The following is a 104,177-nucleotide window of genomic DNA, read 5'->3' on the forward strand; positions in this document are numbered from 1 at the left end:
AGTCCGTCCATCGCTTTGAAGATGCCGACGAAGTCTTCGCGCTGGTAGGGCGCGACCTTCGCGAGCGCGCGGGCGCGATCCTCGACCGTGTCGGCGAGGATCATCTCGCGCACCGCGTCGATGCGCGTGCCCTCGAAGAACATGTGCTCGGTGCGGCACAGGCCGATGCCTTCGGCGCCGAACTCGCGCGCGACCTCCGCATCGTGCGGCGTGTCGGCGTTGGTGCGCACCTTCAGGCGGCGCGCCTTGTCCGCCCAGCCCATCAGCTTGTTGAAATCGCCCGACACCTTGGCCTGCGTCGTCGGAACGTTTCCGGCGTAGACGGATCCGGTCGCGCCGTCGAGCGTGATCCAGTCGCCTTCCTTGACGGTCTTGTCGCCGGCGGTCATGCGCCCGGTCTTGTAGTCGATGCGCAGCGCTTCGCAGCCGACCACGCAGCACTTGCCCATGCCGCGCGCGACCACCGCCGCGTGCGACGTGCGGCCGCCGCGCGCCGTCAGGATTCCTTCGGCCGCGTCCATGCCGGCAATGTCTTCGGGCGACGTTTCGGTGCGCACGAGAATCGTCTTCGTTCCCTTCGCCTTCGCGGCCACCGCGTCTTCGGCCGAGAACACGACCTGTCCGGCTGCTGCTCCAGGAGAAGCGCCGAGGCCCTTCGCGAGCAGCGTCTTGGCGGCCTTGGCATCGATGGTCGGATGCAGCAGCTGGTCGATCTGTTCGGGCGCGACGCGAAGCACCGCGGTGTTCCTGTCGATCAGGCCTTCCTTCTCCATCTCGACGGCGATGCGCACGGCGGAGCCGGCGGTGCGCTTTCCATTGCGCGTCTGCAGCATCCACAGCCGGCCGTCCTCGATCGTGAACTCGAGGTCCTGCATGTCGCGGTAGTGCTTCTCGAGCCTCGCCGCAGCGGCGAGCAGCTGCTTGAAACACTCCGGCATCACTTCCTCGAGTGACGGGAATTTCGACGCGCGGTCCTTCTCGGAGACGCTGTTGTCCTTCGACCAGTCGCGCGACGAGATCTTCGTGATCTGCTGCGGCGTGCGCGTGCCGGCCACCACGTCTTCGCCCTGCGCGTTGACGAGGAACTCGCCGAAGAAGCGCTTCTCGCCGGTGCCGGGATCGCGCGTGAATGCGACGCCGGTTGCGCTCGAGTTGCCCATGTTGCCGAACACCATCGACTGCACGTTGACGGCAGTGCCCCACGCTTCCGGAATGTTGTTGAGCCGCCGGTACACCGTCGCGCGCTCGTTCGTCCACGAGCGGAACACCGCGCCGATCGCGCCCCAGAGCTGCTCCTTCGGATCGGTCGGGAACGGCCGGCCCGCGAACTTCTTCACGGCGGCCTTGAACTCGGCGACGAGCTCCTTCAGGTGCCCGGCGGTCAGCTCGGTGTCGAGCTTGACGCCGAGCTTGTGCTTCTTCTTCTCGATGATGGCCTCGAACGGATCGGCTTCCTTCGCGGACTCGGGCTTGAGACCCATCACGACGTCGCCGTACATCTGCACGAATCGGCGGTAGCTGTCCCACGCGAAGCGCTCGTTGCCGGACTTTTTCACGAGGCCTTCGACCGTCTGGTCGTTGAGGCCGAGGTTGAGCACCGTGTCCATCATGCCGGGCATCGACGCGCGCGCGCCGGAGCGCACCGAGACGAGCAGCGGGTTCGCCGCGTCGCCGAACTTCTTGCCCATCGCCTTCTCGAGGCGCGCGAGCGCGGCGTCGACCTGAGCCGAGAGCTCCTTCGGATACTTGCCGGTCTTCGCATCGTAGGCTGCGCAGACTTCGGTCGTGATCGTGAAGCCCGGCGGCACCGGAAGACCGATGCCGGCCATCTCGGCGAGGTTCGCACCCTTGCCGCCGAGAAGGTTCTTCATCGACGCGTCGCCTTCGGAGCCCTTGTCGCCGAAGAAATAGACGAGCTTTCCAGGCGTGGCCGACTTTGCCACGGCCTTCGGCTTTGCGGCCGCCGGCCTGGAAGGCGTCGCGCTCTTCGTTGCAGGCTTTGCTGCCTTGGTGGAAATCTTTGTTGCGGTGCTGTTCTTGGTGCTCATGGCGAAACGCTTCCTTGCTGCTGAATCGGTCTCGGGCTTTAGAAATGCGGCGACTGCCGCGGCGATCACGCGCCGGGCGTCAGTGATCCGCGAAATACGGGCGGTGCGACTTTCCTGCGTACGATGTCGAAGAGGTCGTCGATCCTGACGCGCTCCTGCTCCATCGTGTCGCGATCGCGAAGAGTGACCGTGCCGTCCTTCATCGTGTCGTAGTCGACGGTCACGCCGAGCGGCGTGCCGACCTCGTCCTGACGCCGGTAGCGGCGGCCGATCGATCCGGCCTGGTCGTACGCGACGGCAAAATACGGGCGCAGCATCTCGACGATCTCGTGCGCCTTCGCATCCATGCCGTCCTTTTTCATGAGCGGCATCACCGCAACCTTGACGGGCGCGAGCGACGGGTGAAGGCGCAGCACCGTGCGGCGATCGTTTTCGGGCCCGTCCTCGTCGTACGAGTCGACGAGGAACGCGAGCGTGCCGCGATCGGCGCCGGCCGACGGCTCGATCACGTACGGCACGTACCTCTCCTTCGTCTGGTCGTCGAAGAACGAAAGGTCCTTGCCGGAGAATTCGATGTGCTGCTTCAGGTCGAAGTCGGTGCGGTTGGCGATGCCTTCGAGCTCCTGCCAGCCGATCGGGAATTCGTACTCGACGTCGGCGCAGCCTTTCGCATAGTGCGCGAGCTCGTCGCTCGCGTGATCGCGAAGGCGAAGCCGATCGGGACGGATGCCGTAGTCGATGTACCACTGCAGGCGGCGCTTCTTCCAGAAGTCGTACCAGCCGTCGTCGCTGCCGGGCGGCACGAAGAACTCGAGCTCCATCTGCTCGAACTCGCGCGTGCGGAACAGGAAGTTGCCGGGCGTGATCTCGTTGCGGAAGCTCTTGCCCATCTGCCCGATGCCGAACGGCGGGCGCTGGCGAGTCGAGTTCACGACGTTGACGAAGTTGACGAAGATCCCCTGCGCGGTCTCCGGCCGCAGGTAGACGACGGCACCGGAGTCTTCGACCGGGCCCATGTGCGTCTTGAACATCAGGTTGAAGCTGCGCGGCTCGGTGAGCTCGCCGTCGCATTGGCCGGGCTTCTTGCTCGGCTGCTTCGGGCAGCGGATCTGGTCGATGTGGTCGGCGCGGAAGCGGCCCTTGCAGAGCTTGCAGTCGACCATCGGGTCCGAAAAATTCGCGATGTGACCTGACGCTTCCCAGGTCCGCGGATGCATCAGGATCGAGCAGTCGAGGCCGACCACGTCGGGACGGGTGGTCACGGTATCGCGCCACCAGGCTTCCTTGACGTTGCGCTTGAGCTCGACGCCGAGCGGCCCGTAGTCGTAGCAGCTGCCGAGCCCGCCGTAGATTTCGGAAGACTGGAAGACGAACCCCCGCCGCTTGCAGAGGTTCACGATCTTTTCCATGGTCACGACGGATTCGGGCACGGGCCTTTCCCCTTCACAGCGAGCACTCGCAGCCCGCAGGCTGCCGGCTTTCCCCGCCGTCTGGCGGCAGCGGAATTGGCCTGTTTAGCGCTGTGCGGAAGGGCGGGCAAACCACCCGCCGGGTATTTGCGGGAGGCCGACGGGCGGGCTGGGATCAGAAAGCCGCGAGCGCGTAGGTAATGAACGCGCAGATTCCCGCCATCAGGCACAGGGCGACGAGGAAAATGCCGTCGGCCCAGCGCTCCACGCGATGCATGCGCCGGGCACTGCGAGTCCGCAGTGCGAAGTACGACAGGAAGCACGACACGAGAAACAGCGCGGCATCGCCGGCCAGAAGATCGTCCGTGACCGTGTCGACCTTCCGGGCCGTGATCACGACGCGTATGATTCCGATAACGGTCAGGCAGACGCCGACCATTCCCGCCGACACCGTGAAGATGTGGATGCAGATGTCGGATTCCAGCCGCGCAGGCCGGTCCTCTTCGTTCGTCTCCGGAGACGTCAGAGCTTCGCTACCTTGCAGACGAGTTAGCGCTGGGCGGCAGAGCGGGCAACCCGCCATCGTCGCCTCCCCTTGTCGTCCTTCCGATTGACGTACGTCCGCCTGCTGAGCAACGTTGGCCCGTGCGCGAGCCGAACTTCAGTCGAGAGCGGAGAATCGGCTCGGAGTCTGCAGAATGAACAGCCAGCTACGGTTCGGACTGATCGCAATCGGCAGCTTTTTCGTCATGCAGCTGCTGCAGCTGATCCTCGTTCTGGTGCAGCTCATGCGGATGCGGCTCTGGCCGGCGACCAGCCGCCCGATGGTTGCGCTTCCGTCGGTCCGTCCGGACGAGCAGGCCGCCATCGACGAGGTCGAGGCGCTCGGTTTCCAGCAGATGTCGCGCAGCATGATCGAGACCGGCCCGTACCGGTACGTCTCCATTCTGCTGCGCCATGGAACTCTTCCGATCTTTGCGAGCCTGACGCTCCAGCCGATGGCCCGGGCCGCGTATCCCGTCTCGTTCTTCACGTTCCTGGCAAACGGGCAGCTGCGAGAGACGGTCAATCGCCTGGCGTGGGCCCTGATGGGCGAAAGGCCGGGCGTGCTGGTGGAGGATCCCTGCTCGGATTCGCTGCACGGGCACTGGCAGGCGCATCGCGCGCGAATCGAGGACGCGGACACCGTCGTCCCCGGTGACGAGGAGGTCGTGCGACGCGTCGCTGAAGGAGTGGAAGGCTACCTTCCGATGCTTCGCGAGCAGAAGCTCTGCATCCAGAGTCGAGGCGCCTGGCACCCGACGCTGAGAGCTGCGGCGGTCGCGGCGATGCGCTGGATGCGCGCACGCCACAAGCTCGCACGTCCCTATCACTCGACGGTCACGGAAGGACCGGTGCGAACCGCATACCACGTGCACTGCTATGAGCATCAGGAGGTCATTCGCAAGACTTTGCCGCCTCGCCACAACGTCAAGGCGTTCGTGCTCGTCGCCTCGTTGCTGGCATCGATCGTGCTCTGGGGCTGGGCACTTTCGTGGAGCTATGGGCTGGCGATCGTCGCGATCATCGTGTTGCACGAAGGCGGGCATGCGGTCGCGATGCGTGCGTTCGGTTATCGCGACATGAGCATGTTCTTCATTCCGTTCATCGGCGCGGTCGTAAGCGGAACGCCGGCGAACATCGCAGCATGGAAGCAGGCGGTCATTCTTTTCGCCGGACCGTTGCCGGGAATCGTGGCCGGGTTCGGTCTCATCGCGTTCCTGGCTTCGCATCCGGCCGCACCGCCGATCTGGCACAACATCGCGTGGGTCGCGGTCGTCGTGAATCTTTTCAATCTTCTTCCACTGGCTCCGCTCGACGGCGGCAGGCTCGTCGAGCTGGCGGTCTTCGGCCGCTGGCCGCGGTCGCGTGCGTTGTTCGGAACGCTCAGTGCACTCACGATCGGTGCGCTGGCGTACTGGCTGCAGACTCCTGCGCTGACGCTCGTCGCGATCGTGATGGCTTTCAGCATCCGTTCCCAGTGGCGGATGGCGCAGCTCCAGCGCGAATGGCGTGAAGGCGCCGCAGAGCGCGATCAGCTCGAGCATCTGTTCGCCGTGATCGGGCGGCGCTTCGCGAAGTTGTCGTCGGCGCGACAGTACCTGCTGGTCCGATCCGTATTCTCGCAGCGGGCGATCGGCGCGGCACGTCCGTGGGAAAGCGCGATGACGCTCGGACTTCTCGTCGCGTTGTGGAGCAGCGCCGGAGTTACGGCCTACCGGCACTGGCCGTCCTCCTCGGAGTGGAATGACGATCGGACGGCCGCGCAGCGGGAATTCGATCGTGTTTTCGACGAAGACCCCGACTCCGACGGGATCGACGAGCTGAAGAAGGAAGCGAACAATCTGGCAGAGGACGATCCCCGGCTCGTGGATCTGCGCGTACGCGAGATATGGGCCTCTCCTTCTTCCGAGCATCGCGAGAAGCTCGCGGACGTTCTCGCCGAGGGCCATGCCGGCTACCGGTTCGATCTCGAGTACATCGAACGGGAGTTCCTGCGATCCGTCGTCGTCGAGACTGCCGGCGCTGCCCCGGATGTTCGCATCACGGCGCTGACGGAGGCGGTCGGTCGTGCGGAAGCGCTCTTCCCCGCAGGCTATGCCGCGACTGTCGATACACGCCTTCGCGTGCTCGAAGCCATCGATCAGCAGGGAAAGAGCGCCGAGGCGGAGACGCGTCTCCGCGAGTTGCATGCGCAGGTCCTCGCGCTCGAGGGTCATGCCGTCAAAGCCCTTGCCGACGTGGTCAGCGCGCGGGCGTGGTTCTTTCTCAGCAAGGGTCGTGTTCCGGAAGCGCTCGAGCTGCTGCAGGCCTCACCGCTGGCCAGGAGCACCAGGCGCACCCGGCAGCCGTCATTAGTCTACGCGTGGGCGCTGCTGGCGGCGGGCCGCGTGGACGAAGGCGTCGATCGGATGCGCAGAGCGGCCTACGGCGGCGGCTTCAACCCGACGACTGCGCAGCAGGCAAATGGCTGTCAGGTCCGCGAGCCTTACCTGATCAAACCGCTCGACATGGCGTATGCGCTTCGCAGGGCCGGCCGCGACAGCGAAGCACGCGCGCTGATCACGCGCCAGACTTCCTGGGCGTGCTACCACGCCCGCCTCGGCACGCTGGACTCCGCTTTCGTCGAACCGTGGCAGCAGTCGCGCGAGGCGGCGCTGCGGGAAACGTCACTGGCGATCTGTCCGCACAGAAAACGCAGACACTCGACACCGGCCTGACGATACGAGTGTGCGTCAGACCTTCGATACCTTGTAGACGAGCGTTCCCGTCGCGACGAGCCCGGCTTTCGCCGTCAGGATTTCCGCCCGGCAGAACACGGTCGAACGTCCGCGCTTGGTGATCCACCCCTCGGCCACGGCGTCCTCGCCTATGACGGCCGACATGTACTGGATCTGCATGTCGATCGTCAGGTAGCGGTGCGGGACGTCGTAGCCGCTCGCGATTGCAGGAACGACGACTGTATCGATGAGCGTTGCGAGCGCGCCGCCGTGCACGACGCCGGCCGGCTGGTTGAGGACCGGACGGAACGGCAGCCGCATGCGCGCGTAGTCCTTGCGAACTTCCTCGAGCGTGATGCCGACGAGTCCCGGAAAATACTCGGGTCGTCCCGGAGCAAAGCCTGCAAAGCGTTCGGCGGTTTCAGGCGGGAGGGCTTCGAAGCGGCCGGCGCGCGGCGCGAGGTTGCTAATCTGTTCGGTCATGCGCGCGACCATAGCGGGATAGGTTTCGAGAGACGAGCGAGACGCTCGACTCCGCTCGGCATTGAACGCTCGACTCCGCTCGCGATCTCAACGCTCGACTCCGCTGGCTATTGCACGCTCGACTCCGCTGGCTATCTGCACGCTCGACTCCGCTCGCTAGCGATGCTTGAACGCGGGCATGGGAAATTCGCTGGAAGGCAAGGTTGCGGTCGTCACCGGCGGCTCGCGTGGAATCGGCAAGGGAATCGCCATGGCGCTCGCACGCGAAGGCGCCCAGGTGATGATCACGTCGCGCAATCGCGAGAGCTGCGAGGAAACGGCGCGCGAAATCGGACCGAATGCGCATGTCGAGCAGGGGCACGTCGGCCGCCCGGAAGATGCGGAGCGCGTCGTCTCCGCAACCTTGTCGCGTCTCGGCCGGCTCGACATTCTCGTCAACAACGCGGCGACCAATCCGTATGCCGGTCCGACGATCAAGGTCGATGTTGCGCGCTGGAACAAGACGATCGACACCAATCTGACCGCACCGCTCGTCTGGACCCAGCTCGCGTGGAACGGATGGATGAAGGAGCACGGCGGATCGATCATCAACATTTCGAGCGTCGGCGGTCTTGCGACCAATGCGATCCTCGGCGTCTACGACGTAACGAAGGCGGCGCTCATCCACCTGAGCAAGCAGCTCGCCGCCGAGCTCGCGCCGAAGGTGCGCGTCAACGTGATTGCGCCCGGGCTGATCAAGACCGATTTCGCGCATGTATTGTGGGCGGAGGGACGCGGCGACGAAGTTGCAAAGTCGTATCCGCTCCGCCGCCTCGGCGAGCCCGAGGACATCGCAGAGGCGGCGCTGTTTCTCGCCGACGATGTGCGAAGCGGCTGGATCACCGGCAACACGATCGTGATCGATGGCGGCGGGCTCGTCGCATTTACCAAGGTGGGCTGACAGAGAGCGCGTCCACACTCCATTCGGGGCCGCTGTGCGAGCCGGCCGGCGATTTCCCGACTCGTTTGGTCAGAAGACTTCGCCGATACCCTCGTGCATGCACGATCGCCGGGTTACGCTCGGGAAAATCGTTTTTTTCCGCACCCCTCGAAAGGAGGACGTCCCATGCGATCCCATGTCCGAAGATTTTTCATCCTGTTGCCGTGTCTTTTCGTGATCGCGTCCGCGCTCGAGGCCTCTGCCAGCACGATTACCCAGAACGTGTCGTGGACGATCGATCGGCCCGGGACCGACGTAAAATATCGGATCGTCGCGTACGGCGACTCGATCTTTGCCGGCTACAAGGGCTCTGTGCTCGAAGTCGCGATCTACGCCGCGCCGACGGTCGACGGCGATTACGCGCAGGCCGACTGGAACGCGGACGTCGAGACATTCCGCAGGGCCAAGTCGGGCGCCACCGCCAAGCAGATCTACGAGGACAAGATCGTCGACGACGTGAAATTCATGCAGGCCGCGAACACGCGGGTCGTCGCGTTCGAAATGTGCGGCAACGACGCGCTGCAGGCGAGGAACGATTTCAAAACCCAGGACGGCACCTGCGATTACGGCAAACTCGACGACGCGCTTGCCGATTGCACGACGTACCAGGAGCTCGCGATGCAGTTCATCAACGCGAACGCTGCGGCGGGAACCAAACGCAAGATCATCATGAATCTCTATTACGCGGGGTACGACGACGACGACCAGCCGGCCGACTGCACGAATTCGCCGGGCGGCGAGCATCCGAACCGGCAGGACGTCTTTCTCCAGTATCTGGCGCACATCAACTGGCGCGCGTGCCATTTTGCCCAGATGAACGGCTTCGAGTGCGAGGATGCGTTTGCGCAGTTCATGGGATCCGACTTCGACTCGAACGCCGATGGAAGAAGGGATTCCCGCGCGCTGCGCTATCGTCGCGGCGAATCCGAGAGCGGCTACGTCACACGCATCACGACGACCCTGCGGCCGACGATCCGCGACCCCAACGCGCATTTCGTGACCGCCACCAGAAGCTTCGATTACATCCAGTCGGACGATACGCATCCGACGTTCAGCGGCGGCGACACCAGCCTCGGCATTTTCAGCAACACCGCCAAGGGCTCTTCGGCGCCGCGCTATCCCGATGAGCAGTATGCGGACGGCAAGGTTCCGATCTGGAGAAAGTTCGGGCACGAGCGGATCGGAACCGGGTTGTCGGTGTTCAATCCCGATACGCCCTGAGGGCTGGCCCGATACGCCCTGAGGGCTGGCCCGATACGCCGTGACGGCTGGCCGGGTACGCCGTGACGGCTGGCCGGGTACGCCCGGGCTGGCCGGATTCGCGATCTGCTGGCCGGATACGCGCCGATTGCTGACTAAGCAGGTGCCTTCGCGCCGAGCCCGAGCTCGGCGCGGAGGCGCGCGTCCTTCGACAGCTTCCACATCTTGCCGTCGAAAAAGTAGTGCATGTAGCTGTAGCTCGTGACGAGCGCGAAAAGCGCGGCTCTCACGCCAGACTCGGGCAGCAGCTTGCCCGCGAGCTGGAATTCGTTGCGGAATAGCGACTGCACGAGTGCTCCCACGAGGATCGCCGCAACGAACGCCGTCATCGAGCCGAACATGCGGCGCACCGCGGGCCGGACCGCCGCTGTCTCCGGCGCGACCCGCTTCTTTCCGACGAACCACACCACAGCGTGATACTGCAGGTCGTGATAGCTCGTGATGAACAGTATCGCGAGAATCAGGTTGTCGGCACCGAACCAGAGCAGCCCGAGCCAGAAATTGCTGACGACGAGTGCGACATGGAGCAGCCGCCGCGTGACCATCGGCTTCTTCGCGGTCACGCGCCGAAACGCATCCGCGAGCACGTATCCGAATGTCACCGTGAAGATCGCGAACACGATCCACGGCGACCACGACGGAACGGGAATCCGGTAAAGCATCTTCTCGAGGTCTTCGCCGGCCCAGCCATTGGCGAGATTATAGAAGTATGGAAAGGCCGCACCGCTGTAGAGCGCCCACACTTCGGCCTGCGCGAGCCGTGCATCGGCGGGTTTGTCGCGCGCCTGGTAGAGGCGAAGGAAGCCGTAGTGCTGGCGGATGATGTGCCACGCGCCCCAGTACACGACGAGGCTCGCCCACATCCTCGCGACGAGTGTGCCCGGGTACATGGAGATCACGATCGCCGTGGCACCGATGGCGGCGGCGCCGCCGAGATAGACCGGCGCCGCGCGTTTCATCGTGTCGGGATCGAAGATCGTCAGTGGCAACGACGCAACCTGGTGAGAGTTGTCGAGCAGCACGAAGATCACGACCGCGATCAGCAGGCCGTACGGCAGCCCGTACGCAATCGCGCACAGCACGAGCGGCACGCACCACGCCGCCCACAGGAAGAGCTGGTCGTAGCGGGCATCCACGATCCACGGACCGGGACTGGTGACTCGAACGGCGCGCGCCATCGCTCGCTGATAGGCGGGCGCCGACGCTGAATCAAAGGCGAACGCGGCGCGCGCGTTTGCGACACGATGATGCTTTGCGTCGGCAGCAAGCGGTGCTCCTGCGTCTTAGCGCAGCAGCCTTGCGGCCGGCCGCGCGCCGCATGGCCGAGGCCGGCTATCGACCCTGATAACGCACCGTCTGAGTGGTCGAGCCGGCCGAGCGAAGTCCCGAAGTCGGAGTTTCGAACGTAGCCTGCCAGCAGGCCTCGTTGCCGCGCTGAAGTTGCAGCACGATCGGCAGCGCTCCGTCGTCGAGACTCGGCGGGGAAAGCTGCGCACCCTTTGCGCGAAGCTGGATGCCCGCCTGCCCGTTGGGACCGGTCCGCAGCTGCAGTTTGCGGATCCCCTGGGACGAGCCAGCGGAATCCCGGTACTGAAAGCCCTTTCTGTTGCCCGTCGTCCATCGGCTGCCGGCAGGAAGCGACGCGTTCCATGCGAGGTCGTTCTCGTTGCGGAACATGCAGACTTCGTAGGTGTCGGTGGTCTGGGGGCTCCCGAGATCTTCGAGGCTCGTTTCTCCGCCTTCGGACCAGGTCCACTTGAGCTGGCGTCTGCTGTCGAGCGCGCTGGTCGTGATGGCGAGCTCGGAAGGAAGACCGTAGCCGACCGTCGGGGTGCAGTCCGGACGCGGCGCAAGGATGCATGTGCCGACGTCGGGCTGGCAGTATTCGCACGTGGCGCAGAAGACGCTTGTCGTGCCGGCACAGACTCCGTCGCTGCAGACATCATTGGAGGTGCAGGCGTTCGCATCGTCGCAGGGACTGGAGTTGGCGACATGCGCGCAGAGGCCGGAGGAATCGCACTGATCGTCCGTGCAAACGTCGGAGTCGCTGGTGCATGCGGTTCCCGACGCGCGGAACATGCAGGTCGATGTGCAGCACTCGCCGCCATCACATTGCTCTGCCGTCGTCTGGATGCCATTGCCGCAGCCGGTAAACGTGCAGTTGGCGTCACAGCCGTCGCCGCTCGTCGCATTGCCGTCGTCGCACTGCTCGAGATCCTCGACGTCGCCATCGCCGCAAGTGCCTGCGAAATGACGAGTCAGGACTGCATCGAAGACGAGCTGGCCATCGTTGTTGCTCCCGGAAAGGCCGGCGGCGAGGATACGGCCGTCCGGCTGAAGCGTGAGCGCATTGATCTGGTTCTGATTGGCTCTCGGTTCTCCCGCGAGATGGAAGGTGGGATCCAGCACGCCGTCCGCCGAGAACCGTAGAAGCTCGAACGTGGTCGTCTCGGGAATTTCGCGATTTGGAACGGGGTGCCAGACCAGGCCTCCAACGACGATCGAGCCGTTGTCCAGCACGACCAGGCCGTATCCTGCGGAGTCGTCCTCGACGGGGCCCCTGACGATTCCAGTGCCGCCAAAGGTCGGATCAAGGGCACCGTCGCCATTGTAGCGGGCGACGGCGAGATCGTATCCGACTTCTCCTACAACGAATCCGGTGACGACGATCTTGCCGTCGTCCTGAATGGCGACGTCACTGAGAGGATCGAGCTGGCTCACGTGCGTGTTGACGACCCCGCCACTGCCGAATGTCGGATCGAGCTGTCCGTTGGCGGTATAGCGCATGAGCAGGAATCCATTGAGATTGTAACCGACCACGACCAGCGACTGGTCTGCAAAACGGGCCATTGCAGTGACGATGCGAAACACTCCCGGAGTCGAGGATCCAAACGTCGGGTCGAGTTGCCCGTTGCTGTCGTAGCCGACGAGAATGACTTCGTCGGCACCGTACTGGCCCGCGACGACGATTCGCCCGCTGGTCTGGATCTGCACCGCGCTCAGATAATGTTCGCCTTCTGCGTAGTTGCTGGTCACGATCCCGCCGACGCCGAATGTCGCGTCCAGTGTTCCGTCGCTTTCGTATCGCACCAGCGCGAACTGCGGCCGGTTGAGCCAGAAAAACGCTTCGTCGCCGATATAGGCCGTTCCCACTGCGACGATTTTCCCGTCGGCCTGCAGGGCGATCTCCTGCGTATAGGCGTATTTGCCGATTTCGGTGACCACCGTCCCGCCGGTTCCGAAGCCGGAATCCAGAGTCCCGTCGGCGTTATAACGTACGAGAAGCAGCCTGCTGAACTGTTGGTCGGTGTTGGGGTTCTCGACTATCGCGCCGGCTGCCAGAATCTTTCCATCCGGCTGCACGACGACGTCCGAGTAAGAGGCATTCCGCCCTTCGACCGCAAGCGTTGCGATTCCAGCCGCGCCGAAGCTTGGATCGACTCCTCCCGCAGCAAAAGCCACGACCGGAAGAACGATCAACGAGACAAGTGCCGACGCAAGGACGGGCCTGAATGTTTTCATGACACCCCGTCTAGCGTGTCGCTGCGAGCCTGGTCAACTTTCATCTTTCGACACCACATCGCATTGCCGGGCGGCTATGTGGCGAGCATCACGTTTCTTGCCAAGTCCGCCCTATCCGTCGGGACTTATGCGTGACTGCCGACAAACCTGAAAGTTGAGGGTGCCTGGACCGGTTTGGTCAACCACTCAGCGCGCCGGCTGCAAAACCCCCGGCCTGCGCAGCATCTTCTCGATCTCCGAGATGTGATCCTCCTCGGTACGGATCATCTCGCGCGCGTACTCCTCGAGCCGTACATCCTTGTCGATGGTCAGGTCGAGCAGCTGGCGGTAGAGTGCGACTCCGTTGGTTTCATGCTCGATTGCTTCGCGCAGGATGTCGTCGATGTCGTGCTTGTGGGTTTCGAGGAGCTTGCCGATTTTCAGAGACGGGTGCCCGCCGAACGTCGTGATCAGCTCACCGGCCATGTGCGCGTGCGTCATGGCTTCGGTGGCCTCGGTACGCATCCACGCGATGATGGGAATGCGCGCGTGTCCGAAAATCATGAACGAGTAGTGCGTGTAGCGAACGATTCCGGCCAGCTCGAGCTCGAGAATGCCGTTGAGGGTTTCGAGTACCTTGTCTTTGTCCATCGGAGTCTCCTGTTTGATCCTCGCCCTGCGGGCTGCGGACTGGGGGAGCCGGACGTTACCACGCACGCAGTGCGCAGCCACATCGTTCCAACGGATGCGCGCGATTCCGGTCTGACGCCGGAGCTCACTGTCCCGAGATGCGCGACACCTGCACGTCGACGCTCAGAAATTCGGCGCCGCAGATTCCTCCGCGGTCGCGGCGCACTCCTCGCACCGGCGCTGCCGAGGAATAGTCGAGCCCGACGCTGGTGCGCACGTGCCACGCTCCGGCAATCGTGTTGTTGGCCGGATCGAACGCAGTCCACCCGCGCTCGCCGTCGTAAGCCTCGGCCCACGCGTGGCCGGCCTGCTGCCTGACAGGATCCGCGGCGTTCATTCCGGCCGCGTCCTGTCCGTCCATGCAAAGATACCCGCCGACATAGCGCGCCGGGATGCCGAGTGCGCGTGCAGCGGAAATGAACACGTGCGCATGGTCCTGGCAGACTCCCTTTTCGCCGGCGAGCGCGTCGGCAGCGGTGGTCAGCACTCCGGTACTGCCCTTGGTGTACTCGATGCGACCGGCGACGAGCTGCATCAGGCGGCGCAGTGCGTCCGCCCTGCTCTCCAGCGCGCCGGCTTCGGTGGCAAGCTTTTCGATTGCGGCCGACGGAAACGTAAGCGGAGTCGTCCGCAGATACGCGCCGAGCGGCAATGTCTCGTTGCCGCCACGGACGATCCCGCCGGTGTCGGAAGTTTCGACCAGGCCTTCGACGTTGACTTCGACGGCGTCGTGCACGTGAGCGACCGTGTGCATGTGCGAAGTGTTGCCGAAACCATCCTCGAACGTGGAAAGGCGGCCGGGCCCCTTGGTCATGATGCGCCACGACAGGATCGAGAACCCGTCGTACGGGCGCGGCGTGAGGCGAAGAATCTGCGCGGCGTATTCGGCGGGCGTCTCGTACTTGTACGTCGTGTGATGGCGGATCGACAGTCGCATACGGCACCTCAGGAGATCAGGTAGAACTCGGCAATGTGGCGTCCGAGCGCGCCAGTGTGGTCGATGATCTCGGTCAGGAACTCGTGCAGCCCGTCCTGGAAGATCGTCTGGATCCGGCCGAAGCGAAGGCGCGCGTCGAGCTCACCGGCGAGCCGGTGACACTCGCCGCGCTTTCCCCCGTGGCCGTCCGAGATCAGGTCGAGATAGCGCGTGATCTGCGCGTAACACGAGCACAGCGACCGCGGCATCTCGGGTCGCAGGATCAAAAGCTCGGCCACCTGCCACGGGTGCAGGCGATCGTGGAAGATCCAGTGGTAGCTTCGCACCGCCGAGACCGCGCGCAGGATCGACTGCCACTGGTAGTAGTCGAGCACGCCGCCGACGTCGTCCGGGCTCGGCAGCAGCACGTGGTACTTCACGTCGAGGATGCGGGCGGTGTTGTCGGCGCGCTCGACGTAGGTGCCGAGCTGCGTGAAGTAGTACGCGTCGTTTCGCAGCATCGTGTTGGCATACGCGCCGTGAAACAGCAGCGAACGGTGGCGGACCCAGTCGAGGAACCCTGCCACGCGGTCGGGCTCGAGGTCGGCGTCGGAAAACGAGCGCGCGCCGAGCCAGGTTTCGTTGAGCGCTTCCCACATGTCGACCGTGAGCGCCGTGCGGACGGCGCGCGCGTTGCGCCGCGCGGTTTCGAAGCACGAATAGATGCTCGACGGATTGGTCGTGTCGCGCACGAGGTACTGGACGACCGCGCGGCTCGGAGCCTCGTCGCCGTACTTGTCGGCGAAGCCCTGCGCGCAGCCGGTTGCAGCCAGCGTCGAGCGCCATTCGTTGCCGCTGCCGGCGAGCGAGCGCGACATCGTCGCCATGCGATGGCCGACCTGGAGGATTCGCGCGACGTTCTCCGCGCGCTCCATATGGCGCGCAAGCCAGAACAGGCTGTCGGCCGTGCGCGCGAGCATCGGCTCAGCGTCCTCCCGCCAGTGGCGACAGCGGGCTGCCGGCCTCGAGCACCCACGTGTCCTTGGTGCCGCCGCCCTGGCTCGAATTGACGACCAGCGATCCGTCGCGCAGCGCCACGCGCGTAAGGCCGCCGGCGACGATCCGTACGCTGCGGCCGTACAGCACGAACGGACGCAGGTCGACGTGGCGCGGCGCGATGCCGCTGTCGACGAACGTCGGGCACGTCGACAGCGCAAGCGTCGGCTGCGCAATGTAGTCGTCGGGAGTCGCGCGAATCTTGGCCGCAAAGCGCGCGCATTCTTCCCTGGTCGAGCACGGACCGACGAGCATGCCGTAGCCGCCCGAGCCGCGCGTCTCCTTGATGACGAGCTCGGGAAGATGCTCGAGCACGTACGCGAGATCGTCCTTTTCGGCGCAGCGCCACGTGTGCACGTTTCCGAGCAGCGGCTCTTCGCCGAGATAGAAGCGGATCATCTCTGGCACGAACGGATAGACGCCCTTGTCGTCGGCGATGCCGGTGCCGACGGCGTTGGCGATCGTGACCGTGCCCGAGCGATACGCGCCGAACAGGCCGGGTACGCCGAGCGACGAGTCCGAGCGAAACGTGAGCGGATCGAGGTAGTCGTCGTCGAGCCGCCGGTAGATCACGTCGACGCGTTTCGGCCCCTCGGTGGTGCGCATGAACACGACGCCGCCGTCGACGAACAGGTCGACGCCTTCGACGAGCTCGATTCCCATCTCGTCGGCGAGGAACGAATGCTCGTAGTATGCGCTGTTGTACTGGCCCGGCGTGAGCAGAACGATCGTCGGCTCGCCCGTGCACGCCGGCGGTGCGGCGTCGCGCAGCGTCTCGAGCAGCTCTTCGGGATAGCGCGAGATCGGTGCGATGCCGTGCGAGGACATCAGCTCGGGAAAAAGCCGCAGCATCGCCTCGCGATTCTCGAGCATGTACGAAACGCCCGACGGCGTGCGGCAGTTGTCTTCGAGCACGTAGAACTCGGACTGGCCGGTGCGCACGATGTCGATTCCCGCCACGTGCGTGAACGCGCCGGCGGGAGGAGAAAAGCCCTGCATCTCCGGCCGGAAGCTTTCGTTCTCGAGGATGAGCGACCACGGGATCCGTCCGGCGCGTGCGATTTCGCAATTGCCGTAGGTGTCGAGCAGGAACGCGTTCAGCGCCTTGATGCGCTGCGTGAGTCCGCGCTCGAGAAGCGTCCACGTCTGGTGGTCGAGAATGCGTGGAATGATGTCGAACGGAATCAGCCGCTCGGGGTCGCCGCCTTCGGTGTAGACCGCGAACGTGATGCCGATGCGGCGGAACAGCACTTCGGCTTCGCGGGCTTTGAGACGCCGCTCCTCCGGGCTCGTGCCCGTGAGCCAGGCCGCGATGCCGTCGTAGGCCGGGCGCACGCTCCGACCGTCGAACATTTCGTCGAAGGCCGCTCGAGATCTTTCCACGGCGGAAGCCCCGAGCGCCGTATTGGCCTCGTTCTCGTACATTGGTCCTCGCGCCGAAAGAGCACGAGGCGTGCCACGGATGCCGGCGTGGTCCGGTTGGCCGGCGGCAGCGTCCGCGGCCGAAATGCGAGGCCGGCTGCGACGTGCGACGTGCTTTTCGGCAGGCCTCGCCGATTCGCGAGGCCTGCTGGCCGCTCACAGGACAGGCACTGCTCGATAAGCGAGCAGTGACAGGCACCGCTCGATGAAACGATCAGCGCAGGGAAGGTGCTACTTGGCGCCGGAAGTAGTCAGCGCCGCTTTCATCGACGTGAGCACGCCCGCCGGATCGTGCTCGTCGTAGAAGTACTTGTAGGTCGGACGCGGGGCGGTGATCTGGTCGAGCAGCGTTCCATCGGACTTGAGGAAGAACGTCCTCGGGATGTATTCGCCGTCGGGTGCGTACTTCGCACTCGTCGCCGTTTCCTTGTCCTTGTTCAGATGGATCATCACGAAGCTCTTCGACAGCTCGACCACCGCCGGGTCATGGAAGACTTTGCTGTAGTTGCTGCAGTGCGGGCACCAGTCGGTGTAGAAGATCAGCAGGATCGGCTTGTTCGACGTCTTCGCTTCGGCAAGCCCTTCGTCGTAGCCCTTCCACGCAATCCCGGAATCGTTCCAGTCTCCGCCGGCAACGGCTGGAGTGGCGACCGCCGCGAGCATCGAGAAGGCCGCAAGCACGGAAACCGCCAGCAGCCGTGTGATGGATTTTCTGATCGGCATGTTCGTCTGTCTCCCTGGGTCCAAAGTCCTGCGACAGTGACCGACACCGCCGATTGAGTAAACAGATCGGCTCTGCGAAGGATTCGGGCCGGTACAAAGCAATGTCATCGAACAAGCCTTCCGCAAAAGCATCAAGACGACCTGCTCCCGCGTCCGCATCGCCTCAAGCGGGCGACGGCGAAGATTTTGCCGCGCTTTTCGAAGCCAGTCAGGGGCCGAAGTCGGCGGCGGCGCCGGCGCGCGCACGTGCAGGTGACCTGATTTCCTGCAAGGTCATCGCGCTCGGCCAGTCGAGCGTTTTCGTCGCCGTCGGCGACAAGGCCGAGGGTACGATCGACCTCGCCGAGTTCCGCGATCCGGCGACCGGAGAGATCCGCGTCTCGGTCGGCGACGTCGTTCAGGCAACCGTGCTCGACGACGGTTCGAGCTCGGGAAGCGCGGTGCTCACGCGCATGCTCGGGCGCGGCGGTCACGCCGCTGCCGAGCTCGAGCAGGCGTTCGAGCTCGGCGTACCCGTCGAAGGGCTCGTCACCGGCGAGACCAAGGGCGGATACGAAGTGCAAGTCGCCGGCCTGCGCGCGTTCTGCCCCGGTTCGCAGATCGATCTGCGTCGCGGCGGCGAGGATCGCGTAGCGTCGGCGGAATACGTCGGCAAGCGCTTTCCGTTTCGCGTCACCAAGGTCGAAAACGAAGGACGCAACATCGTCGTCTCGCGTCGCGACCTGCTCGAGCAGGAAGCCGCGGAGAAAGCCGCGCAGACGTGGGCCAGCATTCGCGTCGGCGCAGTGCTCGAAGGAACCGTCCGCTCGCTGCGCGATTTCGGTGCGTTCGTCGATCTTGGCGGCGTCGACGGAATGATTCACGTGAGCGAGCTTGCGTTCACGCGCGTCAAGCATCCGGGCGAGCTTCTCGCGGTCGGCCAGCGCGTTCGCGTGGAGGTCATCAAGGTCGGCGAGCCCGACAAGGAAGGCCGCCGCCAGATCGGCCTTTCGATGCGCGCGCTTGCCGAAGATCCGTGGAGCGCGGTGGCGACCCGGTTTGCGCCGGGCACCAGCGTCGAAGGCACGGTCACGCGCGTCGAAGCGTACGGCGCATTCGTCGAAGTGGCGCCGGGCGTCGAAGGGCTCGTGCACATTTCGAAGATCACGCCCGATCGCCGGCTAAACCACGCGCGCCAGGCGGTTACGGTCGGTCAGACGGTCGAGGTCACGGTTCTTTCGGTCGACCTTGCGCAGCGCCGGCTCAGCCTGTCGATGGTCGAGACGATCAATCGCGCGCGCGACGCCGAAGCGGCGGAGGAACGCAAGGACAACGAACGCGTGATGGCCGAGCACAGCGGCAGCGGCTCACTCGGAACATTCGCCGACCTCCTCAACGAGGCCCGCAAGAAATAATCGGGGACAGACACCGATTTCCCGAAATCGGTGTCTGTCCCCGATTTCCCATTTCGATCAGGTGTACTGCTGCTCGAGCGAGCGGCAGATCGGATTGTCCGAGTCGGCGGCCTCGGCGCGCAGACGGTGCTTGTCGACCGACACGCGGCGAAGCGTCACGCTGACGTTGTCGTCGTCGGCTTCGATGACGGCGTATTCGGCATGCGGAAGGATCTGCGGGGCGTTGCCGCTCGCGTACTGCCGGAACGGCATGCCGACACTGCCGGGATTGACCAGCAGCATTCCGCGATGCTGCCTGAGCATCTGGATGTGCGTGTGGCCGCCGGCGAGAACGGTTGCCTGCGAACCGGCAAGCGCTTCGTCCAGCTCATCGGGCGGCGTGGTCGCAAGCAGGTCTTCCATGTGCGAGCGCGGCGATCCGTGAAACAACAGCGCGCTCGTATTCTTTCCGAGCTGCATCGGGATCTTCAGTTCGAATCGCGACAGAAACGCGATCTCGTCGGCGGAGAGCTGGTCACGACACCAGTCGACGGCATCGACGACGATCGGAACCTCGGTGTACGAGCGGATCAGCTGATCGTCGAGCATGAACGCATCGTGGTTGCCGAGGATGCAGCGGCAGCCGCGCTCGCCGAGCTCGGAGATGACCTCGCTGGGCCGGGGCCCGAGCGTGGCGACGTCGCCGAGGCAGATGACCTCGTCGATGCCGGTCCGGTCGATGTCGTCGAGAACCGCCTTCAGGGAGACGTGGTTTCCGTGCAGGTCCGAGATGAGTGCCGTACGCATGGGGAGCGGTTCCCCCGGAACCGGCCATGACTATAGCGGGCAAGCGTGCGGGAAGTCGACTCAGATGAGAAGACGCAGCGAGGATGGAGCGTTTCGGTCCATCCTTCGCTGCGTGTGGTGTCCCTGTAGTAGCAGGATGCCGGGGTCTCAGCCGGCGACGCGTGCGATCCTGTCGCGCTCGACGCGCGGCGTGTGGATTGGGATCGGTTGCGTCTTCTCCTGCGTGGTTGAGGACACCGTTTGGTCGGCCAGTCGGGCCATCTTGATCACCGCGGTGGCGAGAGAGCTTCGCAGTTTGCGCGCTGCGTCGATGCAGCTCGCGTCTACGTGGAAACCCCAGGTCAGCAGTCCTGCATAACTGAAGATGGCGATGCCGAGCCCCTGCCCGCGGAACAGCGGCACGAGAGGACAGACCCCGGTCATCTTCTGTTCGAACAGGTAGAGCGGAACTTGCGGCCCGGGAACGTTGGTCAGGATCAGGTTGAACGTCTTCGTGCTGCCGGTCAGCTGTTCGAGGCGAGCAAGCAGCGAAGGCGACAGCGAGTTGGCAACGTTCTCGAGCAGGATCGCTCCCTGCACCGAACCGTTCTCTTTTGCTTCACGCGCGGCAGCCCGCACACGCTGCCACCTGGTCTTCAGGTCCGGCGAGTCCAGCGGCAGGTCGAGAAGCATGCCCGAGACCTTGTTGCCGAGGCGCAGCGTCGACACGTCGGTGGCATCGCCGACCGGGCAGTAGACGCGCAGGTCGCGGCCGTCCGAGTTCGTGCAGGTTTGCGAGAACGCTTCGCTGACCAGCGTGAGCGCGACGTCGTTGACGGTGCCGCCGAGACGGCGACCGATTCGTTTCACGTCGTCGAGCGCTACCGACCACCACAGGAAACGGCGATCGGATCCGGTCGGCCGATCGAACGCGGTTGCGACTGGAGGGTTCAGCGACGCATCGGCTAGCGAGCGCATCGCGCTGAGAAGACCACCCGCTCCGGCAAGCATGTTGCGCGGAGAGAACATCGCGTTGCTCGCGGCATCGCTGGCGAGGCTGGCCGCGCCCCGCAGGCGGGTGTCGATGGCGTCGCGAAGAAGCTCGAGCTGGCTCGGCAGCGGACGCGGTCGCCACGCGCGAGGGGTTTCCGGAATCGAAAACGGCTCGGAGCCGAGCACGGCACAAAGCAGCGCCGCCCCGCTCAGACCGTCGGCGAGGCAATGGTGGGTCTTGCAGGCGAGCGCGAATCCACCGCTCGGCAGGCCCTCGATCAGCCAGATCTCCCACAGCGGACGGCTGCGCGCGAGCGGCTGTGACATGATCCATGACACGGTTTCTTCGAGATGGCCCGGGGACGACGGGGCCGGCAATGCGACGCCGCGCACATGGTCGGAAATGCGAAAATCCGCACAATCGACCCAGACGGGGTGGCCCTCCAGCGGAACTCGCATGAGGCGCTGCCGGTAACGCGGAATCATCGATAAACGGGCTTCCACATGCGCGCGCAGCCGCCGCAGCGTGACGCGGCGATCGCCCGGCTGAGGATCTTCGAACAGACACACAGCGCCGATGTGCATCGGCATGTCCTCGCGTTCGGTGTCGACGAAAAAACTATCGAGAGCACTCAGGCGGTCAAACGTTTGTTCCACGGGCATCCTCCTTCCGAGTGGGTCCGGGATCATTAGAACGCGATGTGTGGTTTGCAGTCTCGAGGTCTACGGCGTGCGGGCTTTCGACGATCGAGCTGGAAGTAAAAAATGGTCCCGTGGTTGCGAGCAGATTCTGTGCCATGAACGCGATTCCAACTTCGAATGATGTCGGCAAGTTGGAAGCTCGCACATGAGCAGCCTTGCGTGCACCTGTGCAAGAGTCATCGAAACAATGCGCCGCTGTCACATTTCGTGCTCGATGATTCGCGTGAGATGAACATCGTTCGACATCACGACATCGATCACGACGCATGATGCAAGCGCGCTGCGTCGCATCGCGAGCGGAGTTGCTCGTCAATCTTCTGAAGAATCGAAAAGCGTAGGCGCAGCGCGTCGAATCAACAGGATGTCGACAGCTGCGGACGGCCGACGGGGGTTCGCCTTTGTGCGGGCGTTCGCTTCAGCCGTTCCAGCCCGCGCGGCGCCAGCCCGCGATGCAGAGCTCGGCGAGCGCGGCTGTATTGGTCTGCCGGAACGTGTCGAGCGAGAAGCTCGGTGAGATGCGCCGCATCGTCGCGAGCGCTTCGAGCGCTTCGGCCGACCGCCCGAGATGCCCGAGCGCCGCGGCAAGCACCCGATAGCCGTGCGGCTGGTCGCCGCGAAGCCTCAGGCTTTCTTTCTCCCGTTCGACCGCAGCCTCGAGCCGCCCCGCGACCAGGTTGGCCACGGCAAGCTGGTGCAGGAAGAAATGCATCTGCTGGTCACGAGGCGACAGGCGGATGGCTTTCTCCATTACCCGGATCGCTTCGTCGGGGCTCTCTGTCGTGAGCGCGACGGCAAGTCCCTGATACGCCATCGTAAGGCTCGGATTGAGGTCGATCGCCCGTTCGAACGCGGCGACCGCAGCAGCGGTATCGCCGCCGTACGACGTCGCGTAACCCATCGCGGCGTACGCCCAGGGATCATCGTCGGAGAGCGACAGTGCCATCTCGGCTGCAGCCCGGGCATCGGCCACCGTCCGGGCGGGATCGTCCGACCAGTGGTAGGTCAGCATCGCAGCATGGCAGACCGTCTCGAGCGCGGCGGCCGTCGAGAACGACGGGTCGAGCTCGCGCGAGCGGCGAAGAAGCCGCATCGCTTCGTCAAGCTCCCCCTTTGCACGCAGGCCGAACAGAAGGTGGGCGCCCTTCTGGAAGCATTCCCACGAGTCGAGATGGGGCGCCGGCTTCTGGCGGATGCGCAGCTGTTCGGCCCGCCCGATGGCGGGTTCGATCGAGCTGAGGATTGCCAGCACGATGCCGTCCTGCAGCTCGAAGACATCTCCGAGCTCGCGGTCGTAGCGCTCGCGATGGATCTGCAGTCCCGTCGAGCCGTCGACGAGCTCGACCGCGACGCGGATCCGCTGCGCGGAGGTCGCGCCGCCGGCCACCAGTCCGGCGGCGCCCGAACCCTGGATGCTTCCTGCCACAAGGTAACGAGCCCCGAGCTCGCGGCTGACCTGGCGGATGTCTGCCCGGCGGCCCTTGTACGAAGCTGTCGAGCTGCTCGAGATCACGGGGAAGAGCCGGAACGCGGAGAACCTTGCGATCAGGTCCTCGGCGATCCCGTCGGCGAGGTAGCTCAGCGATGCATCGGTGCCGCGGTCTTCAAATGGCAGCACCGCGAGGACGGGGCGCCCGCTGAAGCCCGGGATCGTCGCGCCTGCCGGTGGTGTGTCGTCCTGGCCGTGCGGAAGCCGGATGCGGAACGCGCGCACCGGCACCGGGATGTTTTTGAGACTCTGTTCACCGAGGTCCTCGAACGACCCGGCAACCTTGCCGCGGACCTCGTCGATGACGACCGCCGATGCACAGATGCCGCCCGGCAGCGCGAGCCCTTCGAGACGGGCGGCCACATTGATGCCGTCGCCGAAAATTTCGCCCTCTTCGACGAGGATCGAGCCCAGATGGATGCCGATACGAAAGCGAAGACGCTCGCCTTCGGGAACGCCGGCCTCGGTCTCGGCGAGCTCGGTCTGCACGGCGACGGCGCACGCGACGGCATCGATCGAGCTCGTGAATTCGGCGAGCACGTTGTCGCCCGCGGTGCCGACGATGCGTCCGTGATGCTCGCGCACGTAGCCGCTGAAGGTCTGGCGGCGCGAACGGATCGCGGCGACCGTTGCCGCATCGTTCTCGGCCATGCGGCGGCTGTAGCCGACCGCGTCGGCGCTCAGGATTGCCCGGAGGTGCCGCTCGACGCCCGCTTGGCTGTCCGCCTGCATCCGAAGCCGCTTAGCGCAGCGCGAGATCGAATGGGAGCCTTGCGTAGATGCCGCGCGGATCGTTGAAGTGCCCGATCGCGACGGCCCCGTCGATCGCCTCGCGAATCCAGCTTGCGATCATCTCCGACCCGGCCGCCTTTTGCGGCCGCTTGCGCTGGAGCGCCTCGGCGAGCGCTTCGACGAGCGCCTTGCGTACCGGATACTCGACGACCGTGAATTCCTCTCCGACGGACGCTTTGCCGGCCGCGAAGGCGACGGCTTTGTCGAGCCCGCCGATCTCGTCGACGAGCCCGAGCTTTGCCGCTTCCGTTCCCGACCACACGCGCCCCTGCGCGATCTCGTTCACCGCAGCGCGGTCCATCTTGCGCGAATCGGCAACCTTGGTGAGGAACTGGTCGTAGACCCAGTCGACGCTCTTCTGAAGCACCTCGAGCTCTTCGGGAGTTTTCGGGCGAGTGACGGTCGCGGCATCCGCAAACTTGCCGGTCTTGACGGTCTGGAACGTGAGCCCGAGCTTGTCGTTGGCAAGACCCTGCACGTTGAACAGCAGGCCGAACACGCCGATCGATCCGGTGATGGTCGTCGGCTCGGCGAAGATGCGGTCGGAGTAAGTCGAAATCCAGTAGCCTCCGGACGCGGCGAGGCTTCCCATCGAAACGATGACCGGTCTGGTTTTCTGGATGAGGCGGACTTCGCGCTGGATCGTCTCGGATGCGGTCACGCTTCCGCCGGGACTGTTGACGCGAAGCACGAGAGCCTTGACGGCATCGTCGCGGCGAATTTCGCGAAGGTCGCGCGCGACCTTGTCGCCCCACACGACGCCCTGATCGGTGCCGGTGCCGTCGACGATCGTTCCTTCGGCGTAGACGATCGCGATTTTCTGCGCGCTCGAAGTTGCCGAGCCGTGGTCGCTCCTTTTCGAAGCGAGATTGTTCGGCGGAACGAGTTTCGCGTAATCGCCCATCGAGATCTGCTTGAACGGCTCCTTGGCGTTCTTGGTACCGGTAGCCGTGTGAAGCTCGTCGAGCATCTCGTCGAGATAGCCGACGCGATCGATCAGGTGCGACTCGACGGCTTTGTCGGCGCGAATGATTCCCTCGGCGTCCGCGATTTTCAGCAGACCGCCGGGCTCGAGGTTGCGCGCCTTTTCGATCGATCCCGAAAGATCTCCCCAGATGTCGTCGATCAGCTTCTGGGTCTGCGCGCGGCTCTCGGGGCTCATGTCCTTGCGCGTGTACGGCTCGACCGCGCTTTTGTATTTGCCGACGCGCGTCACCTGCACGCCGATCCCGAACTTCTCGAACGCTCCCGCGTAGAACATCGGCTGCGACGCGAGGCCAGGCACCAGCAGCGCACCGAACGGATCGAGCACGACTTCGTCGGCCGCCGACGCGAGATAGTATTCGCGCGTCCCGCCGAAGTTGAGCCATGTCTTGACCGGTTTGCCCGCAGCGCGGAATGCGCCGATCGCATCGCGGATTTCCTTGAGCGCGGCGAAGCCCGTCGAGTGGCCTGGAGACAGATCCTGTCCGGAAAGATAGAGCCCTGCGATGTCCGAATCTCTCGCTGCCGCTTCGAGCGCGCGCGTGACCTGTCGCGACTGAAGCACGTGCGGGCGAGTGTCCTCGTTGAAGAGACCCGCCAGATCCTCGATGCCGCCGGTCGAAACCGGCGCGTCCTGGAAGTCGTCCGACAGGTCGAGCACCAGGTACGATCCGGGCTGGATCGTCGTCTGCGGCTCGGGCTTGGTGCCGATGCCGCTCAGCAGAACGGCCGCGACGATCGAAAGCGACAGCAGCAGCATCGCCACCGCAGCCAGGGTTCCGAAAAAGGACGCAAAGAAGCTTTTCATTACGGTTTGCCGTCACGCCCGACCGGGAATTTCCGCCGCTGGTTTGCAGGGCGGGCGCGTTGTCTCGACGGTGACTGCCGCGTGACGGAATGTAAACCGGGATTGGCCGAATCCGTGATCCGGATGGCCTGTTCAGGCGCTCGTGCCGCCGGTTTCAGGCGTTCGGATGCGTCAGGAAGTCGCGGATCAGCCGGATGACTTCCCGGCCGGCCTCGTCCTTTTCTTCTTCGGCGAAGCCGCCGGCCGCGAGAAGCCACGGTTCGAACACGAGCCATCCGAATGCGACGGCCCCTGCGAGCATCGCAACCGAACGAGGATCGGCGTCCGTCGGTCCCTTGCCCTGAGCCTGGAGATCACGGATCAGATCGATCGCGCGTCCCATCGTCGGAAACGTTTTCTGCACGCAGTTGATCGGCTGTCCGTCGAGCATCGTGCGCGCGAGAAGCTTCCAGTACGTCTCCTGCTCGCGCACCGCATGAAAGAAGCGCAGCAGGATCGCGCTGGCTTCGCCTTCCTGGTCGACGGATGCGATCTCGGCGCTCAGACCTTCGAGCACTTCGCGCAGTAGTGCTTCCTTGGTGCGGAAGTGACGATGGATCAGACCGTTGTTGACGTGTGCCTTGGATGCGATCTCGCGCGTCGAAACCGCCTCGGCGCCTTTTTCCGCAAACAGCTCTGCTGCTGCACGCAGAAGCGCATCCCGCGTCGCTCCTCGTACGGCGTTCGTGTCCTGGTCCGAGACACTCATGCGTTGATCCCCTTTTGCGACGCACGTTCCGTTTGCGAGAATCGAACGCCGCTCCTGCGCGACTCCAGGTACGAAGCCGCTCGCGGCTGAGGTCGCGACGCGCCCCGCTGCGCGACTCGAATCCCAACCTTCGAGTTAGAAAATGTCACGTTTGTCAGTACTGGGGCAACTGAGACGTGGATTACTTTTTGCGGCGCAGTGCGTCGCGACGGGTCGCGCAAACGCCTCCAGTTCCCAACCCGCATCGTCTTTGCCAAGCTCGGCCGGACTCACATTGATCCAGCGGGCATCCCGCTCGCCGGTTTCCGACGGAGGTGGCAAGCATGGCAGTCCGACCGATCCCGCAAGGCTACGAAGGTGCGATCCCGTACCTGTCGTGTCGAAACGCAGCAGCGGCCCTCGACTTCTATCGCAGCGCGTTCGGTGCCACCGAGCACATGCGCATGATGCAACCCGACGGCCGCGTCGGCCACGCCGAGATCCAGATCGGAAGCGCTCGCATCATGCTGGCCGACGAGTTTCCGGAGATGGGTTTCCAGAGCCCGATCGCTCTCGGCGGCACGCCTGCCGGGATTCATCTTTACGTCGAAGACGTCGATGCGGTGGTCGCGCGCGCGAAGGCCGCCGGCGCAAAAGTGGTGCGCGAACCGGCCGACCAGTTCTACGGCGACCGTTCGGCAACGCTCGAAGATCCGAGCGGCCACCGCTGGTTCTTCGCGACCCACAAGGAAGACCTGACGCCGGACGAGATCGACCGCCGCCGCGCGGCGATGGAACAGACCGAAGGGCGGTAGCGCAGCGGCCGCACACGTAGCGGGGGGCGCATGTTCTTCCGCTGAGCGCCCTCGGCGCTTGCCTCTTGTCGTAGCCGCGCATTGCCATTATCCGGAAGGCCGTCCGCCGGCGGAGGAGCCGGCGAGGGGGAGGAGATCATGCGCCTTTTTGTGTTTCCTTTGCCGGTCGTCCGGCTGTTCGTGTTCGTCGGCATTCTCGCTGCTTGCGTCCCGGCGACCGCCGGCACGCAGATGAAAGCGTCGCTCGTCTCGGCGCCGCTCACTTGCAGCGCCGGTGCGTGCCAGGTCACCGGTAGCGCCTGCACGACGAACGCGGACTGCGGCGACGTCATTTCCTCGAAGTCGAAGGGCCAGATCGCCGGAACCGGCATCGGCAAATTCACCGTCAAGGGAGTTGTCGGGGCCGGCGGTACGCCGGTGACGACCGACGGCATCGCCGGCACGGACGACGACTATGTGATCGGAATCCTCGCACTGCCGGCCGACGGCGACGTGCGTTTCAGCTCTCTGAAACTCGATCTGAGCAACGGCGCCGGATCGGTGACGGGCGACCTGAGCTCGCTGTTTACAGCAGCTGGTGGACCGTTTGCACCGATCGTCGTTCTTACCACGCCGCTCCCGGCTCCGGCCACGTGCCCCGGTGCGAATTCGCCGGCCGAGATTGCCGCGCGACTGGACAACAACAACTGTGCCAACGGAGAACAGATCGGATACGGCGGCATCAGCACCGACGAGACGGATTCGGCCAAGTACAAGATCTCGCTGACGGCGCCGGACCAGACCTGCGAGGCCGGCGAGTGCAATGCCGGCAGTTGCGTCGCGAACTCCGATTCCTGCACGACCAACAGCGACTGCAACCGTTGCAGTTTTTCCGCAACGATCTGCGCGACCAATGCCGACTGCGGGTTCGCGATCTCCCCGACCTCGAAGATCCAGGTCGCCAGCAGCGGCAAGACGAAGGTTTCGATCAAGGGAATGCTCGCGAGCGACGGCACTCCGATCACGACCGACGGAACGGTCGGCACCAGCGACGACTACCTCGTCTTCATCGTCGCCGACCTCTTCGGCGCCGGGCAATCCGCGACGAGCCTCAAGCTGGAGCTGAAAGACGGCAAGGGAAAGATCAGCGCGGATCTGAGCGAGTGGTTCAGTCCGGCGTTCGAGTCGGGCCTTCTCTTCGTATTCGTCGTGACGCCGCCGCCGGCGCCGTCAACCTGCCCGGGAACCAACTCGGCCGCCGACATCGCGGCACGTGCGGAAGATGCCGGCTGCGACGACGGATACGCGGTCGGAATCGGAGGGATCCAGCTGGACGAATGACGCGCGACGCGTAACTCCTCGCTGGACCGGATCGCTGACCGTCCGGAGCGAGGCCAATCACGACTGCCACGTCGACTGCGCGGATCTCGGCTCGTGCAATCCGCGGCAGCAACAACCGCCACGACGGAGCTCTACTTCGTGATCGTGATCGACTGCGACCGTATCGTGGTCGTTGTGGTCCCCGGATAACTGATCGTCGCCTTGATCACCGCCGCGCCGGTCCCCGACTTCCCGAGTTGCCAGTTGTAGATGAACTGATCGGTCGCGGGATCGTACTTCGCACACGCAGGTACGAGCGTCTGCGCGCCGGTCGCAGAGACCTTGACCTTGCATGGAGACGACACGAGCGCGGCCGCGGCAGCGTCGGAGATGCGAGCACCGGTGGCGTCGATCAAAGCGAACTTGACCGGCACGGTCTGTCCGACCTTCCACTTCGAGCCGGGCGCGGGCGAGAAGAAGCCGAGGAACCCATAGCTGACGACGTAGTGGAAGCGCTGGTTGGTCGAGTTGCCGGCGTTGTCGGTTGCATGGCATGCGACCGTGTGGTCGCCGAGCGTGGCCGTGGTAACGGCATCGCAACTGGATGTCGCGACACCGGACGTCGCGTCCGTCGCGTGCGGGAGGGCCGTGCCGACCGCGCCGAGGAGCAGCGGATTCGGAGTGACCGTCGGCGCGAGCTCGGGCGCGGTCTGGTCGATCTTTATGGCGACGACAACCGGCGTCTCCTTGTTGCCCGCCCTGTCCACGCTTGCTGCGTACACGGTGTGCGCGCCGTCGTTTGCGACGTTCGTCAGGTCGCAGTCCGCGTCCGGCAGATCGTCGAACGACGATGGCGCGGGATTCGGATCGAGCGCGCAGCGGGTTTGCGCGAGGCCGTTGCCAGCCACACCGTCGTCGGCGACGGGGTCGTCGGCCGAGATGTCGACGGTGACGTCGCTCGTGTACCAGCCGTTCGACCCGTGCGTGCCGCTTGGCGTGATTGTCGTCGTGGGCGCCTCCGCGTCGACAGTTGCGATCGAGATGCCGGTCGCGTGTGCTTCAGTCTGGTTCGGGGCGGCATCGAACAGTGGCCCGATAGTGGATCCGACGACATCCGTGACGGCGTCGATCGCGGTGATGGTTCCGTCGCTGTAGTTCGACGAGTAAACGGTCGCTTCGTCGGGCGTCAGCCTCGGGAACAATGGGCTCAGGTGACCGATGTCAATCGAGACAGGCGGCGCGGAGAAATTGGCCGTGTCGATTTTGCTGACCACCGTGGTTTGCTCGCTCGCCGCGTAGAGGGTGCTTCCGTCCTGCGTAAGCGCCAGGCCTCTCGGACCGCCAGGTACCGAGACGGTTTCGGTAATCGTGCCGGTCCCGAGGTCGACCGCGCTGACCTTGCCGAGGTTGAAGCGACTTACGTACGCCGTCGTGTCGTCCGGTGACAACACAACGGCATAGGCGGAGCCGCCGATGGCGATCGTTCCGGTCACGACGTTCGTCGCCGTATCGATGACCGACAAGTTCTCACCGTAGAAATCGGCGACGTAGAGCGTCGAGTCGTCCGACGTGACGGCGAGGCCTGTTGGTGCAGCGCCTTGCGCGACAGGGATCGTTGCAGTCACGGTCTTTGTGGCCGTGTCGATGACGCTGATCGTCGAGCTACCGGCGTTGGCGACGTACGCGGTGCTTCCGTCGTGCTTGAACGCGATCGTGATCGGGTGAACGTCGACGGCGATGGGAGTCCCGGCGGTGTTCGAAGCTACGTCGATCGGCGTGACTTTGCCGTCCACGTAACTCGTGACCCAGACCGTCTGGCCGTCTGGCGCAAGTGTCGAGCCGTATGGATTCGGGACGCTGATCGTTGACTCCAGCGTTGCGCTCGAGAGGTCGACCGGCCTTACCTGGCCGATGTCGAAGCCGGACACGTACGCGACGAACTTCGTCGCCGACGACGCGTAGGCGGTCGAGACCACCGCGCATGCCAATGTGACAATTGTCGAGACGACGATGCAGCGTACCTTCATGCAGAATCCCCTTTCGCGTCCGCTAACATAGTTGCCACAGCCACACTAGCGGATCGTTCGCCGCTGGCTGGTCGTCTGGCGGGACATGCTGTGAGATTGCTCGAATGGCAGCTCGCAAACACAAGCCGCGTAGCCACCTGGTCCGCGCCTGCACGAATTTCGTCTCCGACCGGCACTCGTGCACCTGTGGCCGTCGCGCTCGCGAGTCCGCGAGCGTCGGCTGGATCGCTGCTGCGGCCGCCGTCTTCCTTCCAGCTCAGCCTGTTCGTACCGTGGCGACCGAACACTCCGGTCGACGAGCTCGACGCGTCGTGGACCCGGCGCAGTCGAACATTCCCCGGGGAATGTTGACGATGGCGACGTCAGGTTTCGTCGGAGGCACGCGCGCGGTGTGCATCAGTGCTTGGACATCGCATCAAGCCGAGATGCCACGCGCGCTGTTGTGGCATAACGAATGCCACAATGCATGACCCATTCTGACTGGACGAGATTCGAAAAAAAATGCGCAGTGATTTTTTTCACATTCCATGACGGAATCTTGTGACTATGGACCGTGTCGTCAATTGCGTGAGCAGGTGTCGTTGCAACTGACACCTCTTATGAATCCTCTTTAGCCGAGGCAACTTGCGATCTGCGCTGACAGGCGTGTCGGTTCGTCTCTGTATTCGCGAAGTGGCTGCGAACAAATTCGTCAGCGTGAATGTGCATTGTAAATGTCGAGTCGCTTTGGCTTTTTTCACTCCGTCACGGCGCCACGTTCGTTGACTCTAGGGTGTCGACAGCGCACAAGCTGCCTGCCTGCACGTCGCAGGCTCACACACACAGTCTGGAGGAACTCATGATTCTGAATCGTTTCTGGAAGCTCGCGCTGCCATCGTTGACCGCGATGATTGCGCTCGAAGCATCGGCCTATGCAGCCGCATGCCCTGGCGTCGTCACCGGGTCATACACGCTGACCGCGGATCTTACGGCCACGACCACAGGTGCGTATTGCATCATCGCGCAGGGCCCGAATACCACCATCGATCTCAATGGTTTCACGATCAGCTCGACAACCGCCGGCCAGGCGGCAATCACCTGCAGCGCTCCCGGAATCACGGTGAAGGACAGCGGCAGCCCGAAAGGCTCGATCACGGGACTGTGGTGGTACGGCATCAAGGACTGCGAAAGGATCCAGGGGGTCGAGATGCTGGGCAGCGGCGCAACATACGCGGTGTATAACGCCCAGTCGCGCCCACTCGAAGAGCTGACCGACAGCATCATCGATGCCGACACCTACGGTGTCACCGCGTACCTGATGGGCGGCGGCTCGCAGATTGTCGGCAACAGCATCACGGCTGACAACAAGGGCATCGAGATCCTCGGCAACAACAACGAGGTTACCGATACTCCGGGAGTTGCGGCGATCGAGTACAACGTCATCCGTCTCGTCGCCTATTACGGAATCAAATCCGTCGCTCGCGACGTACGAATCCGCAGCAACATGATGTACGACCTCAACCTGTCCTATCCGAGTGGAACCTGCGTGGACGTCCCGGCGGGCACGCCATATGGCCAGCTCCAGTGCCCATGCGGAGCGCCGTATTGCGAGGCCGCAGCGGCTCCGCCATACGACACGTTCATCGAACCAACGAACAACTGTCCGGGGACTCTCGCTCCGGGCGGTACAACGATTTCACTGTCACAAGACTACGATCTCGCGGGTGGAGTCGGCCCGTGTATCACGTTGGACGGGCCCGGGACTCTCAATCTCAACGGTCATTACATTACGAACTCCGGTAGTGTGAACGGGACTGCGATCGAGTGTACGTCAACGGGAAATTACAGCGCGACCATCCAGGATACGGCTACGTCGAAGGGCGCAGTCGACGGAAACTTCGTGACCGGCATCAAGAGCTGCGCGAGGATTGACAGCGTCCGGGTCATGGGCGCCATGACGATCGGCGTCGAGAATTCGAGCAGCGCTGATGAAGCGCATTCCCTCGACTACCTGAGACACAGCGTGATCCACGCTGCGACGGCGGCGGTTTCGACGCGGCTGAACAATCGTCACTCCGACATTTCAGACAATTCCCTGCGTGCGAGCGACACCGGCCTCTACGTCGCCAGTATCCGGGACAATACGACTTACACGGGAAAAGCGACCGTGCACAACAACCAGCTGCGCGATGCTCACGGCGTGTCGATTGATACCAGCGGTGCGTACTACGTCGATCTGCAGGACAACCTCATGTATCGCACGGATCCGCTGGACACTCTCGGCACGTGCCTCGATCTCAACACTGGAAACGTGGAGGACAGGTCGCTTTGCAACTGTCCGGGGCAATGCGAAGGCGACGTGGCGCCGTTTGCGTTCCCGCTTTTATACTGAGCCGTGATTCGAGGCTTCAACGATATTGCCCGCGTGCCAGATGGTTGCATTGCGGTCACTTCACAAACGAAAGGAGTCCGGAAGATGATACTGCGAAATCCAAAGAAAAATACGAGTGCTTTTGCCTTCATGATGGCAATTGCATTTCTTTTCGTGCCTGCCGCCCACGCGCTCAATACCTGTGGGAATTACTTCAATGACCTGACGCTCTCCAGCGACGTCACGATGCCGGCCAACAACACGGCTCCGTGCATCCTCATGCAGGCCGGAAAAAAACTGAACTTGAACGGTTGGGCGATCAGATGCGCGTCGGGTAGTCCTTGTGCTAACCAGCCCGCGGTGGCGTGCGCCGACTACAATGGCGGATTGGCAGTCAACTCCGTCATTTACGGCGGTACGATCGATGGCAACTTCTCGATCGGTGTAGACAACTGCGGGACCGTCCGCGACATGAAGATGACGGGCCCTACAACCGGAATCAGATATTCGTCGAACGGCAAGGACTACTATCGCAACGTCATCCAGCTTACCGGCACAACGGGTACCGGCATCGATGTGAAGCTCGAAGACTCAACCGATACGATCCACGACAACCGGATCGATGGCGGCGGAACCGGAATCAAGGTCATTGGCAAATCCGGTTCTGCAACAGGCCCTCGGGTGTACCAGAACGTGATCCGCGGATTTGCGACGTACGGTCTGCGCAACGCGGACTCGACCTATGTCCGCTTTGAAGAGTCCGTCATGATCGAGGGACTGCCCGGCTCGACCGGAGTCAGCATCCAGTCGGGGAACGCGACGCTGAGCGGGCTGGTCTGCGAGAAAGGCAGCCAGTGCAGCTGCGAGCTCGATAAGGTGCAGGCGCCGGGCAACTGTTTCACACCGTAAATGTTCGTGCGCGCGGAGCGAGGCGCGATGCGCCTCGCTCCGCGGCGGATGTATGCCATGCCCGGACGGCGGTCCGCGACAGCAGCATTCTGGATCGGAAGAATCAGAGTGGTTGCGCTCGGCTCACAACCGAAGGAACTACCGCCGACCCGCGAAGAGCCGAAATATCAATGCCCGATCTGCGACAACAACTGGCGGGCCGCAGCGAAGTCCGGCTGTAGCGCCAGCGCGGCCTGGATTTCGCGCCGCGCGTCGGCGCTGCGCTCCGGATGAAAACGGATCAGCATGACGGCGGTCCGGTAGTGCTTCTGCGCAGGGTTGGTTTCTGAATCGACGGCAGCCACGAACTCGGCCTCGGCTTCGGCGGCTTTGCCGAGCCGCGCGTAGACGCGGCCGAGATTGGCGTGTCCGACTGACGTGAGGCCGAGATCGATGGCACGTTGGTAGGCCTTCATCGCGAGCTCGTCGCGACCGAGCTTGTCGTAGACGACGCCGCAGTTGTTGAACAGCTGCGCGCTGCGTGAAGGTTGGTCGAGCTGCCCGTTGCACGCTTCGGCCGCTTCTTCGAAACGCCCGTCATTCGACAGCGCCGAGACATACAGGCGCCAGCCGTCGCCGTTTTCCGGGGCTGCACGAACCTCCGCACCGAACAGCGCGGTCGCGCTATGCCACTGGGCGTTGCGCGCGGTGGTCGCATAAAGGCCGAGCGCGAGCACCGGGGCGGCGCAGAGTGCGGCTGAGCCGACGCCGCGCATTCGTGCGAGCGCGGCGATCGCTGCGGCCGACGCAATGGCCACCGACACCGACGGCAAGTATGCCACGCGCTCGGCGATCAGCAGCGAGTTCTGCAGCTTCATTACGCCGAGCGCCGAACCGATCGCGGTGAACACGCGACTCGACGGCAGCAGCGATACATAAAAGAAAGCGATCGCGATCGCGACGAGCGGCGCGCGGCGCCGCACGAGGATCGCGCTCGCCACCAGCGCGCCATGAACGATCACGGAGGCGACGAGGCCGGTGCCGCTGAAATTTTCGTACGAAGCGCGCAGCGGATGCGGCCAAAGGAGCATGCGCAGGTACTCGCGCAACGTCGCCGCCGAGTACGCCAGGCGCGACAGAAAGTCCTCTCCGGTCACGACGCCGAGAATCGGTCCGCCGGTGGCTTCGCCGGCTGCGGCCATCGAATGGCCGCGCAGCACGAAGTACTCGCCGAGCGGTAGCAGCAGCACGGCCACGGGCGCCAGCCTGCGAAGGCGGTCGCTCGCGGACTCGTGCGGATGCGCGATCCACAGCGTGGCGGCGGCGAGCACCGGCAGCGACACGGCACTCTCGCGGCAAAGCAGGGCAGCAAGATAGAAGACGCACGCGCCGATCCACGCCGCGACCGGACGCGTCTCGTGCCAGCGAACGATGATCCACAGAGCCGTCACGACGCCGATCGTCGAGAGCACTTCCGAGCGGTTGAACACCGAATCGACGGCTTCGGTGTGGATCGGATGCACGGCGAAGACCGCGGCGGCAAGCGCCGCAATCCACGGCGCGGAAGCGGCCGACAGCGCGGCCCGGGAAGCGATCGACGACGCGATCGACGAACCAGGCGACAAAGAATCCGCGTCCGAACCGACGGCATCGCGCACCGCGCCTGTCGTCTGCCATGCGCCGACAGCGACGATCAGCTCGGCGAGCAGCAGAAACACGGCGAGGCTTGCAAGCATGTGAAGCACCACGTTGGTCGCGTGGTAGCCCGCCGGATCTTCGCCGAACATGGCGCCGTTGACGGCGATGCTCAGGATCGCCAGCGGCCGGTACGTGCCGGCGCCGGAGCCGGTCGCCGACCACGTGTCTTCGCGAAACATCTGGCCAACCGATTTCCACGTAAGTGCATGCCGGGCAGGAACGAAGAACACGTCGTCGTGGATGGCGATCGATGGCATCGCATTGGCAAACGCGCCGAATGCCATCGCGACGACGAAGAGCGCGGGCACCACGAGCGAGACGAGCGAAAAACGCCGCGCGGCAGCGCTCCGTGCAGCGGCTTTTGCGTCCGCCGGCGCAGGCATAGCTGCAGGCGCGGCGGCAGCCGGCGCAGCAACGGTCAGCGTCCGCTCGGTCGGGAGACGGTGGAGTGGCTTCTTGCGTCTCGTCATCGGGTCGGTGGCGGCACGGACGGTGCCGCGAATCGGCCGAGCATATGAACTTCTCCGTTCGCGGGCGAGTCTGCGCGCGGCTTATCACATCCCTGCCTCGCGTCTCCCGGGCCGTGGTGGTTAACAGGGGCCGTGGCAAATCGCGCGAAAGCGGAAACCGAGTACGTCTGCCAGGAGTGCGGTCACCGCCAGACCAAGTGGGACGGCAAGTGTCCGGCATGCGGCAAGTGGAACTCGCTCGCCGAAGAAGCCAGGCGCCGCGACGTCTCGCCGACGTCACGCAAGGCCGCCGCGATCCTGGGATCGGCGAGCTCCGCGGCGCTCGAACCGCTTGCCGGCGTCGAAGGAGATGCCGGCGGCGAGAGAACGCCAACTGGCATCGGCGAGCTCGACCGCGTTCTCGGCGGGGGTCTGGTCGCCGGCTCGGCCGTGCTCGTCGGCGGCGAGCCGGGTGTCGGCAAATCCACGCTCGCGATCCAGTTCGCATCGGGCCTTGCGGCGCGCGGCCGGCCGGTGCTGTACGTCAGCGGCGAGGAAGCGGCGCTGCAGGTTCGCCGGCGCGGAGAACGGCTCGGCCTTCCGCTCGCAAACATCCTCGTGCTCGCCGACATCGACGTCGACGCGATCCTCCGCGCAATGAAAGACGTGCGGCCGTCGGCGGTCATCGTCGACTCCGTGCAGACGATCCGCACGTCGCGCGTCGAGTCGGCTCCCGGATCGGTCTCGCAGCTTCGTGAAGCAACGGCCGAGCTGATCACCGGAGCGCGCACGCTGTCGTCGGCGCTGTGGCTGATCGGGCACGTGACCAAGGACGGCGCTGTCGCCGGGCCTCGGATCCTCGAGCACATGGTCGACTCGGTGCTCTACTTCGAAGGCGACCGCCACGGCGCGTTCCGCATCCTTCGTGCGGTCAAGAACAGGTTCGGACCGACCGGCGAGCTCGGCGTGTTCGAGATGCACGGCAACGGGCTGGTGGAAGTCGAAAATCCCTCGAGCGTATTCGTCGGCGCCACCGGAAGGGAGGCACCGGGCTCGGTCATCTCCGCGTGCATCGAAGGAAGCCGCCCTCTGCTGGTCGAGATCCAGTCGTTGGTGTCGCCGAGCCATCCAGGCTCCGCGCGGCGCACGACGGTCGGCGTCGATCACGCGCGCGTCGCGATGCTGGCGGCAGTCGTCGAGAAACATCTCGGCCTGTCGATGGCGAGCCAGGACGTGTTCGTCAACACCGCCGGCGGCGTGCGCATCGACGATCCGGGCGTCGATCTTGCGATTATCGCTGCGCTCGCGTCGAGTTATCTCGACAAGGCGCTTCCTGCTCGCACGCTGGTGCTCGGCGAGGTCGGGCTCACGGGGGAAGTACGCCCGGTCACGCAGGTTCGCGCCAGGCTGCGCGAGGCCGCACGGCTCGGGTTCGAGCGCGCGATCGTCGGCGGTGAGGAAAAAGCTCGGACCGCAGACCTCGGCCTGAAGATCCAGATGGTCGCCACGGTGGGCGAGGCGTGGGAAGCGCTTCGAGATCGCTGACCCTTCGGTTCGTCGTCCGACGCGCTACGTTTCTACGCTCCACTCATTCGCTCACGCTCAAGCGTTGGGCAGCAGCCTGCCGCAGCTTGAGGCACGTGACGGTGCTGCGCCTGCGCGGCGCGCGGCGACGTTAAACCCAAACACAGCAATTCCCTGGGATTCCGCACCTGATTGCCCTCGACGCGCACTCGGCATCGTTCCTGCTATCGCATGGTCGCGAAGACGTACGGTTGCCGGGAAATCGATTGCGCCCAGCGCGTCGCTACGCCGGTCGGGCAATTCCTGCCGCGTCAAAGGCAACCGTCTTCGTCGACGTTTTGTCCGAAGTTTTGGCGGAATCCACCGATGACGGTGATGGGTTGCGGTGGCATGACAGCTAGGAAGGCAGCGGTCATGTTGCGTCAGCGGCTTCATCGTTAGCCGGAACTGGTGGAGTGCGGCGCGCCGGCGGAATGGTCCCCTGCCGGCGCGCCGTCGCCGTTTCTACTCGCCCGCTTTCACTCGCCGGCGACACTCCCGCAACTGGTTCGTTCCACAGAGCTCCGTTCGACGGAGTCGAGCGCTCGCTCGCGCGACTGCCGAACTCCCGACGACCCTACTTACGTCGCATGAGCCCGGAGACGCGGCACGGCGAGGGTCGCGGTCGCGCGATCAAGCCGCTGCTCGGGATAACCCGCGCGTTCGATCAATGCGCCATTGACGCGACGGGAGGTTCGGCCGGTCGCTGCGGACCTTGGCCGGAGCCTACAAGTTAGGCGCTGCCTATCCAGTTGGCATTCTTCGAAGCGGCCGCCAGCGCCGCGCCGGTCGCGTGGTGGCCCGATGCGCATCGATGCCCGGACAGCCGGGGCCCGAATCGCGTGAAAACCCGCGTAGGTTCACGCCCGAAGCTGGCCCGTCCTGCGCAGACGCACGAGCCGGGCGCACGGATGGCAACGTCCTTGCATTAACGCCCCCGTCGAGATGCCGGACACGAGCTTCCGGCGGCACCATTCCTTGTGTCGGTCCGCCATCGGCGAACGGGCACTGGAGAGAACGGAGATAAACCGCGCACCAAACGGCGCGGGCGTCAGTATCAAACAAGGGGACTTTTCAATGAGGCAGCACATGCGAGTTTCGTTCTTCCGCGCGGCCAGGCGCGCCTTCGTAGCGGGCGTAGCCATGCCCGTTCTCATCACCGCAATTGCGGCCGCGGTCATGCCTGCGGTGGCGATCGCCGAAGACGCCAAGAGCGACCCGAGCATCGAGCAGCGCGTGGCCGACCTCGAGGCCTACATCAACAACACTGCCCGCGGGGCGGATGCGGCCGGCGCGACGGTCTCTTCGAAAGTTGCGTCCGCGGGCCCCGGTCACAACGGCTGGATGATGACCTCGGCGGCCCTCGTGCTGTTCATGACGCTGCCCGGCCTGGCCCTGTTCTACGGAGGACTGGTCCGCACCAAGAACGTGCTGTCGGTGCTCGCGCAGTGTTTCGGCATCGCCGGCCTCGTGACGATCATGTGGTGGGCATTCGGATACAGCATGGTCTTCGATACAGGCGGTCCGCTGCTCGGCGGCCTCAGTAAAATGTTCCTCGCAGGCGTCACCAGCGCCGTGAACACGAACTACGCATACTGGGTGTCCGAGAACGTGTTCGCGATGTATCAGATGATGTTCGCGATCATCACGCCGGCACTGATCATCGGCGCCATCGCCGAACGCATGAAGTTCTCGGCGATCATGCTGTTCGTCGCGCTGTGGATGGTCCTGATCTACTTCCCGCTTGCCCACATGGTCTGGGGCGTCAACGGGATGATGAACGGCGTCTGGAATGCGGACGCGACCATCAAGGCGATCGACTTCGCCGGCGGAACCGTCGTGCACATGTCGTCGGGCTGGTCGGCTCTGATCCTCTGCCTGATCCTCGGTCCCCGCATCGGCTTCGGCAAAGAGCCGATGACGCCGCACAGCATGGTATTCTGCATGGTCGGCACGGGCATGCTGTGGGTCGGCTGGTACGGCTTCAACGCGGGCAGCGCAGTCGCGGCCGACGGCGTCGCGGCCAATGCGTTCACGACGACGACGCTCGCAACTGCAGTCGCCTCCTTCGTCTGGGCGCTCGCCGAATACATCGAGAGAGGAAAGCCGAGCGTGCTCGGGTTCTGCTCGGGCGCGGTGGCGGGCCTCGTCGTCATCACGCCGGCATGCGGCTTCGTGACGCCCGGCTCGTCGGTGATCATCGGCATCCTGGCCGGCATCATCCCGTTCCTGGCCTGCACGAAGGTCAAGCACATGTTCGGCTACGACGACGCGCTCGATACCTTCGGCGTGCACGCGGTCGGCGGAACGCTCGGCGCGTTCGTGACCGGCATCTTTGCGACGCCGGACGTCAACTCGAACCTGTCGACGAACCTGTCGGCCATCGTCGGCCACACCCTGTGGCTCGAGCAGCTCAAGGCGATGGGCATCACGATCGTGATGGCGGTGGTCGGCACGGTGATCATTGCGAACATCGTCAAGGCGGTCGTCGGTCTCCGGCCGGCAGAAGAAGTCGAGCGCGAAGGCCTCGACATCACCGAGCACGGTGAAGTCGGCTACAACTACTGAGCAAGGGAGCGGATGCCGGGGGGCATCCGCAAAAAGGCCCGCCGGGAAACCGGCGGGCCTTTCTTTTGTGACCTCACCCGCGGGCGCGGAGAAGGGTCGAGATACGAGGCAGAACGCGGGGAAAGGGAGCGAGGCGTGGCGGAGCCACGTTGAGCGACCGGCCCGCGTTCGAACGAAGTAGATCGGCCCTTATCCGCGTCCGCGCTATTCGAGTGACGTGCCGGACTCGCCTAGCAGCGGCCGGACCTGCGCAAGATCATAGGTCGGCTGCTCGCGCTCCTTGAGCGAACGGATGAATTCCTTGAGCGCTTCCTGCTGGCGCGCCGTCTCCAGGGCCTTGACGCGTTCGTTCTTGACCGCATCGAACTCCTCACGGGCAGGCTCGGTGACGTTTTCGCGAACGAAAATGACGGCCTTGTTGCCGGCGACGAACGAACGCGGAAGCGGCTCGCCGTCCTTGGTCGCTCCGAACGCGACTTCCGACAGGCCCTGCACCGGGCCCAGGTCCTTGACGAAGTTTCCGGTCGCGCTCACGTCTTCGGCCGTCTTGACCTCGAGCTGGTTCTGCTCGGCGACCTGCGCGAGCGTCGAGCCGGATTTCACGGCGGCCAGCATCTCGTCGGCGTGCTTTCGTGCGATGTCGATCGCCTGCTGCGCGCGGTATTCGGCGGCAACCTGGTCGTGGATCTCGGCGAGCGACGGGATCTGGCTTTCCTTGCGCTCTTCGAGCGACAGCAGGTAGTAGTCGTTGCCCAGCTTGACCGGCTGCGAGACGTCGCCCGGATTGACGAGCTGGAATGCGGCCTGCACGAACGCGGGCGCCGGACCGATTCCCGGCACCACGTCGCCCTGCGAGAACATCCCGGTTTCCTCGAGCTTGACGCCGCGCTGGGTCGCGATCGCGTCGATCTTGGCGCCGTCCGAGATCTTCGCGGAGTCTTCGGCGGAATCATCGAACACGCGGTCGAGCGCTTTCTGCGTCGCGAGCGTCTTTCGGATCTTGTCCTTCACTTCCTCGAACGGCGCGACGCCGGCCGGCTTCTTCTCGTAGACCTGGATGATGTGGTAGCCGAAGTCGGTTTCGATGATGTCGCTGGTCTTGCCGACGTCGAGCGCGAACGCGGCCGCGTCGAACGCGGGGACCATGCGGCCGTGCGGGAACAGCCCGAGATCGCCGCCCTTGGCGGCGCTGCCGGGATCGTCGGACTCGGCCTTGGCAATTTCCTCGAAGCTTTCACCGTTGGCGAGCCGCTTCTGGATCGCTTCGATGGCGTCGCGCGCGGCCTTCTTGGAATTCTCGTCGCCTTCGGCCGCCACTTTCTTCAGGATGTGGCGTGCGCCGACCTGCTCGGGCTGCTCGAATTCCGAGTTCTTGTTGAGCTCGTAGTATTCGTTGAGGTCGACGTCGGAGATCTCGATCTTGTCAGTTACGTCGGCGACCTTGTAGGCGATGTAGCGAACCTTGACGCTCGGCGGCCGGCGGTAGCTTTCCTGCTTGCTGTCGTAGAACTTCTTGAGCGCTTCTTCGTCGACGGTCACGTCTTTTTCATACGGCGCCGAATCGACGGCGAGGTACGAGAGCGTCATCTTGCGCTTCTCGCGCTGGAAATCGCGCCACGCGTCCTCGTCGCTGACGTGCGCGCCGCGGCGCACGATGTCGGCGATCTGGGCTTCGAGCAGGTCCTGGCGCACCGTCTCCTCGAATGCGCCCGGCGTCATGCCCTGCGCGCGCAGCGTCTCGCGATAAAGGCCCGGCGAGAATGCGCCGTTGCTCTGGAACGACGGCACTTTCCTCAGCTGCTCGCGGATCGCATCCTCGGTCACCTTGAGGCCGAGGCGATCGGCTTCGACGCGCAGCACGGCGCCGTCGGTCAGCTGGTCGAGCGTCATCTTCGGGATGTTCATGGCCTTCAGCATCTGCTCGCCGCCGGCGCCTTTGAACTGTTCGCGGAAGTAGTTCTCGTTGCGGCGGTGCGCCATCTCGTACTCCGCGCGCGAGACCTCGACGCCGCCGACCTTGATCAGCGGCTGCGGCCCCTGGCCAAGCCGTCCCCCGCCTCCCATGAAGAAGATGAAGGTGAGGATGATCGCGCCAAGAGCGGCTTTGATGCCCCACGAGCGGGCGTTGCGACGCATGAAATCGAGCATGACGGGGGTGGACTCCGGAGATGAATTCTAAAGGCAGTTCGGACCGTCCGTTCGGCGCCGCAGAAGTGCGAGCCGTACGAAGAAGGAGCGGCCGCGGTCCGTGGACCGCGGCCGCCGGGTTCAGGCGGAAACGTTGTCGAGTGCTTGCGAGAGCTTGCTCTTCGGAACCGCGCCGATGATCTGGTCGGCGACTTTGCCGTCCTTGAAGACCAGCAGGTTCGGAATGCTGCGCACGCCGAACTGGCTCGCGTACGTCTGGTGGTCGTCGACGTTGATCTTCATGATCTTGACGCGGCCGTGATATTCGCCGGCGAGCTCCTCGAGCAGCGGCGCGATCGCGCGGCAGGGCCCGCACCACGGCGCCCAGAAATCCACGAGCACGGGCACGTTCGACTTGAGCACTTCCTGGTCGAACGTGGAGTCGGTCAGTTCCTTGATCTTGCCCATATGTTTACTCCCTTCTGCCGGCCGGTGGCGCCGATCGACTGGTGATGCTGCGGCCCGACGCGGACGAAACTGGTGCCGGAGGTCGGACTCGAACCGACACGGAGTTGCCTCCACCGGATTTTGAGTCCGGCGCGTCTGCCAATTTCACCACTCCGGCGGCGTTCAACCCGACTTCCTAATCACGGGGTGCCGCCGAGTCTATCGGACCGGCCCGGTCGGGTCACCCTGCCGACGGCCATCGTTTCAGCGCTCGCCCCCTTGAAAAGCGGCGCAAAAGCGCCGTCAGACCGAGTAGTGGACGGTCCGCGTGTGGAGATTGCTGTCCTTGAGCGGGCAGGTCCCGCACGGGTCGCCCATGAATCCGAACGCGAACTGGACGCCTTTCTGCGTGCTCGTGTGGCGGATCGGCTGCTCGTAGAAGATGTGGGTCTCGCCGAGTCGCTGGTCCAGCCCGGTGCGATCGAGCGCCTCCGCGAGGTCCTTGCGGACGCCGACCAGGATCACCTGCACGCCGCGTTTCTGGATGCGGGCCACGTGCTCGTCGAGCAGCCGCATGCAGACGGCGTCGGGGCTACGCACCCGCTTCATCCGCAGCACGATCGCGCGCGTGGTCGGCTGGATGCGGGCTTCGATCGTGTCCAGGTGATCCTCGAACGGCGTCGCCGAGCCGAAGAACATCTCGCCTTCGAGGCCGTAGATCTGGATGCGGCCGCACAGCACGTCATCCTCGAAGCGTTCGTGAATGACGCCCTCGGGCGTGACGACGAACTCGGTAAGCTGCATGTGGCCGGTGCGCGGCACCGTCAGCAGGAACGACAGGAACACGCCGATCAGCACGCAGAACTCGACGCTGACCGCGATCGCCGAGATCGCCGTGACCGCGACGATCACGGCGTCGAACCGGGACGCACGGATGTGATAGCGCAGCGACGTCCAGTCGATCATCTTCCAGGCCGTCAGCATCAGGATGCCGGCCATCGCGGCTTTCGGGATGAAGCGCGCGTACGGCGCGAACATCATCATGATCGCGGCGACCGCGATCGCCGAGATCACGCCTGACCACTGCGAGACCGCGCCGGCCTGGGTGTTGATTGCCGATCGCGTGAGCGAGCCGGAGCCGGGGAAGCACTGGAAGAAACTGCCGGTCAGGTTCGCGACGCCTTCGGACAGGCACTGCTGGTTGATGTCGAGCTTCTGCCTCGAGACGCTCGCGATCAGCTTGGCCATCGAGATCGCCTCGAGAAGACCGAGCGTGGCGAGCGCGAGCGCGCTCGATGCCAGCGGACGCAGATACGTCGTATCGAAGACCGGCAGGGCGAAGTGCGGCAGGTCGCCGGGGATTTCGCCGACGAGCTTTACGCCCTGCTTGTCGAGCTCGAGCCATGCGGCCGCCGCCGCCATCACGCAGACGGTCGTCAGCAGCTCCGGAAACAGCTTGAAGCCGAGCACAGTCTTCAGCGCGCGAAGCAGCAGCACGATCGCGATGGCGGCAAGCCCGCATTCCAGGGTCGCCATGTGGACCGGGCCGCCCTGCGTCATCGTCTCCCAGAATCGCGACAGAAACGCGGTGTGCGGATCGCCCATCGCCTTCATGCCAAGAAGATTCTTGAGCTGGTCGAGCACCAGCAGCACGCTCGCGCCGACCGTGAAGCCGACGATGACCGAGTGCGAAATGTAGCGCGTCAGGTCCCCGAGTTGCAGCAGCGTGATGCCGATCTGGATGGTGCCGACGAGCACCGACAGCATGACCGCGGCCTGCAGCCGCGCTTCGGGCGGCACCAGCGCGAGCGCGCTCAGCAGCGCGATCGAGATCGCGTTGGTCGGGCCGTTGATGAGCTGCCTCGACGAGTCGAACAGCGCGCCCGCAGCGGTCATCACGATCGCGGTGTAAAGGCCGTACTGCGGCGGAAGGCCGGCGACGATCGCGTACGCCATCGCCTGCGGCACGGCGACCGTGGCGACGGTCAGGCCGGCGAGAAGGTCGGCGCGAAAATCGTAAAGGCTGTAGTTGCGAAGCGAATCGAGCGCCGGGATGCGCTGATACAGAAGACCAAGGGCTCCTGAAGGTCTGGTAGTCGCCTGCATCGGGGTAGCCGGAGGTCGTTACTGCTTCTTCTTCGCGGCTTCCTGCTGGCGTGCAAGCTTCTTTTCGAGCTCGATCAGCGTCGGCTGCTCGATCGGCTTGTTCTTCGCCCGCAAGTCGATCTTGACGAGCGCGTCGGTGACGAGGCGATCGAGATCGCTTCCGGGGCGCGTGCCGCGAAGCGCAGCCAGCTTGTCCTTGACCTCGGGAGTCCCGGTCTCGCCGACGGCGTACACTGCGCGGCAGGCAAGGTCGTTGTCGTTGATGGTAGCGGCGTAGCTGACCAGCCGGTCACTGGTGGTCGGATCGTCGATGCGGCTGAGCGCCGTCAGCGTCCGGAGTTTTTCGTCGCGCCCGATATCGGTCAGGAACAGAAGCTGCATCAGCACCGGCGTCGCTTCGACGGCACGCAGCGCGCCGAGAAAATCGATTGCGCGAGTGCGAACGCGGTAATCTTCGTCGGACGTGGCTTCGATCAGAGGCTTGATCGCGTCATCCCCGCCTTTGGTTCCGAGCGAATCGACGGCGTCGAGCCGTGTGCGCGCGTCCGGATCGCTCAGGCGCTTCTTCCATTCCTCGACGTTCGCGCCTTTGGCGGTGCGATTGTAGCGCTCGACCGCCGGGTGCGAGCGTTCCTGCTCGCTTGCCTGCGCGCGGGCATACGAAGGCAGCAGCAGGATCGACGTCGACGCCGTCGCTGCGAGAACGAAGACAGCTCGAAGGCTTGGATGGTGCGGCCGGCTGAGGCTGATTTTGCGCAGCGCGGTGACGGTGCGGGAGAACGGAGCGGGCAAAGTCCACGGCATAGACCGGCGAGACTACGGCGGGGGTTCCCAAGCATCAACTGTCGTCGCCCGCGCAGTGGCTGTGCCGGTCCCACTGGTGAGCGCGGATTTTCCAGGATCCGCCATGGCCGCAGCCTTTCGGCCGTCTCATTTCTGGCCAGGCGCTCGATGGGGCGCAAAGGAGAAGCACGATGAGGACCAGAACGGCATCCGGCCCGACCAGCAGCAGAATTTCGAAAACGACAGCCCGCGACCGCCGCGGGACGCGCTCGAGCAAGACGCCCGCAGTTGCGAACAAACTGCCCGCCTTTGCGGATCCGAGCGTCTGCGAATCATGCGCGGCGGTCTACACGCGACGCACGTGGCGCCGCAATCGCCCGATCACGCGCGAGCTGCTCGAAGCCGCCGACTGGGTTCAGTGCCCCGCCTGCGAGCAGAAGAAGAACGGCATCGCGTACGGCCGGGTCGTGGCGAAGGGCAGCCTCGACGCGCGCCGGCTCGCGGCGATCGAGCGGCGCGTACACAACGTGGCGGAGCGCGCCGGGTTTACGCAGCCCGAGCGGACGATCGTGTCGATGGAGCGTACCGGGGACGGTCTCGAAGTGCTGACGACATCGCAGAAGCTCGCACACCGCATCGCAAGCGAGCTCGAGAAGGCCTTCGGCGGCCGCACGAAGTACGCATGGGCCGGCGACGACGGCTCGCTGTCCGCAACCTGGACTGCATAGAAATCGGGACAGACACCGATTTCGAGGAATCGGTGTCTGTCCCCGATTTTTCAGCCTCGCGAAGTCGCAGATGTTCCGGGCCTATGCGCGGGCGTCGAGAGTGGGTCAGATGCGAGGCGGATTCCGGCGTAGAGAGGGAGTCGTACTTCCCGTACGTCGACCGAACGAAGCCGGAATCCAACGAAGCAGATGGCCCGCTATCGGCGCCCGCCCGTCTTGAATCGCTATCGCCACAGGCGGCGCCATTGCCAGCTGCGCGCGCGGTAGAACAGGATTGGGTAGACGACCAGCTCCATCGCGAAGCTGACCAGCAGGCCGCCGATCATGGGAGCCGCCAGCCGGCGCATCACGTCGGCGCCGGTTCCGTGCGCCCACAGCAGCGGCACGAGCCCGATGAACGCGGTTCCGACGGTCATCGCTTTCGGACGGATGCGGCGCACGGCGCCGTCGTGGATCGCGGCCCAGAGGTCGTCCCGCGAGTGCATGCGGCCTTCGGCGGCGAAGCGGTCGAAGCTGTTCTCGAGATACAGCAGCATCACGAGACCGGTTTCGGCGTCGAGGCCCGCAAGCGCGATCATCCCGATCACGACCGCGAGCGAAAGGTTGTAGCCAAGCAGCCACAGCAGCCAGAACGCGCCGATCAGGCTGAACGGCACGGCCAGCATGACGATCGCAACGCGGGGCCAGCTCTGGGTCGAAGCGTATAGCAGCAGCACGATCGCGAACATGGTCAGCACGCCGGCGGCGACCAGACGCGGAATCGTCTTCTCCCAGAACTCAAACTGGCCGGACCATAGCAGCGTGTATCCGGGCGGCAGCACCACCTGCTGCGCGACGACGCGGCGCGCTTCGGCGATGTATCCTCCGAGATCGCGGCCGGCGATGTCCACGTAAACCCACGCGGTCGGCTGAGCGTTCTCGGACTTGATCATCGGTGGTCCGGCATGGATCTCGAGGCGCGCAAGCTGGCCGAGCGGCACCTGCGCGCCGCCCGGGGTCTGGACGAGCACCGCGCGCAGCGCAGGAAGATCGTCGCGCAGCTCGCGTGCGTAACGCACGTTGAGCGGATAGCGCTCGAGCCCCTCGACGGTCCACGTCACGTTCATTCCGCCGATTGCCGTCTCGACGACGTCCTGCACGTCGCCGGTCGTCAGCCCGTAGCGGCCCGCGGCGACGCGATCGATCTCGAAGTCGAGATAGTAGCCGCCGAACGTGCGCTCGGGATACGCGCTGATCGTGCCGTCGATGGTTCGCACCGCGTTCGCGATGCGTTCGGACAACTCGCCGAGAACGGCAAGATCGGGTCCGAGCACCTTGATGCCGACCGGAGTCTTGATGCCGGTTGCGAGCATGTTGAGCCGGTTCTCGATCGGAAACGGCCACGCGTTGGCGACGCCGGGAAGAGAGACAGTCGAGTTGAGGCCCGGATGCATCGTGCCGTCGGCGTCCTGCCAGCCGAACTTGAGCTCGTCGGTGCGGATCGGCCTTTCGATCGGCCAGAAGTATGCGAGCGGGCTTCGCAGCAGCGACGGCCAGTCGGAGAAGAACCGCGACAGCGTGCGCGTTCGCCATTTCGACGGATCGGTCTCGAGCTGCACGACCGTCTCGATCATCGACAGCGGAGCCGGATCGGTTGCCGTATCGGCACGGCCGATCTTGCCGTGCACCGAGCGCACCTCGGGGAACGTGCGGATCAACTTGTTGGTCTGCTGCAGGAGCTCCTTGCTCTTGGTGATGCTGATGCTCGGATCGGTCGTCGGCATGTACAGGAGGTCGCCTTCGTCGAGCGGCGGCATGAACTCGCTGCCGAGATGCATCGCCGGATACGCGGTCGACAGCATCGCGAGCACCGCGAGCACCAGCACGAGGCGGTGATGGCGCATCGCGCCGCGGAAGACCGGATCGTACAGGCCCTGCAGCACGCGGCTGATCGGGCTGTGCTGCTCGTGGATGATCCGCTGCGGGATCAGCAGCATCCCGGCCAGCACGGCCCACGCGATCGCCAGCCAGTGGCGGATTCCTGCGACGGCATCGATGTGCGCAGCGATTCCGTAGATGGCGGCGGCCGGCACCAGCATCGCAGCGGCAGTGATCAGCGTGTTGCGCCGGCGTCCCCACTCGATCGGCAGCACGCGCGCGGTGATCAGGTAGATCATCAGCACCGGCACGATCGTCACCGCAAGGAACGATGCGGACGCCATCGCGAGCGTCTTGGTCAGCGCCAGCGGCCGGAACAGGCGGCCGGCCTCTCCGCCGAGCACGAACACCGGAAGGAAGCTGACGGTGATGATCGCGAGCGAGAAGAACAGCGTCGGGCCGACTTCCTGCGCGGCTTCGAGGATCATCTCGGCGCGCGGGCGCGGCACGGCGGCAATTCCCGCTGCGGCCGCTGCGTGCAGGCGCTCCTCCTCGCGATCGAGATGCTTGTGGGCGTTCTCGACCATGACGATCGATGCATCGACCATCACGCCGATCGCGATCGCGATGCCGCCGAGCGACATGATGTTCGCGTTGATGCCGGCCAGATGCATCACCAGCAGCGCGACCAGCACGCCCGACGGAACCACGAAGACCGCGACCAGCTCACTGCGCGCATGCAGCAGGAACGCAATGCAGACCAGCCCGACGACGAGGATTTCTTCGATCAGCGTGTCGCGCAGCGTCTCGATCGAACGCTCGATCAGCGACGAGCGGTCGTACGTCGTGCGCAGGAAGACCCCGGGCGGCAGCCCGCCTTCGAGCTCAAACAGCTTCGCTTTCGCGTCGCGGATCACCTTGTAGGCATTCTCGCCGAAGCGGGCGATGACGACGCCGCCGACGGCTTCGCCGGTTCCGTTGTATTCGCCGACGCCGCGCCGCGATTCGCCGCCGATTTCGACCGTTGCGACGTCGCCGAGAAGAATCGGCGTGCCGCGCTCGCCGACGCCGACCGGAACTTTGGCGATGTCTTCGGTGCCGCGAAGGTATCCGCGCGAACGCACCATGTACTCGTGCTCGGCCATCTCGACGACCGATCCGCCGACGTCGTTGTTCGAACGGCGCAGCGCTTCGGAGATCTGGCCGACGGCGAGGCCGAACGCCTGCAGGCGAAGCGGATCGAGCACGACCTGGTACTGGCGCACGAAGCCGCCGATCGGCGCGACCTCCGAGACGCCTTCGACCGCGGTCAGCGGAAAACGCAGGTACCAGTCCTGAAGACTGCGAAGCCCGGCAAGATCGAGGTTCGACGAAACCAGCAGCTTGCCGCCGAGCGGGCAGCTGCCCGGCTTTTCGAAGCCGCGCACGCGCTCGAGAAGCTTGCGCCGATCCGGCGGCGCATCGTCGACGCTCGCGTACCAGTTCGCGTCCGCCCTTTTCGATGAATCGGCCGCGTCACCTCCACCGTGCGCAGCACCTGCATCGCGCCAGATCCCGGCCGGATGGTCGGCGCAGTACCAGCCCGGATAGATCACGTACTGGTAGACCCAGCCGACGCCGGTCGCGTCCGGCCCGAGCTTTGGCTCGACGCCTTTCGGCAACCGGTCGCGAACGAAGTTCAGGTACTCGAGGACGCGGCTTCGCGCCCAGTAGATGTCGGTGCCGTCTTCGAACAGCACGTAGACGAACGACTGCTCGAACATGCTGTAGCCGCGCACGACGGTCGAGCCCGGCACCGACAGCATCGCCGTCGTCAGCGGATACGTGACCTGGTTGTTGACGACTTCCGGATTCTGTCCCGGATACTCGGTGACGACGATGACCTGCACGTCGGACAGGTCGGGAATCGCGTCGAGACCGATCCGGAACATGCTCCAGACGCCGAGGCTGACGACCATGGCCGTCAGCAGCAGCACGAGCAGCCGGTTGCGCACGCAAAGGGCGATGAGGCGAGAGATCATCGAATCACCTCAGTGCTGGTGCGGCGGCGCAGCAGGTGGCGCATCGGCTGCAGCCGGCGCATTGGCCGCCGGGGATGCCGTTGTTCCGGCGGTCGCCGTGCTCGAACGCTGCGCGATGAATTTTCGAAGCGCGTCCTGCAGCCGGCTTTCGGCGTCGAGCAGGAACTGCCCGCTGACGACGACTTCCTCGCCGGCAGTAAGCCCTTCGAGGATCTGGACGTTTCCTCCTTCGGCGATCCACCCGGTGCGCACGCGGCGCGGCTCGAAGTGGCCGGGCTTGTCGCCGACGACGAATGCGACCTGGCGGTCTCCGGTGTCGATCACCGCTTCGCGCGGCACCAGCAGCGCGCTCGGCGCGAGGTCGCCGCGCAGCACGACCGTGGCGAACATGCCCGGCCGCAGGTCGAAGTCCGGATTGGCAACCGCCATGCGCACGCTTGCCGTACGCGTGGTTTCGTCGAGATGCGGATGCAGGAAGACGACTTCGCCCGCGTAAACCTTGTCGGCCTGCGACGCTACGCGTGCCTCGATTTTCTGTCCGACCGAGACGAGCGCGAGGTCCTGTTCGTAAACGCGTGCGTCGATCCACACGGTCGAATGATCGACGATGCGCAGGACTTTCTGTCCGGCCGTGACGGCCGACCCTTCGACGACCGGCTTCTCGGTGACGTTGCCGGTCACCGGACTTCGGAACGCGATGACTTCCGGCGCGCGGTCGAGACGCGACAGGCGTGCGATCTCGGCGTCGTCGAGGCCCTGAAGCGAGAGTTTTCGAAGAGTCGCGTCGCGGATCGAGTCGAGCGTCGGGTCGGCGTGCGCGCCGCCGCTGCGTCTGCGCAGCGCGATCATCTCCTCGACGGCCACCTGGATTTCCGGGCTGTACAAATCGTAGAGCGGATCGCCTTTCCGGACGTGGATTCCCTCGGTGTTCGCGTAAAGACGCCGGATGTAGCCGGAAACCCGTGACGTCACGTCGTGGACGAGCGGCTGCGCTTCCTCGACGAATCCCGCAACGCGCACTTCGCGCACGAGCGGACCTTCGATCGCACGCGCCGTGCGGACTCCCATGTTCTGCACGACCACCGGATCGATCGTGATCGCGCTGCCGGCAGCCGACGCATCGGTGGCTTCGCTCTCGAGCGGGGTCAGCTTCATGTGGCAGATCGGGCACTCGCCCGGATGGTCCTGGATGACCTGCGGGTGCATTCCGCACGTCCAGAGCTGCACATGCGCGCTGCCGCTCGAGTCCCCGGTCTGCGCGGCTGCGACGGCGACCAGACCGTGTGCGAAGTCGTGAGAATGAAACGTCGCGGGCTCGAGAGACAGGCCGAGCGCGACGGCTGCGACGGACAAACGAAAAGCTTTCATCGTGAAATTCCCCGGCCGGCCTGCGCAACGCGAATCGCTTCGCTGTCGGTGAACGTTTCGAGATCGGCGCCGATCAGCTCCTCAATCGCCGCGAGCTGTTTCTCGCGATCGATCGCGGCCGCCGCGATCTCCTTGCGCGTCTCGAGAAGCACAGTGCGGGCTTCGACCAGCATCGAAAGGCCCGAGGTGCCGGCGACGTAGACGCTTTCAGCAACCGAAGCGGCCGATGTCGCGGCAGGAAGCACGCGCTGCTCGAGCAGTCGCCGGGCGCGCTCGCTGTCGAGCGCCGCGACCAGCGCGGCCCGCACCTCGGCTCCCTTGTCGCGCCGCGCCTGGACGAGGCGCGCGTCGGCGCCGCGGCGCATCGCCTTGGCCACCGCGATGCCCGACTGGATCTCGGCGATCTTCGTCGGCAGCACCAGGATCGCGCCGACGCTCTGTTCGATGCTCCCGGTGACCGCCGCCGTCGGATTGATGTCGGGGATCCATTGCAGCTCGGCGAGATCCTGTTCGTTCCTGCGGGCATTGCGGTCGTGCTCGAGCCCGCGAACGTCCGGCCCGGTTTCCGCGGCACGGATGATCGTCAGCGGACTGGATGGCAGCGTTCGCGGAGACGGCAGGCGGCTCGGCGTCGCGATCGAATCCGACGATTCGATCGCCGCGAGCGCGGCAAGCGCGAGCTTTGCCCGCACGACTTCGGCGCGGGCCTTCGCCGCGGCATCGCGCGCACGTGCACCGGCAATGCCGGCGCTGAGCACCGCGCTCTGGTCGCTGCCGGTGCGCAGGGACGCTGCCGCGGCATCGGATCCGACGTCGGCGAGCGTCGCCGCCGCCAGCGCGATGCGTTCGTTCTCGGCGGCCATTGCCAGGTCGAGCCACGCATCGAGCACCTTGCGCTGGAGCTGGAACTTTTCGCGGCGGAAGCGTTCACCGGCTGCGCGCGCATCGTCGAGAGCGACGCGGCCGGAAGCCATCGTCTTGCCCGGGAACGACAGGTTTTCCATCGAGTCGAAACCGGCCGTGAACGTCGAGCGGTCGAAGCTCTTCACGCTCTCGTTCGAGAACAGGTACGAGTAGCCGAGCGAGATGTTGCTGTTCGGCCACGCGGACGCGCCGCGCACACGCTCGACCGCAGCCTTCCAGTCGTACCATGCTGCGCGGACGTCGCCGTTCGCGATCAGCGCTCGCCGGAGCAGGGTGCGCCAGTCGTCGCCGCCGGCCGTTACCGGCAGCGTCTCAGCATCGACGTGCTCGAATTTTGCTCCGGCCGCTTCGAGACGCGCTCGCTCGTCGTCGAGGCCGCGCGGCGTCAGCGCGCAGCCTTGCAGAAGGGTGAGAATCGCCGCTGCGGCGGTTGCAGTGAACATGGCGGCGAAACTCGCCGGTTGTGAGGTCGACATCGGACCGCTCCGCTATCCGTGCGCCGTGCGCACGGTTTCGGGTCCGCGGAGAACCACGGACCGGATGAACGTACAGGGAGACGGCGCGCTGGAAGCTGGCGCGCCGGCGACTCGCGGAGTGGCGGGATCTCAGATGATCCAGGTACAGAGACGCGGTCGGTAGACGGCGCTCATCCCGGGTGGAGCTGCGGCGCGATGCAGAAGCGTTCGCGCGCTTTGTGGCGTCAGGACCGACGCCGGAAGGATCGCTGCGACAACGCCCGTATACGCAGGAGCTGCTTCCTGCGTCGCGGGAGGAACGCTGCGGTCTCCCGTGTCTGCACGGACTGCGCAGCTGCAACCTGAGCGGATCGCCGAAGAGCATGCCGGCTGCGCCGCAGCCTGGGCCTCGTCGCAGCATGCGCAGCGCATCGCGACGGTTGCCGACTTTGCGGCCATCACCATCGGACACCGTCCTGCCGCGAATGCGGGCAGGGGCATCGCAATGGCGAGAGCGAGCATCGCTGTAAGAGCTCTACGAAACATCCAGGCGTCCCGGGTTGATCATGCGCACGGTCGGGGTCCGGCACAACCGCAAAGCGCATCCGCGGGAAAGCTTTCGGGTATCGGCGGGAAGGGGCTGGACGTGCGGCCTCGATCCGTCCAAGAAGTCTGGAATGACGCCGGGGTCCTCTTCATCGCCTCCACGAGACGCCCTGGAAGTTTCTGCGAAAGACACCGAGGGCCTTCGCCTTCGGCTGGTGACGTACAACATTCACAGCGGCGTAGGTGTGGACGGTCGCCTGGATCTCGGCCGGACCGGGGCTGTCATCGGCGAGGCACGGCCCGACATCGTCGCGCTGCAGGAAGTCGATCGCGGGCTGGTGCGCACCGGGCTCGCCGATCAGGCCGCCGTGCTCGCCAAGGCGCTCGATCTCGGCAGCCGGTTCTGCACGACGCGCACGTTCGACCGCGGCGATTTCGGCCTCGCGGTGCTCAGCCGCTACCCGGTCGTGGCGGCGCACGAATACGACCTGTCGTACGGCAAGAGGCGCGAGCCGCGCTCGTGTCTGCGCGTCGACCTCGAGCTGTCGCCGGGAATGCTGCTGCATGTGTTCAACTGCCACCTCGGCCTTGCGACGACCGAGCGCCGTTACCAGCGCCGGCGCATGCTGAGCGACGCGATCCTGCTCAGCGAGGAGCTGCACCATCCGGTAGTGCTGATGGGCGACTTCAACGACCGTCCGCTGCCGGTCGTGCACACGGAGCTGCGCCAGCATTTCGTTGATGCGTTCCGCACCACCGGCAAGCGCCGCGGCGCGACGTTCCGGTACGGACCGCTGCGGCTGCGGCTCGATCACATCTATGTGAGCCGCGAGATCCGCGTCGTCGAATGCGGCGTGAGCCGCCGCGGCGCGGCCGGCGTGGCGTCCGACCACCGGCCGCTATTTGCGGAAATCGAGATGCGGGCTTCCGCCGCCGAATGCGTGAAATCGGTCTGACTGCCGCGCCTGCCGGCCGACTCGCAGGCGCTGGCGAAGCCACGCCAGCACACCGACGAACAGCGCGCTGACGAGCGCGAGCAGCGCGAGACTCTTCATTCCCGGCTCGCGCATCGACAGCTCGAGCTGGGTCTGGAACAGTGAAAGGCCGACGATGCCCGGAAGCATTCCGATCACCGTCCCGAGCGCGAAGTCGCCGAAGCGCATCGGCGACGTGCCGACGACCATGTTGACGATCGTGAACGGGGCGACCGGCAGCACGCGGATCGCAATCATCGTCAGCAGCCCGCGACCGCGCAGGCCGCGCGCGATTTTCTGGAAGTGGCGTCCGGTGAGGCTTTCGACCGTGTTTCGTCCGGCCACGCGACCGACGGCAAACATCAGCGTCGCGCTCGCGAGGCTTCCGGCGAGCGAATAGAGCATGCCGAGCCATGGGCCGAACACAGCCGCGGTTGCGAGAATCAGCACAGTGACCGGCAGCGCGACGAGGCCGCTCAGCACATAGGCACCGATCACTGCAAACGGAGCGATGGCACTGCCTTGCAGCTCGGCTCCGAGAGAAGCGAGACGCGCCGGATCGATCAGCTCCTTCAGCGGCGTCCAGCGCCAGCATGCGGCCAGCGCCGCCAGCACGACGAGCATCACGGCGATGCGTGCGAGGTGGGTTTTTGCCCGGCGGCGGTAGGGCGGCGGCGCGAACGTCTCGATCACCGTCTCGGTCGTGATCGGGGCCTTCGGATCGATCAGCGTTCCGTCGCCGATGTCGATGTCGACCTGGGTCTCGTCGGGGACGACCGGACGCAGGCATCGGTCCTTCTCCGTATGCTCGTCGACCAGCGCGACGAGAGAAGTCGTCTCCAGGGCGGCGGCTACCTCGTAGGGCGGCAGGCACAGGTGCTCGCCGAGCAGCCGGTTGCGCAGCGCGGAGATGACGCGGCGAACCCGGGGATCGTCGTCGGTCGCTTCGATCGAAAAATCGCATTCGGTGTCGAGACGCATCGACCGATTGGTGAGGTTCGACGAGCCGATGCGCAGGAACCGGTCGTCGACGACCAGCACTTTCGAATGAAGGTTGATCTGGGTCTCGCCGAGCTCGGGCACGATCGGATAGCAGATGCGCAGGCGCCCGTGCACGTCGGACTCCTGCAGTAGCTTGATGCGGCGGAAATGCAGCACCTGGATCGTGCGTGCCTCGAACCAGCCGAAATTGTTCTGAGGCAGCACGATCACGATCTGGGGACCGTTCTCGCGCTGCAGGCATTCGACGAGCGCGCGCACGATCACGTCCGAGGTGAGGTACTGGTTCTCGATGTAGATCTGCCGCTGCGCCGCCGCGATCGCGGTCAGATACAGGCGCTCGATCTCGACGACCTGCATCTGCTGCTCGTACTCGGGCTGCGTCCGCGAGATCCCGACCGAAATGTCGGTCGCATCGGGAAGGAACCCTTCCGGCCAGCAGTCGCCGGTATCGTGCCGCAGCGGCTCGGCGTCTTCTCCGGTGGCGCGTTTCCAGCGTTCGCGCACCAGCTCGGCGACGGCGCGCGCGACCGCGCCGTCGGCCATCATCATCACGTCGTGGGCGGGAACGTAGTCGGGAAACTCGGGATCGCTCCGGCGCGGATCCTTCGCGAGGTGCTCGGACGTGTCCCAGCGGCCGACGCCGATGTCCATTCCACCGCCGAGCACGACCGAGTCGTCGACGACCACGAGCTTCTGGTGATGACTCGCTCCGCCCGGATGGTACGAGTCGTAGACGAAATGGAACCGCTTCGATCGCGGCCAGTCGGTCAGGCGCCGCGTGCGCGTTTCGCGATCCTTCGACAGGATGACCGGGAAGTCCCAGTCGAGAACGTAGACCTGGAGCTCGGGATTGCGCGCGAGGATCGCCGAGAGCCGCGCACCGAGCGTGCTCGGCAGCCCGTCGTCTTCCTTGCCGAGCAGCACATTCAGGCCGCGACGAAGCTCGAGCTGCGGACCGGCGATGGCTGCATCCTGCTCGGATCCGCGCAGCAGGCGGACGCGGCTGTGAATGTCCCAGCCGAGGATGAAAACCGAGTGACGCGCTTTGGCGAGCGCGAGGGCGACCGCGCCGTAGTAAGCCTCGCCGTCGACCAGGAACGACACGCGATCGGCGTGCTCGATGCGCCATGCCGTTCGTCCGGTCTTGAGAATCGGTTCCATCTCGAACACCGCCGCAAGGCCCGTACGGCTCGTGATCGATTTTTTGTCCGCATCGCGACGGTTAGGAAGCGCCGCGCGTGTTCTCGCACCACGACGGGTGTGAGAACAGGCAATCTCCACCTCCGTGGAGTCGGATGTCACGCGTTCGGTGCCGCATCGCGGAGCGAATGCGTGCCGAGAACGTACCGGTAGCTTACGGCAGTCGCGTCGCGCGAGCGCTCAGCCGACGCGTACCATCAGATGCTCGATGCCGCTGATGAAGTTCGAAGGCCGTCGCGGGGGCGCATCCTCGGCGAGCGGCCGGATGCCGCGCAGCCGTCTGGTTGCCTCCTCGAAGAAGATGACGAGCTCGAGACGCGCGAGGCTGGCGCCGAGGCAGAAGTGCGCGCCGATTCCGAATGCAAGATGGTCGTTCGGGGTGCGCCGCACGTCGAACGTTTCCGGATCGCGAAATACCGCCGGATCGCGATTGGCCGCCGGATAGAGCAGCAGCAGCTTGTCGCCTTCGCGAAGCTTTTTACCGTGCATCTCGACGTCGCGCGTGAGCGTGCGGTTCATGTTCTTGACCGGCGTAACCCAGCGCAGCATCTCTTCGACAGCCGTTGGAATGCGCGCGTGGTTTTCGCCGAGCCACGCCCAGTCCTCAGGATGGGCGAGAAGCTCGGCCATCCCTCCGCTCAGCACGTGGCGGGTCGTCTCGTCGCCACCGATCAGGATCAGCAGCGCCTCGGCGACGATCTCGGCGTCGTCGAGCCGCTCGCCGTCGATCTCGGCGTGCGCGAGAATGCTGAACAGGTCGTGCTGCAGCGGTTTCGCGCGCCGGTCGTGCAGCACGCCGTACGAGTGTTCCAGGAACTCGCGAAACGCCTGGTCCGCGCGCGCGAACACTTCCGGATCCGCCGTCCCGCTGCCGCGCACCATGTCGTCCGACCAGCGCAGCACGTCGGCGTAGTGCTCGGGCTCGACGCCGAGCATGTCGCCGATCACGATCAGCGGCAGCCACGCGGCCACGTCACCGACGAAATCGAATTCTCCCAGGGCGACGGCCTTGTCGAGCAGGTCGGCGCTGATCGCGCGGATGCGCGGGCCGCGTTCGAGCACACGCCGTACGGTGAATCCCTTGTTGACGAGGTTACGGCGCTTGCGGTGCAGCGGGTCGTCGGTGTTGATCATGAACGGGAAGGCCGGGGCGTCGGGCCGGTTGCCGCCCGCGTTGCAGAACGTGGCCGTGTCGCGAGAAACCGCCAGCACGTCCGCGTAGCGGCTGACTCCCCAGACTTCTCCCGCTTCGTCCCAGTACACGGGCTCGAACTCGCGAAGCCAGGCAAGCTCGGCGTACGGCTCGCGCGCCCAGAACTCGCCGTCGAGTAGCCGGATGTCCGGCGGCGCCGTGTCGCGAGTGGTCATGGCGGCAATGTGATGGTCGTGCCGACTCGGCGCAAATGGAATGACATGCAGCCTCGGATCATCGGCTAGCGCACTCCGCGTCCGCGGCTTCGGCTGCATGAGCGAGGCGCTGGGGTTCGGAGTCGTTCCGCCGTTTACCGCTCCTGCATTTCCTCCGTCCCGGAACGATCCAACTCGCGCCATCTCCCCAGCTGCCGATCCGATGCGGTGGACTCAGGCTACGGCGCACCGCTAGGATCGCTCGAGCGGAGGGACAGCCAGATGCAGAAAGTCTCGAGAATCAGCGTAGCGTGTGTGACCGCGTTCGCCGTATTCCTGGCCAATGCCCCCTTCGCCAACGCCGACACGGAAGTAAACACGTGCGGCCAGATCGTGGCGGGGCCCGGCTACCTGAATGCCGACCTCACCTGCACCGGGATGTCCGGAGCGGCTATCATCCTCGAGCCCGGCGCGACGCTGGACTTTCGTGGCCACGTCCTGACGAGCGACTTCGGCGGCGTCATCTGCAACGCCTCCTGCACGATCGAGTCTTCCGCTCCGGGCGGCACGATCCGCAACTGTACGGGCGCGGCAGTCACAACGGAGTACCAGGAATTCCTGACCCAGGTGAAAATCAGCGATCTGACGCTCGACGGAAACCGTTACGGCGTGGGCGTCCAGCACACCCTCGTTGCGACCAACCTGACGATTACCAACACCGAAGAAAATGCGCTCAGTGGACGGGACGTCCGAGCGAGCAACATCACGATCGACGGTGCCGGAGCCGGCATTTCGGGCAGCTCGTTCGGCGTCCTCAGAGTCCGTGATTCTACGGTAAGGAACGCCGCCAGGGGCATCGGGGGCTACTCGCTGCGAGTGGATCGAACGACGGTGACCGGAGCGACCGACGTCGGAATATCGACGTCTCACGGAACCATCCGGGACTGCCACATGGACGAGAACCCGGGAACCGGGATTTATGTCGGCAGCTACGCCTACGGAAAGGTCAGCGTTTCCGACAGCACCGTGAATGGGAACGGAGGGCGAGGAATCGATGGCACAGCGAAAGTCATCCTGAAAAATACGAGCGTCGCCGACAACGGGCTCGAAGGCGTCTACACCCTGCACAACGTCCAGGTGAAGAACGGGTCGGTCATCTCCGGAAACGGCCTCGACGGAGTGCGGGTTGCCATTCACAGTATTTGTCCTCGCCTGTCCGTGCGGGACTCAATCGTCGAAGGCAACGGTCTCGACGCGACATGCGGTATCAGTGTCACCTGCGCGGACCTGTCGTCGTGCGAGAAGCCTCTCGTCGGCAAAACGACTTGCGAGCATTCCTACGACACCGACTCCGGATTTCCAGGCACGAGCTGGGATATCTGCTCGTTGGACTGACGCCGGATCGCGTAGCAAACCCGCAATCGCCGCTGGATAGTCCGTCACGTTCTTCCGGCATGGCCGGCTTGTCGCCGGCCGACTCTTTCGTCATAACGTCGCGCTTTCACGGCGCTGCCCGGTGCGGCCCGCCAAAGACCCTACGAGCTTACCGAGGAGGACGAAGATGGAGCTGGTACTTCGCAAGGACGCTTTCGCCGGGGAAACCCACATCGTGACCGGCGCTGCCCAGGGAATCGGCAACCGTGTGGCCGCCGTTCTCGCAGCGCACGGCGCCCGCGTTGCGCTCGTGGATCTCGACCCCGCCAAGCTCGAGGAAGCGCGGGCGGAGATGAAGGCCTACGCCGCCGTCGATCCGCTCGTCGTGGCAGCCAACGTGGCGAAGGAAGACGACGTGCGAAAAGCCGTCGCCGCGGTCATGGAGGCGAGTGGCCAGATCAACGGCCTCGTCAACGTCGCCGGCATCACGCGCGACGCGCGCATCATCAAGAAGGATTTCGCCGACTTCCAGGCGGTGCTCGGCGTGCATCTCCACGGCACGTTCCTGTTCACCCGCGAGGTTGCGTTCCAGGACTGGCATCCGCGCTTCAAGGCCAACGACAACAAGCCGCTGCGCGACGGGCAGAACCGCTTCATCGTGAACTTCTCGTCGGTCAGCGCGCGCAACGGCAACATCGGCCAGATCGACTACACCGCAGCCAAGGGCGCGATCGAGTCGATGACCAAGACGACGGCGCGCGAGTTCGCGCCGTACGGCGCGCGCGTCAATGCGATCGCGCCCGGCCCGGTCAACACGCCGATGCTCGCGGGCGTGCCGGCCGAAGGCATCGAGGCCATGTCGCGCGCAACGCTGATCGGACGCGTCTGCGAGCCGGTCGAGATGGCGCGCACGGTTGCTGCCATGGCCGATCCGAAACTTTTCGCGTACGTGACCGGCATCGTGCTGCAGGCCAACGGCGGGCTTCGCCTGGAATAGGCGCAGCGACGCCAGAGGAACGTCGGCAAAAGCCAGGCAGCTCATCGGCAAACAGTCACGAGGGAGACAGAAGACGTGCCGGTCCATGCGCAGCAGATCGTTCTCGCAGCCTGGGCGCTGCTCGCCGGCGTGCTCCTCGGCCTCGGACTCCTCGAGCGAAGGCTTTTCGGACCTCGCCTGACGACCGGCAGCGAGCTGTGGACGTCGTTCTGGATCGGCTGGGCGGTGCTGCTGGTCGGTCTCGAGCTCTGGCACTCGTTTCTTCCGATCGATGATCGCGCCCGCGTGTTTTTCACGCTCGTCGGCGCTGCCGGCTGGATCGTCGCCGGAACCGGGCCGTGGCGTGTCATCGGGCGTCTGCTGACGCGCTATTTCATCGCGATCGCCGCTGCGCTCGGCGCGGCGTACTGGCTGTCCAACCAGGCCCTTGCCGGCCCACGCTTCGGCGATACCGGCATGTACCTGGTGCCGACCATGCACTGGTACGAATCGTTCGCGATCGTTCCCGGGCTCGCCAACCTGTTCGTCCCGCTCGGAAACAACATCACGTATTTCCTCTACGGCGCGCTGCTCGACGGCGGACCGTTCGCGAAGCACGTCTATCCGCTGATCAACACGCTGCTTGCGCTTGCGCTGCTGGCGCGCGGACTGTTTGCCGGCTTACGCCTCGTCGCGAGCCGGCATTCGACGGTCGGCGATCTCTTCTACGCGCTCGCGCTCGTGCCGCTGCTCGACATCATCTTCTCGCTGTACCTGACGAGCCCCATGCCGGACACGGCCGTGTTCCTGTACGGGCTGGTGCTTGCCGGCGAGCTCGTCGAGCTGCTGGCCAGCAGGACCCCGTCGCGGGCGCGGCTGCTGCGGCTGGTGTTCCTCAGCGCCGCTGCGCTTACGGTCAAGCTTTCGATCGCGGGTCTTGCGGTTGCGACGCCAGCGGTGGCGCTTCTGTGGTGGATATGGCGGACGCGGCCGCCGGTCATGGAAGCCGCCGCGACCACCGCGTTTTGCGCGCTCGTTGCGCTGATTCCGATCGGTCCGTGGATCGCGCGCAACATCGTGCTGAGCGGCTATCCGCTGTATCCGGCGATGATCTTTCCACTGCCGGTCGACTGGATCGCACGCGTCGACGCGACCGCATGGATCCAGCGGCCGATGGAGCTTGCGCCTCTGTGGACGATCTTCCGTGACACGGCGTGGTGGAAGCTTCGCCTGACGTCGCTCGGCTGGGACGGCACCGACGTGATGCGCCCGCTCGTGATGCTCGGCGTGGGTTTGGCGCTGGTCGCGGTTGCGAGACCTGTCGAGTGGTGGCGCCGCCGCCAGCGCGGCGCGCCGGCGATCGGCGAGCCGGGCGTCGAGCGGAACAGCTTCGAGCCGGCAAACGTGCCGCCGATCATCCTGCTCGCTCCGCTTGCAGCGTTCGTCTTCACGTTCCTCAACACGCCGATGCCGCGATACCAGGGCGCCACGCTGTGGATGTTCGGGATCGATCTTGTGATCCTCGCCATCGCGGCGATTGGCGGAACGGCCGGCCGGCTGGTGCGCGTGCTGTGCGTGCTCGCGGTCGTCGCCGTGAGCGCGCAGCCGGCAGAACGCCGCGAGCAGGCATGGCTTGCGCTGAAGGACTTCGAAGGCACCAGCCCGCCGCGTCTTCACGAAGAGACGCTCCCGAGCGGCCTCGTCGTTCGAGTTCCGGAAAATCAGGTCTGCTGGTACGCGCCGCTTCCATGCACACCCGAGCCGCATCCGGGACTGTACCTGCGGCGTCCGGGTGACCTTGCTGGAGGCTTCGCCATCGATCCGTCCGTACCGGCGCCACCGACCCATTGAATCGAAGGACGATCCTCATGGAGCTCGCCGAGCATCCTCGTTGATGAGGCCGCGGAGGGATCCTTGCGGATGATGCGCGTCTCTGATCCTTCGCGAATAACCCCACGAAGACACCGCCCGCAGCAGAGCGCACGAGTAGCTGGTTTGTACCCTGCGACGGCTCTATGGTGGTGATCGCACGCACGCCCGACTCGCGTGGCGGCGAGGCTACAGCTCTCCCGGAAAGGCGGTGCAGGAACCCCGATGTCTTCGAGCGGCAACATCAAACGTGTTCCAGGCGGCGCCGGAGAGCCTTCTCCCGACGAGAGGCTCGCGGTGCTCGGCGATCTCGAACGGCGTGTGCTGTGGCTTGCGTGCTGGATGATCCACCACGCCAACCACATCCGGCCGAAGCGCGACGGGCTGAAGGTGGGAGGCCACCAGGCTTCGTCCGCGTCGCTTACGACATTGATGACGGCATTGTGGTTCGATTGCCTGCGGCCGCAGGATCGCGTCGCCGTCAAGCCGCACGCAAGCCCGGCCTATCACGCGATCCAGTACATCCTCGGACGCCAGGGCCGCGAAGCGCTCGAAAAGTTCCGCGCGTACGGCGGCGCGCAGTCGTATCCGTCTCGCACCAAGGATGCTGACGACGTCGATTTCTCGACCGGCTCGGTCGGCCTCGGCGTCGCGATGACGAGCTTCGCTGCGCTGACGCGCGATTACGTCCACGCGCGCAAGCTCGTCCAGGACGGAACCGCCGCCGGCCGCATGATCGCGCTCGTCGGCGACGCCGAGCTCGACGAAGGCAACGTCTTCGAGTGCATGCTCGAAGGCTGGAAGCATGACGTCCGCGACGTCTGGTGGGTGATCGACTACAACCGCCAGAGCCTCGACGTGATCTGCGACGACCGCCTGTTCCAGCGCATCGACTCGATCTTCGAGAGCATGGGATGGCGCGTGGTCACGCTCAAGTACGGACGGCGCCTCGAAAGCGTGTTCGCACGCCGCGGCGGCGATGCGCTGCGCGACTGGATCGAGCGCTGCCCGAACTCGCTCTACTCGTCGCTCGTCTACCGCGGCGGCGCCGAATTCCGCCAGCACCTGGTGCGCGATCTCGGATCGACGAGCGGCATCTCCGAGATCCTCGACGAGCACGACGACGCGAAGCTGCACCAGCTGATGACCAATCTCGGCGGTCACGACCTCGAAGCGATCCGCGACGCGTTTCATGGTGCGATGGAGGACGAGCAGCCGACGTGCTTCCTCGCGTACACGATCAAGGGCTACGGTCTTCCGTTCGCCGGCCACAAGGACAATCACGCGGGCCTCATGAGCCCCGAGCAGATGGAAACGTTCCGCACGCTGATGAACGTGCGTCCGGGGCACGAGTGGGATCTGTGGGAAGGCGCTGCGCTTGCCGCCCCGCAGCTCGAATCGTTCGTCGCTGCCAATCCGCTCTACAAGCACCCGCCGCGGCGCTTCGAATCTCCGCTGATCACGGTGCCGGCGAAGCTCACCGCGCCGAAAGCGGACTCTATGTCGACGCAGGAAGGCTTCGGTCGCATTCTCGGCGAGCTTGCGCGCACCGGCGGCGAGATGGCCGATCACATCGTGACGACGTCGCCCGACGTCGCGAGCTCGACCAACCTCGGCGGATGGGTCAGCCGGCGCGGCCTGTTCGAACGCAAGCCGCAGTCGGACGCGTTCATCGAGGAGAACGTCGCGACCACGCAGCGGTGGGTCGCGTCTCCGAACGGGCATCACATCGAGCTCGGCATTGCCGAGAACAATCTTTTTCTCGCGCTGGCGGCGCTCGGGCTTTCGCACTCGCTGTTCGGCGCGCGGCTGCTTCCGATCGGGACCGTCTACGATCCGTTCATCGCGCGCGGCCTCGATGCGCTCAATTACGCGTGCTACCAGGACTCGCGCTTCATTCTGGTCGCGACGCCGTCCGGTCTCGCGCTCGCGCCCGAAGGCGGCGCGCACCAGTCGGTCAACACGCCGCTGATCGGCATGAGCCAGCCCGGGCTGCTTTCGTACGAGCCGTCGTACGTCGACGAGCTCGCGGTGATCCTGCGCTTCGGCCTCGAGCACATGCAGAAGCCCGACGGCTCGTCGCTGTATCTGCGGCTTTCGACCCGCCACCTGCAGCAGCCGAAACGCGAGATCGACGAGACGCTCGAGCACGACATCATCCACGGCGCGTACTGGCTCGCGGCGCCGGAGCCCGGCACGCCGATCGCGATCGTCGCGAGCGGAGTCGTCGCCGAAGAAGCGATGGCCGCGCTCGACGCGATCCGCGAGGACGTTCCCGGCATCGGGCTGCTGGTGGTGACTTCGTCGGACCGCTGTCATTCGGACTGGGTCGCGGCTTCGCGTGCGCGCCGGCTCGGCGAAAGCGGCGCGCTCTGCCACATCGAACGGCAGCTTTCGGTTCTCGCTCCCGGGGCTTCGCTGGTTTCGGTGCTCGACGGCCATCCCGCGGCGCTGTCGTGGCTCGGCGGCGTGGCCGATTACCGCATCGTGCCGCTCGGCAACGAGCGTTTCGGTCAGTCCGGCGATATCATCGATCTTTACCACCACTATGAGCTCGACGCGGATTCGATCGTCGACGCTGCGGCTCGCGCGCTGCTGGAGACACTCTGATGCGAGTCGAAATCGTGATGCCGCGTCTTTCCGATTCGATGTCCGAGGGGTCGGTGACGACCTGGTTCAAGAACGAGGGCGACACGGTGAGCGAAGGCGAAGCGATCGCCGAGCTCGAAACCGAAAAGTCCAACGTCGATCTTCAGGCTCCGGCTAGCGGCGTGCTGGCAAAGATCGTCGTTGCGGCCGGCAGCGGCGCGGTCGCGGTCGGCGCGAAGCTTGCCGAGATCGAGACCGATGCTGCGGCGGCCAAGAGTCCGGCGAAAGCAGCAAGTACCCCCGCGGCGCCCGCGCAGCCGAAAGCGAATGAAGGAGCTGCTGCTGCGCAGGCGAAGTCGAACGATGCGACTCCTTCTGCTCCGGCGGCCGACAAGGTCGTGCAGGGCGGAAGCGAAGCACCGGAACGCGGCGGCGGCGAGCCTTCGCGCGCCGCGCCGCCGCAGGGCAAACCTTCGGAGTCCCGACCGGCGTCGCGCAGCGCGGCGGCCAAGGGTCTGTCGCTCGCAACCAAGGCGCCGGCGCGCAGTGCATCCGACGAGCAGCGAAACGTTCCGGATCAGGAGCGCGAAAAGGTCGCCGCCACACCGCTCGCGCGGCGCATGGCCGCGCAGGCCGGGCTTTCGCTCGACGACATCCGGCCGACCGGCATCGGCGGCAAGATCTGCAAGGCCGACATCGAAGCCGCGCTCGGCCGTTCGCAGCCGCTGGCGATGGTCTCGTCGCGCGCTGCTTCCTCGGTGCTTGCGACAAGAGGCGTCGGCGTCCGTACGGCAGCCGCGCCCGCGACGGGCGGCGCTTCTGCGCCGATGTCGCGCGTGCGCCGCACGATCGCCGAGCGCATGGCGCGCTCGAAAGCGACCATTCCGCATTTCTACCTGTCGGTGGATTGCCGCGTCGATCGCCTGCTCGATACGCGCGAGCGGCTGAAGGCGGACGGCCTTTCGATTTCCGTCAACGACTTCGTGGTTCGCGCATCTGCGATTGCGCTCGGCCGCGTGCCGGAAGCGAACGCTTCGTGGATCGACGGCGAAGGCGGCATCGTGCGCCACGAGCCGATCGACATCGCGGTGGCCGTGGCCCTCGACGACGGGCTGATCACGCCGGTCGTACGCGCGGTCGATACGCTCGGGCTCGTCGCGATCGGCGAAGCCATCCGCGACCTTGCCGCCCGCGCCCGCGACGGCAAGCTCGCGCCGCACGAATACGACGGCGCGACGTTCACGATCTCGAACCTCGGCATGTACGGCGTCGGGTCGCTGTTCGCGATCATCAATCCGCCGCAGTCGTGCATTCTCGGCGTCGGCGCCGCCGAAGCGCGGCCGGTTGTCGAAGACGGCAAGGTCGTGGCCGGCACGGTGATGACGCTTACGGTCTCGGCTGATCATCGCGTGCTCGACGGCACGACCGGGGCAAAGCTTCTCGGTGAGATCCGCCGGCTGCTCGAAGATCCCGCGCGGATGCTGGCCTGAAAAGGGCGGACGTCGTGGCCGCCAGCGATCAACGTTTCGATGTCGTCGTGATCGGCGCCGGCCCCGGCGGTTACGTCGCGGCGCTGCGCGCACGCCAGCGCGGCCTGTCCGCTGCCGTCATCGAGCGCGACCGCCTCGGCGGCGTGTGCGCGAACCAGGGATGCATTCCGACCAAGGCGCTGCTGCGCTCGGCGGAAGTCTATGCACTGGCCCGCAATGCGGCGTCGTTCGGCGTCACCATCGAAAAGGTTTCGTTCGACATCGGCGCCATCGCCGAGCGCGCGAAGAAAACCGCGGCGCGCATGGAGAAGAGCGTCGAGTCCTTGCTTCGCTCCGCGAAGATTCCGGTGTTCCAGGGAAGCGCCCGCCTGGCGGGAGATCACCGCGTGGCGGTTTCGGGCGGCGCAAGCGGCGACCTGCTGCTCGAGGCTGCGCACATCGTGCTCGCGACCGGTGCGCGCGCACGCGTTCCGTCCGGCTTCGAAAGCGACGGCCGCATCGTCTGGACATATCGCGAGGCGCTGACGCCCGCTGCCATGCCGCGTTCGATCCTCGTGATGGGCGCCGGCGCGATCGGCGTCGAGTTCGCGAGCTTCTACCGCATGCTCGGCGCCGAAGTGACGCTCGTCGAAATGCTGCCGCGCATCCTGCCGATGGAAGACAAGGACATCAGCGAAGCGATGCGCCGCGCGATGACCAAGCAGGGCGTGCGCATCCTGACCGATGCGAAGGTCGCTGCGATCACCAAGACCGACAGCTCGATGACCGCAACGGTCGAGACCGGAAGCGACGCCGCGAAGAAAACCGAAACGATCACCGCGGATCATCTGCTCGTCGCCACCGGAATTTCGGCGAACGTCGAGGACCTCGGTCTGGAGCAGACGAAAGTGCGCATCGAGCGCGGACACATCGTCGTCGACGAATGGCTCGCGACCGACGAGCCGGGGATCTACGCGATCGGAGATCTCGTCGGTCCGCCGTGGCTCGCGCACAAGGCGAGCCGCGAGGCGGTGATCTGCATCGATCGGATCGCCGGAGCGGGCGGCCTGCGATCGCTCGCCGTCGACGCGTCGCCGTCGTGCACGTACGCGATGCCGCAGGTGGCAAGCGTCGGCCTGACCGAAGAGGCCGCCGTCGCGAGCGGACGCAGCGTGCGATGCGGCCGCTCGACGTTCGTCGGAAACGGAAAGGCCCGCGCACTCGGCGACACCGAGGGCTTCGTCAAGACGGTCTTCGACGCGGACTCGGGCGAGCTGCTCGGCGCGCACATGATCGGACCGGAGGTCACCGAGCTCGTCGCGACGTTCGCGCTCGCGCGCACGCTCGAAGCCACCGAGGAAGAAATCCTGGCCACGGTATTCCCGCATCCGACGCTGTCGGAGGCGGTCCACGAGTCGGTCGAGGCGGCGTTCCCCGTCATGGCCGGGGTCGCCGGCGGACAGGCGAGCGGCTCCGCACCCGAGCCACCGGCCCGCGCAAAATCCTGAACCTTACCAGCGCTCTCGTGCCACATGGCCGGCCGATTCTGCGACCTCCGGCACCACCTCTGAATCGTTGGCAGGACCCGCCGGCCGGGCGCACGGTCCGACCCCCCTCAGATCGAGTTGACCGCTGGCCGGCCCCTGCCATACTCCGAAATTGAACATCGTTTTCAGAAAGGCCCGATTGAGGTAGAATCCGCTCCGATGGTGACTCCGCTCTCCAAGCTTCCGCTCCGAAGCCGGGCCAAGGTGCTCCGGGTCGGAGGTCAGCCCGGTTTTCGCCGCCGGCTGATGGAGTTCGGTCTGGTCCCCGGGACCACGGTCGAAGTGGTCCGCGTCGCGCCGCTCGGTGATCCGCTGCAACTGCTGGTGCGCGGCTGCCGGCTGTCGATCCGTCTTGCCGAGGCGGCCGAAGTCACCGTCTTCGCCGGCGAAGAGCGCGACATTCTCTCGCCCGAGCCGGTCGCGCCGGGCAACGATGCCTGCGCAGGCTGCAAGCTGTGAGCACGCCGGCGGTCGCCTCCCGTCACCAACCGGCGGTCGCCTCCTGCCACGATCCGGCTCCGGCGTCCGCCGATTCTTCCCGGAGCGCACGCGGCGCCAGCGCAAAACGAAGCGGTCTCCCGCTGATCGCCGTCGTCGGCAATCCGAACACCGGAAAGACGACGCTGTTCAACCGCCTCACGGGCCAGCGCGCGCGCGTCGGCAACTATCCCGGAATCACCGTCGATCGCCGTTCAGGACGAACCAGTCTTGGCAGCCGCGGCAGTACGCCGATCGATGCCGAAGTGTTCGACGTTCCGGGCTGCTACTCGCTGTCGGCGCGTTCGAGCGAAGAGAAGATTGCGATCGATGCGATCCTCGGCTGGAACGGCAATCCGCGTCCCGACCTTGCGCTGATCGTCGTCGATGCGACCCAGCTCGTACGCAACCTCTACCTGGTCCTGCAGATCCTCGAGCTCGGCGTTCGCGCGGTCGTCGCGCTCAACCTGATCGATGAAGCGGGTGACGCGGTGCCCGATGCCCGTGCGCTTTCGCTGCTGCTCGGAGTTCCATGCATTCCGACTTCGGCGCGAAGCGGTCAGGGCGTGGCCGAGCTCGAAGCGGCTGTCGCGGCCAGCCTCCAGTCGCCGCCGGCGGCTCCGCACGTCCACATCCGCTATCCGCATGCCGTCGTCGCGCACGCCGACCGCGTTGCCGATGCGATGCCGGCCGAATGGCTCGGCGACGATGTCGCGATCGAATGCGCGCACGTCGGTTCCGACCAGCTCGTGAGCCGGCGCCGTGCGCTCGCGCTGTGGGCGCTCACCAGCGTCCACGACGACGACGAGCTCGAGGGCATTCCGGCCGATCTTCGCGCACGCGTCGGTGAAGTTCGGGCCGCCGCGCGCGGACGCGACATCGACGGCGAGATCATCGGTGCGCGCTACGAATTCCTCGACGCGCACGTACCGTCTCTGTTCGCTCCGGCGCGCACTGCAATCCTTACCGAGCGCATCGACTCGGTGCTGCTCCATCCGGTGTGGGGTTTCGCGACGTTCATGGTCGTCATGTTCGTCGTCTTCCAGTCGCTGTTCGCGTGGGCCGATCCGGCGATCAAGCTGATCGAGACGGCATTCGCCGCGCTCGGCGGATGGCTCACGGCCGTGCTGCCGGCCGGCGTTCTCACCGATCTGCTGGTGGACGGCGTGATCGGCGGCGTCGGCAACGTGCTGGTCTTCCTGCCGCAGATCCTGCTCCTTTTCCTGATGCTCGGCGTGCTCGAAGACTCCGGATACCTCGCGCGCGTCGCGTACCTGATGGACCGCATCATGAAGTCGGTCGGCCTGCACGGCCGCGCGTTCGTGCCGATGCTGTCGGGCTTTTCGTGCGCGATCCCGGCGATCATGGCGACGCGCACGATGGAGAGCCGGCGCGACCGCCTGCTGACGATGATGGTGATCCCGCTGATGACGTGCTCGGCGCGGCTTCCGGTCTACACGCTGATCATCGCGGCGCTGTATCCGCCGTCGAAGATGTTCGGCGTCGTGCCGGTGCAGGGCCTCCTGATGATCGCGATGTACCTGTTCAGCACCGCCACGGCGCTTGCCGCCGCTGCGGTGTTCGGCCGCACGGTGCTGCGCGGCCCGCGTGTTCCGCTCATCCTCGAGCTTCCGCCGTACCGCATGCCGATGGTGCGCAGCGTCCTGCAGCTCATGTGGCTGCGCTCGAAGATGTTCCTGACCGAAGCGGGCAGCGTGATCCTGTGGTGCACGATCGGGCTGTGGGTGCTGCTGTCGTTCCCGAAGCTTCCCGAGCCGCCGGCCGATGCGCCGCCGGCGGCCCACGCGCAGTGGGAAGCCGATTCGCTGGCGAACAGCTTCGGCGGCCGCATGGGCAAAGCGCTCGAGCCGGCGATCGCTCCGCTCGGCTTCGACTGGAAGATCGGCGTCGGCATCGTCGGCGCGTTCGCCGCGCGCGAGGTGTTCGTCTCGACGATGGGCGTCATCTACGGGGTCGGCGACAAGTCCGACGAAACCAGCGTCACGCTGCGCGACAAGATGCGCGCCGACGTGCACGCCAACGGACGCCCGGTCTACAGCCCGCTCGTCGGGCTTTCGCTGATGGTCTTCTTCGCTCTCGCCTGCCAGTGCATGAGCACGCTCGCCGTCGTGCGGCGCGAGACCGGCGGATGGCGGTGGCCGGCGTTCCTGTTCGCGTACATGACCGTGCTGGCCTGGGTCGCGAGCTTCGCGGTCTACCAGGGCGGAAAGCTCGCAGGGCTCGGCTGACGGACTGCCGGTCGCCGTTGCCGGCTTTCGGTTTTGCTGCGGCAGTGTAGAAGCCGGCCATGTGCGGCATCGTTGCAATCGTCACCAACGATCGGCGCGTTGATCACGACGCGCTGGACGCCGGCGTGCGGGCGCTGTTCCACCGTGGTCCCGACGCGCAGCGCACGTGGATCTCGACCGACGGTCACGCCGGGCTCGGGCACGCGCGCCTTTCGATCATCGACCTGTCGACGGGAGACCAGCCGCTCGAGAACGAAGACGGCCGCATCCACGGTGTCGTCAACGGCGAGCTCTACGGCTACGAGCGGATCCAGCGCGAGCTCGAAGCGCGCGGGCACCGCCTCCGCACGCGCAGCGACAGCGAGATTGCGCTCCATCTCTACGAGGATCTCGGCCCCGCATGCCTGAAGGAGCTGCGCGGCGAGTTCGCATTCGTGCTGTGGGACGATGCGGATAAAACGCTGTTTGCCGCGCGCGACCGCTTCGGCATCAAGCCGCTTTTCTACGCGGAGCACGCGGGCTCGCTCCATGTCGCGTCCGAGATCAAGGCGCTGTTCGCCGCCGGAGTTCCCGCGCGCTGGGATCACGAGTCGTTCTTCGACGCCAACAGCCTGATCGTGCCGCGCCAGGACCGCACGCTGTTCGCCGGCATCCGGCAGGTGCCGCCCGGTCACTATCTGCTCGCACGCGACGGCCGCATCGACGTTGTCTGCTACTGGGACTTCGACTACCCGCTTACCGGTGCAATTGCGCCGCGCAGCGATGGGGAGTGCGCCGAGGCGTTCCATGCCGCTCTCGACGAGGCCGTGCGCCTGCGGCTGCGCGCCGACGTTCCGGTCGGCTGCTATCTGAGCGGCGGCATCGACTCGTGTGCCGTGCTCGGGCTCGCCATGCGGCACCGGACGACGCCGATCCGTACGTTCACGCTCAGCTTCGACCGCGCAGAGTACGACGAGAAAGCGATCGCGAAGGAAATGGCCGAGCGCTGCGGCGCCGAGTTCCATCCGATCCCGCTTCACCAGAGCGATCTTGCCGACTGCTTCGGCGATGTGATCGCGCACGGCGAGACGCTGTGTCTCAACGCGCACGGCGTTGCCAAATTCGTGCTCAGCCGTGCGGTGCGCGAAGCCGGCTACAAGGTGGTGCTGACCGGCGAAGGATCGGACGAGATTCTCGGCGGATATCCGCCGTTCCGGCGCGACATGCTGCTCTACGACAACGACGGGCAGGATCCGGCCGTCGTCCGCGGCCTTCTCGAAGAGCTCGACAACGCAAATCCTGTCTCTCGTGGACTGCTGCTGCCCGACGGTGCGCAGCTCCCGCTCGACGGTGTACGCGACGTTCTCGGTTTCGCGCCGTCGTGGATGGAGGCGTTCGGAAGCACGGGGTTCAAGCTGCACCGGCTGTTCGCCTCCGATTTTGCTGCCCGCCACGACGGCCGCGATTCGTTCCGTGCCGTGCTCGACGGCATCGACGTCGCCGGTCAGCTCACCGGCCGGCCGCCGGTTCACCAGTCGCTGTACCTGTGGGGAAAAACCCACCTCAACAACTACGTGCTCGCAATGCTCGGCGACCGCATGGAGATGGCGCATTCGGTCGAAGGACGCGTGCCGTTCCTCGACCACCATCTGGTCGAGCTGGTGCGCTCGCTGCCCGTCCGGCAGAAGATCCGCGGCATGACCGAGAAGTACGTTCTTCGCGAAGCGGCGAGGCCGGTCCTGACCGACACGGTCTACGGCCGCCACAAGCATCCGTTCACGAGCCCGCCGGTCGCGCTCGCACCCGACGAACGGCTGCACGAGCTGCTGCAGACGACACTTCGCGGGCCGTCGATGGAAGCGCTGCCGTTCTACGATCGCAGCAAAGTCGTCGGCCTGCTCGATTCGCTGCCGGCGATGGACGTGGCCGCTCGCACGGCGATCGATCCCGCGCTCATGGTGCTGCTGAGCGCATGCATGCTGCAGGAGCGCTTCCGACCGGCCTCGTGATCGGCCCGGATTTCCGAAGATGATGGTTGAACCGCATCCACCGGCGGCGCCGCCGCCAGCGCGCAGCCTGCGCCCGGCCCGGCTTGTCGCCGGCTGCCTGATCGCACTCTACGCAACCTACTTCAGCCTTTACACATGCGTCGCCCACGGACGGCTCAAGACGTACGCGTTCGACCTCGGCACGTTCGACCAGGGCATCTGGCTTGCCGGTCACGGCACCAACTACTTCGTCACGGTCAGGGGCCTGCATCTGCTCGGCGATCACGTGCGGCTGTTCTCGTTCGTGCTCGCACCGCTCTACTGGATCTGGGACGACGTACGCGCGCTGCTCGTGCTGCAGAGTATCGTGATCGCGGCCGCGGCCTGGCTGCTGCTGCGCATTGCCGAGCAGAAGGTGCCCGGTCACCGGTGGTTCGCACCGGCCGTAGCGGCGAGCTGGCTGCTTCATCCGGCCGTGCAGAACCTCAACCTCGATCACGCGCACCCGGACGCATTTGCGACGACGCTGCTGGTCGCGTCGATATGGTTCCTGCGCCGCGGCCAGCTGCCGGCGTTCTGGACGACTGCTGTTCTGGCCATGTCGTGCAAGGAGGACGTACCGCTGGTGTTCGTCGCGATGGGTCTGGTGCTGATGCTCGACCGGTCGCGACGGCGGCTGGGGACGGCGGTGCTTGCCGTTTCGGCGAGCTACTTCGCACTCTGCATGCTCGTCATTCTTCCGCACTTCAACGGAGTGGGGTTCTTCCGTTTCGACGAGCAGTACTTTCTCGGCGGCGTGGGCGCGCATCACACCGACCTGTCGTGGATCTATCATCGGCTGGCACGGACCGAGAGCGTGACGTACCTCGCCTCGCTCGGAGCGCCGCTGTTGTTCCTGTTCGTGCTTGCGCCGCTGTCGGTCGCACCGGCAATTCCGGCGCTGCTCGCCAACCTGCTGAGCGATGCCGGCTACATGCGAAGCTTTCAGTATCACTACCAGACGTCGGTGCTTCCGTTTCTCTACATCGGGGCGATCGACGGCTTTGCGTTCGCTGTCGGCTGGTTGAGGCAGCGCGAGGCGGGTCGCGCATCACGGATAGTGTCATGGCTCGTTCCGGCCGCGATCATGGTTGCGGTGGTCGCCGAAAACATTGCGTGGAGCAAGATTCCCGTTCACCGGATGGCCGACCTCGTCGGTGAGTGGAAATTTCTGCGCGTCGATCCGGAGCTCGCGCAGGTCCGGCGCGTGCTCTCGAAGATACCTCGCGATGCCGCAGTCTCCGCGGATTATTCGCTGGTGCCGCAGCTTGCGCACCGGCCGCTGATCTACATGTTCCCCAATCCGTTCCACATCAGTAACTGGGGCATCGACGGCGAGAACACGCACGACCCCGAAACCGTCGAATACGTCGTGGTACGCGACATCCCCGGACACGTGCCGGTTCGCCAGAACCTCGATGCCGTTCTCGACTCGAGGCGCTTCCGGCTGATTCACAGCGACCGCAGCACGAGCCTGTACCAGCGGGTCAAGCGCGTGGCGCTGAGCGAGCACGCATCGTGCGGCGACTGGGACGGCGACGGCAAGGTGACGCTCGAAGACGTGCAATGGATTGCCGACGCGATCATGACCGGACACGAATGCCCGCTCGCCGTTTGCGACGCCGACGGCGATGGCAAGGCGGCAAACGCCGACGTGCTGCGCATCGGAAAACGCGCACGGAGTCGTTCGTATGAGCTGGCGTGTCCACCGCCGGCCGGTCCATGACCGCCGGCGCTTCGGTGGCCGCGGTCCTGCTCTCGCGCAGGAGGCAAAAAACCTGTAGCTGACCGATGCGCGCCGCCGTACCCGACGTTCGAAGAACAGGAGAATCCCGTGCTTTCAAAATTCGACGATTATCCGATTCATCAGACTCCCGAACCGGTCGCCCATCCGGCGTCGAGCGACCGCAACGTCTACGATCGCTACTGGTTCAACGGCTACGCGAACGACGGCGAGTTCTATTTCGGCGTCGGGATGGGCCTGTATCCGCATCGCGGCATTCTCGATTGCGGCTTTTCGATTGCGCGTGACGGCGAGCAGCACAGCTTCCATGCCTCGCGGCGCGCGCCGAGCGAACCGTCGGAGACGGTGGTCGGTCCGTTTTCGATCGAAGTCGTCGAGCCGATGAAGCGCACGCGCGTGCGCCTCGAATCCAATTCGACGGGAATCGAGGTCGACCTCGAATTTACTGCACGGACGGCGTGCGTGGAGGAAGGGCGTCAGACGCGGCACTACGGCCAGCGCATCTTCATGGATGCGACGCGCTTCGCGCAGTACGGACGCTGGCAGGGAACGATCCGCTACGACGGCAAGACGCTCGCGATCGATCGCGAGCGCGTATTCGGCACCAAGGATCGCTCTTGGGGAATCCGTCCGGTCGGTGCGCCCGAAATGGACGGTGCGCCGCGCATGGAGATGCCGCAGTTCTTTTTCCTGTGGGCGCCGATCCAGTGGAAGACCCGCTGCACGCACTTCGCGACGTTCGAAGACAGCGACGGCCGCCCGTGGCACCAGGACGGCGCGATCGTCCCGGTCTACGAGAGGCCCGACGACATCCCGGGAGTCAACGATCCTGCGATCCGCTACATGGCGAGGGTCGAGCACAAGCTCGAGTACTTTCCCGGCATGCGGCGCGCACGGCGCGCCAATATCGCGCTCGTCGAGCGTGGCGGCGCGCGCCACGAGATCGCGCTCGAGTCGCTGCTGACGTTCCAGATGAAAGGAATCGGCTACCAGCACCAGGAGTGGGGCCACGGCCACTGGAAAGGCGAGCTCGCGATGGCCGGCGAATCATGGAAACAGGCCGACCTCGATCCGCTCGCGTTCGACAACCTGCACACGCAGCAGGTCGTGCGCGCGACGATGAACGGCGAAGAAGGCGTCGGCGTGCTCGAGCAGATTGCGATCGGGCCGCACGAGACGTCGGGGCTGACGGGGTTTCTCGATGGCGCGGAGTAGAGCAGGTCGAGCTCAAACTCTTCCGGTCGGTGCAACGGTTCCTGTCAGAAGCGTGGAGCCGTGGCTCCGGCGCCGACTGCGGCAAATGGCCGTCCACCGGGATCCTTGATGGTGACCTTGTCGAATTCGATCGACGTACACGGCGGCAGCGCGGCGTCGTCGCCGATCATCGGCGCCAGTGCGACTGCGCTGTTGCTGTTCACTTCCATTCCGCCTCCCACCGGTGTCGAGAAACCGAATGTCACGGGGATATCGCCGAGTGTCATCGGTCCGTTCGCATCGTTGATGGTGATTCGCCAGAGCATGCTCAGCGTCCATCCGCTATCGGCGGGCCCGTCGATCAGGCTATGACCATCGGATCGAGTGATTCCGCTGCAGGCCACGGTCACTTTGGTGAGGTGGCAACCGCCCGACGGAAGATTCAGCGACGTGCCGTCAGCCGCCGTCAGGCCCGCGCAGTCCGTGAGCACGCTTGCGCGCGTCCGGAAATCGCACTTGCCCTTCAGTCCATAGCTGTAAAAGGTCTGCGATCCTGAATCACCGCTTGGAACGACAGGCGCGCAGGCGTCCGTGTCGCTGCTCGTTTCCGTATTCGCCGTCGGATAATTGATGCCGGGACATGCTGCGTAGCTGCGTACCATGAGCGCCCGAACCCCGGACGCCGGCGCAGAATTGAAGCCGCAGCCGCCGTCCCCCGACGTACACGCATCGTAGGCAAGGCAGACGCCGTGTCCTGCGGCGACGGTGCAGGTCTTGGAGCTGCACGCCTCGACGCACTTCCGTTCGCCGCAGCAGCTGTTTTCATCCAGACACATCTGGCCTGCGGGGCACTCGCCGTCCGACTGGCAGTCGGCTCTGTCCTCGCACAGCGTATCTACAAAACACCTGCTCGCAGACCCATCGGCATCCCTGCCGCACAGACACGAGATCGTGCTGCGATCTTTATCGAGAGAATTACCGCTTGCGGTTTCGGCGGCGAGAGTCGACGTCGCGAGTGGAAAGATCAACGCAGCCGCAATCGCCATCGTCATCGACTTCATAGACGGATACCTCGAAGGCTTCGGTGAGCTGGCAACATCGGCGCCGGTGCCAGCCAAAGTGTCGGTTCACGAGCTGGACAATTTGCAGCTCGCAGCAACGCATACACTCGTTCGGCCTACCCTTGTCAATGTCGTTCGGAATGTTTCTCGGCTTCACAAGTCGTACGACGCGCTTCCGAAGTACACGTGCACCGTCGTTGCATTGCCGCGTCGCCGAAAAAATTGGTGACCAATATCACGTATCGATAACGAGAAGAGACTGAAGTTGCTGTGAGTTTGCAGCAAAGTGATCGTCGAGCTCGTTCCTGTTCGTTCGTTCAGGACAAGTCCGCCTTGACACGAGAGTTGCCGGGCCAGTAGGTTCCCGCCGGCTCTTCGCTTGATGCGTAGAGTTTCAAGGGGGCCATCATGACGGCCGCACTCTTTCTGTCCGCTCTGTATCCTTTGTCGTTTTTATTCGTCTTTCCCGTGCTCGCACCGAGTTCACGGTGAGCGTGCAGCAAAAGCGCCGCACGCGGCGTCGAAAGTCATGCTTCGCCGCAATTCTGGCTGGCCTGCTTCTGAGCATCCCGGTCGCGAACGACACCGAAGCAGAGGAAACCGACGTTTACGCTCATCCTGCCGGATACTGTGACGATACGACGAACGGCGTCGCCAACGTTCCGGCGAGACCGAAGTGGTTGGATCTTGCCGGGCCTCATCCCGATGACGGCAAGAGCCGCTATCCCGACTACCAGAACCTCTCGAAGAACTTCAACGCGCAGCAGACTCTGCAGATGCTCGTGTCCGAGATGACCAACGCCGTGGGAAAGCTTCAGAGCGTAACGGAAAAGGCCGCGGACGGTACACTGATCGAAGATTTTGCGAACGCGTCTATTCCACAGGTGCCGGGCCACTGCCTGTGCCGAGCGAACCCCGACAAGCCGGACTGCAGCGTCGAGAATGCCTGGCCCGCGGTGCAGCAAGTGGTGGAGAAGCTTTCGACGATCGATTTTCCCTCCATTCTGCAGACCTTCATCGACGACAAGATCGACGCAGTCGAAGCGATCCTCGACTCCCTCGTCGATGACCTGCTGAACGACATCCTGCCGGCCTTTCTGAGTGAAACCGAAATCACAGCGGCAATCACCACGGCGATCCAGAATACGCAGACGCATCTCAACAACACCCTTGCAGCCTGCGGTGTCGGCGTCGGCGGCTCCTGCGGGATCGGAGGCGTTCAGCAGTCTCCGGCGACCTCGGGTGATGTGTCCGACCGGACGGTGGTGGGCAAGGGCGGAAAGCTCGGCAAGGCCGTAAAGCCGATTCTGCTGAACGTAAACCTTCGCGACCTTCCGCCCGCCCCACGCTGGAGCACGGGCAACGCGCGATACGAACTGCAGCGGCCCACCGCTCCCTTTCGTCCGCGGCAGCCTCCGGTTCATCCGCCGACAGGTCTCGATCCGCTGCTGCAGCAACAGATGAGCGTGCGCTCGCTGCGCACCGCGCCTGCACTGTCGGCACCGACGCTCTTCGATGGGCTCGGAAAGACGGGTGCGACCAACGTTCCGGATGCTGTCGGAGACGTGGGTCCCGACCACTACGTCCAGATGACCAACACGCAAAGCGGCGCGCAGATCGCCATCTACGACAAGACCGGCGTGCCGATCGTGCCCGCAAAGCTGCTCAAGAGCCTCTTTGACGCCGCAGCCGTCGACCCGTTGGCGACCCACTGCGAGGACCATCCAGTGGGAGATCCAATCGTTCTCTACGATGCGCGCGCCGATCGATGGCTTCTCGCAGAGCTGGCCGAGCTCAACGCGGGGTCTGCCGACTACGCGTGCGTTTACATCTCGCAGACTGGCGACCCGACCATGGACTGGTACGCCTACGAATTCGAGATGGACGCCACCGACTTCCTCAAATACGGAATCTGGACCGACTCGTACTTCATGGGCGGCAACGAGACGTCAGGCGCGTTCATGGAGATTCATGCGCTCGATCGCACCGCAATGCTGGCCGGCCAGGTGACTCAGCCGTTCACGTTCTCCGCCGAAATTCCAAAGCTCGCGAATCTCGGCTTCCAAGTGCTGATTCCCGCCGACCTCGATGGCAAGAGCCCTCCACCAGACGGAGAGCCGGCACTGTTCCTGCGTCAGGTCGACGACGAGATCGTCGACCCCCTCAACAACGATCCCGATCACGACTTCCTGGAAATGTACGAAGTCAAGGTCGACTGGAGCAATCCGGCTCTCTCGTCGGTCACCAAGCGTCCGGACATCGTACTGACCGATTTCGATTCCGGCTTCGGCGCCGTGGTCAACGATCCTTATCAGATACCGCAGCCATCGGATGCGACACTGCTCGACGCGGTGCCCGAGGCGCTGAACAACCGGATCCAGTATCGGAACTTCGGTACCCACCGCACGCTGGTCACCGCACTCGTCACTGACGTCGACACGAGCGCGGTTACACACGCCGGTGTCCGCTGGCTCGAGCTTCGTACCGCCGAGGGCGAGCCATGGAGCCTGTGCCAGGAAGGGACTTATGCTCCCGATGCGACGCAACGATGGATGGGCAACATTTCCATGGACGGCGCCGGGAACGTCGCGCTCGGATACAACGTCTCCGGAAACTTCCAATCCGCGCTCGCCGACTGCGTCACGAACGTATGTCCCGGAATCCGCTACACCGGGCGGGAAGCCAACGATCAGGGCGGCATCTTCACCGAAGGCGAGCACGAGATGGTTGCGGGAGCCTCTTCGAAGTCGAACAAGCGCTGGGGCGACTACAACGCGCTCACCGTCGATCCCGCCAACGACTGCACGTTCTGGTACACCAACGAGTACCTGGCGACCGGCGGCGACTGGAAAACCCAGATCGCGACGTTCGAGTTCGATTCGTGCTCGAACAGTGGCCTCAGCGGTGCAGCCCAACAGCTCAAGGACGAATTCGAGACTGCGATCGTCGGTGCAACCGGTCAATTGACCACGCAGCTCGTGACCGGCGTCAAGGCCGACTGGCTCACCGTCAAAAACGCGCTGAAATCATTGAAGGACCAATTTGCCGGCGTGCATTCCGTAGAAGACCTGTTCCAGATCGACTGGCAGGAATTCCTCGACGCGATCAACGGGGTGATCTCGAAGTATGCCGATATCGTAGACGACGTCACCGTGGCCATCGACAACCTCAAGAACCTGGACTTCGAGAGCCTGAAAGATACCGTCGCCAATTCGCTGATCAACCGACTCAAGCTCGACCCGCAGTACGGCCCCTGCATTACGCAGCTGCTCGACGATGCGAACTTCGTCAACGGCCAAAGCGTCCTGTTCGATGAGCTGGTGAGCGCCCTGCGTGACAGTCTGGAGACGCGCTGGCTTGCCATCAAAACGCGCGTCGAGCTTGCACGAACACAGTTTACGGCGCTCGCCTCTGCCCAGACGCTTCAGGACGATCTGGCCGGCATCGTTGCCGACATTACGCTGAATGCGCTGCCCGACTGTTACCGGAAAGCCACGCGCAACGACTGCTGCGAGTTCTGCGGCGGAGCCGATTGCGAGGCTACCGACTTCCTGTGGATGGCCGTGGATTTCCTCAAGGATCCTGCGGCGACCGGCGCAACCGTCGGGAACTACGCGATGATGGGGCTCAAGCAGCTCGGCTGGCTCGATCAGATTTCCGCCACGCTCAGCGATGCCCTCAGTTCCAGCCTCGGTGACACGCTGGGCACGCTGACGGATCTGAGCGAAACGCTGAGCAAGATCGACTTCCTGTCCACTCCTTTCGGCTACGTGGACCGCTTCGGCGAAGGCTATCACCTCGGCGCCTACACCGAGCTGCGCCCCGACCTGCACATGTGCATCGGCTACGCCGGACACGGCGCTTATGCGCAGATGGGCAATCTCGGCAACGACAAGTTCAGCATCGGTGCACGGTATGGCTCGCACAATCTCAGCAAGCGGCAACGCCTGCAGTTCCATTCGGGCGGATTCGCCGTCAGCGCCTGGGGTCACGACCTGAGTCTGGCGCCGAGTGTCGAAGTACAGACACAAATGAACGGCTTCCGGATATGGGACGCGGAGAAACCGTTCGGCATTCCCAGTTTCAACTTCAACGCAAACGAGATTCAACGTCTCGACATCTTCGACGCCATCCCGGACGGCGCGATACCGCAGAGCTTCGGGGATCTGCTCATCAGGGATCTGTTCGTCTCCGAGGATATCAACCACCATCTCGACTGGCCGCGCGACCTGCCCGACACTCCATGGGAAGACGAAAGCATCGCCACCGTGTCGTTCGGCCTGAACCTGCCGATCGATTTCGACATGGACCGGATCTATCTGACTCCGCCCATCGAGATCATTCCGCCTATTCTGACTGCAACGCCTTACTTCGATTTTTCGTTCGGCCTGAACTGGTTCCACGAAACCAATCGCATGCGGACGCGAGTGCTCGAGAAGGTCAATGAGAACCTCGCTGCGGCCCAGCGGCTGAACGACACGTCTTTCTCGCGGGACGACGAAGACTTTCAGGCGGCCGACGTAACTCAGGACAATGGGACGAAGGTACGGGTGGAGCCCGAGATCGGCGTGCTGGCGTTCCTCGGGTTCAAGATCTCCAAGATCAAGGTCGGCGCTTCCGCCGATCTCTCGCTGAAGATCGACATCGAGCCCGGCGGCGCAGGCGGCGTAGTGGACCTGAACCGGACGCTTGGCGAGGCCCTGACGCATTCCAATCCCCCGGCGGATGCACCGTGCACACCGGTCTGGAAGGTCGAGACCAACCGGATCTGCACGAACAAGGACTTCCCCGAGTCCACGCAGACGTACTCGTGCGACCCGTCGGAGGAGAAGGGCGCATGCTGCATTCACTACGGAGCGAGAAAAGATAACATGCTCGTAGCCGGCATCGGCGTGGAAGAGCTGTCCGTGTCCGACCTCGAAGGCTCGTACTGCGTCGATGCGTGGACCGGCATCAAGCAGAGTGACTGCGAGAAACTGAACGTAAGCGACAAGATCACGGACCTCATCGCAACGGTGGAAGATATCGGCCTGCCCGGATGGGCCGTCAATCCGATTCTGAATCCACTGCGAAAACTTTCGGATTCGTTTGTTGCCGACATCAGTGCCACGTGGAACGCGACGAAGCGCTGTTCCGACAAACCGTGCAGCACCACAAGCTCGAACACGCTCGTACTGTCCACCGCCGGCCTCGCAGTCGGCAGTATGTCCGACTGTGCCCAGCACGGCTACTGCACGCCGACGGCAGGCGCCGCAATCCACGACGTGAAACAGGACGCCGCTTGCAGCGGATCGTTCTCGGCCTACTCGTGCCGCGTCGAGGTCGACGACTCGATCGATCACTGGGCGGGCGACGGATGCCACCCGCTGCAGCACGGATTCCCGAGCGCCTGCGGCTGCAATGACGACGAGCAGTGCGCTTCGGCCGAGCACTGCGACGTCGCGGCCGGCCAATGCACGACCGGGCAGATCGCATTCTCATGCGTCTGCGACAGCTCCGGCAACTGTCCATCGGGCCGCGTCTGCAAGTCCGGCGCGTGTGCTCTCCCGTGCGTCAGCGACAGCGATTGCAGCAACGGTCGCATCTGCGACGCCGGTGCGTGCTCGCCGCCGCACGGAATCCCCTACACGGAAACGATCGTGGCCGGCATGGAAGACGTCGAACCGCCTACGCACCTGATTTCGACTTACGCCATGAGCGATATTTACGCGCTGCTTCGCCTGCGGTTCGCGGCAGCCGTCGAATTGACGTTCAAGCTCTTCGGCAAAGAGAAGTCCTGGAGGGTTCTCGACTTCGCCAAGCTCTGGGACCTCGGCTCGACATGGAAGGGCTTTTACCAGCCCGGTCTCGAAGCGCTCTACCAGGACGAATGCACCGACCCGTCGCTTCCGTGGCTGGTGACCAACCGCTACCCGCTGTCACTGACCTACACCGATCCGGACCACGATCCGTTGAACGCAGTGGGAGTTCTTCCGGCGCGCTTGTGTACGAGCGGAAACGTCTGCCGATATCCAGTTCCGGACCCCCCGGATCTGTTTCCGACCACGGTCTCCGACGGCAATGCCGGTACCGTCGGCGAGTTCGTCGAGTGGTGCAAAGGTGACATGCCGGCTCACAGGGAAGATCCAACTCCGTCGAACAACGACGGTGCGATCACCAAGGGGGTCACCGATACCTTCCACTTCGGCGATGACCTCGCGCGCGACGTCTGGGCGCAGAACCCGGTCTGCATCGACGGTCTGCCGTGGAACGACTGGCTCGGGAAGCTGCCGGCCCACTACGGAACGCAAGACGTAGCCGGTGGTGGCCAGATGAACAACCTGAGGTGCAGGTATGTCGACCCGCAGACCAGCCAGACGTATGAGTTCGACTGCATCGGGACGACGCCGGCGATGATGGCGATCTGGCGCTGCAACTCGACCAGCGCCAATTTCATCGCCCAGGCCTTCGCAAACAAATTCGCGTCGACCGCGCCGGAGGTGTTGATTCCCAATCCTTACGGAACAGGCGTCGTATTCGATCTGGATACGATGTTCCTGTCGCAAGTGACAAACGACGACAAGTATGGGGCGGGTGACGAGCGCCAGTACGATCTTGCGAGCCTGCGGAGCGATCTCAAAACGGCGACAGTGCAGGTCAGCTCCTTCACGTACGGGATCGGTTCGTGGCTGAATCTGATGAACAGTTGCTTCGAAACCAGGTTCTACTCTGCCACCGAATCAGCCTGTGAGTGCACCACAAATCAGGACTGCCTGGCCGACAACTCCGAGCGATGCACAGGCGGCGTCTGCGAGTATCCGATGGTGCACAAGGACGACGGCACCTGCGTCAACGCGGATTGTTCACCGTCCTGGCTGCACCGCGAATGCCCGATCGTGAAGGCCATCATCAGCGATCCAGAGCTTTGCTGCGGTGACGGAATCGTCGAATCGGGAGAAGAGTGCGATCCTGCCAGTCCCGTCGGTGGCTTTGCATGTAGCGACGATTGCCGGACCTTCCACGCAGAGCTGTGCTGTCCGGCTACTGGACCCTGCGACTCCGACGGCGACGGCGTCGGGGTTCTCTGCGACAACTGTCCCATCGACGCCAATGCCGACCAGGTCGATGCAGATCACGACGCCATCGGTGACGCGTGCGACATCTGTCGAGGCGGCGTCCCGACAAAATCGAAGTCGCGGCTCAAGTTCAGCAAGCTCAACGATTCGACCACATCCGTGCCGCAGCAGCGCGTCCAGATCATCGGCACCGGGGGATTCACGGGCCCCTTGCCGACCCCACCGCTCGACGCCGCTCATCTCGGCCTGCGCGTGCAGGTCACCGATCTGTCACTCGGAAGCGTGATTCTCGACCACACGATCCCCGGTGGCGTATTGCCCGGGGTGTGCAACGCCGCCGATGGATGGACCGTCAGCGGCTCCGCCGGCCGGAACCAGTCGTACGCGAATGTCAGCAGCGAAGTTCCTCCGGCCTGCGTCTACGGCTCGACATCCGGCATCGATCACGCGCTCGTGAAGGACAAGACGGCAAAGAAAAAAGGCGTCTATCACAAAATCAGCGGGCGCAATGGGAGCTATTCGCCGGTTCATGGACCGTTCCGCGTGGTCATCGTCTACGGAGGGACCGCAGAGCAGGACAGTGGCCAGTGCACCGAAATGACCTATTCGCCGCAGCAGTGCGTCTACGATGCGCCGAGGGGGACGCTGGACTGCCAGGGAAGTTGAGGCAGCCCAGCGTGGCAGTACCCGCGTGAGATCTGGCGCAGCTTCGTGTTTCTCGACTACGTGCGATTCGTTCGATAGTTTCGCTTGCCATGAGCGCGATGCAGACGAGCGGACCGCCGCGAAACGAGTACCGTCACTTCATCTCCGACACGCGCCGCTGGGACGGCTTCGAGCACCGCCCCGGAGACATCCTCGTCTGTACGCCGCCGAAATGCGGCACGACCTGGACACAGACCATCGTCGCGATGCTTCTGTTTCCCGACGGGAATCCTCCGGCGCCCGTGACGACGCTGTCGCCGTGGATCGAAGCGCGTTTCAAGCCGTACGAGGACATGCTGGAGGGGCTCCGGCAGCAGACGCACCGCCGCTCGATCAAAAGCCACACCTCGGCGGACGGCGTTCCATGGTGGCCCGACGCCCGCTACATCGTCGTCGGCAGGGACGGACGCGATGCGTTCATGTCGTTCGTCAATCACATTGCCAGCATGCGACCCGAAAAGATCTTCGAGCTGATGGAGAGCGCGCGCGCCGAAGGCATCGCGTTCGAGCCGATGCCGCCGCCGGATGATATCCACCAGTTCTTTGCCGGATGGCTCGCCGAAGGCCGACTGTTCTCGTTCCTCGACTCGTACTGGCAGCGGCGGCACGAGCCGAACGTGCTGTTCGTGCATTACGACGATCTGAAGGCGAACCTCGAATCCGAAGTACGGCGGATCGCGGCGTTTCTCGGCGTCCCGCTGGAAGATCGCCACCTGCCCGGCATCCTCGAGCGCTGTTCGTTCGACTGGATGAAGAAGAACTCCGAGCGCATCGGGGATTTCGGCGACCTGTTCACCGGCGGCGGACAGTCGTTCTTCTTCAAGGGCACCAACGGCCGCTGGCAAGGCGTGCTGACTCCGGACGAGCTCGCGCAGTACGACGAGCGCTCCCGCCAGATGATGCCGCCGGATCTCAAGGAGTGGCTCGACCGCGGATGACGATCGCGCCCTGTCGCAGCTACTGCGAAATCCGCCGCAGTCGCATCATCAGCACGATGACCGACAGAAAGCTCGCCACCACGATCGCTTCCATCAACCCGGCCACGCCGCGACCGCTGCGTTCTCCGAGCCACCACGCAAGCGGCGGCATCACGACGACGTAGGAAAGGATGTGGCTCGCGGTCGGCAGCCAGTTGTCGCCGCGGCCGCGCAGCGCAGCGGCGACGACGACTTGGCCGCCGTCCGGAACGAGCACGAGTGCGGCAACCGGCATCAGCCCGGCGACGACGGCGGCAAGCGCGACGTCGGACGTCAGCGATCCGGCGATGGTCGTCGCGAACGCGAGCAGCACCGCTGCGCAGATCACCATCGCGATCGAATTGACGCCGAGGCCGGCCCAGCCGGCGCGGCCGGCTTCGTGCGCGTCGCGCCGGCCCCACGCTTCGGCAACGAGAACGGCCGTTGCGGTCGCGACACCGAGCGAAATCATGAAGACGACCGCGAGCGTGTTCAGCAGCAGCTGATACGCCGCGACAGAAGACGCGCCGATGCGTCCGGCAATCACCGTAAGCGACGAGAACGCTCCGGCTTCGGCAAGCTGGCTGACGGCTGCGGCGCCGCCGACAGCGAGCAGCGCGCGGTAGCTCGGCGCATGAGGCGCACGTGCCCTGACGCCGTACGTGCGACCGGCCGGTGAAGCGAGGATCCATCCGGCAAGCGCCGTGAACATGAATGCGCGCCCGCCGACCGTCGCCCATGCCGAACCGCGTGCGCCGAGCTCGGGAACGAGCAGAAGATTGAGCGCGAGGTTCACGCCATTGGCGGCCCAGATGACGATCGTCCCCGAGACCGGCCGCTGCACGGCCTCGACGAAGAACGCCGAGCAGACGTACGCGTAATGCAGCGCAACGCTCACGCCGAGAATCTTCGAAACAGCGGCCCCGTGTGCAGCCAGCGCGGGCTCGATTCCGAACGCGACGAGCAGCGGCTCGACGAGCGTCGCAAGCGCAGCGATGCTGACGATGCCGGCTACGAGCGAGATCACCAGGCCTCGTCTCCAGACAGCGCCGGCATCTGTTGGCCGGCCCTCGCCAAGCACGCGCGCTGTGAGTACCTGCACGCCGGTCAGCAGGCCGATTCCGGTGACGAGCAGCACACCGGTCGGTGCCCATCCCAGCGCGAGCGCCGGCAGATCGTCGGGAGCAAGCTGGCCGACGACGACAGTGTCGGCGATTCCCATCCCCATGATGCCGAGGCGCGCGATCGCAACCGGAGCAGCCAGCCGTGCGAGCGAACGAAGCAGAACGGGAAGAGGGCGGGCGTGCATGGGACCCACGCTTCTATTCTCGGTGGCGGACGTTTGCGAAATATCTGCTTCGGAAGAAAGTGCCGATACGGAAGAAGCTGCTCTCGTTCTTTCGTCACCGCGGCGCACAGGTTAGAAGACGCGTCGTTCGGGGGGATCGATGACTACGCTCGTACCGGCTCCACCGCTTCCGAAACGCGTGTTCGCGCCTGACCTGCTCGCCGGTCAGACCGCGCTCGTCACCGGTGCGGCCGGCGGCATCGGCCGTGCGATTGCCGACGGCCTTGCCGACGCCGGAGCTGATCTGTTGCTCGCGGCCCGCAATCTCGAACGTCTCGATGAGGTTGCCGCTTCCATTCGCGAGCGTACCGGGCGGCGCGTCGAGACGGGTCACGTCGACATCCGAAACCGCGAAACCGTTGAAGCACTCGCCGAAACGGCGCGAGGCCTGTTTCCGCGCATCGACATCCTCGTGAACAACGCAGGCGGACAGTTCGCGCAGCCGGCGCGCGATTATCGTCCGAAAGGATGGAACGCCGTCATCGACACGAACCTGACCGGGACGTGGAACATGACGCAGGTCTTCGGTGTCCCGATGCTCGACGGCGACGGCGGATCGATCGTGAACATCATCGCGGTCGTCGGCCGCGGCTTTCCCGGTATCGCGCATACGAGCGCGGCTCGTGCCGGCGTGCTCGAGCTGTCGCGCTCGCTCGCATTCGAGTGGGGACCCAAGGTGCGTATCAACTGCGTGGCGCCCGGTGCCGTTCAGACCGCGGCGTTCGAGAACACCTACCATCCCGAGATCATGAAGCTCTCGGAAGCTACCCCGATTCCGCGCTTCGGCCGCGCGGAGGAAGTCTCGTACGCGGTCACGTTCCTGGCATCGCCGGCGGCGAGCTGGATCACGGGTGAAGTCTTGTTCGTTGCCGGCGGACAGCAGATCTACGGCCGCAACCAGGCGCTGTTCGACGAAGCGCTGGGACGGCCCGGGTGAAAAGCCATCAGCCGACGAGCGGGCAGACCACCGGCGGCCAGCCGATGGAGCTGCGCGCGCTCGACCGCGACGTCTATGCCTGCCTGCAGCCGGATCGCGGCTTCGGATGGAGCAACTCCGGGCTGGTCGCGCGCGGCGGCGGGCTCGTCGTCGATACGTTCTGGGATCTGCCGCGCACGCGCGCGATGCTCGGTCTTTACGCCGGCGTGCATCCGCAGCTTCCGAAGCGCGTCGTCAACACGCATCACAACGGCGACCATTGCTGGGGCAACCAGCTCGTCGAAGGCGCCGAGATCATCGGCCACCGTCGCTGCGCCGAAGCGATGAACGCCGACCTGCCGCCGAAAGTCATGAAGCGTCTCGGCGACGCTGCGAATCCCTTGCCGGGGCTCGAGCGTTTCGCGAAGGCGCTGTCGGCATATGATTTCGACGGCATCACGATCACGCCGCCGACCACGCTGTTCGACGAGAGCTTCTCGTTCGATCTCGACGGCCTCAGCGTCGACGTTCTTTACGTCGGCCCCGCCCACACGGTCGGCGACGCGATCGTGCATCTTCCGGAGCGCGGCATCCTGTTCGGAGGGGATGTGCTGTGGAACGGCTGCACGCCGATCGGCTGGGAAGGGACCTATGCGCAGTGGTACGCCGCGCTCGACCGCATCATCGGGCTCGCTCCGGATATCGTCGTGCCCGGCCACGGCCCGATCACCGATACCGAGGGCGTCAGGCTGCTGCGCCGCTACTTCGAGTTCGTCGAGAGCGAAGCGAAGCGTTTCTTCGAGCTCGGCATCGGCGAATACGAAGCCGCGCAGAAGATCGACCTCGGCCCGTTTGCCGGCTGGACCGAGCCCGAGCGCATCCTGTTCAACCTGCGGCGCGCGTATCGCGAGCTTCGCGGCGAGCCGTTCGACGCGCCGACCGACGTGCTGGAGATGCTGCGCGAGCTCGAGACGCTGGCGGAATTCTACGAGGCTCGCGCGCGCAACGCGCGAACCTGAGCCTCGCGCTCACCGCAAATCCCGACCGCGGATCGCCGAAACGCGCGCCCAAAAGCGCGCCGCCGAAACGTCGTATGGCGAACACGCAAATCAGGATGCTTTCGAGATCGTAACCGGAATCGATTTGTACGCCGGCGTGCGGCTCTTGTCGGCAAAGTCCTCGAGCGAGACCAGCACGTTGGCTTCCGGGAAGTACGCTGCCAGGCAGCGCCGCGGAATCTCGTACGCCACCAGGCGCAGCCCGCGCAGCGAGCGTTCGACTCCCCCCGAGCGGCTGGTCACGTCGACGCGCGCGCCGTTCTCGAGCCCGGCGTCGCGGATGTCTTCGTCGTTCATGAACAGCACGTCGCGTGCGCCTTCGATGCCGCGGTAAAGATCGTCCAGGCCGTAAATCGTCGTGTTGAACTGGTCGTGGCTGCGGATCGTCATCAGCAGGAACTCACCGTCCGCGAGCGTGCGCCGGGTCAGCGGATTGATCGTGAGACGCGCGCGCCCGTCGGCCGTCGCAAAGCGGCGCTCGCGCGCTCCGTTCGGCAATCGGAAGCCTCCGGGCTCCTTGACGCGCTCGTTGAAACGCTCGAAGCCGGGAACGACGCGCTCGATGCGCTCGCGGATCCGGTCGTAGTCGGTGATGAGATCACTCCACGGCACGCGGCTTCGCCGTCCGAGCGTCGCGCGCGCGAGCTCCGCGACGATCGCCGGCTCGCTGCGAAGGCATTCGGACGCCGGCGCGAGCACGCCTTCGGAGCGATGCACCATGCTCATCGAATCCTCGATCGTCACGTACTGGCGCGCGCCGTCCTGTTCGTCGCGCTCGGTTCGGCCGAGCGTCGGCAGGATGATCGCTTCGCTGCCGGTCACGACGTGCGAGCGGTTGAGCTTGGTCGAGACGTGCACGGTCAGCTCGCATCGTTCCAGCGCTTCGGCGGCGCGAGCCGTATCAGGTGTCGCGGACGCGAAGTTCCCGCCCATGCCGACGAAGACCTTGACGTTACCGGCGAGCATTTCGCCGAGCGCGGCGACCGTATCGAAGCCCGGCCGGCGCGGCGACGTGATGCCGAACTCCGCATCGAGCCGGTCGAGGAACTCCGGCCGAGGATCTTCCGTGATTCCCATCGTACGGTCGCCCTGGACGTTGCTGTGCCCGCGCACCGGGCACACGCCGGCGCCGGGACGGCCGATGTTGCCGCGCAGCAGCAGCAGGTTGGTGATCTCGCGGACGTTGGCAACGGCATGCTGGTGCTGCGTAAGGCCCATCGCCCAGCACGCGATCACGCTCTTCGCGCCGATGTAGACGTCGGCTGCCGCCTTCATCTGCGCACGCGTGATTCCGCTTTCCTCCTCGAGCTCTTCCCAGGAAACCGCGGCGACGTGATCGCGAAGCTCCGCGAGCCCGCTCGAAAATTCGTCCAGGAACGCATGGTCGAGCACGTTGCCCGGCGAAGCCGCTTCGGCCTCGAAAACGTGCTTGATGATTCCCTTGAGGAGCGCGATGTCGCCGCCGATCCGCACCGGAATGTAGAGATCCGAAAGCGACGTGCTGCGGCCGAGCAGCTCGAGCGGCCGCTGCGGATTCGAAAACCGCACCAGGCCCAGCTCACGCAGCGGGTTGATGCTGACGATCTTCGCGCCGCGCTCTTTGGCCTTCTGCAGCGTGACGAGCATCCGCGGATGATTGGTTCCCGGATTCTGCCCGACGATGAAAATCGCATCGGCCTTCATGAAATCGTCGAGACCGACGGTGCCCTTGCCGACGCCGATCACTTCGCCGAGACCGGTGCCGCTCGATTCATGGCACATGTTCGAGCAGTCGGGCAGGTTGTTGGTGCCGAACTCGCGCGCGAAGAGCTGGTAGAGGAATGCCGCTTCGTTGCTGGTCCGGCCGGACGTGTAGAAGACCGCCTGGTCGGGAGACGACAGGCGCGCAAGCTTCTCTCCGATGCGGCGGAACGCTTCTTCCCACGCGATCGGCTGGTACCAGTCGCTGCCGGGCGCCTTGCGCATCGGCTGCGTGAGGCGTCCCTGGGCTTCGAGCCAGCGATTGTCGCGGCTGCGCAGCGACGAGACGGAATGCTCGCGGAAGAAGTCGGCGTCGATTCGCGAAAGGGTCGCTTCGTGCGAGACGGCTTTCGCACCGTTCTCGCAGAACTCCGCGAACGAGCGGTCGCCGGGGTCCACCTCGGGCCACGCGCAGCCCGGACAGGCGAAGCCGCCGTCCTGGTTGATGCGCGCGAGCAGTCTTGCTGTGCGCAGCGGACCGGTTTCGAACGCCGTGCGGCGCAGCGTACGGAACACCGCGCCGAATCCGGCGGCGGCGCGGCTGTCGTCGCTCTTGTCGCTCATGATTCTCCGGAGACGCTCATCGCAGTCTCACTGGACGGCTGCCATTCGGCAGCGCCATGCGACGGCTGCCACGGCAGCCTCATGGAAGAACCCGCCATTCGTGCGAGTACACGTTCATCGCGTCGCCGCGCACGAATCCGATGACGGCAATTCCCGACGCAGCGGCCAGATCGATGGCGAGCGACGACGGCGCCGAAACTGCGGCGACCACCGGAATGCGCGCGGCCAGGGCTTTCTGCACGATCTCGTACGAGACGCGTCCCGATACCATCAGCGCGTGCCCGGACAGCGGCGTGAGGCCGCGCGACGCTGCCCATCCGACGACCTTGTCGACCGCGTTGTGGCGTCCGACGTCTTCGCGCACCACGAGCACCTCGCCCTCGGCATCGAAGAGACCCGCAGCATGCAGCCCGCCGGTGCTGCGGAACGCGTCCTGGAGCTTTGCGAGACTTGCCGGATAGCCGCACACGACCGAAGAGCGGATCGTCGTCCGGTCGTCGTCGAGCGGCGGCGCCGACGACAGCACGTTCTCGATCGTCGCCTTGCCGCAGATGCCGCAGCTGCTGCTCGCATAAAGATTGCGGCGAAGCCGCGCGAGATCCACTTCGACGTGCGCAGCAAGCACGATGCGGATCACGTTGTCCTCGGATTCGGGGTTCGAGACGGTCGAGCAGTGGCGGATCGACAGCACGTCTGCGGGTGACGACACGATCCGCTCGGTCATCGCAAAGCCGAGCGCGAGCTCCTCGTCGTGGCCGGGAGTGCGCATGACGACAGCGAGCGAGGCCGGCCCGAGTTGGATCTCGAGCGGCTCCTCGCATGCAACGACGTCGGCTTGCTCGCGCACGATTCCGCGTTCGATCGTGCGCCGGACGGCAGGCCGCACCTCCGGTGCGAAGGAGCCATCGGGATCGGCGGGGCGGAACGTTGCGGGACTGCGCATTCGATTTCCGCGATCGCGGGGTGGTGGTGCCCGTGAACGCGGCGCGAGACTAGCAGAAACCCGCGTGCGTGGTCAGGCGGCGACCGGTGGGGTGCCGGTCGCCGGGATCGGGCTCAGGAGAAGATGCGCACCAGGATCATGACTTCGCCGACGACCGAGACGGCAAAAGCGATCGTGCGCAGCACCGGAATCCCCGCGATGTAGATCGCGGCGTGCGCGACCCGCCCGACGAAGAAGATCTGCGATCCGAGCGCGGTCGTCGCGTCGGCCTTTCCGGCGACGTGCGCGACAAGGACCAGGATCGTGAACACGGGGAGATTCTCGACCATGTTTGCGTGGGCGCGGCGCCCGCGCTCGACCCAGCCGGGCACGGTAAACGGTGTGTCGCGATTGCCGAAGCCCCATGCCAGTCCGCCCGGCAGTCGCGAGAGGCCGAAAACGCCGACGTTCGGAATCAGTGCGCAGAGCAGGCCCGAATAAACCAGCATCCAGAGATCGACAGTCATGGATTCCTCCGTGTGGACAGTGTCATTCGCGGATGTGCGCGGCCGGCCGCCGCGGCCGACGGGAGCCGCGGCGCACTCATGCGCGTGGTGGAGTGAAGATCACGCGGGACACGGCTGCGTCAACTCCTGCGGGGCGCGGCCGGTGCGGACGCAGATTCGCGAACGGAGACCCGCCGGGAGAAGGTCCCTTCGCAGCAGGCCAAACAATGCAATACGAGGGCTTCCGACACACCGGCGTCAGGGATAATGTCCGCCGACTTTTTCGAGAAGAACAGGGGTTGTGGCGATGAGTGAGGAAAGCGGCCGCATTCAGCGGCCGAGGGTCGAAGCCCTCGACGAAATTCTGGGAGTTCCGCTCAAGGTGCTCGACGACGGCTTCGTACGCGTCGTCGACTACATGGGCGCCGACGAATCGATCGTGCAGGCTGCGCGCGTGTCGTACGGCCGCGGAACGCGCAAGGTCAGCGAAGACCGCGGGCTCGTGCGCTACCTGATGCGCCACTGGCACACGACGCCGTTCGAGATGTGCGAGATCAAGCTCCACGTCCGCGTGCCGATGGACTGCTGGCGGCAGTGGATCAGGCATAGAACAGCGTGCCTCGCGGAGGGGACGGAGATCTACTTTGATCTTCCGGGAGGGATCCGCCGACAGGGCAAACAGCTCTACAAGCTTCGGATCGAGCAACTCTATGAGCGGTTCCAGGCAACACGGAACACGACGCGCCCCGACAAGCAGCGGGATCCATACTTCCGTCGTGATCGCGTGAAGGGGATGCGACTGCGACAAGTCGCAGAGGACAGTCTAAGAATTCAGCACAATCGCGTCGTCGATGTGTTCAAGAACGGCAACAAGCCGGTCTTCGCGATGGTCCTTGCAGATGGGAAGCGCATTGAGGCAACGAGGGATCATCGGTTCCTGTTCGCAGGCGGTTGGTCGACGCTTGCCGAGGCGTGCGGCCTGGAAGAGAGAAAAGGCAACGTGTACTGGAACGAAGGCGAGTACTACCTCTACGTGAATGGCACGCAGGCCGAGGTTCACGAACCGCACAAGGATCGCGCGTGGCTAGACCAGCAGTACAACGAGTTGCAACGTAGTATCGACGATATCGCGCGCGAGTGTGGTGTTTCGTACCATACGATTCGCAAGTGGATCCGCATCTTCCATATCCAGCATGCAAAAGGCGGTCGCTCGAAAAAGCCGTGGAACGCCGGCCGCTCGTATCGGCTCGGACCGCGCACGCTCGATGCGGCGTGGCGAGAATCGAATCAGCGCGCGAGGGCAGGCGAAGCGTCCAACTTCTGGCGTGGTGGGATGTCCTCGGAGAGAGAGAACATCGGGCGGTGGACCACACAGCGGGCGCGATTCATTCATGAACGCAACGCTTGGACCTGTCAGCTCTGCTTCAAGAAGGCGACAGAACCCCACTGCCACCACATCGTCCCGGTCTGGGCCGACCTCAGTCTCGCACGCAACGACGACAATCTGACAACGCTTTGCGCGCCTTGCCACCAGTCGATTCACGGCAAAGAGCTCGACCATGTCGAAGCACTCAAGGGGCCGCCGGTAAAAGATGAGTGGCGTGTGCGGCGACCACGACGATCGATGAAAGTCGAAGTCGCCAAGCTCATGCGGATAGAACGCTTCGAGTATGTGGGGGAGAAAGAAACCTACGACATCGAGGTCGAAGGTCCATTCCACAATTTCATTGCGAACGGGATCGTCACGCACAATTCCGTCAACGAGCTGAGCACGCGCTACTCGATCGCCATCGATGCGACGCAGCGTACGAGCGAAGCAGAATGGCGCGGGCAGTCGTCCGACAACCGGCAGGGCAGCAGCGGGGCGATCGATCCGATCCAGGGAAGGATGCTGAGCGCGCGCGAAGTCGAGTTGCAGGATTTTGCGCGCTCGATCTACCAGGAACGCCTGGAGCTCGGGGTCGCACGCGAGCAGGCGCGCAAGGATCTGCCTCTTTCCACGTACACCGAAGCGTACTGGAAGGTCGATCTGCACAACCTGCTGCATTTCCTGCGGCTGCGCATGGACACGCACGCACAGCAGGAGATCCGCGACTACGCGAACGTCATCGGCGAGCAGATCGTCGCGAAGTGGTGTCCTTTCGCGTGGGAGGCGTTCCTCGACTACCAGTTCCATTCGGTCGGGCTGACGCGTCTCGAGCAGGCGTTGATTCGCGCGGTGTCGAGCGGCGACAACGACGCCGCGCTTGCTGCCGCAAAACAGTTCGGCTGGCTCGAGCGCGGAGAAAAGGGCCTCAAGACGAATCGCGAACGCAGCGAGTGCGAGGCGAAGCTTGCGGATCTTGGCCTTGAGGTGCCTTGGAAGTAGCGCGGACTATGCCAGATGTGGTCTTGCGGCTCGGCCGCCGCGGTGGCAGAAACGAGGAATGGGGCTGACCTACGCAGAGATCGAGCTGAGCAACCCGCGTGAACCCGAGCGCCCGGCGATGCGCGTCGCCGCACTCGCAGATACCGGGGCGAATATGCTCTGCGTTCCGAAACACGTCGCGCTGCAGCTGAATCTCGAGACCACGGAGCACCGCCGCGTAAAGCTTGCAGACGGTCGCATCGCGAGCGTTCCGTACATTGGCCCGATCCAAGTCCGATTTGAGAAGCGCTCCTGCTTTGTCGGTGCATTCCTGATGGGCGACGAGGTCGTGCTCGGTGCAGTCCCGATGGAAGACATGGACCTCGTCGTGTCACCTCAAACCCGCGAAGTCACCTACAACCCGCAGCCCAACCGTCACAGGGTCTGACTAAGCGTCGAGCGACCGCGCGAATTCGCGCAGCGCGCGCACGTACGTCTCGCGATCCGTCGTAAATGCATCGTTGTGCCCGCCGCGAAGCTCGACGAAGCGCTTCGGCTCCGGCGCCGCTTCGAAAAGTGCCCGGCCGTGCGCGAACGGCACGAGGTCGTCGTTCCTGCCGTGCACGACCAGCAGCGGCACCGAAAGGCGGCCGATGCGCGAAAGACTCTCGTAACCGAGCTTCACGAAACGGCCGATTCCGGGCAGCGGAAACGCAGTGGCGACGACGTCGGCGATCGACGTGAACGTCGCCTCCAGCACGAGGCCCGCGCACGGGTGATGATCGACCAGCCACGTCGCGATGCCGCCGCCGAGCGAGCGCCCGACCACGACGATGGTCGACGATGCGATTCCGCGCTCCATCGTCAGGTAACGATACGCGGCGCGCGCATCCATGTAGGTGCCGAACTCGCTCGGCGTCCCTTCGCTGCGGCCGTAGCCCCTGTAGTCGAGGAGCATCGTGTTCCAGCCGACGTCGCGAAACGCGACCGCGACGTCGAGCCAGTGCGAAACGTTTCCGGCGTTGCCGTGAAGAAACAGTGCGGTCCGCGATGCATGCGCGACCGGGAGCCACCAGCCGTGCAGCCCGGTGCCGTCTTCCGATCGCAGGTCGACCTCTTCGTGAGAAAACCCGTACTGAGCCGGCGCCGCAACGAAGCCGCGCGTCGGAAAATAAAGGAAGCGTCTCTGCAGGGTCGCAAGCAGGCCCGACGACGTCTCATCCTCGAACGCCGACTCCGCCGAAGCGGCGCGGGAGTCGCGATGATCGCGCGTGGCCAATGCCGGATCCTTCGCGGATGCCGTCACGCCACCGCGGTCACGATCCAGATCGCGCCCGGCATCTCGACCCCATTGTCCTTCTGATAGTTGACGAGCGACAGGCGCACGTCGCGTGCGACCGCCGAGCGGATGTCCGGCGTCGCGCCCGAAAGCACGCGACCGAGCGGACCCATGTCGAGCACGAACGAAACCGTATCGTCGAGGTCGGACCCGCCGCCCACCGACAGATCGATGTCGAGCCCGCAGATCGCGATGTCGCGGAATCCGGCGCTGTCGAGGATCCCCGCGGTGCGGCTCGCGTCGGCAAATGCGAACGGCCCCGGTGCGTCGGGCGACGGCGGAGCCTCGATCGTGATGTGCTGGAATGCGGCCATCATCGGAACCGACATCCACGGATTCTTGTGAAGCGCCTGCCAGCAGACGAACGCGACGCGGCCGCCGTCGCGCATCGCGCCGTGCAGGTTGGCAAACGCGCGCGGCGGGTCGTCGAAGAACATCACGCCGAAGCGCGAGAACAGCACGTCGAACTTGCGCTCGAACGGGAAGACCTGCGCGTCGGCCTGCTCGAACGAAACGTTGGTCAGGTGCTCGTCGCGCGCCCGGTTGCGGGCGACTTCGAGCATCGGGCCCGAGATGTCGATTCCGGTTACGTGGCCGGAGGGTCCGACGCGGCGTGCGAGCGCGAGCGTGGTCGATCCGCACCCGCAACCAACGTCGAGCACCGATTCTCCGGCGACGAGGGTCGCGGCATCCATCGCCGCGCTGCCGATCGCGTCGAGCTGGCGGTCGAGCATCGCCTGGTAGCGCACCCATTTCGGACCGCCGACATCGTTCCAGTACGAGATCTGATCGACATTGGCGGCTTCCGGTCGGTCCGTCATCTGGGCTGTCTCCTCGCTCCGCATCATCGGGCTCTTCCACGGACTCAAAGCGGAATCCCGGACGCCGGACGCATCGGCTGCGGCTGATGCGCCCCGGGTTTGTCCGGGACTCATGCCGGGGTGTTCGCCCGACGAGTCGGAGCGTAGCGCCGTCTTGTACGAAGACGAAATGTCATTTAGGTTCCGCCGCTGCCGTCGAGGCCCGTCTGCGCACGAAGCGCGTGACTTTTTTCTCCATATCCCGCGAATTCAGCATTTCCATCAGGAGCCCCCCTCATGCCCATGCCGGACGGAATCGGCGTCATCGATCTCATGCTCGAGCTTCCCACGGACGACCGCGGGACCTGGTACGACTTCATGAAGCCGCTGCTCATGGACCACGAAAGCCGCGAGATGTTCAAGATGCCGGCCGAGTACATGTTCAAGTCGATTCCGACCGTGCGCGATTCCGACGACTACATCGGCATCGCGCTCGACGAGATGGACAAGTACGGCATCGAAAAGGCGATGATCAGCGTGCGCTTCGGCAATCCGCTCGGCGCGCGCGCCATCCGCGAGCATCCGACCCGCTTCATTCCGAGCTTTGCGGTCAGCCCGAATCTCGGCATGGAGGGCGTCCGCGAGCTTCGCCGCGCGCACGACGAATTCGGGGTGAAGGCAGCAACGGCATTCCCTGCCGGCTGCGTGCCGCAGGTCCCGATCAACGACAAGAAATTTTTCCCACTCTACGCCGCGTGCATCGACCTCGACATTCCGATCTTCGTCTGCGCCGGCGTGCCCGGTCCGCGCGTTCCGATGATGTGCCAGGACGTGTCGCTGATCGACGAGGTCTGCTGGTTCTTCCCCGAGCTTCGTTTCGTTACGCGTCACGGCTGCGAGCCGTGGACCGACCTGATGGTCAAGCTCATGCTCAAGTACCCGAACCTGTACTACTCGACGAGCGCGTTCGCGCCGCGCCACTACCCGAAGAACATCATCGATTTCGCCAACACGCGCGGAGCCGACAAGGTTCTGTACGCCGGATACTTTCCGATGGGCCTCAGCCTCGAACGGATCTTCGGCGACATGCCGCAGGTGCCGCTGCGCGACAACGTCTGGCCGAAGTTCCTGCGCGAGAACGCGATGCGCGTTCTCAAGCTCTGAAAAACGGGGACAGACACCGATTTCTCAGCGATGCGAAATCGGTGTCTGACCCCGATTTCTCAGGCGACGGCTTTTTCGATGGCTTCGAGGACGATGGCGGGCGTGAGGATCTGCGGGAGCACGATCGGCGCGCGCGATGGGTCACGCGGGTAGACGACGTAGAGCGGCACACCGCTGCGACCGAAATCGGCGAGCGCCCTGGTGATGCGCGGATCGGAGCTGGTCCAGTCGGCTTTCATTGCAACGGCTTTCGCGTCGGTCATGCGCCGCGCGAACTCGTCGCCCGAGAGCGCGACGCGCTCGTTGACCTTGCACGACAGGCACCAGTCGGCCGTGAAGTCGACGAAGACCACCCGTCCTTCGGTGCGATGCTGGACAATGGCGTCCGGATCCCACGGCTGCCAGCGCAGCGTGCCGTCGTCACGACGGATATCGGACGGTGCCTGGCGCCCGGCAGCCGTAGTCGCCGATGCTTCCTCGAATCTCGATGCCACGCGCGGTGAAGCCACCGAGAACATCATCGCGATCGACGCCACCACGCACAGCCCCGTGAGCACGGCGACGAGACGGCGATGCGCGCCGCCCGCGAAGCGCCCACCGATCCAGAGGCCGAGCGAACCGAGCAGAAGCGCGATCAGCAGCCCGAGCACGCCGTCGTTGCCGGTCTGCTGGCCGAAGACCCAGACAAGCCATGCGACCGTCGCGAGCAGCGGAAACGCCATCGCTTCGCGGAATCGCTCCATCCATGCGCCGGGTTTCGGCAGCCGTCGCAGCAGCATCGGCACGCATGCGAGCACAAGGTATGGAAGCGCCATGCCGGCTCCGAGCGCGGTAAAAACGAGGAACGTCTTCAAAGGCGGCTGCACCAGCGCGTAGCCGATGGCCGTTCCCATGAACGGTGCCGAACATGGCGTGGCAAGGACGGTCGCGAGCACGCCGCTCAGAAACGAACCGTGGTAGCCGGACGCCGAATCCAGGCGTCCGGCCGCACCGGGCACCGACGAGCCAAGCTCGAAGACGCCGAACAGATTGAGCGCCATTGCGAGCAGCAGCGCGGCCAGCAGCGCAACGAACAGCGGCTGCTGGAGCTGAAAGCCCCACCCGAGCGAATCGCCGGCCATGCGCAGCACGATCAGCACGGCGGCCAGAATCCAGAACGAAGCGAGCACGCCCGCAGCAAATGCGTATCCGTGCCGGCGTACGCTCGGCCGGTCGTGATGGGCAATGTGCACGAAGCCGAGAATCTTGAGCGACAGGACCGGGAACACGCACGGCATCAGGTTGAGGATCAGGCCGCCGGCAAGCGCGAGCACGATCGCGGCCCAAAACGTTATGCCGCCGGCGTGAGCCGCACGTGACGATTGGGCCGTACGTTTGTCCGGTGCCTTTGCAGCCACCGCGCCCTGCGAAGGAGCCTTCGCTGCGCCCGCAGGCGGCGACTCGACCGCCTTGTGCGCGTTGATGCGAAGCGCGCGGAACGGCGCCGGCGCATCCGCCGCGGCATCGGCGACGACGACCAGCTGGAGCAGCTCGGGCAGCGGCTCGCGACGTTCGTCTCTGGCGACGTCGATCGTGAATCCGGAATCGGTCGCCCGCACCGACGGCGGCGCGGACGCATCGATGACGCCGGGATCGATCGCAAAAACCTGCACGGCCGTCGCGACCGGCCTTGCTTGCGCCGGAGCGATCACGTCGACATGGACCTGGTCTGCGGTCTCGCGAACGCTCGCCGACCAGTCGACGGCCATTTTCGGGAGCTCCGAGCGGGCTTTGGCGAATGCAGCCTGCCAGCCGGGATCGATCTGAGGGGCACCCGAATCCACACGAAGGTGGACCTTGAGGTCCGCCTTGCCGGGCACGCACGCGTCCGCTCGGCAGGCGAGCCAGCGGGCCGCTGCGACAATTTCCACATCCGAGCCGGGCTGCAGCGTCGACGGTGCGTCGAGATTTGTCAGCAGCAGCGCGTCACGCTCGTAACCGTACGTTACGAATGGAGGATCTCCGAGCCGGACCGGGTGCGGCCACATCAGCTCACCGGCATGGAAACCGGGCGGAAGCGTCCACTCGATCCTGGTCGGAAGGCCGCTGTCGCCCGAGTTCTGCCAGTACGTATGCCAGCCTTCCGCGGGGCGCAGTGACAGACCGAGCGTGAACATTCCGCCGGGACGGATGGTTCGCTGCTCGCTCGCGAGCTCGGCGGTGACATTGCCGGAGCTGACCGGTTCGGCTTGTGCGACGCGCGCGAGGGCGATGGATACGCCGGTAACTGTCAGCAGCGTAAGCAGGAGCGCGACGCCGTGCGGCGCTCGTCGCATTGCCGGGCGCGCACCGGTGGCGCGTCGAGGGGGCCGATCGGGCTCAGGCATCAACATCGGGAGGGATTCGATTAGCACCGGACCAAGGCGCTCGCGAGTTGGCCTTCGGCGGATTTCCGGGAAGGCTCTTCCAAGGGCATGGACCATCCCTTAGGTTGACGCTGCTCTCCCCCGGAGGTTTCGCACTTTGTGCGAACCGCACGTTTTCTTTCGTGGCAGGCATTCGAGCGGCGATGTTTCGAGGTTTGGATGGTCGACATTCCTGACGACTACCAGGATGCACTGAGCCAGGCCGGCGTCGCGACGCTGACCGCGCTCGGTGCCATGGAAGCCGCCGCGCGCTACCTTCATCCGCCCGAGGTTCCGCAGCTGCGCAAGGCGCTCTCGCCCCACTACAAGGAGCTCGAGCGCGCGCTGTCGATCTACGCTGCGTCATCGCCGCCGGCTCCGCTTGCGGCATTTCACGCCCGCTTCCGCGAGGGTGCCGAGCTTACGCGACGCTCGCTCGAGATGTTCCTCGCGGATTCCCTCCCGCAGGAAGCGATCTTCAAGATGCTGTCGAGCCTGCGCACGTTCTGCCGCGCGCTCGAAGCGCTCTATGGGCTGCACCGCTTTCCGCCGCTGTCGCGTTACTTCGTCGAGGCTCCCTTTCACGACCGGCTCGCGGACCTGGAAACCGATCCTCCGGAGGGCGTGAGCGTCGGGCTTCACCACAGCGGCGGCGAGCGCGGGGCCGACGGGCGCGGCGGATTCTGCCTGTACGTTCCCGAGCGCTACGACGGCAGCGAAGCCTGGCCGCTCGTCGTTGCGCTGCACGGAGGCTCGGGAAGCGGACGCGATTTCCTGTGGAGCTGGCTGCGCGAAGCGAGGGGACGAGGTTTCCTGCTGGCCGCGCCAACATCGCAGGGGCCCACGTGGTCGCTGATGGGCCCCGATCTCGATTCGCGCTCGCTGCGCGCGATGGTCGCGTACATCTCGTCGCGCTGGCGCGTCGATCGCTCGCACGTGCTGCTGACGGGAATTTCCGACGGCGCCACCTACACGCTGCTCGAGGGGCTCGGCGAGGATTCGCCGTTTACGCATCTCGCTCCGGTCTCCGGCGTGCTGCATCCGGCCAACATGATGGGCGGCAACCTGGCGCGGGCCGAGGGGCGCAAGATCTGGCTCGTGCACGGCCGCCTCGACTGGATGTTCCCGGTCGAAACCGCCGAGATGGCGGCCGACGAGCTGCGCTCGGCAGGCGCAGACCTCACGCTGAGGATCATCGACGACCTGTCGCACACGTATCCGCGCGAAGAGAACGATCGCATCCTGACGTGGCTCGATCCTCGCCTGTCGCTGCCGGTCCAACACGCCGACGCCCCGCGCGAGGCTCTCCGCAATCCGGGTTGAGCATCGAACGGATCCGGTTCATTCAGGAAAAAGAAATCCTGCGGACTTTGGGAGATTGCGGCGAGCCATGGCGATCCGGCCGGTACTGACGATAGGAAATCCCCTGCTGCGCCTCGTTGCACGCGACGTGACCGGGGACGAAATGCGCTCCGAAGCGTTCGGTCAGCTGATCGGCGACATGATCGAGACGATGCATCACGAGCAGGGCATCGGCATCGCGGCGCCGCAGATCGGCGAGTCGCTCGCGGTCGCCGTGATCGAAATCGACGAGGAGTCCGTGCGCTATCCCGGGCAGGAGCCGTTCGGGCAGCGCGTCTTCGTCAATCCGAAGATCACGGTGCTCGATGCAGAGGAGCAGGGGTTCTGGGAAGGATGCCTGTCGGTTCCGAATCTACGCGGTTTCGTCGAGCGGCCGCGGCGGATCCGGGTCGACTATCTCGACCTCGACGGCACGCCGCGCGCGATCGAAGCCGACGGATTCCTCGCAACGGTCTTCCAGCACGAGCTCGACCATCTTGCCGGCGTGCTCTACGTGGACCGCATCCGCGACATGAAAAAGCTCGCGACTCTCGAAGACTACGCACGCTACTGGCGCGACGTCCCCGGCGAAGAGCACCTTCCGGACTGAAAAACCGTGAAATCGGGGACAGACACCGATTTAGCGAAATCAGTGTCTGTCCCCGATTTTCAGAAAACGGTGTCTGACCCGATTTTCGTTTCCCGGATTCAGATTCCAGTCGTCGTCTGATCGGCTACGGACAGTCGAGCGTAGTCGGCAGGCTTGCGCAGGTGCGGAGGATCTTCAGCGCATCGGTCGTGTTGACGCGGCCGTTCGAATCGACGTCGCACGTGCACAGCTCGCAAACCCTGAGACCGAGCGCACCCTGCAGCACGAAGCTCGCATTGACGACGCATCGGTCGTTGCTGAACGGATGCCCACAGGTGCGGCACGCATCTGCCGCTTCGTCGCACGTATCGCTGCACGCGTCCGTCTGCGGGCAGGTCGGGCTGCCGATGCACGCGCTGTCGACGCAGCGGTCGGCGGTGGTACAGAACAACCCGTCGTCGCACTCGTCGGTGTTCGGTGCGGCCGTGCAGGTGCCGCTGCCGTCGCAGACGTCGTCGGTACACGGATTGTCGTCGACATGGCACGGAGCTCCGGCCGGCAGATTGCACGAATCGGCAGCTTCGTCGCACCTTGCCGAGCAGGTCGGGTTCCCGGTGCATGGATCACCGGTGTGGCCGCAGGTGCCGCCGCCGCACGTATCGGTGCCGTTGCAGAACGATCCGTCATCGCACGGCGCGGTGTTGTTGGTATGTGCGCAGATTCCCGCGCCGTTGCAGAAGTCGTCGGTGCAGACGTTGGAGTCGCCGGAGCACGGAGTCGACGAGCTCGCCAGTTGATCCGCGGGGCAGGTCGCGGCGCCACTACAGACTTCGGCAACGTCGCAGTCGCCGGCGGCGGGGCGACACGTCGTGGCGCTCGAAGCAAAGCCGTCGGCGGGACACGAAGCGGAAGCGCCGCTGCAGGTTTCGGCCACGTCGCAGACCCCGGCGGATGCGCGACACGTATTTCCCGACGTGAACGAGTCGGCCGGGCAGCTCGTGGACGAGCCGGTGCAGCTCTCCGCGGTGTCGCAGACGCCGGCAGAAGCCCGGCAGACCGTAGCCGCGCTCGCGAAGCAGTTGCCGGCGGATTCGTTGCACGTGCTTCCGCAGATTCCGCCGCCGGCGCACGGGTTGCCCGAATGCACGCTGCACGTACCGCCCGCGCATGTGTCGGTGCCGTTGCAGAACACTCCGTCGTCACAGACGTTGCCGTCGCCGCCGTTGCAGGTGTTGGTGTCCTCGTTGCAGGATCCTGCGCACGGTCCGGTACCGCTGCCGCACGGATCGCCGGGGTGAACCGAGCACGATCCTTCCGAGCACGTGTCGGCGCCGTTGCAGAAGGTTCCGTCGTCGCACGGCGCAGTGTTGTTCGTATGCGCGCAGGTTCCGCGGCCGTCGCAGAGGTCGTCGGTGCAGACATTTTCGTCGGTCGAGCACGGAGTCGAATTGTTCGCCTGCGCGTCGGCGGGACACGAGGCTGAGCCGCTGCAGACTTCGGCGGCATCGCACTCGCCCGCCGCGGCGCGGCAGACAACCGATCCTGAGGCGAAACCGTCGGCCGGGCACGAGGCGGAGGCGCCGTTGCAGGTTTCGGCCACGTCGCAGATTCCCGATGCCGACCGGCAGGTGTTTCCCGACGAGAATGCGTTGGCAGGACAGGTCGCCGACGTGCCGGTGCAGTTTTCCACCGCGTCGCAGATGCCTGCAGAAGAACGGCAGACCGTGGTCGCGCTTGCGAAGCAGTTGTCGGCGGCTTCATTGCAGGAGCTTCCGCAGATTCCGCCGCCAGTGCACGGGTCGCCGGAGTGCACGCTGCAGGTACCGCCTGCGCACGTATCGGGGCCATTGCAGAACGTTCCATCGTTGCAGGGAGCGGTGTTGTTCGGGTGTGCACAGGTTCCGCTGCCGTTGCAGAGGTCGTTGGTGCACGCATTGCCGTCGCTCGT

68 protein-coding genes and 1 tRNA gene are annotated in these 104,177 nt (G+C 65.0%); 32 read left to right on the forward strand and 37 right to left on the reverse strand.

Annotation, left to right across the window (positions count from 1 at the left end):
- From ppdK to VN634_15345, 3 genes are all read right to left on the reverse strand, one after another.
- The coding region (gene ppdK, locus VN634_15335) for a pyruvate, phosphate dikinase (protein HXC52256.1) at positions 1-2,048 on the reverse strand (2,048 nt) is incomplete at its 3' end.
- Positions 2,049-2,113: 65 nt separating this feature from the next.
- On the reverse strand, positions 2,114-3,478 hold the full coding sequence (locus tag VN634_15340; protein HXC52257.1) for a glycine--tRNA ligase: 1,365 nt from the start codon (positions 3,476-3,478) through the stop codon (positions 2,114-2,116).
- A 154-nt stretch (positions 3,479-3,632) separates the two neighbouring features.
- A complete protein-coding gene (locus tag VN634_15345; protein ID HXC52258.1) occupies positions 3,633-4,040 on the reverse strand; it encodes a hypothetical protein in 408 nt (135 codons plus the stop codon).
- Between the two features lie 115 nt (positions 4,041-4,155).
- Here VN634_15345 and VN634_15350 point away from each other — a divergent pair, with 115 nt between their 5' ends.
- Positions 4,156-6,717: a site-2 protease family protein gene (locus VN634_15350; protein HXC52259.1), complete on the forward strand. Its 2,562-nt coding sequence runs from the start codon at positions 4,156-4,158 to the stop codon at positions 6,715-6,717.
- Positions 6,718-6,732: 15 nt separating this feature from the next.
- Here VN634_15350 and VN634_15355 read toward each other — a convergent pair whose 3' ends face one another.
- Positions 6,733-7,200, reverse strand: a complete 468-nt coding sequence (locus tag VN634_15355; protein ID HXC52260.1) for a PaaI family thioesterase — start codon at positions 7,198-7,200, stop codon at positions 6,733-6,735.
- A gap of 178 nt (positions 7,201-7,378) precedes the next feature.
- Here VN634_15355 and VN634_15360 point away from each other — a divergent pair, with 178 nt between their 5' ends.
- Together VN634_15360 and VN634_15365 are read left to right on the forward strand one after the other, a co-directional pair.
- On the forward strand, positions 7,379-8,140 hold the full coding sequence (locus VN634_15360) for an SDR family oxidoreductase (GenBank protein ID HXC52261.1): 762 nt from the start codon (positions 7,379-7,381) through the stop codon (positions 8,138-8,140).
- Between the two features lie 165 nt (positions 8,141-8,305).
- Positions 8,306-9,400, forward strand: a complete 1,095-nt coding sequence (locus VN634_15365) for an SGNH/GDSL hydrolase family protein (GenBank protein ID HXC52262.1) — start codon at positions 8,306-8,308, stop codon at positions 9,398-9,400.
- A gap of 134 nt (positions 9,401-9,534) precedes the next feature.
- Here VN634_15365 and VN634_15370 read toward each other — a convergent pair whose 3' ends face one another.
- The 7 genes from VN634_15370 to VN634_15400 all read right to left on the reverse strand — a co-directional run bounded on the left by VN634_15370 (position 9,535) and on the right by VN634_15400 (position 17,747).
- Positions 9,535-10,617: a hypothetical protein gene (locus VN634_15370; protein HXC52263.1), complete on the reverse strand. Its 1,083-nt coding sequence runs from the start codon at positions 10,615-10,617 to the stop codon at positions 9,535-9,537.
- Between the two features lie 154 nt (positions 10,618-10,771).
- A complete protein-coding gene (locus VN634_15375) occupies positions 10,772-12,961 on the reverse strand; it encodes a hypothetical protein (GenBank protein ID HXC52264.1) in 2,190 nt (729 codons plus the stop codon).
- 186 nt (positions 12,962-13,147) lie between these two features.
- Positions 13,148-13,591: a ferritin-like domain-containing protein gene (locus VN634_15380; protein ID HXC52265.1), complete on the reverse strand. Its 444-nt coding sequence runs from the start codon at positions 13,589-13,591 to the stop codon at positions 13,148-13,150.
- Positions 13,592-13,715: 124 nt separating this feature from the next.
- Positions 13,716-14,567, reverse strand: coding sequence for a transglutaminase family protein (locus VN634_15385; protein ID HXC52266.1), 852 nt, complete (start codon positions 14,565-14,567; stop codon positions 13,716-13,718).
- Between the two features lie 8 nt (positions 14,568-14,575).
- Positions 14,576-15,526: an alpha-E domain-containing protein gene (locus VN634_15390; protein HXC52267.1), complete on the reverse strand. Its 951-nt coding sequence runs from the start codon at positions 15,524-15,526 to the stop codon at positions 14,576-14,578.
- A 4-nt stretch (positions 15,527-15,530) separates the two neighbouring features.
- Positions 15,531-16,985 (reverse strand): circularly permuted type 2 ATP-grasp protein, encoded by a 1,455-nt coding sequence (locus VN634_15395; protein ID HXC52268.1) that lies wholly within the window; start codon positions 16,983-16,985, stop codon positions 15,531-15,533.
- A gap of 270 nt (positions 16,986-17,255) precedes the next feature.
- Complete coding sequence (locus tag VN634_15400; protein HXC52269.1) at positions 17,256-17,747, reverse strand: thioredoxin family protein; 492 nt, start codon at positions 17,745-17,747, stop codon at positions 17,256-17,258.
- A gap of 101 nt (positions 17,748-17,848) precedes the next feature.
- On the opposite strand from VN634_15400, the gene VN634_15405 reads away from it, so the two are divergent.
- On the forward strand, positions 17,849-19,141 hold the full coding sequence (locus VN634_15405) for a S1 RNA-binding domain-containing protein (protein ID HXC52270.1): 1,293 nt from the start codon (positions 17,849-17,851) through the stop codon (positions 19,139-19,141).
- A 57-nt stretch (positions 19,142-19,198) separates the two neighbouring features.
- Here the strand turns inward: VN634_15405 and VN634_15410 are convergent, their stop codons facing one another.
- From VN634_15410 to VN634_15430, 5 genes are all read right to left on the reverse strand, one after another.
- A complete protein-coding gene (locus VN634_15410) occupies positions 19,199-19,927 on the reverse strand; it encodes a metallophosphoesterase family protein (protein ID HXC52271.1) in 729 nt (242 codons plus the stop codon).
- 147 nt (positions 19,928-20,074) lie between these two features.
- Positions 20,075-21,556: a wax ester/triacylglycerol synthase family O-acyltransferase gene (locus VN634_15415; GenBank protein ID HXC52272.1), complete on the reverse strand. Its 1,482-nt coding sequence runs from the start codon at positions 21,554-21,556 to the stop codon at positions 20,075-20,077.
- A 460-nt stretch (positions 21,557-22,016) separates the two neighbouring features.
- Positions 22,017-23,819: an adenylate/guanylate cyclase domain-containing protein gene (locus VN634_15420; GenBank protein ID HXC52273.1), complete on the reverse strand. Its 1,803-nt coding sequence runs from the start codon at positions 23,817-23,819 to the stop codon at positions 22,017-22,019.
- 10 nt (positions 23,820-23,829) lie between these two features.
- Complete coding sequence (gene sppA / locus VN634_15425) at positions 23,830-25,671, reverse strand: signal peptide peptidase SppA (protein HXC52274.1); 1,842 nt, start codon at positions 25,669-25,671, stop codon at positions 23,830-23,832.
- Positions 25,672-25,825: 154 nt separating this feature from the next.
- Positions 25,826-26,419 carry a helix-turn-helix domain-containing protein gene (locus VN634_15430; protein ID HXC52275.1) on the reverse strand — a complete coding sequence of 198 codons (594 nt, stop codon included), beginning with the start codon at positions 26,417-26,419 and terminating at the stop codon, positions 25,826-25,828.
- Between the two features lie 323 nt (positions 26,420-26,742).
- Between VN634_15430 and VN634_15435 the strand changes: the two genes are divergently transcribed.
- A complete protein-coding gene (locus tag VN634_15435) occupies positions 26,743-27,213 on the forward strand; it encodes a VOC family protein (GenBank protein HXC52276.1) in 471 nt (156 codons plus the stop codon).
- Positions 27,214-27,351: 138 nt separating this feature from the next.
- A complete protein-coding gene (locus tag VN634_15440; protein HXC52277.1) occupies positions 27,352-28,533 on the forward strand; it encodes a hypothetical protein in 1,182 nt (393 codons plus the stop codon).
- Between the two features lie 131 nt (positions 28,534-28,664).
- Here VN634_15440 and VN634_15445 read toward each other — a convergent pair whose 3' ends face one another.
- Positions 28,665-30,539 (reverse strand): PxKF domain-containing protein, encoded by a 1,875-nt coding sequence (locus VN634_15445; protein HXC52278.1) that lies wholly within the window; start codon positions 30,537-30,539, stop codon positions 28,665-28,667.
- An 838-nt stretch (positions 30,540-31,377) separates the two neighbouring features.
- On the opposite strand from VN634_15445, the gene VN634_15450 reads away from it, so the two are divergent.
- Positions 31,378-32,910 (forward strand): hypothetical protein, encoded by a 1,533-nt coding sequence (locus tag VN634_15450; GenBank protein ID HXC52279.1) that lies wholly within the window; start codon positions 31,378-31,380, stop codon positions 32,908-32,910.
- A gap of 84 nt (positions 32,911-32,994) precedes the next feature.
- Positions 32,995-33,798: a hypothetical protein gene (locus VN634_15455; protein ID HXC52280.1), complete on the forward strand. Its 804-nt coding sequence runs from the start codon at positions 32,995-32,997 to the stop codon at positions 33,796-33,798.
- Between the two features lie 167 nt (positions 33,799-33,965).
- On the opposite strand, the gene VN634_15460 is transcribed toward VN634_15455, so the two are convergent.
- The gene (locus VN634_15460) at positions 33,966-35,945 is read right to left on the reverse strand and encodes a tetratricopeptide repeat protein (GenBank protein HXC52281.1); all 1,980 of its coding nucleotides are present in this window, start codon (positions 35,943-35,945) and stop codon (positions 33,966-33,968) included.
- Positions 35,946-36,077: 132 nt separating this feature from the next.
- Between VN634_15460 and radA the strand changes: the two genes are divergently transcribed.
- Together radA and VN634_15470 are read left to right on the forward strand one after the other, a co-directional pair.
- A complete protein-coding gene (gene radA, locus VN634_15465) occupies positions 36,078-37,469 on the forward strand; it encodes a DNA repair protein RadA (protein HXC52282.1) in 1,392 nt (463 codons plus the stop codon).
- A 1,107-nt stretch (positions 37,470-38,576) separates the two neighbouring features.
- Positions 38,577-40,055: an ammonium transporter gene (locus tag VN634_15470; GenBank protein HXC52283.1), complete on the forward strand. Its 1,479-nt coding sequence runs from the start codon at positions 38,577-38,579 to the stop codon at positions 40,053-40,055.
- A gap of 204 nt (positions 40,056-40,259) precedes the next feature.
- Here the strand turns inward: VN634_15470 and VN634_15475 are convergent, their stop codons facing one another.
- The 5 genes from VN634_15475 to VN634_15495 all read right to left on the reverse strand — a co-directional run bounded on the left by VN634_15475 (position 40,260) and on the right by VN634_15495 (position 45,539).
- The gene (locus VN634_15475) at positions 40,260-42,203 is read right to left on the reverse strand and encodes a SurA N-terminal domain-containing protein (protein HXC52284.1); all 1,944 of its coding nucleotides are present in this window, start codon (positions 42,201-42,203) and stop codon (positions 40,260-40,262) included.
- A 120-nt stretch (positions 42,204-42,323) separates the two neighbouring features.
- Positions 42,324-42,650 carry a thioredoxin gene (gene trxA, locus VN634_15480; GenBank protein HXC52285.1) on the reverse strand — a complete coding sequence of 109 codons (327 nt, stop codon included), beginning with the start codon at positions 42,648-42,650 and terminating at the stop codon, positions 42,324-42,326.
- Between the two features lie 70 nt (positions 42,651-42,720).
- Positions 42,721-42,807: transfer RNA gene (locus VN634_15485), tRNA-Leu, on the reverse strand.
- A gap of 125 nt (positions 42,808-42,932) precedes the next feature.
- Positions 42,933-44,735 (reverse strand): SulP family inorganic anion transporter, encoded by a 1,803-nt coding sequence (locus VN634_15490; GenBank protein ID HXC52286.1) that lies wholly within the window; start codon positions 44,733-44,735, stop codon positions 42,933-42,935.
- Between the two features lie 18 nt (positions 44,736-44,753).
- Complete coding sequence (locus VN634_15495; protein HXC52287.1) at positions 44,754-45,539, reverse strand: HEAT repeat domain-containing protein; 786 nt, start codon at positions 45,537-45,539, stop codon at positions 44,754-44,756.
- Positions 45,540-45,709: 170 nt separating this feature from the next.
- Between VN634_15495 and VN634_15500 the strand changes: the two genes are divergently transcribed.
- Positions 45,710-46,246, forward strand: coding sequence for an NMD3-related protein (locus VN634_15500; GenBank protein ID HXC52288.1), 537 nt, complete (start codon positions 45,710-45,712; stop codon positions 46,244-46,246).
- Between the two features lie 224 nt (positions 46,247-46,470).
- On the opposite strand, the gene VN634_15505 is transcribed toward VN634_15500, so the two are convergent.
- The 3 genes from VN634_15505 to VN634_15515 are packed head-to-tail and all read right to left on the reverse strand — an operon-like array spanning position 46,471 to position 52,892.
- Positions 46,471-50,124 (reverse strand): efflux RND transporter permease subunit, encoded by a 3,654-nt coding sequence (locus VN634_15505; protein HXC52289.1) that lies wholly within the window; start codon positions 50,122-50,124, stop codon positions 46,471-46,473.
- A gap of 9 nt (positions 50,125-50,133) precedes the next feature.
- Positions 50,134-51,492, reverse strand: a complete 1,359-nt coding sequence (locus VN634_15510) for an efflux RND transporter periplasmic adaptor subunit (GenBank protein HXC52290.1) — start codon at positions 51,490-51,492, stop codon at positions 50,134-50,136.
- Complete coding sequence (locus VN634_15515) at positions 51,489-52,892, reverse strand: TolC family protein (protein ID HXC52291.1); 1,404 nt, start codon at positions 52,890-52,892, stop codon at positions 51,489-51,491. The genes VN634_15510 and VN634_15515 overlap by 4 nt, the downstream gene beginning before the upstream one ends.
- 656 nt (positions 52,893-53,548) lie before the next feature.
- Here VN634_15515 and VN634_15520 point away from each other — a divergent pair.
- Entirely contained in the window at positions 53,549-54,373 is an 825-nt protein-coding gene (locus VN634_15520) for an endonuclease/exonuclease/phosphatase family protein (GenBank protein ID HXC52292.1), read from the forward strand.
- On the opposite strand, the gene VN634_15525 is transcribed toward VN634_15520, so the two are convergent.
- On the reverse strand, positions 54,317-56,554 hold the full coding sequence (locus VN634_15525; protein HXC52293.1) for a VTT domain-containing protein: 2,238 nt from the start codon (positions 56,552-56,554) through the stop codon (positions 54,317-54,319). The two genes, VN634_15520 and VN634_15525, sit on opposite strands and share 57 nt — an antisense overlap.
- A 219-nt stretch (positions 56,555-56,773) precedes the next feature.
- Positions 56,774-57,961, reverse strand: coding sequence for a cytochrome P450 (locus VN634_15530; GenBank protein HXC52294.1), 1,188 nt, complete (start codon positions 57,959-57,961; stop codon positions 56,774-56,776).
- Between the two features lie 261 nt (positions 57,962-58,222).
- On the opposite strand from VN634_15530, the gene VN634_15535 reads away from it, so the two are divergent.
- From VN634_15535 to VN634_15585, 11 genes are all read left to right on the forward strand, one after another.
- A complete protein-coding gene (locus VN634_15535) occupies positions 58,223-59,335 on the forward strand; it encodes a right-handed parallel beta-helix repeat-containing protein (GenBank protein ID HXC52295.1) in 1,113 nt (370 codons plus the stop codon).
- 166 nt (positions 59,336-59,501) lie between these two features.
- Positions 59,502-60,311: an SDR family oxidoreductase gene (locus VN634_15540; GenBank protein HXC52296.1), complete on the forward strand. Its 810-nt coding sequence runs from the start codon at positions 59,502-59,504 to the stop codon at positions 60,309-60,311.
- 75 nt (positions 60,312-60,386) lie between these two features.
- Positions 60,387-62,141 (forward strand): hypothetical protein, encoded by a 1,755-nt coding sequence (locus tag VN634_15545; GenBank protein ID HXC52297.1) that lies wholly within the window; start codon positions 60,387-60,389, stop codon positions 62,139-62,141.
- Positions 62,142-62,384: 243 nt separating this feature from the next.
- Positions 62,385-64,769 (forward strand): hypothetical protein, encoded by a 2,385-nt coding sequence (locus VN634_15550; GenBank protein HXC52298.1) that lies wholly within the window; start codon positions 62,385-62,387, stop codon positions 64,767-64,769.
- Entirely contained in the window at positions 64,769-66,238 is a 1,470-nt protein-coding gene (locus tag VN634_15555) for a 2-oxo acid dehydrogenase subunit E2 (protein HXC52299.1), read from the forward strand. The genes VN634_15550 and VN634_15555 overlap by 1 nt, the downstream gene beginning before the upstream one ends.
- Before the next feature lie 14 nt (positions 66,239-66,252).
- Positions 66,253-67,725, forward strand: coding sequence for a dihydrolipoyl dehydrogenase (lpdA, locus tag VN634_15560; protein HXC52300.1), 1,473 nt, complete (start codon positions 66,253-66,255; stop codon positions 67,723-67,725).
- Between the two features lie 198 nt (positions 67,726-67,923).
- Positions 67,924-68,223: a FeoA family protein gene (locus tag VN634_15565; GenBank protein ID HXC52301.1), complete on the forward strand. Its 300-nt coding sequence runs from the start codon at positions 67,924-67,926 to the stop codon at positions 68,221-68,223.
- Positions 68,220-70,490 carry a ferrous iron transport protein B gene (feoB, locus tag VN634_15570; protein HXC52302.1) on the forward strand — a complete coding sequence of 757 codons (2,271 nt, stop codon included), beginning with the start codon at positions 68,220-68,222 and terminating at the stop codon, positions 70,488-70,490. Before VN634_15565 ends, feoB begins: the two co-directional genes overlap by 4 nt.
- Positions 70,491-70,549: 59 nt before the next feature.
- Positions 70,550-72,478, forward strand: coding sequence for an asparagine synthase (glutamine-hydrolyzing) (asnB, locus tag VN634_15575; GenBank protein ID HXC52303.1), 1,929 nt, complete (start codon positions 70,550-70,552; stop codon positions 72,476-72,478).
- 19 nt (positions 72,479-72,497) lie between these two features.
- Positions 72,498-74,222: a DUF2079 domain-containing protein gene (locus VN634_15580; GenBank protein ID HXC52304.1), complete on the forward strand. Its 1,725-nt coding sequence runs from the start codon at positions 72,498-72,500 to the stop codon at positions 74,220-74,222.
- A gap of 108 nt (positions 74,223-74,330) precedes the next feature.
- The gene (locus VN634_15585) at positions 74,331-75,455 is read left to right on the forward strand and encodes a hypothetical protein (GenBank protein ID HXC52305.1); all 1,125 of its coding nucleotides are present in this window, start codon (positions 74,331-74,333) and stop codon (positions 75,453-75,455) included.
- 44 nt (positions 75,456-75,499) lie between these two features.
- On the opposite strand, the gene VN634_15590 is transcribed toward VN634_15585, so the two are convergent.
- A complete protein-coding gene (locus VN634_15590) occupies positions 75,500-76,495 on the reverse strand; it encodes a hypothetical protein (GenBank protein HXC52306.1) in 996 nt (331 codons plus the stop codon).
- A 488-nt stretch (positions 76,496-76,983) separates the two neighbouring features.
- Here VN634_15590 and VN634_15595 point away from each other — a divergent pair, with 488 nt between their 5' ends.
- A complete protein-coding gene (locus VN634_15595; GenBank protein HXC52307.1) occupies positions 76,984-84,216 on the forward strand; it encodes a hypothetical protein in 7,233 nt (2,410 codons plus the stop codon).
- Positions 84,217-84,305: 89 nt separating this feature from the next.
- Positions 84,306-85,193 carry a sulfotransferase domain-containing protein gene (locus tag VN634_15600; GenBank protein ID HXC52308.1) on the forward strand — a complete coding sequence of 296 codons (888 nt, stop codon included), beginning with the start codon at positions 84,306-84,308 and terminating at the stop codon, positions 85,191-85,193.
- A gap of 19 nt (positions 85,194-85,212) precedes the next feature.
- Here VN634_15600 and VN634_15605 read toward each other — a convergent pair whose 3' ends face one another.
- Positions 85,213-86,520 carry an MATE family efflux transporter gene (locus VN634_15605; GenBank protein ID HXC52309.1) on the reverse strand — a complete coding sequence of 436 codons (1,308 nt, stop codon included), beginning with the start codon at positions 86,518-86,520 and terminating at the stop codon, positions 85,213-85,215.
- A 139-nt stretch (positions 86,521-86,659) separates the two neighbouring features.
- On the opposite strand from VN634_15605, the gene VN634_15610 reads away from it, so the two are divergent.
- Both VN634_15610 and VN634_15615 read left to right on the forward strand, forming a co-directional pair.
- Entirely contained in the window at positions 86,660-87,496 is an 837-nt protein-coding gene (locus tag VN634_15610) for an SDR family oxidoreductase (protein ID HXC52310.1), read from the forward strand.
- Positions 87,493-88,494, forward strand: a complete 1,002-nt coding sequence (locus VN634_15615) for an MBL fold metallo-hydrolase (protein ID HXC52311.1) — start codon at positions 87,493-87,495, stop codon at positions 88,492-88,494. The genes VN634_15610 and VN634_15615 overlap by 4 nt, the downstream gene beginning before the upstream one ends.
- A 90-nt stretch (positions 88,495-88,584) precedes the next feature.
- Here the strand turns inward: VN634_15615 and VN634_15620 are convergent, their stop codons facing one another.
- The 3 genes from VN634_15620 to VN634_15630 form a co-directional block, all read right to left on the reverse strand.
- Positions 88,585-90,837 (reverse strand): FdhF/YdeP family oxidoreductase, encoded by a 2,253-nt coding sequence (locus tag VN634_15620; protein HXC52312.1) that lies wholly within the window; start codon positions 90,835-90,837, stop codon positions 88,585-88,587.
- 79 nt (positions 90,838-90,916) lie between these two features.
- Positions 90,917-91,780 carry a formate dehydrogenase accessory sulfurtransferase FdhD gene (gene fdhD, locus VN634_15625; protein HXC52313.1) on the reverse strand — a complete coding sequence of 288 codons (864 nt, stop codon included), beginning with the start codon at positions 91,778-91,780 and terminating at the stop codon, positions 90,917-90,919.
- Between the two features lie 113 nt (positions 91,781-91,893).
- Positions 91,894-92,286, reverse strand: coding sequence for an MAPEG family protein (locus VN634_15630; GenBank protein ID HXC52314.1), 393 nt, complete (start codon positions 92,284-92,286; stop codon positions 91,894-91,896).
- Between the two features lie 286 nt (positions 92,287-92,572).
- On the opposite strand from VN634_15630, the gene VN634_15635 reads away from it, so the two are divergent.
- Together VN634_15635 and VN634_15640 are read left to right on the forward strand one after the other, a co-directional pair.
- Positions 92,573-94,633 carry an FAD-dependent thymidylate synthase gene (locus VN634_15635; GenBank protein HXC52315.1) on the forward strand — a complete coding sequence of 687 codons (2,061 nt, stop codon included), beginning with the start codon at positions 92,573-92,575 and terminating at the stop codon, positions 94,631-94,633.
- A gap of 58 nt (positions 94,634-94,691) precedes the next feature.
- Entirely contained in the window at positions 94,692-95,060 is a 369-nt protein-coding gene (locus tag VN634_15640) for a clan AA aspartic protease (protein ID HXC52316.1), read from the forward strand.
- On the opposite strand, the gene VN634_15645 is transcribed toward VN634_15640, so the two are convergent.
- Positions 95,061-95,891, reverse strand: a complete 831-nt coding sequence (locus VN634_15645) for an alpha/beta hydrolase (protein ID HXC52317.1) — start codon at positions 95,889-95,891, stop codon at positions 95,061-95,063.
- A gap of 23 nt (positions 95,892-95,914) precedes the next feature.
- Positions 95,915-96,772, reverse strand: coding sequence for a class I SAM-dependent methyltransferase (locus tag VN634_15650; GenBank protein ID HXC52318.1), 858 nt, complete (start codon positions 96,770-96,772; stop codon positions 95,915-95,917).
- 276 nt (positions 96,773-97,048) lie between these two features.
- On the opposite strand from VN634_15650, the gene VN634_15655 reads away from it, so the two are divergent.
- Positions 97,049-97,915: an amidohydrolase family protein gene (locus VN634_15655; GenBank protein HXC52319.1), complete on the forward strand. Its 867-nt coding sequence runs from the start codon at positions 97,049-97,051 to the stop codon at positions 97,913-97,915.
- Between the two features lie 59 nt (positions 97,916-97,974).
- Here VN634_15655 and VN634_15660 read toward each other — a convergent pair whose 3' ends face one another.
- The gene (locus VN634_15660; GenBank protein HXC52320.1) at positions 97,975-100,230 is read right to left on the reverse strand and encodes a thioredoxin family protein; all 2,256 of its coding nucleotides are present in this window, start codon (positions 100,228-100,230) and stop codon (positions 97,975-97,977) included.
- A gap of 249 nt (positions 100,231-100,479) precedes the next feature.
- Here VN634_15660 and VN634_15665 point away from each other — a divergent pair, with 249 nt between their 5' ends.
- Positions 100,480-101,622, forward strand: coding sequence for a hypothetical protein (locus tag VN634_15665; protein HXC52321.1), 1,143 nt, complete (start codon positions 100,480-100,482; stop codon positions 101,620-101,622).
- 67 nt (positions 101,623-101,689) lie between these two features.
- The gene (def, locus tag VN634_15670; protein ID HXC52322.1) at positions 101,690-102,250 is read left to right on the forward strand and encodes a peptide deformylase; all 561 of its coding nucleotides are present in this window, start codon (positions 101,690-101,692) and stop codon (positions 102,248-102,250) included.
- A 124-nt stretch (positions 102,251-102,374) separates the two neighbouring features.
- Here def and VN634_15675 read toward each other — a convergent pair.
- Positions 102,375-104,177 (reverse strand): hypothetical protein (locus VN634_15675; protein ID HXC52323.1); only part of this gene is annotated, 1,803 nt, incomplete at its 5' end.

This window comes from Candidatus Limnocylindrales bacterium (genome assembly GCA_035571835.1).
GTDB lineage: Bacteria > Desulfobacterota > Binatia > UBA1149 > CAITLU01 > DATNBU01.

Bases quoted from the DNA above. Each gene is read 5' to 3' on its own strand.
- VN634_15345 (HXC52258.1), bottom strand. From the start codon at position 4,040: ATGGCGGGTTGCCCGCTCTGCCGCCCAGCGCTAACTCGTCTGCAAGGT.
- VN634_15350 (HXC52259.1), top strand. From the start codon at position 4,156: ATGAACAGCCAGCTACGGTTCGGACTGATCGCAATCGGCAGCTTTTTC.
- VN634_15355 (HXC52260.1), bottom strand. From the start codon at position 7,200: ATGACCGAACAGATTAGCAACCTCGCGCCGCGCGCCGGCCGCTTCGAA.
- VN634_15360 (HXC52261.1), top strand. From the start codon at position 7,379: ATGGGAAATTCGCTGGAAGGCAAGGTTGCGGTCGTCACCGGCGGCTCG.
- VN634_15365 (HXC52262.1), top strand. From the start codon at position 8,306: ATGCGATCCCATGTCCGAAGATTTTTCATCCTGTTGCCGTGTCTTTTC.
- VN634_15370 (HXC52263.1), bottom strand. From the start codon at position 10,617: ATGGCGCGCGCCGTTCGAGTCACCAGTCCCGGTCCGTGGATCGTGGAT.
- VN634_15375 (HXC52264.1), bottom strand. From the start codon at position 12,961: ATGAAAACATTCAGGCCCGTCCTTGCGTCGGCACTTGTCTCGTTGATC.
- VN634_15380 (HXC52265.1), bottom strand. From the start codon at position 13,591: ATGGACAAAGACAAGGTACTCGAAACCCTCAACGGCATTCTCGAGCTC.
- VN634_15385 (HXC52266.1), bottom strand. From the start codon at position 14,567: ATGCGACTGTCGATCCGCCATCACACGACGTACAAGTACGAGACGCCC.
- VN634_15390 (HXC52267.1), bottom strand. From the start codon at position 15,526: ATGCTCGCGCGCACGGCCGACAGCCTGTTCTGGCTTGCGCGCCATATG.
- VN634_15400 (HXC52269.1), bottom strand. From the start codon at position 17,747: ATGCCGATCAGAAAATCCATCACACGGCTGCTGGCGGTTTCCGTGCTT.
- VN634_15405 (HXC52270.1), top strand. From the start codon at position 17,849: ATGTCATCGAACAAGCCTTCCGCAAAAGCATCAAGACGACCTGCTCCC.
- VN634_15410 (HXC52271.1), bottom strand. From the start codon at position 19,927: ATGCGTACGGCACTCATCTCGGACCTGCACGGAAACCACGTCTCCCTG.
- VN634_15420 (HXC52273.1), bottom strand. From the start codon at position 23,819: ATGCAGGCGGACAGCCAAGCGGGCGTCGAGCGGCACCTCCGGGCAATC.
- sppA (HXC52274.1), bottom strand. From the start codon at position 25,671: ATGAAAAGCTTCTTTGCGTCCTTTTTCGGAACCCTGGCTGCGGTGGCG.
- VN634_15430 (HXC52275.1), bottom strand. From the start codon at position 26,419: ATGAGTGTCTCGGACCAGGACACGAACGCCGTACGAGGAGCGACGCGG.
- VN634_15435 (HXC52276.1), top strand. From the start codon at position 26,743: ATGGCAGTCCGACCGATCCCGCAAGGCTACGAAGGTGCGATCCCGTAC.
- VN634_15440 (HXC52277.1), top strand. From the start codon at position 27,352: ATGCGCCTTTTTGTGTTTCCTTTGCCGGTCGTCCGGCTGTTCGTGTTC.
- VN634_15445 (HXC52278.1), bottom strand. From the start codon at position 30,539: ATGAAGGTACGCTGCATCGTCGTCTCGACAATTGTCACATTGGCATGC.
- VN634_15450 (HXC52279.1), top strand. From the start codon at position 31,378: ATGATTCTGAATCGTTTCTGGAAGCTCGCGCTGCCATCGTTGACCGCG.
- VN634_15455 (HXC52280.1), top strand. From the start codon at position 32,995: ATGATACTGCGAAATCCAAAGAAAAATACGAGTGCTTTTGCCTTCATG.
- VN634_15460 (HXC52281.1), bottom strand. From the start codon at position 35,945: ATGACGAGACGCAAGAAGCCACTCCACCGTCTCCCGACCGAGCGGACG.
- VN634_15470 (HXC52283.1), top strand. From the start codon at position 38,577: ATGCGAGTTTCGTTCTTCCGCGCGGCCAGGCGCGCCTTCGTAGCGGGC.
- VN634_15475 (HXC52284.1), bottom strand. From the start codon at position 42,203: ATGCTCGATTTCATGCGTCGCAACGCCCGCTCGTGGGGCATCAAAGCC.
- trxA (HXC52285.1), bottom strand. From the start codon at position 42,650: ATGGGCAAGATCAAGGAACTGACCGACTCCACGTTCGACCAGGAAGTG.
- VN634_15490 (HXC52286.1), bottom strand. From the start codon at position 44,735: ATGCAGGCGACTACCAGACCTTCAGGAGCCCTTGGTCTTCTGTATCAG.
- VN634_15495 (HXC52287.1), bottom strand. From the start codon at position 45,539: ATGCCGTGGACTTTGCCCGCTCCGTTCTCCCGCACCGTCACCGCGCTG.
- VN634_15500 (HXC52288.1), top strand. From the start codon at position 45,710: ATGAGGACCAGAACGGCATCCGGCCCGACCAGCAGCAGAATTTCGAAA.
- VN634_15505 (HXC52289.1), bottom strand. From the start codon at position 50,124: ATGATCTCTCGCCTCATCGCCCTTTGCGTGCGCAACCGGCTGCTCGTG.
- VN634_15510 (HXC52290.1), bottom strand. From the start codon at position 51,492: ATGAAAGCTTTTCGTTTGTCCGTCGCAGCCGTCGCGCTCGGCCTGTCT.
- VN634_15515 (HXC52291.1), bottom strand. From the start codon at position 52,892: ATGTCGACCTCACAACCGGCGAGTTTCGCCGCCATGTTCACTGCAACC.
- VN634_15520 (HXC52292.1), top strand. From the start codon at position 53,549: ATGACGCCGGGGTCCTCTTCATCGCCTCCACGAGACGCCCTGGAAGTT.
- VN634_15525 (HXC52293.1), bottom strand. From the start codon at position 56,554: ATGGAACCGATTCTCAAGACCGGACGAACGGCATGGCGCATCGAGCAC.
- VN634_15530 (HXC52294.1), bottom strand. From the start codon at position 57,961: ATGACCACTCGCGACACGGCGCCGCCGGACATCCGGCTACTCGACGGC.
- VN634_15535 (HXC52295.1), top strand. From the start codon at position 58,223: ATGCAGAAAGTCTCGAGAATCAGCGTAGCGTGTGTGACCGCGTTCGCC.
- VN634_15540 (HXC52296.1), top strand. From the start codon at position 59,502: ATGGAGCTGGTACTTCGCAAGGACGCTTTCGCCGGGGAAACCCACATC.
- VN634_15550 (HXC52298.1), top strand. From the start codon at position 62,385: ATGTCTTCGAGCGGCAACATCAAACGTGTTCCAGGCGGCGCCGGAGAG.
- VN634_15555 (HXC52299.1), top strand. From the start codon at position 64,769: ATGCGAGTCGAAATCGTGATGCCGCGTCTTTCCGATTCGATGTCCGAG.
- VN634_15565 (HXC52301.1), top strand. From the start codon at position 67,924: ATGGTGACTCCGCTCTCCAAGCTTCCGCTCCGAAGCCGGGCCAAGGTG.
- asnB (HXC52303.1), top strand. From the start codon at position 70,550: ATGTGCGGCATCGTTGCAATCGTCACCAACGATCGGCGCGTTGATCAC.
- VN634_15580 (HXC52304.1), top strand. From the start codon at position 72,498: ATGATGGTTGAACCGCATCCACCGGCGGCGCCGCCGCCAGCGCGCAGC.
- VN634_15590 (HXC52306.1), bottom strand. From the start codon at position 76,495: ATGAAGTCGATGACGATGGCGATTGCGGCTGCGTTGATCTTTCCACTC.
- VN634_15600 (HXC52308.1), top strand. From the start codon at position 84,306: ATGAGCGCGATGCAGACGAGCGGACCGCCGCGAAACGAGTACCGTCAC.
- VN634_15605 (HXC52309.1), bottom strand. From the start codon at position 86,520: ATGCACGCCCGCCCTCTTCCCGTTCTGCTTCGTTCGCTCGCACGGCTG.
- VN634_15610 (HXC52310.1), top strand. From the start codon at position 86,660: ATGACTACGCTCGTACCGGCTCCACCGCTTCCGAAACGCGTGTTCGCG.
- VN634_15620 (HXC52312.1), bottom strand. From the start codon at position 90,837: ATGAGCGACAAGAGCGACGACAGCCGCGCCGCCGCCGGATTCGGCGCG.
- fdhD (HXC52313.1), bottom strand. From the start codon at position 91,780: ATGCGCAGTCCCGCAACGTTCCGCCCCGCCGATCCCGATGGCTCCTTC.
- VN634_15630 (HXC52314.1), bottom strand. From the start codon at position 92,286: ATGACTGTCGATCTCTGGATGCTGGTTTATTCGGGCCTGCTCTGCGCA.
- VN634_15635 (HXC52315.1), top strand. From the start codon at position 92,573: ATGAGTGAGGAAAGCGGCCGCATTCAGCGGCCGAGGGTCGAAGCCCTC.
- VN634_15640 (HXC52316.1), top strand. From the start codon at position 94,692: ATGGGGCTGACCTACGCAGAGATCGAGCTGAGCAACCCGCGTGAACCC.
- VN634_15650 (HXC52318.1), bottom strand. From the start codon at position 96,772: ATGACGGACCGACCGGAAGCCGCCAATGTCGATCAGATCTCGTACTGG.
- VN634_15655 (HXC52319.1), top strand. From the start codon at position 97,049: ATGCCCATGCCGGACGGAATCGGCGTCATCGATCTCATGCTCGAGCTT.
- VN634_15660 (HXC52320.1), bottom strand. From the start codon at position 100,230: ATGCGACGAGCGCCGCACGGCGTCGCGCTCCTGCTTACGCTGCTGACA.
- VN634_15665 (HXC52321.1), top strand. From the start codon at position 100,480: ATGGTCGACATTCCTGACGACTACCAGGATGCACTGAGCCAGGCCGGC.
- def (HXC52322.1), top strand. From the start codon at position 101,690: ATGGCGATCCGGCCGGTACTGACGATAGGAAATCCCCTGCTGCGCCTC.